Origin of the sequence: Labrenzia sp. C1B70 (genome assembly GCF_000475395.1) — a bacterium.
Classification (GTDB): domain Bacteria; phylum Pseudomonadota; class Alphaproteobacteria; order Rhizobiales; family Stappiaceae; genus Roseibium; species Roseibium algicola.
Genome location: NZ_AXCE01000006.1, coordinates 1 through 112,680, shown reverse-complemented (window position 1 = coordinate 112,680; position 112,680 = coordinate 1). Strand labels below are relative to the sequence as shown.

Below are 112,680 nucleotides of genomic sequence, written 5' to 3'. Positions count from 1 at the left end.
ACGCCACCCGCATTACACGTCAGCGTCTTTCTTCAATTGTCGTCACGGTTTCCCGAAAGAAATCGAGCTTTCCGTTGTCTTCGTGGCTGAGGATATAGGTGATGCTTTCGCATTCGCAGTTCCTGACAGGATAGAAGAACCTTTGCTCGAAACGGGTCAGGAACCATCCCTGCCCCAATGCCTGGGAGGCGAGAGCGAGAATATGTGTTCCCTTCGGAAAAACGTCCTGTGCAAGGCGCTGCAGGACACCAGCCATTTCCTCCAGCCCGGAGGCCACCTGCCAGGCAACGTCGGTTTCATCGCGGTAGTGGTCGATACGGAAGTCCAGTTGTTCCGACAGTTCGCCGAAGAGTTCCGGCGACCCTTTTTCAAACAGATCAAGCACACGATGAATGGCGATCGGTTCGGTTCGAGGCAGCGGAAAGGTTTCTGACGGAGACAGGGGTATTGCGGAATTCATTCGGGAGTTCCTTCGGTACGGCGTTGCAATTGACCGCCCGAGTTGTGCCCTCAGCTTGTTTCGCAGTATACTCCTATGGTCTCTATCGTTAATATAGGAAATTCCTATGCTTGAAGTGACCCCGCTTCGCTATTTCGTCAGCGCCTTCGAATTGGGAACGATCAGCGCGGCAGCGACGGGACACGGTATTTCCCAACCGTCCTTGTCCCAGGCCTTACAAAAACTTGAAGACGCGATTGGAACGTCGCTGTTTGTCCGTTCCCGCACCGGGTTACGCCCGACACCGGCTGGTCGCGATTTGTATCACCATGCCCAGTCTATCCTGCGGGCTGTCGGAGACGCCGAGAACCGCTTTCTGAAAGAGCCCCCGCTTCGCCTGAGCCTCTATACGGCGCCCGATATTCTGCTTCCCGCGTTTCAGGGGGCATTCCATGCCCTGCGCACCACATATCCGACACTGGAGATGCGTTTCGAGCAGGCAGCGGCGGACGCGGAACTTTCTCTGGTCGACAAGGCCTGCTCCCCCAAGAGCCACAAGTACCGGGAACTCTACAGCGAGCCTTATGTACTTGCCGTTGCAAGGTCTCATCCGCTGGCCGGGCGCAACAGGATTTCCATGAACGACCTTAAGTCCGTTTCCCTGATCTCCCGCAGGTATTGCCCGAATTATGATGCCCTGCTGGCTGAATTCGCCCTGGCGGGCCTGCCGTTGAACGTTTCAGCTGAAGCGGTCAACGATCAGCAGGTACTGGAATTGGCCGGATTAGGCTTTGGCGCTGCCATCCTTCCAGCCGGTCATTTGAAGATGAAGGATACTTTGACGGGCGTCCCGCTCGACCATGAAGGCCTGGAGCGGCGCAGCGTCGGCATCGCGGTGAAAAAGACAGCATTTGCCGATGAAATGTTCCGCACCTGGATGACGGGCTGGGCAACGTTGCCAATTCGTTTGTGACATTTACGAGAATATCAGGTCTGTAAGCGTTTTTTATTTGACAGATAAATACAAACTGCAAAACTTGCTGAAAGCCAAAGACAAATGGCAATAATACCTTCCATAGAGGCACAGTAAATGTCCGGACGCGCGCACGATGAATCAGGCCAGAAGATAGCATTCGTGCTCATGGAGCGATTTTCCATGAACGCTTTCGCCAGCGTTATCGAACCTGTTAGAATAGCAAATCGCCTTTTGGGAAGAGAGTACTACCAATGGACAACTTATTCGCTTGACGGGAATCCCGTCACGGCGAGCAACGGCTGCGAAGTCGCGGTCAAAAAATCTATTCGCGACCTGCACGATGCCGACATTACACTTTTGTGCACCGGCATCGATGTCGAGCGCCTGCCGCTGGACACGGAACTCGGTAACAAGCTGCGCCGTCTGAACGCAATGGGCCGCACCTTTGGCGCCATCTGCACCGGTGCCTATCTGCTTGCCCGGTATCATCTTCTCGACGGTCGCCGCTGCACCATCCATTGGGAAAACCTGAGATCCCTGCGGGAAGAATTTCCGGATGTCGAAGTAACGTCCGATATCTTTGCGATCGACCGCAACTGCATCACCTGTGCCGGCGGCATGGCGTCGCTCGACATGATGCTGCGCCTGATAGCGATCCAGCATGGTGCCTATCTTGCCCATGAAGTTGCCGAAGTCGCGCTCTACCAGAACATGCGTTCCGGCGAATCTGCGCAGCGCCATGACATCGAGGCCCGGACCGGTATTTCGAATGCCAAGATCCTCGACGCGATCCGGATCATGGATTTGCATATCGAAGACCCGCTGAGCTGCCAGCAACTTGCGATGACGGTCAACCTGTCGCCGCGCCAGCTGGAGCGCCTGTTCCGGCGTCATTTCAACTGCACGCCCGGCCAGTACTACTTGCGCCTGCGCCTTGAAACCGCGCGCGACCTGTTGCGCCGGACCAGCCGCCCGGTGCTGGATGTCGCTTTGGCCTGCGGCTTTGCCTCCACCTCGCATTTCACCAAATGCTACCGCGAGCGCTTCTTGTGCACACCGACGGAGGAACGTCAGTCCTACCAGTGGGCCAACACCAAGACGACATCCGGGGTCGGCACCGCCACCCCCATGCGGCTGATTGCCAAGTAAGACGCGGCCTGAAAAACCAGTCCTCGAACGCCGCGGTCTTCGCGGCGTTTTTTTGTAGCCCGCCATGGTCATCCCTGACGTAGCGTAGCGAAGATCCGTGATCGGTGAGCCGAGATCTGGCGAAACAAACCGAAGAAGACAGCGAACACAACGTTGCCTCTGTCCCGGCTCGCGCTTCGCTTGGCCGGAATGACATTGGAAAAGGCAAGTCCTTGGCTGCGCCCCCAAGCGCCACGATTTCCCGCCACGAATTCTGCCGGAAAAGCTAGAGCAGGCGCCAAAGCCCCAGTGGAATGAGGTAAAGGCCAAGGGCGAGGATGGCTGCCAGCACGAGCCGGCGGAAACCGGCCTCCGACACTTTCTTGCGCGTGCGCTGTCCAAACCAGACGCCGGACAGGGCCGGTACGACCAGCGCAGCAGAGGCCACGGCTTCCTGGCCTCCCATCAGTCCGAAACCGCCAAGTGAAATGCCGAGCGCCGTCGTCGACAGCAGGAACAAGAGACCCATTGCCTGGATAAGTTCGTCTCGCGTGAGCCCCAGCGCCTGCAGATACATGACACCGGGCACCGTGTAGGACCCCGTCAGTCCCGAAAGGACACCGTTGACCAGCCCGACGACCACTCCAACCGGGACGACCCGGTTTTCCGGAATATGCAGCACCAGCCCTGCAAGCATCGGCACCGCGTAGGAAACCATCAGTATCCCCAGAAGCAGATCGGCGGCGCCTTCCGGCAACTGGGTGAGGATGAAGGTTCCGGCGGCGAGCATCACCACGGCCGACACCAGAAAGGGCCAGAGACGGGGCAAGAGAACCCGCAGGTAACCACCGGACAGGCTTTGCCAGAGGTTGGTCAGGAATGCCGGCCAGAGGATAAGGACCATCGCCTTTTCGACACCGACAAAAACAGTCATCAGGCCAAGCCCGATTGTCGGCAATCCGAAGCCCACAAGCCCCTTGATGAACCCTGCGCTCAGAAACACCAGCACGGCAATCAGTATCAGTCCCGGACCGGCTGCGCCTAAATCCGTCACGCCTTCACCTGTTGCTGCATGGGGTCTCTTGCTTCTTCTATCCGTCGCCCGTGGGCAGAGTGTAGCCTTCGATCAGCTTGTTCAGCTCACCGGATTCACGGCGACGCTGCAGTTCCTCATCAAAGGACTCCAGCATTCTTATACACGGTGTCGCGCGGGAGAACAGGAAATGAACCGTGTTGACAGCCGCAGACCACGGCAGGACTTCGACCTTTCCTTCGACCCCGGCTTCCTGGATCATCATCTCGCCGTCCCGGCGGGCAATGACCAGATAGTCGGCCTTATCCTCTGCCAACAGGTACATGTTGGTCTTGAAGTCGTCGAAGGGTTGCCGATCGATGGACAGTTTGGCAGCCGCATAGGTCTCGAATTCTTCGCCAAACGATGCTCCGAACGGTGCAACGCCCCTCAGTCCCGCAAGGTCTTCAAGCGATGCAGGGCGGATATCCAGGCTGGTGCGGACAAAAACACCGACATCTTCGCGCATGACCGGCAGACTGACGCCGAACTTGGCGAGCCTTTCGTCAGTCAGATAGGCCCCCGCCAGGACGTCGATCTGACCATGCTCAAGCAATGTCAAAAGCCGTTTCCACGGCAGATCCGGCCCCATGACCAAAGGCAAATCCAATGCTGAAAAGATTTCAATTGCAAGGTCGGGAAACACACCGTTGAGGCCGACATCGGCTTCCTGGCGCATGGAAATCGGGTACCAGACACTGGAACCATTCAACTTGACGGAGGAACAGTCATTCGTGTCGGCACGGGCAGCAGAGGACAGCGTCAAAGCCAGGCAAGCAAGACCCGAAACCAGTATTCTCTTTCTCAAATGATTGAAAACACTCATTTTATACCGCTCAAACAAAGCCATGAATGAAGTCAGACAAATCAGTGAAACTTCTTTTGACTAATCGGTCAATCAAAAAAACACGTTTTACGTGTGCATGCGTTGTATTTGCGGTTTCATTTTGACAACGGCATCTGTCGCTCTTGCAAAAATTCACAATAAGATCCCTGCGGTCATTTTCTTTGAAACCTGGAAGATGCTAGCCTTGCCGCATGAGTGCCTCCCCCCTGCCCCGGCTGCCGAATCGTATTGCTCGGCACCTCTTCCTCGAAAGACACGGCCTTGCATCCGCCCCCAAGGGAACCGGAAAAGGCGATGATCTTGCTGCGGTCATAGACCAGATCGGCTTCGTGCAGCTCGACAGCATCAACACTGTCGCCCGCGCACACCACATGATCCTGGCTGCCCGGCGACCAGCCTACAAGGAAAAGAACCTCAAGTTTCTTGCCGAGCGTGACCGGCATCTGTTCGAGCATTGGACGCACGATGCGTCGGTCATACCGACAGAGTTTTTCCGGCATTGGCGCCTGCGCTTCAGCCGGGACAAGGAAAACCTCATCAACAGGTGGCGCAACTGGCACCAGAACGAGTTCGAACGGAAATTCGACGAGATTCTGAACAGGATCAGCGACCATGGTCCGGTTACGTCAGCATCTGTCGGAGAAGACGAGCAACGCAGCAATGGCGGCTGGTGGGAATGGCACCCCTCAAAGGCAGCACTCGAGTTTCTGTGGCGCACCGGCGAATTGTCGGTAACCGGCCGGAACGGATTTCAGAAAGTCTACGACCTGACGGAACGGGTCATTCCGGCGCAGCATCTCAATGCTGCTCATGACTTTGAAGAAACGACAGATTGGGCAGCCCGCTCCGCGCTCGACAGGCTGGGCTTTGCGACCTCCGGCGAGATTGCTGCCTTCTGGGACCTGATCACGCCACAGGAAGCCAAGGACTGGTGCACCACAGCAAAGGCTGCGGGCACGATTACCGAGATTGAAGTTGAGTGTGTCGATGGATCCTGGCGGAAGGTGTTCGCCTATCCGGAAACGCTGGATACGCTTTCCGAGCTTCCAGAACCGCCTTCGCGGGTGCGGATCCTGTCGCCGTTCGATCCTGCACTTCGCGACCGCAAAAGGGCCGAGCGCCTGTTCGGTTTCTACTACCGGATCGAGATCTTCGTTCCCGAGCCGAAGCGCCAATACGGCTACTACGTCTTCCCTGTCATGGAAGGCGACCGTTTGATCGGCCGCATCGACATGAAGGCACTCAGGAGCGAGAACAGGCTTCATGTGCGGGCCTACTGGCCGGAACAAGGCATCAGAGCCTCAAAGGGCCGAGAGGCCAAACTACAGGCGGAGCTGGAACGCACCGCCCGCTTTGCCGGCGTTTCCGACATCACCTACGAACCGGATTGGCAACGGACGGCCCTTTAGCCGTCCGCACCGTTGTTTCCAATGCTGGCCGGTCATCCGGCCAACACCATGGGTCAATCATGTGGTCAGCTCGCCACCCTTTCCAACAGGTGCTTACGGGCCAGAGCGCGTACCTCTTCGAAAGTCCAGTCCTTCACCAGTACGCCATTGCGGTAGACCGTCTGCAACTGATCGGTTCTGCCGCCAACCGCTTCGAGACGAACCGCGCTCAGCACTCCGTTTTCCAGGACCGTCGCCTGCCGACCGGCCTTGGAGGCCTTGCCGGGATCGGTCGCCGGGTTCTTGGAGACATCGCGCCAGGTGCCGTCAGCGGTTTTCATCGCATTTGCCTTCATGGCAAAGCGCATCGTGTCCCGGTTGACCTGCTGCAACAGTCCCCCGCCCATTCCGACGGCGATGTTGTCGACCGACCAATTGCGACGCACCAGTTCTTCCACCAGTTGCCTGATGGTGTCGAGCTTCATGCCGTCACCCTGAATGACGCGAACCGACGGGTGCAAAACGCGCGCACCCTTGCTGTTTTCCGAACCGCCGTAGTGCTGCCAAAGGGTTTCCATAACCTTCAACGGCATTTCGACAGGGTCGCCGGAATCCGGGCGGATGACGACCGTTGCCCCCGATTTCAGCACCTCGTCCTTCAACCGGCCGCACCACAGGTTCTCGACAGCATTGCCGAGATCGTAGCTGTCTGAAACGACCGCCACCAGAGCATTGGGACGGCCAAACTGCACCAGCATGTTCCGGTACGCGTCGACTTCCCGCTCACGGCCCCAACTTGTCATAGTCGAGTGTTCAGCTGCCGGGATCGAAAAACCCGCCACATCCGCGCCGTACCAGGTCATGGCCGCTTCCAGAGCTTCCATGGTGTCGGTGCCGGCAAAGTTGACCAGATGGGCCATGCCGCCAAGAGCGGCGCTTTCGGCAGAAGATACACCGCGCGCGCCAAAATCGTGCAGCTTGAACGGGATCTGGCTGTCCGGATCGTCGGACGTTTCCAGAAGACCGCGATACAGGATCTCCTTGCACTTGAAAGACAACGTCGCAACCGTCGACGGGTACCAGACCGACCGCAACAAGGCGGTTTCCACCCAGGTCGTCAGCCAGGGCATGCGCTCGTCGGTGTTTTCCACCTGCACCAGCGGCACACCACTCGGTGCCAGTGTTCCTTCCGGCAGCGCCTTGATCTCCAGCGGAAACAGGCCACCATGATCTGTCAGGATCTGTTCCCAACCTTCCCGGTTGAAGGGAACGCCATGGGCAGCACAGATCCGATCAGCCGCCGCAATGTCCGATGCCGTGATCGGCTTGAGAAGCACGTCCTTCAGGTAAGTTTGCAGCCCGAAGAACAGGACGCTGTCCGAAAACGGATTTGGCCTTGCTTCCAGGTAAGCAGAAATCCTGCGGGCTTCCGGAGGGTATTGCTTGAAATGCGACTGCTTGTAGCTGTCGGTCGCCAGAAGTGGATTTGTCATTGTGAACTCCTCACGTGACAGGTGCGATTGCCTGCGGGCCTCCCCCGCGGGCGCTGTTACAGGTCCGCCATCAGCTGGATGATGGACCAGTGATCTTCGAAGAACTGCTCGGACTTCAGATCGCCAAGGCGATGCCAATTGGCTGACCTGGCATCGTCACCACCCGTGACTGAAAACAGTTCGCGCCGTTCAGGCAGACGAAACAGAAACGCGTGGGTGATGATGCGGCCACGCAACGACCGGTCAGGATGGTCGAAGACCCTTGTCTTGGTTCCGTCTATGAAAGACGCCAGCATCGCCGGGGGGATTTCTCCCTTGTGGTCGCTGATGGCGGTTTCTTCCTTCAACTCGCGGATCGCGGCATCCTTTATGCTTTCACTGGGATCAAGGAAACCGCCGGGCAGAGCCAGCAACCCCTTGCCGGGAGCCTGGCCGCGCTCGACCAGAAGAATGTTTCCGGACTGGATGACGACGGCATCCACCGTCACGAACGGTCCCCTTCCCCATTGCCCGGGATAGGCATCCAGGTATTCGGCCTCTTCCAGAAGTGCACGAAAGGTCTCCGTCAGAACAAAGGCTTCCAGCCACTCCACCACGCCGGCCGACAGAACCGACCGCGATATGACCGGGATGCGCTGGAACAACTGCCTGCGCACGTCTGTCGACGAGAAGGTGCCGTATTGGCTGGCCAACTGCACATTGCCCCATTCGGGAAACAGCTTGAGATAGTAGCTCGTGCGGTCCTTGCCATAGCCTGCAAGCGCGATCTCGATATCCTGCAAGCCATGCAGAACGACACCGCCCTTGTTGTAATCGGCAAGCACGGTTTCATTAACGGCCCGCTGAACCTCAGCGCACCAGGCAGCATCCGAATAGGGATGATCCGAAACAGGCTTCAGGATCAGACGGCCGGTGGTCAGCTCGTGCTTGAACACCTTTGCGAACATTTCTTCGCGTTCGGCGCAAGTGAATGGATTTCGCGGGGTGCGCGCCTGACCGGAAGACCCGATCAGCACGATCAGCGTATCGACTTGTTCCAGCGCAGATCTGATGACGGCCTCATGGCCGGCATGCAACGGCTGAAAGCGGCCGACAAAAACACCGTAGTTAAATTTGGACATTCGAGCCTCCCTCGAATTTATGGAATGCAGCCGAACTCCTCGGTTGCATCTCATCTAATACTCATTTTGAGCATTAGCAAGAGAATAATGCTCAAAATGAGTATTATTCTCTTGCCGATCCGAAAATTACCGCGATTACGCCGGTGAGATCCCTGCTTGGCGATATGTCACCCCGGAACCAGGGACCTGTTCAACGCGGTAAAATGGGCGCATAATTTCTCTGTTTCGAATGAATGAAACTTGGGAGAATACGATGACCGTCGAACGCGCCATTCTTCTCGTGGTCGGCTTGCTGATACTTGCGTCGGTATTGCTGGCTGTCTACGTCAATCTCAACTGGCTTTGGCTCACCGGAATTCTCGGCGCCCATCTCGTCCAGGCGTCCTTTACTGGACTTTGCCCGGTGGTGATGGTCCTGAAAAAGCTGGGTTTGCCGCAGAAATCCGGCTTTGCCTGAAAGGATGCAACGCCGCCAGGAAAGAAACGCGCGCGAAAAGATCGCCTTCGATCTGATCGAGAGCGATCTTGCGTCACTTGATTGTTGATGTAGCTACTGAAGTTCCCTTCGCCATTCAGTCGGCTCAGGTCCAGCTGAGGACTACCTTGCCGGCTTCGCCTGACTTCATGGCAGCAAAACCTTTTTCGAAATCATCGACACCAAACCGGTGCGTGATGACATTGCGCACGTCCAGACCGTTCTGCAGCATGGCAATCATCTTGTACCAGGTCTCGAAAATTTCCCGGCCGTAAACGCCCTTGATCGTGATCGCCTTGAACACGATGCGTGACCAGTCGACGGGCGACTTTCCAGGCGGGATACCAAGCAGTGCAATTCGCCCGCCCATCACGAGGTTCTCGACCATCTGATCGAGCGCTACCTGACTGCCGGACATTTCCAGGCCGACGTCGAAGCCTTCCTTCATGCCGAGTTTCTTCTCGATGCCTTTCAGATCGTCTCGGGCGACATTGACCGGCACCACGTCGGCCACCTTCGTTGCAAGGTCGAGACGCGCCTGATTGATATCGGTGATAACGACATTGCGCGCCCCGACATGACGGGCAACAGCAGCGGCCATGATGCCGATCGGACCGGCTCCGGTGATCAGAACATCCTCTCCAACCAGATCGAAACTGAGTGCGGTATGAACCGCATTGCCGAGCGGGTCGAGAATGGCGCCGATCTCATCGTCGATCTCGTCCGGCAAAGGCACAACATTGAAAGCCGGCAAGCGCAGATATTCTGCAAAGGCACCCTGCTCGTTGACGCCTATGCCGCGGGTTTCCGGATCCAGATGAAACTTGCCCGCGCGAGACTGGCGTGAGTGCCGTCCGATCAGGTGCCCCTCGCCTGAGCATCGCTGGCCGATTTCTAGGTCGGTCACGTTCTTGCCGAGTTCGACAATTTCGCCGGCGAACTCGTGACCGGTGATCATCGGTACCGGCACGGTCTTCGACGCCCAGTCGTCCCAGTTCCAGATGTGAATATCCGTGCCGCAAATGCCGGTTTTGTGGATCTTGATCAGAACGTCGTCCGGACCGATTTCCGGCACCGGCGCGCGGGTCATCCAGAGGCCCTCCTTCGGTTCGGATTTGGACAGCGCCTTCATCTGGTTGCTGGTCATGACAGAACCCCCGTCGCCTTGCCGGCCTTTTCGAAGGCTTCCAGTGCGCGATCCAGATCGGACCGGGTCAAAGCCGCGTTCATCTGCGTGCGAATGCGGGCCTGACCGCGCGGCACCACAGGAAAGAAGAAACCGGAGACATAGACGCCTTCCTCAAACAGCTTTGCCGCCATTTCCTGGGCCAACTTTGCCTCGCCCAGCATCACCGGAATGATGGGATGCTCACCCGGCAGAAGCGTGAAGCCGAGCGCTTCGAGGCCTGCACGCCAATAGCCGGCATTCTCAAAAAGGTTCTTGCGCAGATCGTCACCCTCTTCTACCAGGCGGATGGCCTCAAGACCGCTCATGACCACTGCCGGTGGCAGGGAGTTGGAGAAGAGATAGGGCCTTGCCCGCTGGCGCAGCAGGTCAATAACCGGCTGAGGCCCGGCAATGTAACCACCAATGCCGCCGCCCAGCGCCTTGCCGAGCGTTCCGGTCAGGATGTCGACATCAACCCCGAAATGCGCCGGGGTGCCCTTGCCCTTCGGCCCCATGAAGCCGGTCGCATGACAATCGTCGACCATCACCACGGCATCATATTGCCTGGCGAGTTCGGTCACCCCCGGCAGGTTGGCCAGATAGCCGTCCATCGAGAAGACACCGTCGGTCGCGATCATGATATGGCGAGCTCCGGCGGCCCGGGCTTCCTTCAGCTTCGCTTCCAGATCCGCCATATCGGAATTGGCGTAGCGATAGCGCTGGGCCTTGCACAGGCGAATACCGTCTATGATCGATGCGTGATTGAGCGCGTCCGATATGATCGCGTCCTCAGGACCGAGTAAAGGCTCGAACAAGCCGCCATTTGCGTCAAAACAGGCCGCGAACAGAATGGAATCGTCCTTGCCAAGAAATTCAGCCAGGCGTTGCTCAAGTTGCCGGTGAATGTCCTGCGTTCCGCAAATGAAGCGCACGGACGCCATGCCGTAACCCTTTGGCTCAAGTGCCTTGCGCGCCGCCTCCTCGAGAGCCGGATGATCGGCCAAACCCAGGTAATTGTTTGCGCAAAGGTTGATAACCTCGCGCCCGCCAACCGTGATCAAACCGCCCTGCGGCGAGGTGATCAACCGCTCGCGTTTGTAGAGCCCTTCGGCCTCGATTTCTCTAAGCGTCTCGGAAATATGCGACAGAAAGGCATCGGACACAGGGTTTCCTCCGGCAAAATGGATATTTCCTCCACTATGCCGGATATTTGTCCGAAATAAAAGATTCGATTTCCGGTATCACGGATTCTTGCAACTACCCTTCCGCAAGATCCAGGCGATCGCATCAGCCTTTCCGGCCAGGAAATATCCGCAGATACTAACGCATTACAGTGACACCCGCCATTCGAAAACCTGCATAGAGCAAGGCAACCCCGGTGCATTTGTTGACGAGACCTACAACCCAGTTCTTCATCTCGCCACGGGTCAGGCGATCCCCCAGAAAGGCATATGCCGTGTAGGATGTCAGGTCGATCAGGAAAGTCGTCATGCCCATGATGAGGATCTGCGGAACAATGGGTGCATTGATGTCGAGAAACTGGGGCAAAATGGCTGCGAAATAGAGCAGTGCCTTCGGATTGGCGAACTCGATCACAAAGCCCTGGGCGAACAACGCCTTCAGGCTGGACTGCCGCCCGGATCGCTTGACACGAATTGCGCCTGCCGGCGTGAAGAGTGCGGTCAGACCCAACCAGACGAGATATCCTACACCAGCCCATTTGATTACCGAGAACACCAGGTTGGAAGCAATGATCAGTGAGGCAATGCCGGTTGCCGAAAGCGCAAAATAAACGGCATTGGCAGACGCAATACCAAAAACGCCACCAAGTGCCCGACGCCCACCATTCCCCGCCCCTTGCGACGCAACGGCCACGGCCGCCGCACCGGGAGAGAAAACCACGACAGCTGTCGTGACAAGAAAGATCAGATAGGTCTCGAACTGCATTGCTTTCTCCTGCGCTCGCCAGATTTGCCGAGAACTGCTGCTTCGCCTAAGCGGCCGCGACAATTTCGATTTCGATCATCCACTCGGGTGTCAGCGTTCGAACCACAATGGCGGTGGTCGGGACGCGTCGGGCGCCCAGTGCCTCCAGTCGTGCGGCCTGGTTCTTTTCGGCATGGTCCGGATCTGAAAGATAACTGGTGACGCGGACGATATTGTCGGTCGTCATGTCCGCTTCAGTCAGGATCCGGCGCAGGTTCGCCCAAACCAGATCGAGCTGCTCTTCCAGGCTCTCTGGAGCCCGGCCGATTACATCAAGCCCCATGGTGCCGCTGACGAAGAGCAACCGCCCTGCACCGGTCACTTCCAGGGCATGCACATAATCCGGTGTTGCCGGGTAAATGCCCTTGTCCGGGTTGATTGTCCGCTCCATCAAGTCGAAGATCCTTCTTCCGAAATCTGTTTCGGAAATGACTGTTCAGACGAACACGATTCACCGCAACAAGGATCTGGCCGAATGAAAACAAATAAAGAGACCATTCAGAAAAACAGCTCTCCCGGCCGCCCCGTGGACGCGTTCGACCGAAGAATATTAGGCGAGTTGGTGCGCAATGCCCGGCAGACCTATGCCGAGATCGGGACCAAGGTCGGGCTGTCCGCACCGGCGGTGCATGACCGGGTAAAGCGGATGATCGCGTCCGGCACCATCTCCTCCACCAACGCCGCCATTGATCCCATGTCTGTCGGCAAACCGTTTCTGGCTTTCGTGCATGTGGATGCCAGCGGATGGGGCAAGAGCGAGCGGATGATGAAGTTGCGGGACTTTCCGGAAGTGGAAGAACTCCATTCCGTCACGGGCGACTGTTGTGTCATCCTGAAGGTGCGGACGGCCAATGCCGACGCGATGGAACGCTTCCTTGCACAGGTCTATGCCCTGCCAGGCGTAAGGGCGACCAGAAGTTATGTGGTGCTGACGACGTATCTCGACCGGCCGGTGCAGGCGGAGGTCACGGAAACCTGGCCTGATGTGCCGCTGCCGGCTGTGTGAAGGTCAAGGAAGCGCTCGCGGCCTTCAGAACTTAATCACCATCAGGATCGCCCGAGCCGGGCCGCCAACGGCTGCAATGCAATGGGGCACGTCTGCGGCGTAGCGAGCCGTGTCCCCTTTTCCGATGACACCTTTGGCCACACCTGACGTGACTTCAAGCTGTCCGTCTTCCGCTATCAGTTGCTCCCGCGTTCCACGTTCGTGCGGTTTGCTGTCGAGCTTTCCATCTGCCGCGAATATCAGCTCATAGATTTCGAACCGGCCTGTGTCCTGAGGCGGTGACAGGATGCGGATCTTGCAGCCGTCTCCCGCCCTGTCGAGCGCCGGGGTCTGATGTTCGTGCACGATCTCGACCCGATCCTCGGCTGCCTCCTCCCCCAGAAGACCTGCAAAGTCGACATTCAGGGCCCTGGTCAGATTGAGCAGGGTCGCGACAGTCGGGTTGGACTCCCCGCGCTCGATCTGGCTGACCATGGAGCGGGAAACGCCGGAGAGCTTTTCAACGGCCTCGAGCGAGAGCCCCTGGGCGCGCCGCGCTTTCTTGAGGCGGGCCGGCAAACGGGAGAGAATGTCTGAATCTGTCATTACGGAACTAAAATCCGTTTCGCCAGATATTGCAATTTACTTTTCCCGTCATCCAACTGTCACAAATCATGTAAGCTTTCTCTCGGCCAGGACCTGAAAACAGGAATGGCCATCGTCTTCCGGGGGGAACACATGAAAGCGATACCACGTCTATATTTTGCCACGGCCGCACTCTTTGCCCTGATCGGCATGGCCTGGGGCATCCACATGTCCGCGACCACTGATCACACACTTGCGCCAGCGCATGGGCATCTCAACCTGATCGGCTTCGTGATGATGGCCGTCTTTGGTGCCTACTACGCCCTTGCACCAAAGGCTGCCGCCTCGCGCCTTGCGCTCATCCACTACGGATTGTCGGTTCTCACCGTCATCGTACTGGTGCCCGGGATCGTATTTGCGATCAACGCCGAAGGGGAAATCATGGCCAAGGCCGGCTCTGTTCTGGCGGTTCTGAACATGCTGGTTTTTCTCGCAACTGTGCTGCGCAACCGCGCCGATTGAATTGCCGTCGCTTCCGGGGCGCATCCTGTCGCTTTCGGAACATTTGCTGCACCGCCCTCTCCCATAGCGTTCCGGCACAAGTCGGGGCGGTGCAAAACCGCATCCGGAAAACAAGAAATCGGAAACGCTTCGGAGAGAGAACCCATGGCCAGCGATATTGAAATTGCCCGTGCAGCCAAGATGAAACCCATTCAGGAGATCGGCACACGGCTGAATATTCCCGAAGACTCTCTCCTGCCCTATGGGCGCACCAAGGCCAAGATTTCCGCCGACTACATTGCCAACCTCAATGGCCGCAAAAGCGGCAAGCTGATTCTGGTGACGGCGATCAACCCGACTCCGGCCGGCGAAGGCAAGACGACCACAACGGTCGGTCTTGGCGACGGCCTCAACAGGATCGGCAAGAACGCGATGATCTGCCTGCGCGAACCTTCGCTCGGCCCCTGTTTCGGCATGAAGGGCGGCGCAGCCGGCGGCGGCTATGCGCAGGTCGTCCCGATGGAAGACATCAACCTGCATTTCACCGGAGACTTCCACGCCATCACCTCGGCCCACAACCTGCTCGCCGCCCTGATCGAGAACCACATCTACTGGGGCAACGAACTGGGCATCGACATTCGCCGCGTGGTCTGGCGCCGGGTTATGGACATGAACGATCGCGCACTGCGTTCCATCGTCTGTTCGCTTGGTGGCATTGCCAACGGCTTTCCGCGTGAAGCAGGGTTCGACATCACCGTCGCCTCCGAAATCATGGCCATCCTCTGCCTGGCCACCGATCTCGAAGATCTGCAGAAGCGGCTCGGCGACATCATCGTTGCCTACCGGCGCGACCGCACGGCGATCACCGCGCGCGAACTGGAAGCAGACGGCGCCATGACCGTGCTGCTGAAAGAAGCAATGCAGCCGAACCTGGTGCAGACGCTGGAAAACAATCCCGCATTCATTCACGGTGGCCCTTTCGCCAACATCGCACACGGCTGCAACTCCGTAGTTGCTACCCAGACAGCCCTGAAGCTGGCCGACTATGTGGTGACGGAAGCTGGCTTTGGCGCAGATCTCGGTGCCGAGAAGTTCTTCGACATCAAATGCCGCAAGGCAGGCCTCAGCCCGGATGCGGTTGTCATCGTCGCAACCATCAAGGCCTTGAAGATGAATGGCGGCGTTGCCAAGGAAGACCTCGGCAACGAGAACGTCGAGGCCGTGAAAAAAGGCTGCGCCAACCTTGGCCGCCACATCGAGAACGTCAAGCAGTTCGGTGTTCCGGCAGTTGTGGCCATCAACCACTTCACAGCAGACACGGAAGCGGAAGTTCAGGCCGTGCGGGATTACTGCGCCGAATTCGGCGTTGAAGCGATCCTGGCGACCCATTGGGCCAACGGCTCCGCAGGCACCGAAGAACTTGCCACCCGTGTGGCAGCCCTTGCCGAAAGCGGCGCGGCGCAGTTCGCACCGCTCTACGACGACAGCCTGTCCCTGTTCGAGAAGATCGAAACCATCGCAAAACGGATCTACCGGGCAGACGAAGTTCTGGCAGACAAGTCTGTGCGCGACCAGCTCAAGCGTTGGGAAGCCGACGGGTTCGGTCATCTGCCGGTCTGTATGGCCAAGACCCAGTATTCCTTCACGACAGACCCGCAGCGCCGAGGCGCCCCGACCGGCCACAGCCTGCCGGTTCGTGAAGTCCGCCTGTCGGCAGGGGCTGGCTTCATCGTGGTGATCTGCGGGGAAATCATGACCATGCCCGGCCTGCCGCGCGTGCCGTCAGCTAACCACATCAAACTGGACGAAAAAGGTCAGATCGAAGGTCTGTTCTGAGCATTCGGAATTGATGCCGAATACCAGAAAAGGCGGGTCTCAGGACCTGCCTTTTTTTGTGTGGCGTGTGGCCAACGGTCTCTCAGCCTGCGGCGGAATGACATCGCTTCAAACGCTACACAAGAGGAACTGAAACGGCATGGATGCCACGGTCGAGCCATGGCATGACGAAGACAAGGAAAAGATGGAGCGGTTTGCCTGCCAACAAATTGCATAATCCATCAAAGAAAGTACCAATCCGTCACTTCCTCCGTCATTGCAGGGCTCGACCCTGCAATCCATACCGAAACATCGCCTCGAACGAAGGCCGCACTTGCGTAAGTCAAACAGCGTGGATGCGATGGTCGAGCCACGCATGAAGAAAGTTGAGATTTTGGCTAGTCAGCGCGGTGTGGGTTTCGGCCGAGCAGTACGAGCCCGATCGCAGCCAACAACAGGGAAATGCCCGAGAAGACGGTCCGTGTCTGGTTCCACACCTGCCAAGGCTCGGAATAGGACCGCCAGAGCATTGCCGCTTCATTCAGGTTTTTCGGGATCGCTGCCTCAGCAAGCTCGAGGTTCATCGGCACGTTGACCAGGAACGTCAGCATGATGCCACCCAGCGCATAGACGATTGCTCCACCTACAAAGGCGACCCCGGCTGCGCGCCGGCCAGACAACAGGCTGAAGACCCCGGAAAGAGCAAGAACGAAAGGCGTGCCGAAGAAAGCGGGCGCAAAAACGGCGTTGCGGACAGACGCGTTCATGGCCTGCATGGCTGCTATCGCAATGCGAGGATCAGTGGCATCCAGGCCCCACATGGTTGAGCAGACCCAGGCATAGAAGAAACCGAAGATGGCCCCGGCAAAAACAAGCGCCAGGAGACCGGTTCCAAGTGCAAGTCGATACATCCCAAACTCCAAAACCGTAATTAAGTGTACGGATTGTAATTTCCGTAACATCGATTACGGTTTTGAGCAAGCGACGGAGAGAACGACATGCGGGCGGAAGCCAGGGAACGACGGAAAGCATCCATAGAAGCGGCGGCGATCGAATTGCTGCTGGATCAGGGCTATGACAACCTGTCGATGCTGGCAGTCGCAAAAAAAGCAAAGGCCTCCAACGAAACGCTCTACCGTTGGTATGGAGACAAGACCGGGTTGTTCAGCGCCCTGGTGGATCGCAATGCAGAAAACATTCGCCAGTCACTTCGAGAGTGTATCGAAAACAACCCGTCTCCCACCGAAGCACTGCGGAACTTCGGCCGACGTCTCCTGGGCGTTCTTTCGAACCCGGCCGCAATCGCTCTCAACCGTGCAGCTGCCGCCGACACGACCGGCACGCTTGGAACTGCCCTCGCGCAAAGCGGTCGCGACGCGATCAGGCCGCTCGTAACCGACCTTGTCGCGAAGGTTCAGGGCGACGGACTGCTGACAGGCCTCGAGACGGAAACCGCGGCGGAAATCTATCTGTCCCTGCTGATCGGCGATCTTCAAATCCGGCTGGTGACACGCGCCGTGGCTGAATGGTCGGAAAACGACATCGACGCCCGTGCGGAAACCGCCTGGCAGGGCGTGAAGCTTCTTTCGGCAGGCAGCGCCACTGCCTTCTCGTAAGTTTAGACAGCTACAAACATTTCCCGTCACCGTACAAAATTGACATTGAACGGCCTGGCTTGATTTCCCTGTCGCGTAAACGACTAGCCGTGTCGCTTTGGAGATATCGGCGAATCCGGCTTGAGGCATAAGGTTTTGCACTAAGTTGATGGCCGTTGTGCCTGGTTGGAGCTGCCCATGTCTGACGAAGACGATATTGATCTCGCCTCCCTTTCTGACGACGAACTTGTCGAGCAGATGCATGACGACCTCTACGACGGTCTTCAGGAAGAAATCACGGATGCCGTGAACATCCTTCTGGAACGCGGCTGGGTACCTTACGACATCCTGACCAAGGCCCTTGTCGAAGGCATGCGGATCGTCGGCGTCGACTTCCGCGATGGCATCCTGTTCGTTCCCGAAGTGCTGCTTTCCGCCAACGCCATGAAAGCCGGCATGGGCATCCTGCGTCCGCTGCTGGCGGAAACCGGTGCGCCGAAGGTTGGCAAGATGGTCATTGGCACCGTGAAGGGCGACATCCACGACATCGGCAAGAACCTTGTCTCGATGATGATGGAAGGCGCCGGCTTTGAAGTGATCGACATCGGCATCAACAACCCTGTCGAAAACTACCTTGCGGCCATTGAAGAGCATCAGCCGGACATTCTCGGCATGTCAGCTCTACTGACCACCACCATGCCCTACATGAAGGTCGTGATCGACGAAATGAAGGCCAAGGGCATCCGGGACGATTATATCGTGCTCGTTGGCGGTGCACCGCTGAACGAGGAATTCGGCGAAGCCGTCGGTGCTGACGGTTATTGCCGCGACGCGGCCGTTGCTGTGGAAATGGCGAAAGATCTGATCGCTCGCCGCCACAACATGCTGGCCAACAAGGGCTGACGGCAATGTTCAAGGAGGCTGCCGAAATGTTGGTGGGCGAGCCTCTCTTTCCGGTTGAAACGGATGGGAGCGCGGACGACAAGGCCGGCCGCGTTCTTGTTATTGCCTGCGGGGCTCTGGCACGCGAAATCGTCGCCATCCGCGAAAAGAACCGCCTCGATCATCTCGACATCACCTGCCTTCCGGCGAAGCTTCACAACTCGCCGGAAAAGATCCCTGATGAAGTCCGCCGGGCCATCCTCAAGAATGCGGACACCTATTCCGACATTCTGATTGCCTACGGCGATTGCGGAACCGGTGGCCTGCTCGACAAGGTGCTGGAAGAAACCGGCGCGAGACGCATCGATGGCGCACACTGCTATGCCTTCTTCACGGGGATAGACGAATTCGACCAGATGGAAGACGACCAGCTCGGCACCTTCTACCTGACCGACTTCCTGGCCCGTCACTTCCAGACCATGGTCATCGAACCACTCGGCCTCGACTGGCACCCGCATTTGCGGGACATGTATTTCGCTCATTACACCCGTGTTCTTTACCTTGCGCAGACCGATGACCCTGCCCTTGAGGATGCGGCGCGGCGCGCGGCGGACCGGCTGGGTCTGCCGTTTGAAATGCGCCGAACCGGGTATGGATTGCTTCAGCCGTTTCTGGACAAGGGCCAGACGGACTGAGCGTCGCAAAATAGCATCCGGACAAGTCGGTTTTTCACGTGATGATGCCGCTATCAGGCGTCCTGGATCAGCCAGCTTTCGGCAAACATGTTTCTCAGGAGGAAAGTCCGAGAATGGCGCAGAAAATCATCGTTTATTGGCGGGACATCCCGGCACAGATCCTGGTGAAACAGGGGCGCAAATCCGCCCGACGGGAACTGCCGGCCATGTTCATGGAAGCCATTGATGCCTGCGCGATGCGGATCGGAGCGAAGGACAGCGACGCCTACATGGCGGAGTGGCGCCGGACAGACCCGGTCTCCGTCACGGACGACCTGGAAACGGAAGCGGACGCAGCCCTGACCGACCTGGTCTCGGCCTATCCGAAAGAGAGACTGAAAACCCTGCTCGCAAATGGAGGCTCGGAACATGACTGATCAGCGCCTGTTGGCCAATGGGCGGCTTCCCGCCTCTACCGAAATGTCTCCCAAGCAGGTGGTCGAAAAGACCGAGCTTCTGGAATTTATTCCGGCGGGCACGCAGGTCTATGTCACGGATCTGGGCAACTGCTCGGAAGACATGATCGTCGATGCCGCACGCATCCTGCGCGACAACAAGCTGACCGCCGTTCCGCATATGGCGGCCCGCAGGTACGCCAGCCGCGAGGACTTCGAGCGCCGCATCACGCGTCTGACCCAGGAAGCAGGTGCGACCGAGGTTCTGGCCATTGCCGGTGAAGCAGAAAAAGCCGGCCCCCTCACCTCATCCGTCGCTCTTCTGGAGACGGGCCTCTTCGACAAGCTCGGCATCAAGAAGATCGCCGTTGCAGGTCACCCGGAAGGCGCACCGGACATCAAGCCGGACGTCATCAAGAGCTTCCTGCAGCGCAAGCACGAACTTGCCCGCGAAAGCGATGCGGAATTCCGCATTGTCACCCAGTTCGGTTTCGATCCGCACCGCGTCAGCCTGTGGCTGGACGAGCTGCGCGAATGGGGCAACGAGTTCCCGGTCCATGTCGGCGTTGCCGGTCCGGCAAAGATGACGACCCTGCTGAAATATGCTGCTTTTGCCGGTGTTGAAAATTCCTTCAACTTCCTGAAGAAGCGCGGCGGTGCTGTCGTCTCCATGCTGTCGGGCTACGATCCTGACACGATGGTCGATCCGCTGGAGACCCGCGTCACCAGCCAGCCGAACACCCAATTGGCCCAGATTCACGCCTATCCCTTCGGCGGTATCCAGAAAACCGCCGAGTGGCTGCACAGCCGCGGGAGCTGGTCTTTTCAAACCTCGTCTTCAATCCTGACTGCCAATGAGAGCGCATAAATGACCCGCACTGTTGTCGCGTCCGCCACCAAGGAAATCGTTATCGGTTTCGATCAGCCGTTCTGCGTGATCGGCGAGCGGATCAACCCGACCGGCCGCAAGAAGCTGGCGGCGGAAATGGCCGAAGGCAACTTCGAAACCGTCAAGGCCGATGCGCTGGCCCAGGTGGCTGCAGGCGCGACCATGCTTGACGTCAACGCAGGCGTGACAGCGGTCAACCCGAACGAGACCGAACCGCCACTCCTCGTCAAAACTCTTGAGATAGTTCAAGAACTTGTCGACGTTCCCTTGTCTATCGATTCATCCGTGACCGCCGCCATCGAGGCCGGCCTCGCGGTTGCCAAGGGCCGTCCGCTGGTCAACTCCGTGACCGGTGAAGAAGAGAAGCTGGAAGCGATCCTTCCGCTGATCAAGAAATACAACGTGCCGGTGGTGGCGATCTCGAACGACGAGACCGGTATCTCCGAAGATCCGGACGTTCGTTTCGAAGTCGCCAGGAAGATCGTTCAGCATGCTGCCGACTATGGCATTCCCGCACACGACATTGTCGTGGACCCGCTGGTGATGCCGATCGGCGCCATGGGCACCGCAGGTCAGCAGGTGTTCCGGTTGCTGCGCCGTCTGCGTGAAGAGCTGAAGGTCAACACGACCTGCGGCCTTTCCAACATCTCCTTCGGCCTGCCGCATCGCCACGGCATCAATGCCGGTTTCATTCCGATGGTCATCGGTGCCGGCATGACCTCCGCGATCATGAACCCGTGCCGCCCGCAGGAAATGGAAGCCGTACGTGCGGCGAACGTGCTCAACGGCACTGACCCGAACTGCTCGGAATGGATCATGACCTACCGTGATCATCAGCCTGCCGCTGCAGGTGCGGTTGCAGCACCTGGTGAAGGTGGTGCGTCTGCTGGCGGTCGCCGCCGCGGTGGACGCGCGGCCCGTCGGTCCGCCGGCTGAGCCCAGATGTCATAACACGTTTGCGGTTCTCTCCCCTTCCGCAAACAGGGTGGCTTTTCACCAGTTTCAGGATGGAATCTCCACCCCAATCCCCTCCCTTTAATAGGGAGGGGTTTTGCGTGTCGAGGGGCACGTTTCAAATCGCGGGATCCGCGTCATTTTCACGATGGCTCCGGCTTTCGCAGGTTCAGATAAAAACTCCCTCCTCCTTGTGAGTGAAGGGTCAAGGGTGGGCTTCGTCCCCGTAGTGTTTCAAAACCGGTAGTGGCAGATCGCAGACATGACCGAGACCGTCAAACAAGCCAAAGTCGTTTTCCAACCCAGTGGGCGCCGTGGAACCTTTCCTGTCGGTACGCCCCTGCTCGACGCTGCCCGCTCGCTCGGTGTCTATGTGGAGTCGGTATGTGGCGGGCGCGGCATTTGCGGGCGCTGCCAGATTTCCATCTCGGAAGGCACTTTCGCCAAGGAAAACCTGACCAGCGCAGCTGAAAACCTGGAAGGTGCCACCGAAGCGGAAACCCGCTATGCGACCTTGCGCAACCTGCCCGCCGACCGGCGCCTTTCCTGTCAGGCAAAAATCCTGGGCGATCTGGTTATCGATGTCCCGACCGATGCCCAGACCAACCGTCAGGTTGTGCGCAAGCGCGCGGAAGCCCGCAACATCGAAGCCGACAGCCCGATCTCGCTGGTATCCGTCTCGATCGCCGAACCGGACATGGAAACGCCGCGCGGCGATATCGACCGGCTGCGAGAGGCGCTGATTGCCGAGACCGGCATTGCCGACCTCACGATCGACCCGGTTCTGCTGCCACGGGTCCAGACAATCCTGCGCAAGGGCAATTGGCAGGTAACCGCGGCAATACACGAAGACAGAGGCGTGCTGCCGACACTCGTGGCGCTCTGGCCCGGAGAAAAACCTGCGGTCTACGGCCTTGCCGTCGACATTGGCTCTACCACCATCGCAGCCCACCTTTGCAACCTACAGAACGGGCGCACAGTCTCGTCCGCAGGCACCTCCAACCCGCAGATCCGCTTTGGCGAGGATCTGATGTCGCGGGTGTCCTATGTCCAGATGAACCCGTCCAAGCTGCCGGATCTCACAAAGGCCGTGCGCGATGCCATCAACGCGCTGATCGGCAAACTGGTCGGCGATGTCGGCGCAGAGCGCACGGATGTGCTTGATGCGACCTTTGTCGGCAACCCGGTCATGCATCATCTGTTCCTCGGTATCGATCCGGTGGAACTTGGCGGCGCTCCCTTCGCGCTCGCAGCCTCCGACGCCATGGTTTTGAACGCGCGCGATCTGGATCTGGAACTGAACCCGGGTGCACGTGTCTACATGCTGCCCTGCATCGCCGGCCATGTGGGTGCCGATGCAGCTGCTGCAACGCTTGCAGAAAGCCCTTACAAGCTCGACGAGATAACGCTGCTTGTCGATGTTGGTACCAATGCGGAAATCGTGCTGGGTAACCGGAACCGGCTGTTGGCAGCGTCCTCTCCGACCGGCCCTGCGTTCGAGGGCGCCGAAATCTCGTCCGGCCAGCGCGCGGCACCAGGTGCAATCGAGCGCATCCGCATCGACAAGGAAACGCTTGAGCCTCGCTTCAAGGTGATTGGTGTCGACGAATGGTCGGATGAAGAAGGCTTTGCCGAAAAGGTCGACACTGTCGGCGTTACCGGCATTTGCGGCTCCGGCATTATCGAGGCGGTTGCCGAAATGTATCTGGCGGGCCTCATCACGGAAGACGGTGTTATCGACGGCTCGATGGCGGAACGGACATCGCGCGTCAAATCCACCGGCCGGACCTTCTCCTATCTGATTGCTGACGACGGGGTCGAAATATCGATCCTGCAGACGGACATTCGCGCGATCCAGCTCGCCAAGGGTGCGCTTTATGCCGGTGTCAAACTTCTGCAGGACAAGCTCGGCACCTATGATCTGGACCGCATTCGCCTTGCGGGGGCCTTCGGCAGCTACATCGACCCAAAGTACGCGATGATCCTAGGCCTTATACCGGATTGCCCGCTGGACGGTGTCTCCGGCGTCGGCAACGCTGCCGGGACAGGCGCTCGGATGGCTTTGCTCAACCGCGGCTACAGGCGCGAGATCGAGCAGACGGTGCGCGATATCGAAAAGATCGAGACCGCTCTGGAACCCAAGTTCCAGGAGCATTTCGTCAATGCAATGGCCTTGCCCAACAAGGTCGATCAGTTCCCCCACCTTCGAGCTGCCGTCGAATTGCCGGTACGCAAGGAGGCTGACGCGGGGTCGGATGCAGCCGGCGGCGAGCGCAGGCGGAGACGCCGCCGGGGTTGACGGTGTTGTTCCTTCGACTAGCAAGCATGAACGGGCGGCAGATTTGCTCTGCCGCTACTGATCCCAGAAATACTGCTCGCGCATACGCCGCCAGATCTTTTCTCCCACAAGGCAGTCATATGGCTCTTCGAAGGTGAATTGGGCCGGGATGACTTGTGGCTCGGGCGGCTTGACGCCGCCGATCTCGAGGATCAGCTTGCGACGAACGGCTTCGGGAAACTGTTCCCAGTCGTTCACCGGTATGACGAAGCTGGCGGGCCCGCCGATGACGCAGCGCTGATAGTAGACGTCCAGGTCCGGAATGTTGAACTGGAAGCCCATGCCACCAGTAGTCATCAGCGGCAATCCATTGATCACCAGACCGGCCTCCACGGCAGCATCGCGTGCCTGGACCACAGGTGCTCCCTGGTTGTTGGGACCATCCCCTGAAATGTCGATCACGCGGCGGTCTGCCTTGAAAGGTGCATCGGCGAGGAGAGCCGAAGCATGCCAGATTGCGCCGGAAATCGAGGTTCGGCGCTGGCCGTAGGTGCTGTCCGCCAGAACCTTGTCGGCGAACTCCTGGGCATCTTCCACGCCCTCGATCACCGACCACCCGACAATTTCGCGCGCATGGCTTTCGTTGGCCCATTCGAACATCATGAGAGCGATCCGGCCGTGAGCCCCGTACCCGATCGCCCGCACCACTTCCGGGCTGGCGATGGCGGCAGCATATCCGCGGCGCTGGATCTGGAGTTCTTCAGGCGACATGGAGCGGGAGACATCGACAGCAAGGACCAGAGCGACATCGACCTGTTCCTGCGCAAGCGCGGGACCGAGAGGTGCCAGCAGCAAGGCGACTGCACCTGCAAGTGAGCGGACTTCGGAAAGCCTCCACATGCCGAAAGGATAACCGAAACCGAAAGAACCGCCAGCGACTTGACGCATCGTCAGATAAACCATCTGTGATCGGCGGCAGCCACCAGCCGATCGGACACTTTCGCCGCCCTGCCCGCGTCGGCTATAACATCGGCAAAGCAAATCTTCAGGGAGCGTTCCATGTCTGAAACCGCCGCAAATGACGAGATCCAGAAACCGATGCTCGCAACGCTTCTTCATGAAGGCGTTTACCGGATCGTGATGCAGCGGCCGGAGCGGATGAACGCTCTTTCGAGCGAGATGATGACCGCTCTAGCCGGTGAACTTCAGAAGGCGGCCGAGGATCCTGCAGTGCGTGTTGTCCTGCTCGGTGCAGAAGGCAAGGTCTTCTGCGCTGGCCACGACCTGAAGGAACTAACCGCAGCGCGCGGTGAAGCGGATGGTGGCAGGGCCACCTACGAGCGGATCATGCGCCAGTGTTCGGATCTGATGCAGCAGATTGTGCGCCTGCCCAAGCCTGTGATCGCCGTGGTAACAGGTGTTGCGACCGCAGCCGGTTGCCAACTGGTTGCCTCCTGCGACCTTGCCATCGCTACCGACACGGCCACCTTCTGCACGCCAGGCGTCAATATCGGCCTCTTTTGCTCCACGCCAATGGTTGCGCTCTCGCGCAATGTTGCGCCTAAACAGGCCATGGAGATGCTTCTGACCGGTGAAAGCATCGACGCATCCACCGCGAAGGATTTCGGCCTGATCAACCGCATCGTCCCGCGTGACTACCTGGAGCAGGTCGTCCAGAAATACGCGGAATCGATCGCCTCCAAGTCTGCCAAGACCGTAAAGATCGGCAAGGAAGCCTTTTACCGTCAGCTGGAAATGCCGTTGTCGGAAGCCTATGATTTCGCAGCACAAACCATGGTCGAGAACATGATGGCCCGGGATGCGGAAGAAGGCATCAACGCCTTTCTGCAAAAACGCAAACCAGAATGGACGGACAGCTGATCCGCCCTGCCGTTTGGAGGCAACAAGGATAAGACATGGCTGAAGCCGGTTATTCCGGACGTCCGCTCTCCGCAAAATTGGGGCTGAAACCGGGAATGATCTGCTGGCGTCACCGGATGCCGGAAGACATTTCCGCCTTGCTGCAGACACAGGCCCCTGGCGCGGTCATTCGTGCCGCGCCGGAACCGGGTGTTGAATGCGCTCATGTGTTTGTCACCGAACGGGTTGAGCTGACTGGACTACTGGAAACCTTGCGAGTCCTGCTGGCCCCGGACGGCATGATTTGGGTTTCCTGGCCCAAGAAGGCCAGCAAGCTACCGACCGACGTCACCGAAGACACCATCCGCGAGCTTTGCCTGCCGATGGGGCTTGTGGACGTAAAGGTTTGTGCCGTTGACGGCATCTGGTCCGGTTTGAAACTGATGATCCGCAAGGAATTCAGGAAAGAACAGGCGGCAAAGCAGGCCTGAGACTCTCCTGTCAACTCACCGTATTACCACTGCGGTTCCATATCATTTCAGCGGCAGGAAGATATCGGTTTGCGCTTCATGCTCCGGAACATCCGGAAAGAAGCTGAGGCGTTGAACGAACAGCGGAAAGTCCCGCAGCTCCTCGCCACTTCGTGGCAGCCAGTCGCGATAAAGGGCGCGGATTGTTTCTTCAGCTAAGTCGAGCGGACCGGAATGCCTGATTACGGCGCAGCGTCCTGCGGGCAACGTTGCGGCTACCACGCCCTCCGCATTCTCTTTGAACTGTCCTGCTACAGCGCAGCAAATGCCGAACCGGTATTCTTCAGGCAGCGCCGTTCTGGGATCGTCAAAGAGTATATTGAACGTCGCGCTACTGGAGGGAGGGCTTGCATTTGCCTTGCGCCAGGCAATGAAGCGTCTGACGGATGCGGGCACCTCTTGCGGTGACCCGCGATGCTCAAGCAGGGCGACGGGTATTTCAGGAAAATCGATGATCCGGACGGCCGAGACATCAAGATGCTGATCCGACATGAACTGTCCTTTCAAATTCAGCAATGGGTCATAGGTTCTGTGCCAGACAGACCAGTCGGGCGTTGATCGGAAAGCCGAAGGGCTTTGCCCAAAATCTCGTTTGAACGCACGTGAGAAGCTCTCGAGATTTTCGTAGCCCGCATCGTAGGCAATCTCAGTGACCGGCAGCTCCACCCTGAAAGCGAGCTGCTGTCCTGCGCGTTTCAACTTCAGGAGCCGCCGGTATTCTGCAACTCCGAGGCCAAAGAAGGCCGAGAACTGACGCTGAAAGTGAAACTTCGAATAGGCGGCCACCCCCGCAAGCGCAGGAACGTCAAGCGGACCATCCAGCGACCGGTCGATCGTTTCCAGCACCTTTTGGAACCGCTTCTTCAACTCACTCATAAAACGCCGCCTTCCGTATGCCTGTTTAGCCTCTGCCGTTTACCGGTTTGCCGCTTATCGCGCCTGACCGCCCCTGCGCAGTTTCACAATTCTTCGAGGCGGACCGGTCTGCGGCAGAAGGCCCCTTGCAGGCAGGTGTCATTTCGCATTGGATAGCGCGACAAATCTGAGGATCTCCATTCCATGAATCACGACACTTATCCGGACGCCTACATCAAGGGTATTCTCGACGAGGTGAAAACCGTCGCCATGATCGGCGCGAGTGCCAACAATGTCCGGCCGTCCTATTTCGTGCTGAAATACCTTTTGTCCAAGGGATACGAGGTCTGGCCCATCAATCCCGGTCAGGCAGGCAAGGAGATCCTGGGACAGAAGGTCTATTCCTCGCTCGACGAATTGCCTGCGGTTCCCGACATGATCGACATCTTTCGCAATTCCGAAGCGGCAGGCGTTATCGTCGACGACGTTATTGCCAGCGGCATGTTGCCCAAAGTCATCTGGATGCAATTGACCGTGCGCCACGACGAAGCGGCAGCAAGAGCCGAAGCTGCCGGTATCAAGATGGTGATGAACCGCTGCCCCAAGATAGAGTATGGTCGACTGTCAGGTGAAATCGGATGGGCAGGTGTCAATTCGCGTACGCTTTCCTCCAAGCGCCCTGCTCTGAAAGCAGGGTTTCAGCATCGCGGGCTTTCTGGGGAAAAAGACAGCTAATTTTCCCCATTGCATCAGCTTCGCACAATGCTCGCCGGATAGCTCGTTAGTCGAGATACCGCCGTCCGGAAGCCAACCGGATGCCATCAGTAGCGTGAGGCAGCATGACCCAGGACCCGACCCTGTTTACCGCATTTGAATGGGTTCTCATGGCTATGGCAGCTCTGGTTGCCTTGCTGCTGTTCGCATTCGTGCACAAGGCCGAACACGGATCCCCCTTCGCCCACCGTGACGAGACCTGGGCGCGAGAGCAGGCACAATCCGGCGAGCGGGAACAGAAGGGCGGCTGAACCGAAATCAATGTATACACCCCCACTTCTACCCCTGCGTGTTTCTGCTATACTTCGGGACTTCAGGGATGGGGTTTTGATCTGCGTTCAGGCGAATTTGCGCCTTTAACGACAGATACATGGGGGCAATACTAATGATATTCGCGCTCGCGACTGTCGCGTTCGTCGTCTGTATCGCGGTACTGATTCATCTGCAGAAACCATCTGCAAACGGCCCGCGCGCAACCAGGCGCACAAAAGACGATGCAACCGACAAAAGCTGACAATTTTAAGTTCAATTTATAAGAGCTTTCGCTCAATTTGCTCCGAATGCCGATGAATTTCTTTCCACTTTCTCCATAAGAGATCGTTAACCTTTTGCCTCGCATCCAAGTTTTCGAACCGGGAGGAAGGCCGCTGTGTTTGCAGTCTTCGGAGATACGACATTTCTGGCATGGAGCCTGCCACTGCTGGCGGCGGCACTGCTTTTTGGTGTCTATTTCGGTGTGAAGCTGGAGAACCGGAAGGACCCTTCCGACCAATAGGCAGACATGCCCCACCCTGGCAGGAGGCAAAGGCCACCAATCCTGCCTAACGCTTTGACATACATAATTTCCTTTAGATCACAAAACCGCAAAATCGTTCTTTGACCTGCCCTGCTCCTTCGGTCAAACTGGCCGCCAATCCAACAGGGAGGTCATTTAATGAGCGAAAATATTCCAGGTTTTTCCACTCTCGCGATTCACGCTGGCGCAGCGCCGGATCCTTCGACAGGCGCGCGGGCGACACCGATTTACCAGACGACCTCGTTCGTTTTCGACGATGTCGATCACGCTGCTTCCCTGTTCGGGCTGCAGGCCTTCGGCAACATTTACACACGCATCACCAATCCGACGACGGCTGTTCTGGAGGAGCGCGTTGCGGCGCTTGAAGGCGGTACCGCCGCACTTGCGACAGCTTCCGGTCATTCGGCTCAGCTTCTGTGCTTCCATACCTTGATGCAGCCCGGCGACAACATCGTGGCCGCAAACAAGCTCTATGGCGGCTCCATCAACCAGCTGAACCACTCCTTCAAGAGCTTCGGTTGGGGCGTGAAGTGGGCCGACCCTGCGGACATGTCGTCCTTCGAAGCGGCGATTGACGACCGCACGCGCGCGATCTTCATCGAGAGCCTGGCCAATCCCGGCGGAATCGTTGTCGACATCGAGGCGATTGCGGCAATTGCAAAGGCAAAGGGTGTGCCGCTGGTGGTCGATAACACCATGGCAACGCCATACCTGTGCCGACCGATCGAACACGGTGCTGATATCGTTCTGCACTCGCTGACCAAATTCATGGGCGGTCACGGCAATTCCATGGGCGGCATCATCGTCGACGGCGGCAGCTTTGACTGGTCTGCCAGCGGCAACTATCCGCTGCTGTCCCAGCCCCGGCCGGAATACCAGGGTATCGTCCTGCACGAGACCTTCGGCAACTTCGCCTTTGCCATTGCCTGCCGTGTGCTTGGTCTGCGCGACCTTGGACCGGCCATCTCGCCCTTCAACGCTTTCATGATCCTGACCGGCATCGAAACCCTGCCGCTGCGCATGCAGCGTCATTCTGACAATGCCAAGAAAGTCGCGCTTCACCTCGCCGCCCACGACAAGGTCAAATGGGTGTCCTACGCAGCCCTGCCGGAAGACAAGCACCACGCCCTGCAACAGAAGTACATGCCAAAAGGCGCCGGCGCCGTGTTCACCTTCGGCGTTGAAGGCGGTTATGACACAGGTGTCGCCCTGGTGAGCAAGGTGGAACTGTTCTCGCACCTGGCCAACATCGGTGACACCCGCAGTCTGATCATCCATCCCGCGTCCACCACACACCGGCAGCTTTCGGATGAACAGAAGACCGCGGCCGGCGCGGGCCCGGATGTGGTGCGTATATCGGTCGGCCTGGAAGATGTCGATGACATCATCGCCGATCTCGATCAGGCCCTTTCCGGCTAAGAGGCACCAGCTGAACAAACGAAAAGCCCGCCAATCGGCGGGCTTTTTTGCCTGTACACTCGATCGGGCCCGAGGCCGTAAGCACAGCGGAAATCCTGGCTCGGAGAGCCGCAGCGTTCGGAGCGAGGTGCTTCCACGCGGCTGCCCGTTTCCCCAACAGTTGAAATTTCCGGCGCCTAGCTGCGAATGGCGAAAGGCCCTTTCAGCATGGCCACATAGTCAACCGCAGCCGCCAGGACGATAACCGCGAAGCCCTGATGCACCAGAGCGATGGACAGCGGCACGTGCCACAGCAACGTCAGAATGCCGAAGATCGCCTGCAGCAACAGGAAGCCCCCAACATGGGCGCCTGCCCGGCGCAGCTCCTTGCGGCGGCTCACGCGGAAGGTACTCCAGGCCAGCGCCACACCGGTGAACACCAGCACATAGGCCGTCATGCGATGCTGAAATTGAACCGTCATCACGTTTTCAAAGAAATTCAGCCAGATAGGCTGGATGGCAAGCATGCCGCGCGGAATGAACTGGCCATCCATGAGTGGCCATGTATTGAAGGTCAAGCCGGCGTTCAGCCCGGCGACGAGACCTCCCAGGAACATCTGAACAAAGACAAGGAAAAGAACCAGTTTGCCCAGCCCTGCGAGCCGCTCCTGCTCCTGAATTTCGGGTTCGGGCAAGGGGCTCAGCCGCCGGGCAATCCAGAAAAGATAGGCAAAAATGAAGAGTGCGAGCGTCAGGTGTGTGGCCAGCCGGTACTGACTGACATCCACCCTGTCCACCAGACCGGATGCCACCATCCACCAGCCGACAAAGCCCTGCAAACCGCCAAGTGCCAGGCCGACAAGCAATCTCGGCTTCAGCCAAGGCTCTATCCTGCCAGTTGCCCAGAACGCCACCATGGGAACAAAAAACGCAACACCAATGAAGCGCCCCAGCAGCCGGTGCGCCCATTCCCACCAGAAGATGAACTTGAACTCGTCAAGGCTCATGCCTTTGTTGATGAGCTGATATTCCGGAATCTGGCGATATTTCTCCAGCTCCTCTTCCCACTCCGCTTCGCTGAGCGGGGGAATGACGCCGTGGATGGGTTTCCACTCGGTGATTGACAGCCCGGATTCGGTCAGACGCGTCGCTCCGCCGACGACGACCATGGCCAGGATCAGCGCACAAACGAAGTAGAGCCACCATCGGATCAGGGCCCTGTTCTGTCGCAATCTCTGCAATTTGGCCGGAAGCATCTGTTCGTTCTTCATACCTTCTGCAATCGCAATCATGAGCCGCTTCCGGAAATTCTTATCGTGAGTTTGACCTTTGGCTTGCGGAGATATAGGTGCAGGAGCAAGACGGCAAGCGGTCCGGGACGTTTTGCGGCAAAAGGTCCCTCATCGCGCGGATTCACACACGGTCAACGGACACGCCCGACAATGGTTCCCTCGTTTCGCAAGTTTATCGGCATGGTGCTGCTGGTTGTTTTTGTGGTGGTCTACGCCCTCACCGCGATGGTGATCGGCGACCTGACATTGCAGCAGTCCTCGAACCTGGTCCGCTTCATCTACTTCGGTATCGCAGGTCTGGCCTGGGTCATCCCGGCAGGCGCGATTATCTGGTGGATGGAAAGAGGCGGGAAAAGCCGGACCTGACACCAAACCCGTTGGCAGCCCACCGGGCAACCCGGTAAAGCGCAAAGGGCGCCCCCGTCAGGTACTGGTCGACAACAGCCGGGTCTTGAAACCGGCCGTTCAGGGAGACGCGTGGCAGCATCATCGGGTCGCGCGCGTTGACGGATTGAAGCACACCGGGAAGCGTCGTCACAGACGAGGCGAAGCCGATCTCCCGCAAGATATCCGCATCGCGCGGTGTAACCGCGTGTGATTTTCCATACGGATAGGCAAAGTGCTTCGGCCTGCGGCCGAGTTCTTTCTCCAGCCGCTCAAGGCCCCTGGTCACGTCTTCACAGGCGGCATCTGCGTTCAACCGCGCCATGGCAAAATGATCGTGGGTGTGGGCACCGATGGTAACCAGTGGATCGCCAGCCAGTTGGCGGGTCTCGTCCCACGTCATCATCTGCGCGTCCGCCAGGGCTTCCAGGTCGACGCCGTATCTTTCAGCAAGCGCCCGGATGATCTTGCGCTGATCACCTTCGCCGACCTCCAGTGTCAGATGATCGTCGATCTTTTCGAAACACGCGTTTTTTTCTGCAAGTGTTCTGCACGGGATGCCGGCTGAATTGCCTGCCGCTGTGAAGACCACTTCATTGTTGTCTGCGATGATCTTCTCAAGGGCCAGCCACCACAGTTCGCTGGTCCGGTCGATCAGCCCGGTTGTGACGAACACGGTGAAAGGAGCTTCCAGTTCCTTCAAAATCGGATAGGCGACAGACAGATTGTCCCGGTACCCGTCATCGAAAGTCAGAACTGCATAACGGCGGTGCCCGTAACCCGACTTGAGCAGGTCGACGGCTTCATCCATCGATATGATTTCATAGCCGTTTGCCCTAATCCGCTCGACCGCAAGCTTCAGAAATTCGGGCGTGATTTCCAGGTGACGGTTCGGCTGGAAAGCATCGGAGCGGGCCGACCGGACATGGTGCATCATAAACACGGCACCACAGCCCTGGGTAAACGGTGCCAGCATACGGCCAAGCCCCGTTCCCTTAAGTACACTGAATGCGCGTGTTACCGTCTTGTGCCGCATGCCCATGTGGCCGAAATGCCCACCTTGCTAGAATGTGCCAGTTAGGCACGGTTTCTTTAACAATTATTGCTAAATCTATCGAGACTTAGCTTGATCTGCCAGCGCGACGTCCTGTCTTTCCTTCATGTTCGTTCAAAATGGTTTATCCGATTTTCAATAACCGTTTCAGCCTGTCTTTCACGCGCCCTGGTGCGAGGTGAGCACCGTGTCCTCAACAGACCTTGAATTGTCCATATTCACGAGGCTTAGCGAAGCACAGGCTGACTGGCAACAACTAAAGGATGTGCTGCACAGTAATCCATACCAGTCTCCTGGCTGGCTTTGCAGCTGGTTCGAGACAGTCGGCCAGAGCCTGAATTGCACGCCGGTGATCGTTGTCGGACGGTGTCGCGGTCAGGCGGTTTTTCTGCTGCCACTGCAACTTGAACGATCTGCTGGAATCTCTGCGCTGACGTTTCTCGGGCACCAGAATGGCAACCAGAATACGGGCCTCTGGCACGCCGATTTCTACCGAGGTGCCACGGCAGACGAGATGAAAAGCCACCTGTCTGCCGTCTGCAAACAGGTCGGTGCTGATCTCCTCAAGCTTGAAAACGTTCCGGAGACCTGGCTAGGGCGAGACCATCCGCTGGTATTCAAAGGAGCGACATCAAGCCCGAGCCCTGTTTTCGCCCGCGCTCTGCCCTCCGATTTCGGACAGTTGTTCAACGACACACACAGCAAGTCCTCACGCAAGAACCTGCTTCGCAAGGAACGACATCTTCAGGCAGCCGGTAATTACACGATTGCCAAAGCCACCTCCCCTGTCGACAGGCAACGTGGCTTTGATGCCTTTCTTGAACAACGCTCTGTCAGGGCAAGGCAAGCGGGCATTCCGAATGTTTTTTCGGCGCCCCCAGCGAAGACGTTCCTGTCCAGCGTGGTTGGACTGGATGCAACGGGCAGCGGGCAAGATCACGGCGCTCATCCCCTGGATCTCTGGTACCTGGAAACGGGAGGCCGGATCAGGGCCACCTATCTGTGCGCCCAGCATGGCAAGACGCTTTATGCCTACAGCAACAGCGTTGCTCATGACGACATGCTGCCCAACAGTCCAGGGCTGGTCCTGATCAAGGAAATCATCGAACGGGCGTGCGGTGATCCGACCATCGACACACTGGACCTCGGCCTTGGCGAGGAACGCTACAAGACCACGTGGGCGGAACCAGTGCCTTTGAAGGACAGCCTTTTGGCGATGACCTGGAAAGGGGCTCTCCGCATGCGTCTGGAAGCCGCAAGGCTGAAAGCCAAATCCTGCATCCGCAATTCATCGATCCTGTGGCCGCTGATCCGGCGTTTGCGCAAGATGAAAGCTGGTATCGCCGGCAACAGTTAGACAGTTGGCGACCAACTGTCGCCAACATCTTCCTCAGGCGGCGTGCCCGTCGCCGTTTCTGCGCGGCCCCGGTCCGGTTCCACCAGAAATCACGACTTCGACCTTCGCGCCTGTGTTATGTGCCAGAAGATTGGCCGCACTTTGCAGTTCGTGGCCGTGGTCTGGCGCCGATGCTGCAATCAATACCCTGTCCGCGAAACTCAACATACGGGCACTCGCCAGCGACCCATCGATGGCGCCAAGATCGACAACCACAGTTTCATAGGTCGACTTGATTGCCTCAAGAGCGAGCTTGAAACGTTCCGAGTTCACCATTTCGTCCGTGATCTCAACCCGCCCGGCCTCAATGATATGCGCCTTTGATCCGGCATCGCGATAGACCACCTTGGCGAAAGGCGCCGTTCCGGCGACGATGTCGGAGAACCCTTCGGCCCCCTTCAGGTTGGTCTGATCGGGAAAGACTTCCATGATGAGAGAAGACTTGCCACGTCCGGCCGCCTTCCGGATCAGGTCGAAAGCGAGTTCGTGAGACAGCGCCTCATCATCGACGCTGAGAACGACAACGCGTCCCGCCGCTTCGACATCGTCCGCGTGCGTTGTCTTGAGCTGCTCTTCCCGCTTTGCTTGCCTGCTTGTCTTGCTGGCTGAAACCACAGGAACAGGAGCGACTTCCGCGCCTGGCACCTCTGCTTCGGCTTCCTTCGAACCCCGCATGTCCCCCACCCAGTCCGGGCTGACATCGTGATCGTAGCCGGACTTCTTTTTGCGACCACGAAGCTTGCCGGACAGGATCCCGATGCGTCCCTTTGGCCGCTGTGTCTTTTCCGAGGCCTGGGGTTGGGGTTGGGGTTGTGGTTCCGGGGTCTGCTCAGGAACCGTTTCTTCGGTAGGTTCATCAATGCTAACGGCTGTTTCAGGGACGCTTGGTTCAGCGTCGCGAAGCGTGTCGGCTTTGCTCCACTCGCCGGGATCGATCCTGTAGCTGGCAACCGTCTGACCGTAGCCGCCGCCCCAGCCTGGGTTTTCAGCCCGCACGGTATTCTGAGGACCTGACTGCGGCCGCTCATCCATTCGCGGTGCGACACGCTGCCCTTCAGACGAACCATCCTGCATCCGATAGAGCGCATTGCCGTTCAGAAATTCGCGCATGAGCACGAAGGCACATCCGAGAATAAAGGTGACAAGCGCAGCAATGATGGTGCTGGCAATGATTTTGGGCGAATCCGGTTCTACCGGCACGCTGGCACGGGAGATGATCCTGGCATCGGCAGGCAGAACCTGTGCACGCAAGCGGGAATCAGCTTCCTGGAAACTCAACAGAAGCTGGTCAAGTTGCGCCGCCTTGGCATTGGCTTCGCGCTCCAGTTCCGCGAGCCGTGCTTGATCGGCGTTGGATTTTGCCGCAGCCGTCTTCAGCTCCTCAAGGCGTGCCCCAAGTGCTTTTGCGCGTTGGTCTTGCACCTTCGCATCGTTTTCCAGCCCCTGCAGGATCTTGCGTGCTTCCGATCGGATTTGCCGGTCGTAATCACCAAGCTGAGATTGAAGCGCCTTCAGTTGCGGGTGGTTGGGCAACAGTGTGATTGAGAGTTCGGCAATATTGGACTGAATTTCGACCTGACGCTCCCGCAGACGCTGAATGAGTGCGGAATTCAGCACATCGCTGGCAGTCTCGAGAGAACCGCCAGAATTCAGCAACTCGCGAATGAGGTCGGCTTTGGCCTGCGCCTCGGCCTTGGAGGACTGGGCGTCGGAGTAAGCGGTACTCGTTTCGGCAAGTTGCTGCTGATTGAGCGGGATATTGTCAGCGCCGATCAAAAGGTCGGCCCGGGCGCGAAAATCCGATACCGCCTGCCGGGCTGCCTGAACTTCCCGGCGCAATTCGACAATCTGAGGCTCCAGCGCAGCGGAGGCCTGCTCGGTCGTCTGCCGTTTTGCGCTGGATTGAACCGACAGATACTCATCAACAATCGTATTGGCGACCTTGGCCGCCAGAACCGGACTTTCGGCGGTGTAGTCCACCGCGATCACGCGGGATCCTTCCAGCCGGTAGATTTCCAGGTTCTCGTAATAATGCTTGAGGACCCGCTCTTCCTCGCTATTGCCTTCGGTCTCGTTTCCGAACCCGGCCAGAGACAGCAGGAGATTGACGAGGCTGCCATCGTCGTTGGCATCGAATTCCGGTATGGCAGCAAGGTTGAGCTTGTTCGCGACACGACGAGCCAGATCAGCGGACTTGAGCAGTTGAACCTGGCTGACAACACCTTCGCTGTCGAGCAGCGCTCGCTCTTCTTCCTGCCCTCGCGATGCACCGGGCAGATTGTCCGTGCTCTCGATGATGAGGCGCGCTTCGCCCTTGTATTTGGGCGCTACGAACTGGAGCCCCAGAAAGACGACAACGGTGACGAAGAGCGTGAGTGGAACAAGCCAGCCCAGGGATCGGCCGATCGTCCGCAACAGACCACCCAGATCCAGCGCCATATCGTCTTCGGAATGTGTCTGCCGCTCAGCATTCATCTTTTGAAACTCCAAGATACCGGCAAACTATGTCGAATTATGGTAAGCGTTCGGTTAAGCTGGTTACAGTCTCCGGGGTCGCCCTGTTAATTAATGCATGCGCAAATTTGACAGGGTGCCGGACAGGTCTTTTTTCCTCTTCACCCTCAATTAACCATAAAGCGCGATCCTGTCTCAGAATTGTAGGAGAGTCGTTGATGCGAACGAGAGCGCTTGTTGTCCTGGGCTTGTGCCTGGGCCTTGCTGCATGCAGCGGGTACAGACAGCCGCCGACAGCGTTTCACGAAACACTGACCCAGCCTTATCGTTTGGACTCAAGCGATAAGCTGCGCATTATCGTGTTCGGCCAGGATGACCTGTCCAATACTTATGTCGTTGATCAAGCAGGATATATTTCCTTCCCGCTGGTCGGCAGCGTCGCTGCGCGCGGCAAGACCCAGCAAGGCTTGGCATCCGAAATTTCGGCCAAGCTGCGTCAGGGCTATATCCGCGATCCGGACGTCTCGGTGGAGGTCGATACCTATCGTCCGATCTTCGTCATGGGTGAAGTGCAAAATGCAGGCCAATATAATTACGTTGCCGGCATGACCGTTCAAAACGCCATCGCAACAGCAGGCGGATTCAGTTCGCGGGCGCTGCAGTCAGATGTGGATATCACCCGACAGCTCAACGGTGAAATTCTAAACGGCCGTGTGCCCATTTCGGACCCGGTGCGTCCCGGTGATACAATTTACGTCCGTGAGCGTTATTTTTAGGGTCCCGTCAAGTTAACTGTGGACTCACCTCCCTTTGTTAGGGTGCAGTTTCAGTGCCCCACAGGTTCGACAAGAAACCTGGGGGTAGCAACAGGGATACTGCATCATGACAACGACCCCCATGCGGATCGTGCATTGCGTGCGCTCGCCCATTGGCGGCATTTTCCGCCATATCCGGGATCTGGCCATCTGCCAGTCGGAAGCGGGACACGATGTCGGCCTCGTATGTGACAGCAACACGGGCAGTGCTTTCGACAATCAGCTTCTTGAAGAGCTGAAGCCGAGGCTAGCTCTTGGTATTGCACGCTTTCCCATGCAACGTCAGCTGACCGTACAGGATCTGACGGCAACTGTTTCCCTTTACAAGCACATCCGGGACCTGAAACCCGACATCCTGCATGGACACGGGGCAAAAGGTGGCGCCTATGCGCGCCTGATCGGCAGCGTCCTGCGCCTGCGCGGCCAGAAAGCCGCCCGCGTCTATTGCCCTCATGGCGGCAGCCTGCACTATGATCCCAATCGCTTCGAAGGCCGGGTCTACCACACGCTGGAACGGCTTCTTGGCCGCCTGACCGACGGGCTGATCTTTGTGTCCGACTATGAAGCCGCAGCCTACGAAAGCAAGGTCGGTCACACGAAAGCCCGATCGCGCATTGTCTACAACGGGCTGACACCGGACGAATTCACCCCCGTTCCGGTGGATGAAGCAGCCGCCGATTTCCTCTATATCGGAATGTTGCGAGACTTGAAGGGACCGGACCTTTTCATTGAAGCGCTTTACAACATTCGCCTGAAGAACGGCACCGCGCCCAAGGCTCACATCGTTGGTGAAGGCCCGGACGAAGAGCGGTATCGGAACATGGTGAGGAAGCTGGGGCTCGACGGCGCAATCACGTTCCATGGTGCCCTTCCCGCTCGTGAAGCTTTCAAGCTTGCCAGGAACGTCGTTGTACCCTCACGCGCCGAAGCCATGCCCTATATCATCCTGGAGACCGTGGCAGCAGAACGTCCGCTGATCGCAACACGCGTCGGCGGCATTCCGGAAATATTTGGCCGCTATGCCAATCGGCTGGTGGAACCTGGCCATATCGACAAACTGACCACGGCCATGGAAGAAGCACTTGCAGACCCCGCCAAGATGGCTCAGCAGGCAAAAAACCTGCGCAGCTGCCTTGCAGAGACTTTCTCGGTCGACCTCATGAACGACAGAATCACCACCCTCTACCAGGAAATCCAGGGCATCGCCCCGACCGATAGCTCGACACCGGCCCAAGCTGATAGTGTTTCAGCCGTGCCGCGTGCGCAGACTGTTCTTGCCAGATCGAGCAACCGATAATGAATACCCCATTTTTAAAACCCTCTGATGCGGCCGAACCAAAGCCTGTTGCGGGCGGGACATCCGCTTTGGGGCACAGATTGGAAAAGCATTTCCGACATACCGTTCATGGCGCGACGGGCCAAAGCAACGTCGAGGTTCTGTCCGCCGCCAACACCAGCCTTTCGGCCGATGCCTTTGAAATTGCTCAAGGCTTAGGTGGCAAAGGCGTTTCCGTCACCGTTCTCACCGGTATGGTGCGTCTGACGGATGTACTTCTGATCGCTGGCACGGCCTTGTTCGCAGTCTTTACCAGTCCCGAAGCGGCTGGTTTCGGACTTGGCAACCTGTTTGTCACTGGCGCCGCCATCCTGTTTGCGCTCGCCTTTTTTCAGGCCGCAGACGTCTATCAGGTTCCGGTCATGCGCCAGGGTCTGTCGCAGATCGGACGCGTTGCCGCCGGCTGGACGCTCGTGTTCGCCATGTTCGCGCTTCTGCGCACCACAACAGGCATCGGCACGGAACTGTCAGATGCCTGGATCGGCGCCTGGTTCGCGATAAGCCTGACCGGCCTTTGCCTGTCACGCTTCATTGTCTATCGGCTGGTGCGTCACTGGATGAAATCCGGTCGCCTGGAACGGCGCGCGATTATCGTCGGCGGCGGCACGGCCGCCCAGGAGCTGATCCACGACCTGGAAGCTCAGGCGGACAACGACATCCGCATTTGCGGTATTTTCGATGACCGGAACAACGAACGTTCGCCGCCAGTGGTGGCCGGCTATCCGAAGCTCGGCAACATCAGTGCGCTGGTGGAATTCGCCCGTCTGGCACGCATCGACATGCTCATTGTCTGCATTCCCTTGCGCGCAGAGCAAAGGGTGCTGGAGCTTTTGAAAAAACTCTGGGTTCTGCCGGTCGACATCCGGCTTTCTGCCCACACCGACAAGGTTCGCTTTCGTAACCGCGGATCGAGCTTCATCGGTACTGTCCCATTTGTCGACGTGGTCGAAAAGCCGATAGCCGATTGGGACATGGTGGCCAAGCGGATCTTCGACCTTGTCTTCGCTTCGCTCGCCATCATCACGCTGCTGCCGGTCATGATCGCCGCTGCCATCGCCGTGAAGCTGGACAGCAAGGGGCCGATCCTGTTCAGGCAGAAACGCTACGGCTTCAACAACGAGATCATCGAAGTTCTGAAATTCCGGTCCATGTACACGGAAATGGCCGATCCGGACGCCAAGAAGGTGGTGACCAAGGGCGATCCCCGCGTGACCAGGGTCGGTCGCTTCATCCGCAAGACTTCGATCGATGAATTACCGCAGCTTTTCAACGTTCTCGGCGGCAGCCTATCGCTCGTCGGACCTCGCCCGCATGCTGTCAACGCCCATACCAACAACAAGACCTGGGACGACGTCGTTGACGGTTACTTCGCGCGGCACAAGGTCAAGCCGGGCGTGACCGGCTATGCGCAGATCAACGGCTGGCGCGGTGAAGTCGATACACCGGAAAAGATCCAGAAGCGCGTGGAGTGCGATGTCTACTACATCGAGAACTGGTCGATCCTGTTCGACCTGAAAATCCTTATCCAGACGCCCTTCCGGTTGCTCAATACGGAGAACGCCTATTGAGCCTTGCGACCGACCATTTTGGCGGCACGCCTCATGCACGCGCGCCTATCGGTCTTCAGGCCAGGAGCCTGGGCAACGGCGCACTGTGGCTTGCAGCCTTTCTGTCCGGGTTCGTAATCGAGGAGCCGGCACCTTACGAACTCTACATGGCACTGCTTTCGGTCGTCTGGCTTGCCTGCGGTCTGAAACTTCGCCGTGAATTCGGTCCGCTGATCATCTGCCTGATGCTTTACATTGCAGGCGGCGTTGCCTCCATTCCCATGGCCAAGGAGATGGGCGATGCCATCATGTACATCGCCGTTTCCGGCTTTCTGGCAATCACCGCAATCTTCTATGCTGCGATTATCGCGGAAGACCCCGGCAGGTTCAGGGTCATCCAGAGCGGCTATATCGCCAGCGCCGTGCTTGTGGCTGCCATAGGCGTTGCCGGTTACTTTCAGCTTTTCCCCGGCGCGTCCTATTTCACGCTCTACGATCGAGCTCGTGGCACTTTCCAGGACCCCAACGTGTTCGGTCCGTTCCTGGTGCTGCCGACGGTGCTTCTGGTCCAGAAGCTGCTCCGGCAATCGGTGCTGCGTAACCTGCACCTTTTGGTGCCGCTTGCCGTCCTGCTGCTCGGTGTCTTCCTGAGTTTTTCACGCGGTGCCTGGGGTGTGCTGTCGGCATCGGTGCTGCTGGTCTATTTCCTGGCGCTCGTCACCGAAAAGGCCGCTGCCCGCCGGGCGCGCCTGGTGTTTCTCGGCGTAATCGGCATTCTTGCCGTCTTTGCACTGATCGGTGCGGCACTTTCGGTCGATACGGTCGCCGACATGTTCGCAGAACGGGCAAAGCTCGTACAATCCTACGACGGCGCCCGCCTTGGCCGTTTCGCCCGCTACTCGCTCGGCTTTCAGCTGGTGATGGAACACCCGCTCGGGCTCGGTCCGCTGGAGTTCAACAAGTATTTCCCGGAAGACGAACACAACGTCTATCTGAAAGGCTACACGACCTACGGCTGGCTCGGCGGCTCGATCTACATTCTGATGGCGCTATGGACGTTCTGCGCACTGGTGCCGCTCCTGTTCAAAGCCCGCCCGTGGACCGCCTTCACCCAGTCCGTCTTCGCGGTGTTTACCGCGCATCTTATCCTGTCGGTGATCATCGACACCGACCACTGGCGGCACATGTATATGCTGTACGGCCTGGCCTGGGGCCTGATTGCCGCTGAAAAGCTCGGCCATGGCCGCCCTGCACGACCGGTTCCCGCCTTCCCCTACCGCAAGTAACAGATGTCTGGAAAAGCCTCCAAAGAAGCGCAACAACCTGCTTGCGCTTGGCATGCGAACAAGCTAGGTAGGGTCCGTTCGGGCAGTAGCGCAGCCTGGTAGCGCACTTCACTGGGGGTGAAGGGGTCGTCGGTTCAAATCCGGCCTGCCCGACCAACACAAACTTCCCCAAATATTTTGCAGATTTTGAACGAGTATGCGGCTGGAACTTCATCCAGCGCCGCATTGCGTTTGCCGTTCAGCATTCCAACGTTTCACCCAGAAGTATCACGGTCTGATATTTTCGCTTCCCGCAGTTGCTTGCCGTCGGATGCACGCTATGCGTAAACTTACCTAACATGACAACGTATGGCAGCTTGCGGCCACAGCACGGAACTGGCACCTGATTATGCTGTATTCCGAGTAATCATAGCTACCAGTTCGTATTCGAATATTCCGAGTATTTTTTTGATGAGAATAGCGACAAAATTTTCGAGAAAGTCGTCTGATGATTTTTACTATTGCTACAGCGTCCTCGCGCGTAATCTGTGTTCTTCGTTCAAAACCATTCCAACGACAGACATTTATTTCCTGAATTCCAACCGCGAGCGGAGCTTGCAGCGCGAAGGTGTCAATTCGTTTTCCACCCGTGATGCCGTTGTCGTCTGCCGTCGTGATCATCCGGGCGTCATCGAGCGTCTTTTGAATGAAAAGACAAAACGGCTCTATTACGTGATCGATGACAATTTATGGGCAGCCGACCACGATGTGTCACTGCCTGAAATTTACCGGCAACGTTTGCTGAGCCTTCGCAATGGACAGCACAACAAGCTGGCAACTGCAGCCGACACGATTGTTGTCCCTTCGCCTGCCTTGTTCGAGGTCTACGAGCAACAAGGATTTCAGGTCAAAATGCTCGATCCGTTTTGGTCAGAAGCACTTTCGACGGACTGGTGTTTTCATGACCTGCCGGCAGATGCACCGCTCAGGATCGGCTATCTGGGAACTGCCAGCCACGCCACCGATCGAAAATTCGTCCTCGAGGTATTTGAAAACCTGTTGGCGACAGGCGCAAATGTCGAACTGACAATCGTTGGAGATCACGATGTACCGCCGCAGCTATCAACGCACCCCAAGCTACGGGTTTTGAGGCACCTCGACTGGTATTTCTATCGCAAGCGCCTTTTCAAACACAGGTTTGACGTTCTTCTCTACCCGGTAATACCTTCGAGCTTCAACGATGCCCGATCCGCGAACAAGCTGGCAGAACATGCCGTTTGTGGAGGCGTTGGTGTGTACAGCGACAGCTGGGCCTATGCTGACTTCGTTCGTGTCAACCGCGTGGGCCTGGTCTGGAAAAACAGCGTTCGAACCTGGGTGGACAACCTGCTGTCGCTGTCGATTGAACGGAACTTTCAGGATCTCGTCGGATCGCTCACACCCGTTCATGAGCGCAATGAAATTGCCGGAAGAGAACAGAAAGCCTTCTGGTCGGCGTGTTTGGATAATTCACACCAGCGAAATTCCGCAAAAAATTCAGACCTTGCAATAGCTTAGGCGTGGACTTCCCACGTGGTTTCGTAACTAGAGCTTTATCTTAGTTTCCGATATCCGAGCTTCAATTTGCAAAATATCCAGCCGCTTTTTGAGCGGAATTGAAAACGCTCTATCGCGTACATTTTCGGGCAATTCTTCCCGCCAAAGATTGGAGGCCCCCGTTCCGAGTATCTCATCACCGGCCCAAATTTCGACATTACAGACGAAATTCCCCGGAAGCCTCCTTGCCCATCCAAGAGCCAATCCATCGAAAACACCAAAGAACTGACCTTCGTACCAAACACGAGAGTTCTGCAAATACAGCTCTGGCCCGTTCTCTATTGCAGCAAGAGTTGCAGCCTTCGTATGCTCATCAAGTTGAATGCCACAAAACTCTGCAAGTTTCTCAACAAGACGGTTTGGATTCAAAAGCGCTTTTTCATAGCTAATGACAAGTGCGGGGACTTTTATCGTCTCTACAAAGCGCACGAGATCCAACGTCCGTTCTGCTGCTCTTCTCATTTGCTCCAAGAAGTCAGCATGCATTGAGACTTCATTTCGCTTGGCAATCGATGCCGGATCTCTCAGCATCACAATCATTCGAGGATTTCTGAACCTGTTCAGGTTACGTGGAAGCAAGTCAAATGCTTCGGGCCTCTTAAATCCCCAAAGCTTGTGTCTCTTATTGTAGTCAAAAATAATCTGATCAAGACGCTTTGTGTCACCTTCCTCCAACGCTTTGGACAAGTTCAAGTCTTCGAAAACAGCATCGTCCGCCTTGTCTCCAAGAAACACGTTGAACTGTCTCAAGACAGCCCCAATCATTGAAGTGCCACTTCGAGCTACTCCGACAGTAATTAACGTCGCTGACTCGTCAGACGAAGCCACCTCCTCGTTCAGTAAAACAATACCGTCATTGATCAAATCAAGCTTCATAAACCACCCCGACACCAAGTCGAAACACACCAACTGACAGAATCAAAAATATTTATACTTAAAACAACCATCATTTTCCGAGAAGTTTTTACTATAGTACTTATCTACAATAACCTTATCACCCCACCGATCCCGCATAATATTTCCTTCTCGCTCTAGTCTTGCAGCATTTTCGCCGGAGGTATCCCTACCTCTTGAAACTGACTCGTGATGAATAAGGTTGGCGTAAGGTGTGTACACGTTGTGTAGGCCAGAGGCGGAAAGCTTCAAACAAAGATCAACATCGTTGTAAGCTACCTTAAGATCCTTTTCGTCGAGTCCGCCGACCGAAAGATACTTCTTCTTCTCAACAACAAGGCACGCTCCCGTCACCGCTGAAACGTATTGAGGCAGCTGCAATCTTGCCTGATAGCCACTATCTGCCGCCGGATAGCCGTGAAATGCGTGATTGGCTATGCCGCCAGTGCCAAGGATAATACCTGCATGCTGAACCAGGCCGTTGTCGTAAAGCAACCTGGCACCTACAGCTCCTATGTGCGGCATTACTGCGTAGCACACCATTTCACGAAGCCATTCGGATGAAATCACCTCAACATCATTGTTCAAGAGCGCAATGACATCCCCTTTTGCCTGTGAAACTGCAAGATTGTTCAATGCCGAATAGTTGAATTCTCCGGGTGCTGGTATGACGGAGACTGGATGCCGTTTTGATACCTCTTTAAGATAGTTGAGCGTTTCCGCCTCGACGCTGTCGTTGTCGACAACAAGTACGTCAAATGATGGGTAAGCTGTCTTATTGAAAATAGTCTCGAGACAACTTTTCAAAAAAGATAGCCGGTCTCGTGTCGGTATTATTAGAGTGACGTGGGGCGGAGGGGCAGGAAGTTCGCGATACAGCCTGTTACACCCATATGGTCCGCCAACAACTGCAACCTTATTCTCCGGGTAATTCGATGCCAGGTAATCACGAACGGCGCGCTGACGTGCATCGATCGCCTGTGCCAAGGCTCGATCCGAGAAGGATCCCGAACCACGAAAAGCACGCCAGTGGTACAGAATTTTCGGAATGTGCCGAATGCGTTCGGCATCCGTTTTCGCGACGACCCGAAGTGCTAGGTCATGGTCCTGACTGCCTTCAAAACCTTCCCGTAGTCCGCCAACTTGCTGAAGCAGCGATCTTCTATAAACACTGAGATGGTTCAGATAGTTTTGTGCGAGGAACAGTTCCTCATTCCAGTCTGGTTTGAAATGAGGTCCATCAAGCCTTCCATCTTCTCTTATCTTGTCTTCGTCCGAGTAGATAAGATCCACATCTGGATGCAGCAGGATTTCTTTCGCAATATAAAAGAGAGCGTGGATTGGCAGAAGATCGTCATGGTCCATAAATGCGACGAAAGGACCTTCGGCAATCTCGAGAGCGGAATTTGACGCTGCGCAGATATGCCCGTTTGTCGCCCTGAAGACCAGCTTGATACGCTGATCCTGCGCAGCGACAGTTTCCAGAATCGCACGTACATGAGGGGATGTCGAACAGTCATCCGCAATGCAGAGTTCCCATTCTTGATAAATCTGCTGCCTGACGGACGCAATCGCGGCCAGAAGCTGGTTTTCATCGGTATTGTAGACAGGCATTACAATGGAAATGAGAGGCTTATCTTTCCAGCCTTCAATTTCCTGATGAATGTTTGCAATTTCCTCATCTGAAAGCTTTGCATGCGCTTCGCACACCGCATTCGCAATACGACTATTCTGAACTTGGACTTTATTGCTGCTAAATATTGCGCGAAATCTATTCTGCGCGCGAACTTTCTTGCCTAGAACAAACCACCAGCATGCGGCACAAAAAGTAAAAGGTGAACTGAAAACCTGATTAATCCCGCGAAGGGCTGTCATAGTCTATTTTCCATTCAAAATTCGAAAAATACATCCAACACATGCATTGAATTGCCAGCAGGTAAATACTACAACTAGCTCTAGGCTCCTTGCGCCAATTTCGCCAAGTATTTCCCATATCCGCTGCTGGAATATTCTTCGCTCAGCCGTTCCAGATCATTCACAGTAATCCAACCGTTCTTGAACGCAATTTCTTCCGGAACGGCGATGCGGTGGCCCTGTCTTTTCTCGATGGCCTGCACGAAGGTCGCGGATTCGATGAGACTGTCATGTGTCCCCATGTCGAACCAGGCAAATCCCCGCCCCAGCTGTTCAACATGCAGGTCTCCACGCTCCAGATACCGGGCGTTCACATCCGTGATTTCAAGTTCACCGCGCGCACTCGGACGGATATCGGAAGCAATGGCGGCGACGTCCTTGTCATAGAAGTAAAGCCCTGTTACCGCCCAGGAAGACTGGGGCGATTTCGGCTTTTCTTCCACTGAAGCGGGCTTCCCCGACGCGTCGAACGAGATGACACCATATCGTTCCGGCTCCGCCACCTCGTATCCGAGCAGGGTCGCTCCGGACTTGCGCGCTGAAGCTCTCGCAAGAATTTCCGTCAGACCATGTCCGTAATAAAGGTTGTCTCCCAGGATCAGCGCACATTCCTGGCCAGCAAGGAACTCCTCTCCGATCAGGAACGCCTGCGCGATGCCGGCCGGTTCAGGTTGAACTGCATAGCTGATATTGATGCCCCATCGCGCGCCGTCTTCCAGAAGGCTCTGAAAAGCCATGGCATCGCGTGGTGTTGTGATGATCAGGAGATCTCTTATCCCGGCAAGCAACAGAACACTCAACGGATAGTAGATCATCGGCTTGTCGTAGACAGGCAGCAATTGCTTGGAAATACACCTTGTTACCGGGAAGAGACGCGTTCCGCTTCCGCCCGCCAGCACGATGCCTTTCATTGTCCAACTCCAATTCCAATTGCTTGCCCGCAAGATATCAGGCGTTTAGATACAGGCGGTCAAGCATGTCGGACAGTGCCACTGGCCAGTCCCTGGCGGAAAGGCCATGGACACGTGACAGTTTAGAGCAGTCAAGCGCCGAGTTCGCCGGCCGATTTGCAAGCGTTGGAAATTCCGACGCCGCAATGCCAATCAGCTCCGGCTGTTTGCATAATCGTTCCCCGGCCAGTTCGAATATCTTGGATGCAAACCCATGCCAGCTCACCTGCCCCTGTCCGGCACAATGAAATGTTCCGTATCCACCCTTCGGAAAATCGCCCTTCAGGACCTGCACGGATAGCTGCAATGCGATTTCAGCCAGGTCGGCGGCATATGTCGGGCATCCTGTCTGGTCAGTGACCACCCGAATTTCATCCTTCTCCCGTGCGAGCCTCAGCATCGTCCGAACAAAGTTCGCACCATGCACGCCGTACACCCAGGATGTGCGCAGGATCAGGTGACGTTCTGAGACTGTGCGGACGGCAGCCTCCCCGGCCTCCTTGCTTTCGCCATATACGCCTAACGGGCCGACTGTATCTTCTTCCACATAAGGCTGCCGCTTTGCCCCGTCGAACACGTAGTCCGTGGAGAAATGCATCAAGACGGCACCGCGCCGTTCGGCCACTTCCGCAAGATTGCGCGCTCCGTCGCGGTTGACCGCAAAGGCGGCCTGCCGGTCGGTCTCGGCACGGTCAACGGCAGTGTATGCAGCCGCATTGATGATCAGGTCGGGCGCCAAGTTCTGGACGACATCCGCCACGGTTCCGCGATCGGTTATGTCGAGTGTCGATCTGTCGAGAGCCACGACATCAAGAGCCAGCACCCGGGCTTGCTGAATGACTTCATAACCGAGTTGACCGTTCGCTCCCGTAAGCAGAATACGGGTCATGGAACACCGGCAGATGCACTTGAAAAACCATTTGCCCCCAGCCCCAGCCTGTCCCCTCTGTATTGACCGCTACGGATCGCCTCCCACCAGCTGCGATTGGCAAGGTACCAGTCCAACGTCTGGCGCAACCCGCTTTCGAAGGAATAACCGGGTCGCCAGTCGAGTTCGGCAGCGATCCGCGAAATGTCCATCGCATAGCGCGCATCGTGGCCAGGACGGTCTGTCACGAACGCGATCAATTCTCGGCGGGGTTTTCCTCCTGGCGCCGTTTCATCCAGCAGATCGCAGATCAGATGGACTACATCGATGTTTCGACGCTCTGCGTCACCGCCGATATTGTAAACTTGGCCCGGTGTGCCGCGCATCAAGACCAGCCACAACGCATCCGCATGATCTTCGACATGTAGCCAGTCACGGATATTTGCTCCCGCGCCATAGACCGGCAGAGGCTTTTCCTCCAGGCCGTTCAGGATCATCAACGGGATCAGTTTTTCCGGAAACTGGTAAGGCCCGTAATTGTTGGAACAATTGGTGGTGACCACCGGCAACCCATACGTATGGTGCCAAGCCCTGACCAAGTGATCCGACGCCGCCTTCGATGCGGAATAGGGAGAATTCGGCGCGTATGCGGTCGTTTCCTTGAAGGCCCCTGTTGGACCGAGACTGCCATAGACTTCATCGGTGGACACATGATGAAAGCGAAAGGCTTCCTTTCGAGACACCGGCAAGCCGGACCAATACCCCCTCACCCCCTCCAGCAAGGTGTAGGTGCCCACGATATTTGTATCGATAAAGGCAGCCGGGCCATCAATCGACCGGTCGACGTGACTTTCAGCCGCCAGATGCATGACAGCGTCGGGTGCCTCTGCCTCCAGCAGACCGGCCATTGCCTCCCCGTCCCGGATGTCTGCCTGCACGAACCGGTGGCGGCGATCTTCCATGACCGGAGCCAGGGACGCCAGGTTACCGGCATATGTCAGGGCATCCACGGTGACGACTTCTGCCAGGCCTTGCAACACCAGCTTTCGCACGACCGCCGAACCGATAAAGCCGGCGCCCCCCGTGACAAGAACTTTCATCGTTCTCTGGCCTCCAGGTGCGTGAAACAGCTGGCAGCATCGGCAAGGCGTGGGAGTTTCTGATCCTTTTGCGACAGGATGGCATCGGCTTCAGGTATTCGCCAATCAATGTCCAGATCGGGATCGTTCCACACGATGCCCCGGTCATGCTCCGGAGCATAATAATGCGAGACCTTGTAGAGAACCTCCGTGTGCGCCTCCAGGGTCACCAGCCCGTGGGCAAATCCGATCGGAACCAGGATCTGATCACCGTTTTCCGCGGAAATGACGGACGAGACGTGTTTGCCGTAAGTCGGAGACCCTTGCCGCAGATCCACAGCGATATCCAGTATCGCTCCGCGCACGACACGCACCAGCTTGTCCTGCGCGAACGGCGGCGTCTGGTAATGCAGACCGCGGACCGTTCCCTTTTCCGCAGAGTAGGCATGATTGTCCTGGACGAAATCGATGTCTATTCCGACGTCGGAAAGAAGCGCTTTGTTGTAGGTTTCGGAGAAGAAACCACGGCTGTCACCATGCCTCTTCGGCCGGAGAATCTTGACCTCGGGAATGTCCAGTTCAATTACTTCGAGCATGAATCCGTTTCGGGTCTCGCGGTCACGTTTCGTGGCAAGCCCCGCTTCAAGGCAGGTCTTGCCGCGAATCTGTATAAGATTTTCAGGTTCCTTCAAGGGCGAAGGAACCACAATCCGACCTCGTTTCCCAAAACGGCTTCGTGTCCGTTTACTGGAGTACCCTCACCTTACAACCGCCGCACGTGGCAGGTCCGAGAGGATTTCCGCGCCGTCTTTCCGCAAGATGACGATTTCCTCGAGACGCAGGCCGAATTGGCCGGGGAGATAGATGCCGGGTTCGATCGAGAACACCATGCCCTCGTCCAGCACGGTTTCGGAGGTCGCCGTCAAATATGGCGGTTCATGTATGTCTATTCCGAGGCCGTGGCCGGTCCGGTGTGTGAAAAAGTCACCATAGCCCGCATCTGCAATGACATCCCGAGCCGCCTTGTCGATTGATTTTGCCAAGACCCCAGGCTTTGCAGCGGCAAGCGCTGCTTCCACAGCCTTGTTGACGATGGCGTGGACCTTCTCAAATTCCGCCGTAGGCGTTCCGAAGAAGCCAACACGGGTCATGTCGGACGGGTATCCCTCGAGACGTCCACCGGTGTCGATCAGCACGGCATCCCCGGCTTTCAGCTGTGTTTCGCCGGTGTGATGGTGCGGAAAGGCGCCGTTTCCACCGAAACAGACCGAGGTGAATACCGGGGTCGCACCTGCCTGCTTGTAGACGTCCCGGATGGCGGCAGCGATCTCAAGTTCCGTGATGCCGGGTGTCAGGGCGTCGAAGCCAGCCATGGCGGCAGTGTCGTTCAGAACGGCACTGGCTTTAAGACGGCGGTATTCGTCCTCTTCCTTTCGAGCGCGCAGGAAGCCGACCGTGTCATCCGTAAACCGGCGCGAAGCCCCCGGGAGCGCGTCCAGCAACAGAAGCGCAAAATCGGCACGCATGGTTTCGTCGATGACGACACTTGGCGATTGAGGAAGTCCGGAGGCTTCCAGCAATGTGGCAAGCGCGGCATCCGGTCCATCGTCGTCACGCCAGGGGAAGAAAGGCAAGTGCGTCTTCTGGCGTGAGCTGTCGACATTGAGCGCCGGCATCAGAAAGCCCGCATGGCTCCTGGAAACCAGAAGCATCACCGGCCGTTCGTCACCATGAGGATCGAGACCAGCCAGATACATCATGTGACTGGACGGACCGATGGCCACAAGGTCGGTCCCGGTCGCAGACATCCGCTCGCGCAAAGCGGCAAGGCGCTGATCGGAAAGGGAAGACATTTCAGGAAACTCCGGAGGGGTTGGTCAGTCAGTGTGCTGTGTCAGCAAACAAAAAAGCCGCCCCGGAAACCGGGACGGCCTGTTTTCTGGCGTCAGTTTTTCGTTACCAGACGGTAGTAGACGAAGTCGGACGTTGCACCGTTGACGTAACCTTCGACCTTCTGGTCCATCGCGACCTGATAGGCCGCCTGGAACATGATCACGATCGGCGACTTGGCCTGAACTTCCTTTTGCAGTTCGACATACATCCCGTTGCGTTTTTCCGCATCGCTCTCGGCCAGGGCAGCCTTGGTCATGTCGTTCATCTCAGCCGGAACAGCCCAGGCATTCCGCCACGTGGTGGTTGCCTGGTAGTTGTCGTCGGAGTTGTCGCTGTTATAGGCAAAGGCCTTTGCGTTGGAGTGCGGGTCCATGAAGTCCGGGCCCCAATAGAGCAACATCGCTTCATGGCTGCGCTCGCGGTACTTGGTGATAACCTGCGAACCGGTGCCCGGGATGATGTCGAAGTTGATGCCGGCTTCGGCAAAGCTTGCCTGCAGCGACTGGGCCATGTCCGTGAACGGGGTGGAGTTGATCACGTCGAGGGTCACGGTGATCGGCGTATCGATGCCGGCATCCGCCAGGATCTGCTTCGCCTTTTCCGGATCATAGGTGTAAGGCGTCTCGTCATAGGAGCCCGGGAATCCCTTCGGCCAGAAAGCCTGATGGATTTCCATCTGGCCCTTCAGGAAGCTGTCGGTCATGCCCTTGTAGTTGACGAGGTAACGCGCCGCGTCCCACACCGCTTCAGGCTGCAGCACGTCCTTCTTCTGGTTGAAAGACAGGAAGTGCACGGCTGCCTGCGGATAGGTTTCCACCTTGATGGTGTCGCCTTCCATGCCGGCAATCTGGTCCGGCGTCAGGTTGCGGGCCATGTCGACATCACCGGACTGCAGCAGCAGTTGCTGGGTTGCGGCTTCGGCCACGTGACGGATGATCACGCCTTCAACCTTCGGTGCGCCCTTGAAGTAGTCGGCGTTGGACTTGTAACGCACCAGTTCGCCGGCGCGGTAGGTTTGCAGTTCGAACGGACCGGAACCGGCGGAATTGGCATTGAGCCACTTGTTGCCCATGTCGCCATCTTCCTCATGCTCCATCACCGTCTTTTCGTCGACGATGGAAGCCGGACGGGCGGCCAGGACGTTGAGGGCGAACGCGGGAGAGAAGTCACCTTCGTATTTGACAACGACCTTGTTGCCGTCGGCCGTGACCATGTCCTCGACATTTTCCGCTGTCCAGCCAAGCTGGGCAAGGATGAAGGCCGGGGTAAGGTTCAGCTTGATGACACGGGCAAAGGAAAACACCACGTCTTCAGCGCGAACCGGATTGCCGGAATGGAACGTTGCACCGTCGCGCAGGGTGAAGGTGATGGTCTTCGCATCAGCGTCAGCCTGCCATTCGGCAGCAAGGCCCGGTGCCAGAACTGTCGGGTCTTCGGCGTCATATTGCACAAGGCGGTCGTAGACATTGGTCACGAGTTCGCCGGAGGAAAACTCGTAAGCCTGGGCAGGATCGATCGCGACGATATCGTCGATGTTCTGCGCCACCACCAGAATGTTGTCCGGTGTCGCGGCACCGGCAGGCAGTGCCATCGGCATTGCCAGGGCGGCCGCCAGAAGCGCGGTCCTTAAAAGTTTCATTTCTTCGTCTCCGTCTGTCAGGGGGTTAGGATTTGTTCTTGTTTTTGGCGCGGCTCGGCTTCACCGCGCTCTTGTCAGGCGACACCAGCTCGATGCGGCTGGTTTTCTCGTCGCCGGCGTTGAAAATCGTGAGGGTGCCGGTCCACAGAATCTTTGCCGGAGCATCGTTCGGGTTTGACCAGGCATGCGGGGTGTTGCCCCGATAATGCAGGCTGTCGCCAGCTGTCATCACCATCGCCTCGCCGTCGAGGTACTGGGTGATGGACCCTTCCAGGATGTAGATCAGCTCCTCGCCCTCGTGGCTCACCGTTTCCGAGGCATATCCCGGCGGCACGGTGAGAATGAACGAGGAAAGCTGATTGCCTGGAAACTCGGTTGCCAGCCGCTCATAGCTTACGGCGGAACCGGATATGGAGAAATTGGGCCGTGTGGCGGCACGGGTCAGTGCATCCTGGGCCCGTGGCTGGGCAACGAAATAATCCAGCCCGACGCCGAGTGCCCGGGCGATTCCCGCCAGAGATCCGAGTGTCGGTGTCGCGTGATCGCGCTCAACCTGACTGAGATACCCGACCGAGAGGTTCGAAGCGTCGCTCAGCTGTTGCAGGGTGAACCCCAGCTGCCGGCGCCGCGCACGGATCAGCGCGCCAACCTTTGTATCGACATCGGAAGCGGCACGTGCTGTCGAACTGCTCAAAGATTTTTACTCCCATCAAAATTTTTTTGATGTAACCAGATTTTTTTGTATGCTCCAAGAACTTTTTTAGACACCTTTGAAAAAAGCGCCTTACGAGCGCTTTCTGAAAGCTGTTTAAAAACAACAACCTGAAGACTCTAATTCAGAAAATGAGTCATATGAGTGTGGAGAACGGACTTGAAGAATCCGGTTGAACAGGGAACGGCGACAGGCCGCTACCGGCATGTCTTTTGAGCCTTCCGAGAGCGTAACCGACGCAAGAGAGGGCCTGTTGACGAGCCAACTGCTGGGCAGCGCGGCGGCGCTGTTGCGCTTCTGTCTTGTAACGGCCGGAACGTTCCTTGGCCTGCTTGCAATCACGTTTTTCATCGGCCGCGTGGTGCCGATCGATCCGGTTCTGGCAGTAGTCGGCGACAGGGCCTCGAACGAAGTCTATGAAGCTGCCCGTCAGGCGATGGGGCTGGACAGGCCACTGGTCATCCAGTTTTTCTCCTACGTGGGCGACGTTTTCACCGGCAATCTCGGCATGTCGATTTCCACCGGTCGGCCGGTCGCTGAAGACCTGGGGCGGTTCTTCCCCGCCACCCTGGAAATGGCCACGATCGGCATCCTGATCGGCGTGCTGCTCGGCGTACCTATGGGCGTATTGGCCGCCACCCGCCAGGGAACCTGGATCGATCAATTGATCCGCGTCCTCGGCCTTCTCGGCTATTCCGTCCCCGCGTTCTGGCTTGGGCTGGTTGGCCTTGCGGTCTTCTACGCCGGCCTCGGCTGGGTTGCCGGTCCGGGCCGTATCGACATCTTCTACGACGGCATTGTTGATCACGTAACCGGGCTTTACCTGATCGACAGTGTTGTCGCAGGCGAATGGGACATCTTCTGGAACGCGCTCGATCACCTCATGCTGCCGGCATCGATCCTCGGTTTCTTCAGCCTTGCCTACATCGCCCGCATGACCCGATCGTTCATGCTGGACCAGCTTGGGCACGAGTATGTGACGACCGCGCGGGTGAAAGGTGTGCCCGAGCGCCGTGTCATCTGGCGCCACGCGTTCTACCCGATCCGCATCCAGCTGATCACCGTGATCGGCCTGTCCTATGCCGCTCTTCTGGAAGGCTCCGTGATGATCGAGACCGTGTTCTCCTGGCCCGGTATCGGCAACTACCTGACCAGTGCCCTTCTCAATGCCGACATGAACGCCGTGCTGGGCGCGACGCTCGTCATCGGTGCCGTGTTCATCCTCATCAACAAGATTTCCGATGTGCTCTACCGCATTCTCGATCCGAGGGCCCGCAAATGATCGACTGGCTTCTCGACGATAGCCCCGCCTCGCGCCTGCAGGCCAATCTTGGCCGCGCCTGGCGTGTCTTTGCAGCACTCCTGCGCAATCCGCTTGCCGTGGTGGGCGGCTTCATCATCCTGGTCCTGATCGTGATGGCGATCTTCGCTCCGCTGATCGCCCCTTACTCTCCCATCGGCCAGGATCTCGCAAACCGCCTGATGCCGCCGTCCGCGGCCCACTGGATGGGCACCGATGAGCTTGGCCGGGACATCTACTCCCGCGTTGTCTACGGTGCGCGCATCACGCTGATGATCGTTACCATGGTGGCCGTCATCGCCGCTCCAATCGGCCTCATCGTCGGTGCGGTCTCCGGATATTTCGGCGGCTGGACCGATCGGGTGCTGATGGGCGTGACGGATATCTTCCTGTCCATGCCGAAGCTGATCCTCGCGCTTGCCTTTGTGGCAGCCCTCGGACCCGGCATCGAGAATGCCATCATCGCCATTGCGATCACCGCCTGGCCTGCCTATGCGCGTATCGCCCGTGCGGAAACGATTACCTTCCGCGATGCAGAGTTCATCGCGGCGGTGCGCCTGCAAGGTGCGTCTTCCGCCCGCGTTATCCTCCGTCACGTTCTGCCGCTTTGCGCTTCTTCCACGATCATTCGCGTGACGCTGGATATGGCCGGCATCATCCTGACGGCCGCCGGTCTCGGCTTTCTCGGTCTCGGCGCTCAGCCGCCTCTGCCGGAATGGGGGGCGATGATCTCGCGCGGACGGAATTTCATTCTCGACCAGTGGTGGGTCGCCACCATGCCGGGCTTTGCCATTATCCTGGTGAGCCTCGGTTTCTGTTTCCTCGGTGACGGCCTGCGCGACGTGCTCGATCCCAAGCAGGGAGACAAGCAATGAGCGCCCCGCTTCTCGAGGTTGACGGCCTCACCGTCACCTTCCCGACGGCCCGTGGCCCGGTGGATGTCGTCAAGGGCATTTCGTTCACGCTTGGACGGGAACGGCTTGGAATTGTTGGCGAATCCGGTTCCGGCAAATCCATGACCGGCCGGTCGATCCTGCGCCTGATCCGGAAACCCGGAAAGGTCACCGCCCGGCGCATGACCTTCGACGGCATAGACCTCCTCAGCCGAAGCGAACGCCAGATGCGCGATCTGCGCGGCGCCCGCATTTCCATGGTCATGCAGGACCCCAAATTCTCGCTCAACCCGGTGATGACCGTAGGCGAGCAGATTGCCGAAGCCCTCGTCACCCACAAGAAGCTGCCACGCCGGGAGCTGAAGGAACGGGTGCTTGCCATGCTGGAAGCTGTGCGCATCAATGATCCAGCACGGGTTGCGGGTCTTTATCCGCACGAGGTTTCCGGCGGCATGGGCCAGCGTATCATGATCGCCATGATGCTGATCCCGGAACCTGATCTCCTGATCGCAGACGAACCAACCTCCGCGCTTGATGTTTCCGTGCAGGCACAGGTCCTGGACATTATCGACGATCTGGTCACCGGCAAGGGCATGGGTCTGATCCTGATCAGTCATGACCTCAACCTGGTGTCCCGCTACTGCGACCGCATCCTGGTGATGAATAGCGGCGAGATCGTCGAACAGTGCAAGGCGAGCGATCTGCACAACGCGCAGCATCCCTACACCCGTGGCCTGATTGCCGCGATGCCGCGCATGAATGAAGACCGTGATGAGCTGCCCGTTCTCGACCGCAGTACCTGGACCACGGGAGCCGGAACATGACCGACGCCGCCATCCATCTTGAAAACCTCACCATCAGCTATGGCGACACGGCTGTGGTTCACGACGTCACCTTCGATGTTGCTGAAGGGGAAAGTTTTGCGCTGGTCGGGGAATCCGGCTCAGGCAAATCGACAATCCTGAAGGCAATCTCCGGACTGGCCCCGGACTGGACCGGCACCATTGCCGTTGAAGGAAAACCTCGCGGACATTCACCGGACAGGACCTTTGCCGAAACCTGCCAAATGGTGTTTCAGGACCCTTACGGCTCGCTTCATCCACGCAAGACCATCGATACCTGCCTTGCAGAGCCGCTCGCCATTCATGGTATTGGCGGTCGGGACGGCCGTGTGAAAGACATGCTTGCCGCCGTCGGTCTGGACCAGCGATTCCGCTTCCGCTTTCCGCATCAGCTTTCCGGTGGTCAGCGCCAGCGAGTGGCGATCGCCCGCGCGCTGATGCTGGAACCGCGCGTTCTACTGCTGGACGAGCCGACATCCGCACTGGACGTATCGGTACAGGCGGAAATCCTGAACCTTCTGAAAAAGCTGCGGCGGGAACAGGGGCTGACCTATCTTATGGTCACGCATAACCTTCCGGTTGTCTCGTTCCTGTGCGACCGCCTGGCTGTCATGCGCTATGGCCGCGTGGTAGAAATTGCCGGTGTCGACGCTCTCAAGTCGGGTCAGCTCTCAGATCCTTATTCCCGCGAACTCTATGCCGCCAGCGGCGGCATCTTGCACCCTGCCTAACGTCAACTAGAATTGCTCGAGATTTCGACACATGACCGATTTCACCGGCCCTTTGGCCACGTTTGACCATGCCCTTTCCACCGCGATCACACCGGACGCGCCTTTTGATGCCCTTCTGAAGCTGACCCGGGAAACCATTGGCGTGAAGCTGTTCACGTTCATGACAGCCGACATGAAAACCGAGCTGGCGCAGCGCTCCTACACTTCGCATCCGGAAGACTACCCGGTCTCCGGAACCAAACCGATCACTTATGACCGCTGGTTTGAAACCGTACACAAGGACCGGAAGAGCTTTGTCGCAAACACGCTTGCCGATATTGCGACCGTCTTTCCCGATTACGAGCTGATAGGCCGGCTTGGCTGCGGCTCCGTCATCAACCTGCCCGTTGTTCTCGGCGATACGCTGGTTGGTACCGTCAACATGCTTCACGAAGAACATCACTATACGCCGGAACGCGTCGCTCAGGCACAGGCCTGGCTCTCGGTTCCGGCCAAGGCTGCCTATCTGGCAAGCCAGTCGCTGTCGACCGCCTCCTAGGACGGAATAGTACACGCAGTCTCTCGTAACCCCGCCGCTCTGGCGGGGTTTGTTTTTGCATGACTTGTCAGTCCTCTCTGACGGTATCGACAGAAGGAGCTACATCGATCGTTTCCGTGGCGAGATCCAGAAGCCAGGCAATGCGTGTCTGGTATCTGACGACCACCTTGTAATCCTCTCCCAGAACTTCACGGGCGGCCTCTCTGAACGGATGTTCCTTCATGGCGACCGGCAGAAAATCGTCGAGTGAGCCGATCTTGTACTGCGCGTCCGATGGCAGATCGAGAAGTACCCAGATTTCCGCAATCCTGGTGCGGGCGTGAACGTCGACCCTTATGATCTCGACAGGCGTGTCGCCCGCCCACTCCTTGGTGCGCTGTGCCAGAATGGCTTCTGTCCCGGTTTCGATGTAGCGCAGGTAGGTTGCCGCCAGAAGCTGGACCAGAACGACCGACAGGAAGGCAAGCGTGACCGTCATGCCGAGCGTGAACTTGACGCCCCGATGTGCTTTGCGGAAGAGCCGCTCCCGTGGGCCCAGGATGATGTAGACCAGGCTTGCGGAGAAGATGATCGCCCCGAAATTGGTGGCAAAGAGCAATGTGGCCTCATAGGCCGCCTCCTGTTCTCCGAAGTACAACAGGATCCCTGCTGCCGCGAGCGGCGGAACCAGGGACACGCCTATGGCCGCACCAGGCAAAAGGCTGATTTCCGATTTCCTGATCTGCACATAGGCACCGGCAATGCCCGCGGCGAGCGCAACGACCATGTCTTCCGCCCCGGGATTGCTCCGGCTGAGGACTTCATCCGGTAGTAGCAGCGTTGAAGGCGCATCCGCTATCCAGACAATCAACCACGAGATCACGATGCTGCAGCCGGCGGCGACCCAGACAGTCAGCATCAGGACGAGCGCTCTTCCAACCCATCCCATGACGATCGATGAGGCGATGCCAAGGATGGGGGTCATAAGAGGGGCCACCAGCATGGCCGCGATCACGACAGCACCGGAATTTCGCAACAGGCCCATCGTCGCGATGATCACGGCAAGCGACAGCAGCAAAGCGAACTTGCGCCAATAGGCCGCCTTGTTGGCGCCCTCGAACCTCAGAATTTCCTTGGTGGTGGAGAACTGACTGATGGACATGAAACAGCTGCTCCAGACATTATATCGTCCGAGTATGCTTCACGTCGCGGCGTTCGTCATCTTAATTGCAACGACTTGGTTCACAATCTTCGATAGGCACGAGACCAAATTCCGGAGAAACATGTCTTCCGCCAGAAATGGCGCAATCCAGTCAACAGCTTACCGTCAGGCTGCAGCCTTTTTCGCGCGCTCGATCTTGCCGATGAACTCGGAAAGCCAGGCGATTTCCTTCAGGTAGACTTCCATGGAGAGCGAGGCAAGTTCCATGAGGAGGGCTTGCGGATTGGGGTTGTCCAAGCCCGTCTCCCGCAAGAAGGTCTGGTACTCGTCACTGAAAGCCTTTGGCACACGCATTTCGGCCTCACGCACTCACGGTTCTGCTGGTCTGTGCAAGCAGGCCTTCCAGCCCGCGTTTAGGAATTGTTAAGATTTCAGAACCTCTGCCGATATCGTCAGAAATGTCATTTCCTCACAATCCCCAAGAGCTGAAGGCCTGGCTTGGGATAACTCACCCAAACACGTCAAAAATGGCCCATAGCTCCCGCTTTTCGCTTGCACTTGGCCAGCCAAATCTTCGACCCTGCCAAGAATCACAATTCTACCCCATCCAACCCGACCTCAAGAGCCCTTCATGAGCCCGTCCACAGACCTTTCCTTCGCGCCTTTGTCCGATGCCTTTGCACAAGACCCCTACCCGTTCTACGCCGCACTGCGTGACCGCAAGGGTCTGACTTACTTCGAGGATTTCGATATCTGGCTGGCAGCGACGTTCGATGACGTTTCGGAAATCGTACAGAACGGCAAGATGGTGCGCTCCATGGACCACATCGCGAGCGCGGAAGAAATCGCGGACATGAAACGTGCCCAGAACTGGCACGACATGCCGCATCATTCCCGGTTCGTGCAGTTCTCTCTGCTGGACAGCGACGGGGACATTCATGACCGGCTGCGCAAGCAGGTGTTCAGACTGTTCACGCCGGTGATGGTCGGCAAGTTGCGCGATGACATACAGGCCTATGTCGACCGCCTTTTCGACAGTCTGTCAGACCGCACCGAAATCGACTTTATCGAAGATCTGGCCGCCCATGTTCCAGGTCACATCATCGGCCGCGTTCTGGGCGTTCCCGATGAGGACTGCCCGCAACTGCGCATCTGGTCGGAAAACATTGTTCAGTATTTCGACATCGACCGGACGAATGAGCGCAAGGAACTGGCCGAACGCAACACGACAGAATTCTATCACTATCTGCAAACGCTTAAAGCAAAGCGCGAACGCGCACCGCAGGACGACCTTCTGTCGCTCATGATCGAAGCTGAACGGGCCGGCCAGATGAACGAGGACGAATTCATCTCGACCGCCATGCTGATCCTGATGGCCGGTCACGGTTCAACCATCGACGTTCTCGGCAGTGGCATGCATGCGCTGCTGAAGTTTCCGAATGAGCTGCAGCGTCTGCGCGAAGATCCGTCACTGATGAAAACGGCCGTGCAGGAAATGTTCCGCTATGAATCTCCCTTGCCGTTCTTCCACCGCTATTCAACCGAGGACATGACGGTTTGCGGCGACGCGTATCCGCGTGGGACGAAGTTCGGCGTCCTCTATGGAGCAGCCAACCGCGACCCGGCCCAATTTCCCGACGCTGACCGCTTCGATGTTGGCAGAACGCCGAATTGGCACATTGCCTTTGGCCGGGGCGCACATTTCTGCCTCGGCAACCATCTTGCACGTCTGGACATGGACATCATCTTTTCAACACTGCTGAAAAGGTTCAGCACGATTGAGCTGGTTGACAACAACGTCACCTACAAGCGTGGCCTGTCCGTGAGAGGCCCGGAAGCACTCAGACTTGCCTGGCAACCCGCCTAGTTGCAGCTATTGCACTTGCTCCCGGCATGCGTGCCGCTAATTATTGCCCTTCTTGCCACGAAAGCCATTGGATACCTCATGCACCTCAAACAAGTTGTTCTTTGCCTGACCGGGCTGTGTGCCGTCTTGCCTGCACAAGCAGGCACTGTCGAGCTTGGGCCCCGCCCCGCCTACCTTGTGTCCCAGATGACTGACGGCCCGCTGAAGGACACCTTGGAAGCCTGCATCGGCAAGCCGGCAAAACGCACCCTGTTTTCCATCAGCCATCGTGGGGCCCCATTGCAGTTTCCAGAACACACGGAGGAAGGTTACCGGGCTGCGGCACTCATGGGAGCGGGTATCCTGGAATGCGACGTCACCTTTACCAAGGACAAGGAACTGGTGTGCCGGCATTCCCAGAACGATTTGCACACGACCACGAACATTCTGACGACCGATCTCGCCGACAAATGCACCACGGGCTTCACTCCGGCCTCGGGTGAGACGCCGGCCGCGGCCGAATGCCGGACGAGTGATCTGACCCTGGCTGAGTTCTCGTCCTTGCAGGGCAAGATGGACAGTGCAGACAAAACGGCAACAACGCCTGAAGCTTACCAGAATGGAACCGCGCCCTGGCGCACGGATCTTTACGCGGGCACGGGAACGCTGCTGACACACGACGCCTCGATCCGCCTTTTCAAGGACCTCGGCGTGAAATTCACTCCGGAGTTGAAGGCCCCTGAAGTCGAGATGCCTTTTGATGGCTTTACTCAGGCCGACTACGCCCAGAAACTGATTGACGAATACAAAGCGGCAGGCATTCCGGCAGAAGACGTCTACCCGCAATCCTTCAACCTTGATGACGTTCTCTACTGGATCGAAAACGAACCGGACTTCGGCAAGCAGGCAGTCTTCCTTGAAAGCCGCCGCGATGTCGATCCCATGGATCCGGAAACATTCTCCCCTTCCATGACCGAATTGAAGGACATGGGCGTCAACTACCTCGCACCGCCGCTGTTTGTCCTTCTTGCGCAGGAAGACGGCAAGATCGTTCCCTCGGCTTATGCGATTGCAGCAAAGGAAGCCGGTATCGAGCTGATTGCCTGGACGCTTGAAAGGTCGGGACCGCTGGCGTCCGGCGGCGGCTGGTATTATCAGACCGTCAACGATGCCATCGACGGCGACGGCAAGCTTTATGAGGTTGTGGATGTTCTGGCGCGCCAGGTTGGCGTCAAGGGCATCTTTTCGGACTGGCCGGCAACCACGAGCTTTTATGCGTCCTGCCTCGGACTGGAGTGACGTGCAGGAACCGGTTTTGGCAACCAAAGTGAGAGGCGATAAGGCCTTTTTCACCAAAGTTGCCTAACCTCCCGCATCATTCCGCAAATCAGGTGTGGTCTTACCGTTGAAAACGCATCCGCTTCCAAGCGTCGATTCCCAGATCCTCTACAAGCGCTATCAGCCGCTTGACGGAGACGCGATCATGGCTGTCATTGTAGCTGTCGCGGAAAAGGTGGGCGTTCCGCGCAGCGCCTGCCAGCTGTTGAACACGTCAGACGACGTCAACAAGCGTTTTCTGTGCGGCAAGTTCCATGTTCTTGTCACACAGACAGGCCTCTTCGAACACACGCCGCTGATAGATGCTGCGCTTGAAACGATCTATGCCCGGACCGCTTTTCCGGAAGCGGCCGACCTTTTGAACGAGATTGCGGCCTGCACGCAGATTTCGGTCAGAAAAAGCCTCATCCCCACGGATTCGCTGCCAGAGAACCTGAAGACACTTTCCGGAGTGGAAAGTCTGGCTTTCTGCGAGGCTGAGGAAACCTTGCAAGCCATGGAGATCGCAAGGTTGATCACGGCGATCATCGTGGAAAGATCCCGGCCGGACGCCGTCTTTTGGGCTCCAAGCAGCTTCCTGCTGAAGCCGGATGCCTTCTCGGCGCTGGCTCGCGCCTCAAACCACGACGACCTGTACCTCTTGCCCAATCCTTACGGACAACAGGATCCCGAAACCGGCGAGCAATTGATCGGCATGATGGGGATCGGCTCCCAGTGGCTAACCGGGTACAGGGTGGAGGTTCTGCCTTGCAGGTTGCCGCCAGAGTACCTTGCCGAGATCCTCGTCGCGTTTTCAAAGTTCACGAACAAGAGTAGTCACCTGATCGATGATGGAGACGTTTTTGGCCGTGAGGAAAACGAAAAGATCCAGGTGATCTACCATGAGGAAGACGATGACGGGTTGGGTACGATTGAACTCAAGGTCGTCCACAATCCCAAATTCGGTATACTCCGTGAAGATGTGCCGACAAAATACGTTCGCTACGATGAAGACCTGAATAAAACCGGGAGCTATATGGACGGGAACGAGGACGCAGAACTGGATCCGCACGACCCAGTGGACGCAGCCATCCTGGAACGTCTAAAGGAGCTGAAAGAAGAGCCTTCCTCTCAAGAGCTTCCAGACGATCGGAGCGAGGAGGCATTCGAACAGGAGATGTCGGCACTGGACCGGCCAGACCAGCCAGCTATACCAGCTTACCCTGAAACTGCTACACCCGTTTCACCGTCAACCGCATCGCAAGTTCATCAGACGATCGCCACCGCAGCCCGACGGCTGGATGACACCCGCATTGCCGGAAAGACTTCCCCGTCATCAAAAAGGATGTCGGTTGCCGAATTGCGAGACTTCGTCAAGCAGGCTCAGGTTTCGAACGAAACTTCGGAAAAGGCCGGCAAAAAACCTGGCTTCCTGGCGAAACTTTTCAAACGCAAGGCAGACCAGTAAGGCGAGGTATGAAGGTCAGCGCGCCTGATCCAGCGTTCGCTTGCATTCCAGCAACTCAAAGAGGGTTGCCTGCAGGCGGCGGATATCCTCCTTCGTCACGGACGAATGGGACCCTGTGCCCTGAGCCGGTTTCTCACCGCGCAGGCGACCAAGAATACTGAAATGCCCATGACCCTGGGCTGGTGCCGGTTCCGGTGCATTGTCCGCCAGAACGCCGCTTGGCAACGGGCCGTTATGGATTTCATGCTGGCCATTTTGGGAAATCATCGCAGGGGCAGGCGCAGGCTCCGCCTGTGCAGGTTCTGCAGTGGCAACGGCCTGCAGGGCCGACATGTCTTCATGCCGGATCTGCATGACGAAGCGTGGCCCCTGCTCTTTCAGGATCCGCTGTACACCCTTGATCGTGTAGCCTTCACCGTAGAGCAGATGACGGATGCCCTTCAGAAGCTCGACATCGTCCGGCCGGTAGTACCGGCGACCTCCCCCACGCTTCAGCGGCTTGATCTGCGAGAAGCGTGTTTCCCAGAACCGCAGCACGTGCTGCGGCAGGTCAAGATCTTCTGCGACTTCGCTGATAGTACGAAAGGCGTCGGGGCTTTTTTCCTGCGAGCTCATCCGGTCTTATAATTTTCTGGCTATTTGCTGGCCTGTCCTGTCAGCGCATCATTGATCCGCTGTTTCAATACGTTAGACGGTTTGAACACCATCACCCGGCGCGGTGAAATAGGTACTTCCTCGCCGGTCTTCGGATTGCGGCCGATGCGCTCCCCCTTGGAGCGGACCACGAAAGACCCGAAGCTTGATAATTTTACTGATTCTCCGGTCACAAGACAGTCGGAAATTTCAGAAAGTACGCGTTCGACCAATTCAGAAGACTCGGTCCGGGACAGACCAACTTTCTGATAAACGGCCTCACACAGATCAGCGCGGGTAATAGTCCGATTGCCCATAACCCCTCCTCAACGACGCCATCATCTGGCTGATTTTGCACAAGAACTCCGATGCAAGGCCATACGGTACGGCCTTGCGGCGAGCCGGTCAACCGGAACTCTTGGTGGAAATCAGATTTGTCGTAGGAAGTTAGACAGGACTTACCAGCGCAGCAGAACGGAGCCCCAGGTGAATCCGCCCCCCATTGCTTCCAGCATCACGAGATCGTTCTTTTTGACACGTCCGTCCCTGACGGCCGTATCCAGCGCAAGCGGAATGGACGCGGCAGAGGTGTTGCCGTGATGCTGGACCGTGGTCACGACCTTCTCGGGAGCGATACCGAGTTTCTTGGCGCTGGCATCGATAATGCGCTTGTTGGCCTGATGCGGAATGAACCAGTCGAGATCTTCCGATGTGGTGCCCGTTGCCTTGTAGGCATCTTCAATCACGTCGGTGATCATGCCGACCGCATGCTTGTAAACTTCACGGCCTTCCATCCGGAGATGCCCAACGGTACCGGTCGAGGACGGTCCACCGTCGACGAAGAGCTTTTCCTTGTGTCGGCCGTCGGAGCGAAGGTGCGATGTGAGAACACCCCGGTCGGCGGTCGTGCCTTCGCCTTCCGAAGCTTCCACCACGACAGCGCCAGCGCCGTCGCCGAAGAGAACGCAGGTCGTCCGGTCGGTCCAGTCCAGAATGCGTGAGAACGTCTCTGCACCGATAACCAGGCAGCGCTTCGCCAAGCCTGCCCGAATATAGGCATCGGCCGTCGTCAGGGCATATACAAAGCCCGAGCAAACGGCGTGCACATCGAATGCGGCACCGTGATAGATGCCCAGGTTGGCCTGGACGGTGACAGCCGTTGCCGGAAAGGTGTTGTCTGGTGTGGCGGTCGCCAGAATGATGGTGTCGATCTCCTGAGCATCCCGGCCGGCGCTTTCCAGCGCGCGCTTGGCAGCTTCCAGAGCAAGGTCCGAGGTCATCTGGCCTTCGGCTGCAACATGGCGCTGCTGGATGCCGGTGCGCTGTACGATCCATTCATCAGACGTGTCGACCATCTTGGAGAGATCGTCGTTGGTCAGGATTTTTTCCGGCAGGAAACTTCCGCAGCCGGTTACGGTCGAACGGATTACGCTCACAAATCACCTTCCGATGTCGGCGCGGCTTCTGCGAAGCGGCCACGATGATAATGCACAAGATCCTGGGCGATCTTGTGTGTCAGTTCGTTTTTGACCATGTCGTAGGCAAGGTCGATCGCCGAGGCATAGCCTTCAGCATCCGTCCCGCCGTGACTTTTGATCACAATGCCATTCAGTCCCAGGAACACGCCGCCGTTGACCTTGCGCGGATCCATTTTCTCGCGCAGAAGATCAAAGGCGCCTTTGGCGAAGAGATAGCCGATTTTGGACATAAAGGTCCGATTCATGGCCGAACGCAAGTAACTGCCGATCTGCTTGGCCGTGCCTTCCGCGGTTTTGAGCGCGATGTTACCGGCAAAGCCTTCGGTCACGACGACATCGACAGTGCCTTTTCCAAGGTCGTCACCCTCGACGAAACCGGCGTAATGCAGCGAGCGCAGCGGCGTTTCGCGCAGAAGCCGGCCGGCGGTGCGAACCTCTTCCAGTCCCTTGACCTCTTCCACGCCGATGTTCAGCAGGCCGACGCTCGGCTTCTGGACACCGAACAGGGCCCGCGCCATGGCGCCACCGAGAATGGCGAAATCGATAAGCTGCTGAGCGTCGGCGCCAATCGTTGCACCGACATCAAGCACCACGGACTCGCCGCGCATGGTCGGCCAGATGGCCGCGATCGCCGGACGTTCGATATTGGCCATTGTCCGCAGGCAGAACTTGGACATGGCCATGAGCGCGCCCGTGTTGCCGGCAGAGACCGCAACGGATGCATCGCCTGTCTTTACCGCCTCGATGGACCGCCACATGGACGAGCGCCAGCGGCCCTGACGCAGTGCCTGACTGGGCTTGGTGTCCATCGCAATGGAGACATCGCAATGATGGAACGTCGAAGCATCGCGAACCCTTGGATACTTTTCCAGGAGCGGCAGCACGACCTTTTCATTGCCGAACAGCAGGAAACGGATGTCAGGATGGCGGACAAGCGCAATTTCCGCCCCGGGAATGACGACGTCAGCCCCATGATCGCCGCCCATGGCATCCAGAGAAATCGGAATAGTTTTCGCCATCTAGAAGGTCTTTTGACGTTTCGCTACCAAGAACAGCACCCAGTGGTGCTTCCAGACAAAGTCCTGCAGGTCCGGCAAGGGCCTAGAACGGGCGCGAACATAACGGTTTTGGCAAGACTGACAACCGTTTTCCTGATCGCGGAGAGTTCTGACGTTGAAAACCTGCATGAAGACCCAGTCCAAATCGTTCCGGCACCTGTGAATACAATGGATATCAGTTATCCGGCTGTTCCTTGAGTGCCTTCAAGGCGGCGAAGGGGGACGGTTTGGCCTCGGGCTCTTCATCGACGCTGTCGTCGTCGCCATCTCCACCCTCGAACTCCACTCCCGGCTTGCGGGGGAACGGGTCGAGCGTAAGTGCAAGTTCCTCGCAGATCACGGCACCAAGGTCGAGAACACCGTCCAGAATGACATCGGGCGGGTCGAGCGTTTCCAGGTCGATTTCAATCTCGCCGTCCTCATTGAGATCGCTGACCTTGCGCGGCCGGCTGGACTGGGGCTCGAAGGTGCGATCGACATCGATCTTCAGCTGGCTTTCGAAAGGTTCCAGCGACACCACACATGTCTGTTCCAGCGTTGCCGTCAGCGGGCCGACGACACGCAGTCCCGCCTTGCGATACGGTTTCAGAAGAAAATTCGCCTTCAGGTCACGAATACCATCGAGCTCATAGGTCTTTGCTATGGCCTTGAGCGCGGCTTCGTCCGGACTGACAGTGACGCGTTCGTCCTTGTCGACAACGCGGGCGGCGTTGACCTTGTACGAATAGGGGAAAGTTTCTTTTGTCATTTTTGTTTTTACCTTGGCACCTTTGTCGCGGCCTCTTGCACCGCCGGCTAGGCTCTCAGACCGGCAATGCCTTGAATTTTTCAGGGTCGGACCAGACGATGCTCCCGTTCATCAGTGCTTCCACCGTCTGCCCCTCGAGGCTTTCGGCAGCTTCCAGCATATAGTACGCCAAACGCTTCTGTGCGACCGGCTCAGGAGCATCCGGATAGATGTTGCGGCCGAGCGCCTCTGCCAGCTCCTCAACGTTTTTTGATTCAATCGCCGGAATATAGGCATCGGCACGACCATAAAAGGCTTCGCCCATGACTTTCACCTTCTTGGGCACGCGCGTGTCGCTGACACCCATTTCACGCAGCGATGCATCCATGTCCAGAAAGAACAGGTCAAAGACGTTCTGCGTAAACTCCGAGACCGACTTCCCCTCCCCGCGCATCCGGCGGAAATACAGCACTGCATGGGCCACGATCATGTCAAAACGGCCGTCGACACTATCGGGCACGTGAAAGTCGGTGTAAAAGACTGGCTGCCGTGCTTGAGCCACGATTTCACAATAGACCTTGTGCTCGGCATCGCGGGTCCGACGGCGGAACAGGCCAAACAGCATGGCATCTCCTTTTAAGTCAGGTGTTGCCTTGTGCCCTATCCCACGATAGTGACTTTGCCAAGCAACGAAATTCAAGAGCAGCCAGACCGGTCTGGCGAAACGGGAATTCTTAGATGAACTTCAAGGCAAGCGCCCTGATCCTTCCGCTTCTGGTCACCTTACCGCTCGGCGGCTGTTTTACCTCCACCTATACGCACGGGCACGTGATCACCAGCGACATGCTGAACCAGGTTCAGGTCGGCTCCAGCCGCGAACAGGTTGAGCTGGTCCTGGGAACCCCGTCGACAACGTCCAGCCTCAACGGCGATGCCTACTATTACATTTCGCAGAAAACCGCCACGACCGCCTTCATGGCTCCGGATATCGTCGAGCAGCGCGTCGTTGCGGTTTACTTCGACAAGGACGGCTACGTCCAGGACCTCGGCAACTACTCGCTTGAAGACGGCAAGATCGTCGACATCGTCACCCGCAAGACCCGTACGGGCGGTGCCGACTATGGCTTCCTGACGCAGATCCTGCGCGGTGCGACCAACCCGAGCCTTGGTCTCTGAGGCAAAAGTCTCAACCCTATGCAAAAAGCCCCGGCCATCGGCCGGGGCTTTCTTTTTCCGGGGCGTCAGTGCGCCAGGATCGCCAACAGCAGCAAGGCCACGATGTTGGTGATCTTGATCATCGGGTTCACGGCCGGACCGGCGGTATCCTTGTAGGGATCCCCAACCGTATCGCCTGTCACCGAGGCCTTGTGCGCCTCGCTGCCTTTCTGGTGGGTCACACCGTCCTTGTCGGTGAAGCCGTCCTCGAAGGACTTCTTGGCGTTATCCCAGGCACCGCCACCGGCGGTCATGGAAATGGCCACGAAGAGCCCTGTCACGATCACGCCCAGCAGCATCGCACCAAGCGCCGCGAAGGCGTCGGCCGGCGTTGCCACGGCCTTGACCAGGAAGAACACCACGATGGGCGACAGCACCGGCAGCAGCGAGGGGATGATCATCTCCCGGATCGCCGCCTTTGTGAGCATGTCCACCGCACGGCCGTAATCCGGCCGTTCCGTGCCCTGCATGATGCCCGGCTTTTCCTTGAACTGGCGGCGGACTTCCTCCACCACCGCACCCGCAGCCCTGCCGACGGCGGTCATTGAAATGCCGCCGAAGAGATAGGGCAACAGACCGCCGAACAGAAGGCCTGCAACCACATAGGGATTGGACAATGTGAACAGGGTGCCGACGTCGATGCCGTAGAAGATCGACCCTTCCGCAGCATTGCTGGAGAAGAACTTCAGGTCTTCCGTATAGGCGGCAAAGAGCACCAGCGCACCTAGCCCAGCAGACCCGATGGCATAGCCCTTGGTGACCGCCTTGGTGGTGTTCCCCACCGCATCGAGGGCGTCCGTCGTGGTACGCACTTCCGCCGGAAGATCCGCCATTTCGGCAATCCCCCCGGCGTTATCGGTCACCGGACCAAAGGCGTCGAGCGCTACCACCATACCTGCGAGCGCCAGCATGGTCGTTACGGCAATCGCAATCCCGAAGAGGCCCGCGAAGGCGTAGGTGACCAGAATGCCCGCGATGATGATCAGCGCCGGCAGGGCCGTTGCTTCCAGTGACACGGCCAGACCCTGGATCACATTGGTGCCATGACCGGTCACGGACGCCTGGGCGATGGATCGCACCGGACGATACTCCGTGCCGGTGTAATATTCGGTCACCCAGATGATCAGCCCGGTCACCACGAGACCTACGAGACCACAGACGAACAGATCGAACCCGGTAAAGGTCGTGCCGCCCGATGTCGTGAACTCGGTGCCGGCACCGATCCAGCCGAAGATGATGATCGCGAGGGCTACCGCGGACAGGACTGCCGTGGCAATGAAGCCCTTGTAGAGCGCCCCCATGATCGAGTTGTTGCTGCCGAGCTTGACGAAGAACGTGCCGATGATGGACGTCACCACGCAGCTAGCTCCGATCAGCAACGGCAGGTGCATCAGGTCGATGGCCTGGCTGCTCGTAAAGAAGATCGAGGCCAGAACCATCGTGGCGACGACCGTCACCGCGTAGGTTTCGAACAAATCGGCCGCCATGCCCGCACAGTCGCCGACATTGTCGCCGACGTTGTCGGCGATTGTCGCCGGGTTGCGTGGATCATCCTCCGGAATTCCGGCTTCAACCTTGCCGACCAGATCACCGCCGACGTCAGCCCCCTTGGTGAAGATACCGCCGCCGAGACGGGCGAAGATCGATATGAGGGAGGCACCGAAGCCGAGCGCGACCAGTGCGTCGATCACCGTACGGTCCGTCGGGTCGTACCCCATCATTCCGGTGAGGATGGCGAAATACACTGCCACGCCAAGCAACGCGAGCCCGGCAACCAAAAGGCCGGTGACGGCACCGGCCTTGAACGCGATTTCCAGCCCTGCCCCGAGGCTTTGGCTGGCCGCCTGGGCGGTGCGCACATTGGCCCGGACGGAAACCATCATGCCGATGTAACCGGCAGCTCCCGAGAGGACGGCGCCGATGGCAAATCCGATTGCCGCGGTGCCGGAAAGCAATAGCCAGGCGAGCACGAAAACAACGGCCCCCACAATGGCAATAGTCGTATATTGACGATTGAGATAAGCGCTAGCCCCTTCCTGGATCGCCTCGGCGATCTCCTGCATGCGCGCGTTCCCTGCATCCGCTGCCATAACGGACTGGATGGCCCACGCCCCATAGGCAATGGACAAGAGGCCACAAATGATGACGACAAGCTCGATCATACTTCCTCCCAAAGCTGCGGCGGACTGATTTTCTTGTCGTTTTTTGCCGCCTGACGGCCCTTCACATCAATTCCTCGACGTGAGGGAGGGTAACGATAGCAGCAAAGCGGCGCGCCTCGTCAAGCTCTCACATTGTTTAATTCAAAACTTCCGTTACGGTATTGTTTGATGCAGCGCAGTAATTATGCTGCGCTGACGAAATGGAATTTCGAAGGTACTTTAAGCGGTTGTATCCGCTCTTCTTTCCGCAACTGCAAGCCAGATAAGCAAGCCGATGCAGAGCACCACAAACGGAAACACCAGAAGGGTGACCGTGTTCCAGCCGTAGACATTCAGCAACGCACCGGACGAGAACGATGCGGCAGCAACAAAGCCGAACACCAGGAAATCGTTGACCGCCTGCACCAGGTTCCGCTCTTCGGGCCGGTAGGTATCCGTCAGCATGGCAGTGGCTCCGATGAAGCCGAAGTTCCAGCCAAGGCCGAGCAGGATCAGTGCGATCCAGAAGTTGGCAAGGTCGACCCCCATCAACGCGACCACCGAACATCCGGCCAGCAGCAGCAGGCCAATCGAGACGATCCGCTCCTTGCCGAAGCGTCCGATGAGATTACCCGTGAAGAAACTCGGACCGAACATGGCAAGCACATGCCACTGAATGCCAAGCGTGGCGTCATTCTGCGACAGGCCGCAGCCGATCATGGCCAGCGGCGTGGCCGTCATCACCATGCTCATGAGCGCATAGGAACAGATACCGCAGGCTGCCGCGACGATGAAACGGCGTTGCGACATGATCTGGCGCAGTGGACGTCCACCCGCCTGGGTATGGCTGTGCCGCTGCGGCTTTGGAATTCGGAGAAAAGCCACGAGGAAAAAGGCAATCAGGGACAAGCCAGCCTGCGCCAGATAGGTTCCGGCGAACAGGATTGGCGAGAACAGGTCCTTGGTGGCGATAACCGTTTGCGGACCAACCACCCCTGCCAGAACACCACCGGCAAGCACCCATGAGATGGCCTTCGGCTTGAAGGCGTCACTTGCCGTGTCCGCTGCCGCAAAGCGGTATTGCTGCACGAATGCGCCTGCAAAACCGCTGATGCAGCACCCCAGGGCAAACATCAAAAACTCGTCCTGGAAAACCGCGAATGCCGCCAGCAGCCCGGCGATGGCGCCAAGCAAAGCTGCCCCCATGAAACCGGTCCTACGGCCGTAGCGGCGCATGATCATGCCGGCGGGAATGGTCCCGAAAGCTGTTCCCAGGACCATCGCCGACACGGGCAAGGTTGCCAGAGACTTGTCCGTATCCAGCATCGAATACCCGACCAGCGGCGCCGTTGCGATCACGATCGACGCCGAAGCCCCACCAATTGCCTGAGCCAGAGCCAATAGCAGCGCGTTTCGTTTTGCCAGACTGTCGTCGACAAAGCTATCGGGGGTCGTCACGGTCATTTGGATACTTTCAGGAAGGCAGAAGTTTGCATGGCACATAACACGCCAACAGCCGACCGCGAAAGACCAGAAGTTTCATTTGCAACTGGAGACCAGCCGAGAGCTGTAACGTGCGGCACGTCGCGGCCAAGCGGCACGAAAGCGCAACACCATCGGAGGCAGGCATTCGGGCGATGGATCCGGCCTGGTAAAATTCCGGCACCTGTCCTTTGCAATAGCTAAAAGTGACTGAAGCCCGCAAAGCGACCGTAGTCGACAGGTTGCCCGGCTTCCTCAAGCCGAATTCGGCCCTCACCTGCCCGGGCATGACCGATTTGCGTGACGGGACAGCCGGCCAGGTGAGCAACCCGGCAGAAGGTGCCAGAAACGTCTTCCGGCACCGCCATCAGGATTTCGTAATCGTCGCCACCGTTCAGGCAACGAGCAAAGTCCTCTGGTGACTTGATCTTGAGATGGGCGAGCGCCTGTGAAAGCGGCACCTGATCCAGGTCAATCGTGAGGTCCAACGCCGAAGCGCTGGCCATATGCGCGCAGTCGGCAAACAGGCCATCTGACACGTCCATGGCAGCCGAAGCATAATCGGTCACTGCCCCGGCAAGCCTCGTGCGCGGCCTCGGCAGCAGGTAACGGTCGAGAATATGGGCTTCTTCGCTCTCTGTCAGATCATGATCGCGGCAGAAGTCGGGATTGAGGCGCGCCTGAAGACCGGCAGCGGCGTCGCCAATGGTTCCGGTAACAAACAGAAGATCGCCCGGCCGTGCCCCGGACCGCCGAACTGCGCTGCCGGTTTCAACCTCGCCTATTGCCGTGATCGACACCTGCAGACCATTGCCGGAACGGACCGTGTCACCGCCCAGAAGATGGAAATCATAGGCCGCCTGGTCAGCCGCCAGGCCGTTGCAGAACCGCTCAAGCCAGTCGACCGTCCAGTCGGACGGCAACGACAGGCCCATCAGATAGCCGCGCGGACGTGCGCCCTTCGCCGCAAGGTCCGAGAGGTTGACCCTCAGTGCCTTGGCGGCGATCGCTTCCGGTGCATCTTCAGCAAAGAAATGAATATCGGCCGCCAGCACGTCCTTGGTCAGAACGAGGTCATGGCCTTCCCGTGGTGTCAGCACCGCGGCATCGTCGGTCAGACCGAGGCTGCCCGGGTCTTTTGCCAAAGGGGCAAAGAAACGCCGGATCAGCTCGAATTCGCCTGGCCGGTCAGCGCCCATGATCAGGAGGCGCCGTCCGTTTTCTTTTCCTCGAGTTCGCCGCTGCGCAGTTCATGCGCAAGACGGTCGAGCACGCCGTTGACAAGGCCGGGCTCATCATCATCGAAGAAGGCCTTGGTGACGTCGATATACTCGGAAATGATCACCTTGGCCGGAACATCCTTGCGGCGCAGCAGCTCATAGGAGCCGGAGCGGAGGATAGCCCGCAGCAGGCTGTCGATACGCTTCAGGGGCCAGTCTTCGGCCAACGCGGTGTGAATGTAGGGATCCAGAAACTTCTGGTCCTCCACAACGCCGGCAAGGATCTGCTTGAACCATTGTTCGTCGGCTTCGCGGTACTGCGCACCGTCGATTTCCTTGCCGAGGCGAAAGGCAGTGAATTCGCTGACGACACTGGTCAGCGGCGCACCGCCGACGTCCATTTGATAAAGGGCCTGAACAGCAGCAAGGCGAGCCACGCCGCGTTTGTTTGCAGGGCGCACAGTTTTTCCAGCCGGTTTTTCCGGGTCGGCCTTTCCGGTCATTCTTCTTATACTCCAAGCCGCTCGCGCAGGGCGATCATGTCGAGGGCAGCACGGGCAGCCGCGCCGCCTTTGTCCTTGTCGTCCACCTTCGCGCGGGCCCATGCCTGCTCACCGTTTTCAACGGTCAGGATACCATTTCCGACAGCCAGATCCGCATCGACGATCAAATCCATGATCACCCGGTTCGATTCATTGGCAACAATATCGTAATGGGTGGTCTCGCCGCGAATGACGACACCCAGCAGAACGAAGCCGTCGTAAAGCTCGCCGTCGTTTTCCATTGCCGTCAGAGCCATGGACAGGGCAGCCGGAATTTCCAGGACGCCCGGTACAGCGATCCGGTCATAGCTTGCGCCGGCAGCCTCAATGGTCTTGATCGCGCCTTCTGCGAGAGCATCGGCCAGATCTTCGTAGAAACGGGCTTCGATGATCAGAAGTTTCGGTGCAGCGCTCATGGGTTTTCGTTCCTATGTAAGGCCGCGACAGGAACCACGTCTGCCCCGGTTTGTCCAGTCTCATTCGTAAAGGACCACGATATCCCGGTGACGAGTTCGTCCCGTGGTTAAGGCGGTAAATGATATTAGCTCTTTTCGAAGGTGTTGGGACCGTCCCCTACCCGGTCTTGGAGAATTCCGCAAGACGGGCGGCGTAGCGGGCCATCATATCCACTTCCAGGTTGATCTGGTCACCGACCTGCCGATCGGACCAGGTCGTGACTTCGAGCGTATGCGGGATCAGGAAGACGGAGAAGAGCAAGCCGTCGACCTCGTTCACCGTGAGGGACGTACCGTCGAGCGCAACCGAACCCTTCTTGGCGATGAAAGGGGCAGCTTCTTCTGGTGCTTCGAACTGGAAATAGACCGAATCCGGATGGTCTTCACGCTTTGTCACCGTTGCAAGTCCATCGACATGGCCAAGCACCAGGTGCCCGCCCAGCTCCGCACCCATCGTCAGCGAGCGTTCCAGATTGAGTTTCTGCCCCACTTTCCAGGATGCGACGTTGGTCAGAGCCAGGGTTTCGGCGGCCGATTCCACTTCGAACCAGTTGCCATTGGATCCGTTGTCCTTGGCTGTCACCGTGTGGCAGACGCCAGAACAGGAAATCGAAGCCCCGATGTCGAAGCCATTCGTATCGTAGGCGGTGCGGATCCGCGTCCGCATTCCGGCAGGGATCTTGTCGATAGCGAGGATCTCGCCGAGGTCGGTCACAATTCCGGTGAACATGTCAGGCTCCGAGCCGTCTGAGATAAACAAAACTGTCCGGACCGAAACGGCCCGCATCGACCCGCTCGAATTTGGGGTCTTTGAGAACATCTGCAAGGTCAAGACCGTGCAGAGCAGGTATGCCGCCTTCGCCGATTACGATATCCCCGGTAACGACACAAAGATCATCCACCAGGTCCGCCGCCAGGAATGACGACGCCAGACGGGAACCACCTTCAACCATCACCCGCGTTATGCCGCGTGTTGCCAGCGCACTCAGGATGACAGAGGGCTTGATGCCGGTTTCTTCAGCGGGCACCCGGATGACATTGACACCAGCAGCCGCCAGGTCCGCCAGCTTGTCAGCATCCGCCGCATTGCCACACACAAGCCAGACAGGCACGTCGACGCAGGTTTGCACCAGTTTGGAAGTCAATGGCAGCCGGGCACACCGGTCGATTATGACCCGCACAGGAGAGCGATCCGCAAGGCCCGGAAGTCTGCAGGTCAGTTGCGGGTCATCGGCAAGCGCCGTGCCTGAACCGACCAGGATGGCGTCGCATTCGGCGCGAAACCCATGGACCTTGCGCATCGACAGGGCACCGGAGATCTTGACCTGACCTTCGCCTGCCCGGCCGATAAATCCATCCCTGGAAACAGCTAGCTTCAGGAACACCACCGGACGCTGTTTCAGTTGCCTGTAAGTGAACCCCCGGTAAAGCGCATGCATGGCCTTTTCGCGCACACCCACTTCCACCTCGATGCCCGCATCGCGCAGCATGGCGACACCACGGCCAGCGACACGCGGGTTCGGGTCCAGCATGCCGACGACCACGCGTTTCACGCCCGCCTCGATCAGAGCCTTGGCGCAAGGCGGGGTTCGGCCGTAGTGGGAACATGGCTCCAGGGTGACGTAACAGGTCGCCCCTTTTGCCCTGTCCCCCGCCTGGTTCAAGGCATTGACTTCCGCATGCGCCATGCCGGGACGGGACGTGACGCCTCTGCCCACGAGAACAGCGGCCCCTGCGTCGAAACGGACGATGAGCGCAGCCACGGAAGGATTGGGCCACACACGGCCGAGACCACGACGGGCAAGGCGTTCGGCGGCCGCCATGAAACGGGCATCAAGATTGGAAAGCTCGGACATCAAGAACCGGATACTGCAGGTCAGGAGTTTTTGAGCGGCTGTCCGTCCGGATCGCTCAGCTCATCCAGAAGGGCTTCGAAATCCTTCGCCTCACGGAAGTTCTTGTAAACGGAGGCAAAGCGGACATAGGCAACGTCATCGATGCCCTTCAGGCCTTCCATGACGTGGTTGCCGATGGTTTCCGCGGTGATTTCGGTTTCGCCTGAACTTTCAAGCTGGCGAACGATGCCGGAGACCATGCGTTCGATCTTGTCAGGATCCACGGGACGCTTGCGCACCGCGATCTGCACGGACCGCATCAGTTTTTCCCTGTCGAAGGGAACGCGGCGCCCGGAGCGTTTGAGCACCAGGAGTTCGCGCAGCTGCACGCGCTCGAAGGTGGTGAACCGGCCGCCGCAGGTATTGCAGATCCTGCGGCGGCGGATGGCTGTATTGTCCTCGGTCGGGCGGGAATCCTTGACCTGGGTTTCCTCACCCCCGCAAAACGGACATCTCATGTCTTAAAGCTCCTGAGCGAGCCCGCGATTAGCCCCCGTAGATCGGGAACCGGGCCGTCAGTGCTTCTACCTTGGCTTTGACCGCCGCTTCAACTGCCGCGTTGCCCTCTTCACTGTTTGCGGCCTTCAAACCGTCCAACACTTCCGTGATCAGCAGACCGACTTCGCGGAATTCCGCAACACCGAAGCCGCGTGTGGTCGCTGCCGGGGTGCCGAGACGAACGCCAGACGTGACAAACGGCTTTTCCGGGTCGAACGGGATACCGTTCTTGTTGCAGGTGATGTTGGCGCGGCCGAGAGATTTTTCAGCCACCTTGCCGGTGGCGTTCTTCGGACGCAGATCCACCAGCATCAGGTGGTTGTCGGTGCCACCGGAAACGATATCCAGACCCTGTTCCTTCAGGACTTCAGCCAGAACCTTGGCATTTTCCTGAACGGCGCGGGCATAAGCCTTGAATTCCGGCTGCAGTGCTTCCTTGAAGGCAACGGCCTTGGCAGCAATCACGTGCATCAGCGGGCCACCCTGAAGACCCGGGAAGACGGCCGAATTGATCTTCTTGGCGATCGCTTCGTCGTTGCTCAGGATCATGCCGCCGCGCGGACCGCGCAGGGACTTGTGGGTGGTGGTGGTCACGACGTGGGCGTGCGGAACCGGCGACGGGTGGACACCACCTGCAACCAGACCGGCGATATGCGCCATGTCGACCATGAGATAGGCACCAATGCTGTCGGCGATTTCGCGGAACCGCTTCCAGTCCCAGATACGGGAATAGGCGGTGCCGCCGGCCAGGATCAGCTTGGGCTTGTGTTCGTTGGCAAGGCGCTCGACCTCATCCATGTCGAGAAGATGGTCGTCCTCACGCACGCCATAGGAGACGACGTTGAACCACTTGCCGGACATGTTGACCGGGGAACCGTGGGTCAGGTGACCACCGGAGTTGAGATCCAGGCCCATGAAGGTGTCGCCAGGCTGCAGAAGAGCCAGGAACACCGCCTGGTTCATCTGGCTGCCGGAGTTCGGCTGAACGTTGGCAAACTGGCAGCCGAACAGTTCCTTCGCGCGCTCGATTGCCAGCGTTTCGGCAATGTCGGCGAATTCACAGCCGCCATAGTAGCGCTTGCCCGGATAACCTTCGGCATATTTGTTGGTAAAGATCGAGCCCTGTGCTTCCAGCACTGCGCGGGAAACGATGTTTTCCGAAGCAATCAGCTCGATTTCATGCTGCTGACGGCCGAGTTCCTTGCCGATCGTGTCGAAGATATCCGGATCGGCTTCAGCAAGGCTGCGGGTGAAGAAACCGGACTGCAGGGACTGATCGGAGCTTTCCATCAAAGACATAGCGCCATCCTTGTGTTCTTTTGATAGATCAGGAGCATCGGCGGCCAATGTCCGGAAGGACGCTTTCGACCGTCATGCCTGTGTGAGGCGAGGAATTAACACACCCCCCGACCAGAACCAAGGGGCATACCGACGCGTCCAGTTTGGAAAACGACACAGCTGCCAAATCTTGAACGAAACAAGTTTTCGCAACCTTGGGCCAAATCTAAACTGACAACCCAACAAGTTACGCTTGCAACAGACCCGACCTTCGGCGCCGATCATTTGACCGGCACCAAAACAATACCCGGGCACAATTCAAATCTGCTCTCGCAAACCGATCTGGTGCGCCGTTCTTCTCAAAACGATTTAAATCGCTTGTTGTTTTATCGAAACCTGTTGCGGAAGCAGAGACTTAAGACAAACCATCAATAAAGGGTCGGGTCAGGTCTGTTCTGCGCAGTCAAGCCTTCCTGTTCAAGGCGGCGGCGAAGTTTTCGAACGGCAATCCGCTTCAGATCTTCCTGAGCTGCTGAAGCCGGCCCGAAGACCGACACTTCAAAACCGGTCGCCGCGTCAATGGCAGTGACCTTGACCTGCTGACCGATCGGCCGAAACTCAAGATAAATTTCACCAGGCCGCTCTTCGCGACTCATTGCCGTTCTCCCGATCCAGCACCCCGTTGTCGAACAAGCATGCGAATGGAGCTAGAATCCATGAAACGCCGGCCTGATCAAGGCCGACGTTTCTGGACAGGAAACAATTGTTTGACGCTTGGCGACACCTACAGGCGTGCTTGCTCACCCGTTCCGTAGAGATCGTCGCGGTCGTAGATATCATCGCGGAAATGCACCACACCGTCGGCGTTTGCCCAGGCGGTGATGTAGGTGAGATAAAGCGGAATCTGCGATTTCAGTTTCACGTCTTCACGATCACCGGTGCGGATGACACCATCGACACGTCCCCGATCCCAGTCAGGAGTTGTCGACTGCAACAGCCAGGTCACCAGCTCTCGCACATTCTGAACGCGCACGCAGCCCGAAGAATGGAACCGGTTGGCTTCGCCAAACAGGGTCTTGGACGGCGTATCGTGCAGATAGACCTGGTGTTTGTTGTGGAAGTTGATGCGCACCGACCCGAGCGAGTTTTCCGAGCCCGGATCCTGGGTGAAGCGATACTGGGTCGCCTCATCCGTGTTCCAGTCGATCTGTTGCCAGTTCAGCTCGTTGTTGCTCCAGTCGAAGATGCGGATATTGTTCTTCGCAAGATACTGCGGATCCTCTTTCATCTTGGGGATCAGGTCCTTGCGGATGATAGACTTCGGCACCGTCCAGTACGGATTGAAGTTCAACTCGTAGATCTTGCTGTTGAGGATCGGCGTCTGGCGGTCGATCTTGCCCACAACGGCCGTGTGGCGCGAACGGACCATGCCGTTTTCAACCGCCTCGATCTCTGCTGCCGGAATGTTGACCATCACGTAGCGGTCGCCCAGGAAACCGGACATGGACCGCATACGGATCATGTTGGTTTCAAGTTGGCGCAGACGTACGTCGGCCGAAATGTTCAGCGCAGTCACGGTGCCGTCGCCCATCACACCGTCCGGAATAAGACCGTGACGAAGTTGAAAACGGCGCAGACCTGCATCCACGTAAGAATCGAAGGTGTCGGAGAGGCCGGCCTGCTGTTCAAGATCGCCGGAAACGATCAAGCGGCGGCGAAGTTCCACGACGCGCGGATCCTTGGCACCAATGCGAAGCGCCTTGCCGCCAGCAGACACCGTTCCCCAGCCACCGGCCTGGACAATGCGCTGATAACGATCGATCGCTGCCGCGATATAGTCGGCCGTCTGCGGCGACAACGTCGGAGCAGAGGATTTCACTTCCGTGATGTGATCCGTTGCGATGTCAAAGTTATCCGCCCATTCAACCTGCTGGTTCTGTGCGAATGTCATCGGGGCCGTCTGTGCCTGCGCACCAGTTGCGATCATGACTGGAGTTACCACGCCCAGCATCATCATGCTCTTGAGCGTTTTTCCAGCAGTCCACTTCCAGTGACGCTTTATCCCGAACGGTCCGGATAAAAGGTTCATCGCCGACCCCATGTTGCAGCGCCATTCGGCGCAAATGTTCTTCAAATACGCGGGGTTCAGACCAACAAAACAGGCCACCCCGGCGGTTCCTGCTCCCAGTCCTAACGGAAGGGAGTTAACAAATCGCTTGATTTTTTAACCATCTCGGATTCAGGAGCACTGCACAAAGCCATTCCAATGTGACCACAAGATGTCAACTTTGCCGCAGCAGTTAAAACTGCCTGCACCATAGCTTTGTTTCTCCGCCGTTCGAGAATTCTGGCTGTGCAAATTTGCGTGAGGTCGGCAACTTGAGGCTGAAAAACAGAAAGCACCGCCCAATGGGCGGTGCCTTGTCATCTGAATGTTCCGCGAATGTCTTACAGGCGGTAAAGGATCTGGTCGGTCCAGAACCGCTCCAGACGGCGCAGGGACTTGTTCAGTGCCACAAAGTCCTGCGGACCGATTTCGCCGACCTGTTCCACGGACAGCATGTGACGCTCGTAAAGATCGTTCACGATCTTGGCCACTTCCCGTCCCTTTTCCGTCAGGCTGACACGGACAGACCGGCGGTCCATACGCGAACGCTGATGGTGGATGTAACCGGTCTCGACCAGCTTCTTCAGGTTGTAGGAGACATTCGACCCCAGGTAGTAACCGCGTGTCCGCAGTTCACCGGCGGTCAGTTCGCTGTCGCCGATGTTGAACAGCAGCAGTGCCTGCACGCTGTTTACGTCGGACCGGCCCATGCGGTCGAATTCGTCCTTGATGACGTCGAGCAGACGCCGATGCAGTCGCTCAACGAGCGTAAGAGCCTCTAGGTAAAGCGGCTTGATCTCAAGCTCTTCCCCTTCACTCTGTGCAACAGCGTCGACTGCCCTACTTGCGGTGATCATGTGATTGCGCCTCTTTTAGTACCTGTCGTTGGACGGATATTTTTCCCGCCTTGTTTCGCAATCTAACCGAGCGATTCTAAAATCCGCTTAAGAGACACGCTGAATCATCCGTTAACTTCCAAGGGGCGTTTTAGACTTCCCTTTAACAAGTTGTTTACGATGTTCCGCGGAGGAACTTCACAATCCCTGAGAAATCCTGGGCTTCGCCACCTGTATTACAGAACAGTGAGTAGAGCGCTGCCGCTTCCGCGCCCAACGGCGTTGCCGCGCCAGCCGAATTTGCTGCTTCCTGAGCAAGTTTCAGATCCTTGAGCATCATCGCGGCTGCAAACCCAGGTTGATAATCCCGGTTCGCAGGAGACGACGGCAGCGGACCCGGCACCGGGCAGTAGGATGTCAGGGACCAGCACTGACCGGACGCCGTCGAGGAGATGTCAAACAACTTCTGCTTGTCCAGACCCAGCTTCTCGGCGAGCACAAATGCCTCCGATACGGCAATCATGGAAATGCCGAGGATCATGTTATTGCAGATCTTTGCCGCCTGACCGGTTCCGGCGTCGCCTGCATGCACGATGGTCTTGCCCATGATGTCGAGATAGGTTTTCGCCGCTTCGAATGCCTCGGCAGATCCACCGACCATGAAGGTCAGCGTTCCACCCGCGGCGCCTGCAACACCACCGGAGACCGGTGCGTCGACCATTTTCATGCCTCTTGCCTCTGCCGCAGCGCTGACCGCACGAGCGCTGTCGACGTCGATAGTCGAGGAATCGATCATGAGAGTGCCGGGCTTGGCGTTGTCGAGAATACCGCCCTCGCCTTCATAGATCTGGCGGACATGCTTTCCGGCGGGCAGCATGGTGACGATCACGTCGGCAGCAGCAGCCAGGTCAGCGACACTAGCTGCCTTTTCACCACCCTCCGCTTCGTGTGCTGCCATGGCCGCATCGGACAGATCAAAGCCGTGTACCTTGTGCCCTGCCTTGACGAGATTGATCGCCATCGGTCCGCCCATGTTGCCAAGACCGATAAATCCAATAGTGCTCATGATGGTTTCCTCCCAAAGAGATTTCATGTTGATTTTGAATCTGTTGGCTGGCCGTCTTGAACTGCCGTTCCAGGCACTTCAAAAACTGATTCAACCGCCGTCAGCCGGCATTGGCCTTGTTTTCCCTGTCCATAAGGAAGGCCAGTCCGGCATAGATTGCGATTGTCAGCAGGTAGAAGGCGATTTCATATGGCCGCCGGCCGTAGAGATCGGAAAAGGCTGTGTGCATGACGATCTGGCAGAAGCAGCGGAATATCCACATCACCGTGCCCCAGGACACGGTCAGCCAGAGGCCGGTCGCGGCCACCAGATCCAGGACGGCAAAAAAGACGATGGCTCCCTGCAGCGCCACGGGCATGTCCCAGAACCACAATCCACGCCATTCGACGATGCCGATAATGCGGGCCCAGTAGATGACGCCGCCGCCGATGAGAATGATCGCAATGCCGCGCAGATACCAGATCAGCAGCGTGCTCCAGGGTGGGCGGGAATCGATCAGGTCCTGAAAGCTGGTAATCATGTGCTGTCCGGGTCAGGTTGAGCTCAGCTGAGCGGCAGATCTCCGTCAGCAGGTTCCTCGAAATACGACGCCAGCTCGGCGCTGTCCACTTGGCCAAACTGGGCAGGCGACCATTTTGGCGCCTGGTCCTTGTCGACCAGCACAGCACGAATGCCTTCGTAGAACTCCGTCCCCTGCAGAATGCGCGAGACGATGCGATATTCAAGCTTCATGCATTCATTGAAGGAAAGCTTGCGGCCTCGCTTCATTTGCTCGAATGCAATCAGAACGCTTGTCGGTGATTTTTGCCGGATGGCGGCAGCGGCCTTCCCGGCAAATTCACTCTGTGAAGCATCCAGACGCGACAGAATGTCTTCCACCGATGCAGCCGAAAAGATCTCGTCGATAACGTCGAGACTTTCGCAGACGGGCCCCTTCTCCGGCGTCATCAGATACGGCGCAAGCACTGCGCCGATATCGTCTGCTGTTTCAAGGTCCTGTTCCAGGTCAGCAAGGCTTTCTTCCGAAACGGCGTGGGTCAGAACGCCGGTACCTAGAGCATCGCCCTGTTTCAGCCTGCCGGAGCTAAGTGCACAGTAGACGCCGCTGTTCCTGGGCATGCGCGGCAGGAAGAATGTCCCGCCGACATCCGGAAAGAAGCCAATTCCGGTCTCGGGCATCGCAAACAACGTCTTTTCCGTGCCGATGCGATAGCTGCCATGAACCGACACCCCGACACCGCCGCCCATGACAATCCCGTTGACGAGAGCGATGTATGGCTTCGGATAGGCCTTGATCTGTGCGTTGAGCATGTACTCGTCGCGGAAGAAGGCGCTCAGGCCGTCGGTCTGCCCGTTCATTCGGGCATCATAGATGCTGCGAATGTCGCCACCTGCGCAGAACGCCTTGTCGCCAGCACCCGTAACGACGATGTGTGCGATTTCCGGATCTTCCGCCCAGCGCGACAATTGCTCGGCCATTGCCAGGACCATTGCGTGGTTGATCGCGTTCAGTGCCTTCGGCCGGTTCAAGATGACAAACCCGGCCTTGCCGCGCTTCTGGAAAAGAATCTCGTCGCTCACTGGCGCCTCGCAAAAAGAAGAGTCGTTTCAACGGAATGGGACGGAAAACTCGATCAGTCCTTCAGCAGCTGCCGCGCAATGATCAGCCGCATGATCTCGTTGGTGCCTTCCAGGATCTGATGCACCCGCACATCGCGGAAATAACGCTCGATTGGATAGTCGCGCAGATAGCCGTAACCGCCATGAAGCTGCAGTGCTTCGTTGACCACCTTGAAGCCGGTGTCGGTAGCAAGCCGCTTGGCCATGGCCGCAAGCTTGGTGGCGTCATGCGATTTCGCATCCACCGCCGAAGCGGCCTTGTGCAAGAGCAGCCGGGCTGCTTCCAATTCGGTTGCCATATCCGCCAGGCGGAACTGAAGTGCCTGGAAGTCGGCAATCGGTCGACCAAACTGCTTGCGTTCCTGCACATAGGCCAGGGCGTGATCGAGACAGGCCTGTGCAGCCCCCATCGAGCAGGCGCCGATGTTGAGCCGACCGCCATCGAGCGCCGCCATCGCGATCTTGAAGCCCTGCCCTTCCGATCCGATCAGATTCGACTTCGGCACCCGGCAATCCTGAAAATTGACCTGGGCCGTCGGCTGGCTCTTCCAGCCGAGCTTCACCTCGTTGGCACCGAAGCTGAGACCGGGCGTCCCTTTTTCGACCAGGATACAGGAAACGCCGGAAGGTCCCTCACCACCTGTGCGGACCATTACCGCATACAGATCGCTTACGCCGCCGCCGGAGATGAATGCCTTGGAGCCGTTGAGGACATAATGGTCACCATCATCCTTGGCGCTGGTACGCAGGCTCGCTGCATCCGAACCCGAGCCCGGTTCGGTGAGACAGTAGCTGGTGAGCAGGTCCATGGTGCAGAGCCTGGGCAGATACTTCTGACGCAGGTCCTCCGAGCCATAGGAATCGATGATCCAGGCTACCATGTTGTGAATGGATATATAGGCCGCCGTCGACGTACAGCCCTTGGACAGTTCCTCGAAGATCAGCGTTGCATCCAGCCGGGTGAGCGCGGAACCACCGACATCTTCCTTCACGTAGATGCCACCGAACCCAAGCTCGGCTGCCTTGCGCAGGGTGGGAATCGGGAAGTGGCTTTCCTCGTCCCATTCCTTGGCAAATGGCGCCAGTTCATCCCGCGAGAAACTTGCCGCCATGTCCTGAAAGGCGCGCTGATCTTCGTTCAGTGAAAAGTCCACGGGTTATCCTCCCTCAAGCGGTGGCGGCGCACTTCCTCCTCCGGAAAGGTCTACGCCCTGTCTTCGCGGCAGCACTAAAGCACATTTGACGCGAACGTCAAACAATCTCTTTTTCTTTATTAAATTCAGTTATTTTACAGAATGTTGGATTGCGTCAATCTGCGTGATAGATTGGCGGCTCACTTCGATCAGAATACGCTTTCCAACATCTCCTAGCGAATAGTCAGGGCCGATGCCGTCAAAATCTCCCCTCCCGCCGATAACCTCAGACCACATGGACACACTGCTGGCCGGCACGCGCATGCGCCGCAACCGCCAGAGCGACTGGTCGCGCCGCCTGGTGCGCGAAAACAATCTCACGGTCGATGACCTGATCTGGCCGATTTTCCTGGTGGACGGCGAGAATATCCGTCAGTCCGTTCCGTCCATGCCGGATGTTGTTCGCCTGTCCGTGGATGAAGCCGTCCGTGACGCCGAGAAGGCGGCGAAGTTGAACATTCCGGCACTGGCACTGTTTCCCTACACCGATCCCGGTCTTCGCGATGAAACAGGTTCCGAGGCTCTCAATCCTGAAAACCTGACCTGTCGCGCCTTGCGCGCCATCAAGGCGGAAGGCCTTAACCTGGGCCTGATGACGGACGTCGCCCTTGATCCCTACACCAGCCACGGTCATGACGGATTGATGGAAGGCGAGACGATCCTGAACGACGAGACCGTGGATCAGCTCTGCCGGCAGGCCCTGGTGCAGGCGGAAGCCGGATCAGACGTGATCGCCCCGTCCGACATGATGGACGGACGTATCGGCGCCATTCGACAGGCACTCGATTCTCAAGGTCATCGCGGAACCCAGATCATGGCCTATTCGGCGAAATACGCCTCCGCCTTCTATGGACCGTTCCGGGACGCTGTCGGCTCGTCGGGGACCCTGGTTGGCGACAAGCGCACTTACCAGATGGATCCGGCCAATACGGACGAAGCCCTGCGGGAAGCCGAACTGGACATTGCTGAAGGCGCCGACATGGTGATGGTCAAGCCAGGCATGCCCTACCTCGACATTGTCCGGCGGATAAAGGACGAGTTCCAGGTGCCGACCTACGCGTATCAGGTGTCAGGCGAATACGCTATGATCAAGGCCGCGGCCGGAAATGGCTGGCTGGACGGTGACAAGGCGATGCTGGAAAGTCTGCTCGCCTTCAAGCGCGCCGGCGCCGACGGCATCCTGACCTATTTCGCACCGAAGGTGGCCGAAATGCTGGCAGCCGGGAAATGACCTCCACCGGGGCCACCACCGCTGACAACGTCACATTCGACAAGGTTCAGGAAGCGGCTGCACTTTTGAAGGGCGCCGTAATCGAGACCCCGTGCCTGCCCGCTCCGCGGCTTTCGCAGCTCACAGGGGCGGATGTCTTTGTAAAATACGAAAACATGCAGGTCACCGGCGCCTTCAAGGAACGTGGTGCGCTGGTGAAGCTCTCCAGCCTGACGGCGGATGAAAAGAAGCGCGGCGTGATTGCGGTTTCGGCCGGCAACCATGCCCAGGGCGTTGCCTATCATGCCGGACGGCTTGGCATACCGGCAACCATCGTCATGCCGGTTCTGACGCCATTCGTGAAGATCTCCGCGACCCGCAACCACGGTGCAGAGGTGGTCCTGGCGGGAAACACGCTGGCCGAGGCGAAGGAAGAAGCCGACAGGCTGGCCGAACAGAACAATCTTGTCTGGGTTCACCCATATGACGATGCCCATGTCATTCACGGCCAGGGCACGATCGGCATCGAGATGCTGGCGCAGCAGCCGGATCTCGATGTCCTGGTCGTGCCGATCGGCGGCGGCGGCCTTATCGCCGGCATCGCCACGGCGGCAAAGGCTCTCAAGCCTTCCGTCGAAGTGATTGGCGTTGAAACGACGCTTTACCCCGGCATGTGGGGCGCCTTCTATGGCAAGGACGTGCGCTGCGAAGGCGCGACCATCGCAGAAGGTATCGCTGTGCGCGACATCGGCGTCCTGACGACCGAAGTCGTCAAAAAGGTCGTCGATGACATCCTGCTTGTTTCGGAAAGCAGCATCGAGCGGGCGATCAACGCCTATCTGACCTTGCAACGGACCATTGCGGAAGGCGCAGGCGCCGCCGGTCTCGCGGCCTTGCTGACCGAACCCGAGCGATTTGCCGGCAAGAGGGTTGGCCTGGTTCTTTGCGGCGGCAATATCGATCCGAGACTGCTCTCCAAGATCGTGGTCCGCGAACTTGCACGCGATGGCAAACTGGTCTCGATCCGGATCGACACGCCTGACCGCCCCGGCGTTCTGGGTGAAATCGCAACCGTTATCGGTGACATGCAGGGCAACGTGGTCGACGTTGAACACCATCGCCTGTTCCTCAACGTTCCCGCGAAAGGGGCAACGCTGGACGTCACCTTCGAGGCCTTTGACCGCCCGCATGGCGAGCGTATCGTCGCCGCTCTGCGCGAACGCGCCTTCGTGGTGCGTTACCTGGAAATCGGCGAGCGGATGGACTGAAGGACTGCCACCCCAGTCCTTCATTACACGGCTATTGATGCGGACACTCCACACACCGACCTCATCCTGAGGAGGACAGGAGGACCGTCTCGAAGGATGGGCTCCTTGCTCCGGAGTATGCCGCCCATCCTTCGAGACAGCGCTCCGCGCTTCCTCAGGATGAGGGGTTGGCGTGGATTACCCGCGGAACGGTTCGGCTTCACCCGGCAAATGATTTGCGAAACCCGCTCCAAATCACCACATGTTGATCATCGAACCCAAGGGAGCCGAACCATGTCAGCTGAAACCACCTCCGATTATGCCCGTCAGGACGTTTTCGATCCTGTGAGCAATCCGGAGCTGTTTTCCGGCGTGCGCAGCCGGCGCATCTTTGCGTTCTTCATCGATCTGATCGTGATCACGCTTTTCACCTTTGGTGCCGGCATCGTGGTGTTCTTCCTGGGTGTCTTTACGCTGGGTCTCGGCTTCCTGCTTTACGGCATCCTGCCGACGGCGGTTGCGCTGCTCTATGTCGCCTTCACCCTTGGTGGCCCGCAGGCGTCAACCTTGGGCATGCGTGCGATGGGACTGGAAATGCGCCTCTGGTATGGCGCAAAGCCCTACCCGCTTCTGGCTGCCGTCCATGTCATCCTGTTCTGGTTTTCGGTCTCTTTGCTGACGCCGCTTGTTTTGCTGGTGTCACTGTTTTCCGACCGTAAACGCCTGCTGCACGACCTCGTACTGGGAACGGTTGTGATCAACTCAGCCTCTCATCAAGGCTATGTGCGAGGCCAGGTGTAAGGTCAGTTCAAGAGAGCCAGCGACAGGTTCAATATTCCGGCAAAGCAGGTCCAGAGCGCATAGGGAATGAAAAGCTGCGCGGACAAACGATCGGTTTGCCAGCTTCCACCGATAAAGTTCAGGATCAGGTAGAGCATCACCGCGATCACGACAAAAGCCGTCCACATGAAGTGGAGCGTGAAGAAGAGTGGCGACCAGATCCAGTTGAGAACCATCTGCCCGTACCAGATTTTCATCACGCGGCTATCGGGTGCCCGAAGGAATGCCCGCCAGCCGGCAATCGCTATCAGAATGTAAAGAATGGCCCAGGCAGGCGCGAACACCCAGTTGGGTGGATTGAACGGCGGCTTCTGCAAGGCCTCGTACCAGGCACCAGGGGTGTTCAATACGCCGATCGTGATGCCGACACCCAAAACAACTGCCAGAAACAAGACGAGCGAGGGCAGGTCTTTCGGGAACGAAGGCGAAATTGGGTTCTCTGATTTCATGACTTCTTCAACGCGGATCGCCAGTCCGGGTTCCCATTAATCGGATCAAATCGCGGTAACGGCACATGAACTTTGACAGTGTCATTGCCTCAAAGGAATATATCAACGGCAATATTATCTTAAGGCTCTTCCATTGCCGGGACCGCCTGCTTTAAAGTGCAGGTTCGTGAAATTGGCCAAGGTGGCTTTGGGCAGGTGAATGGACTCAGTTGATATTGCAATGGCGCTGACCTTCGTGGTGATCGCGTCCACTGTCGTCCTGTACGCCGTCGAGCGGTACGCGATTGAAACAATAGCTCTCGGGTCCGTTTCCGCCTTCATTGTCATCTTTTCGGTATTTCCGGTCGAGAGACCGGACGGTTCGCTTATCACCACCGGCGACTTCCTGTCCGGCTTCTCAAACCCGGCGCTGATAACAGTCATCTGCCTCCTGATCATCGGTCAGGGACTGTTCCAGACCGACGCGCTCGAAGCACCGGCAAAGGCGATCGTCAAGATGACGCGCGGACGGTCGCTGCGGGCTGCGATCCCTGTTCTCCTGACTGTCGCGGCGCTCAGCGCATTCTTGAACAACACCCCTGTTGTGGTGATGTTTCTGCCGATCCTGACTGCTGTTGCCGCCACGGTCGGCCAGTCGCCGGCCCGTGTTCTGATGCCCCTGTCTTTCCTCGCGATCCTTGGCGGCATGACAACGTTGATCGGCTCGTCGACCAACCTGCTGGTAGCAAATTTCGCGGCGCAAAGTTCCGATCTCAAACTGACCTTTTTCAGCTTCACCCCAATCGGACTGATCATCGCCGGTGTTGGCTCGATCTATGTGCTGTTCATCATGCCGAAGCTGCTTCCGGTGCGCAAAACCATGGCGGAAGAGTTCCAGAGTTCCTCCGGCAAGCAGTTCATCGCCCAGATAGAAATCACCTATGGTCATCCGCTGGTGGGCGTGGAATCTGTATCCGGCATGTTCCCGCAATTGAAGGACATGACGGTGAGACTGGTTCAGCGAGGCCAGAAGCCAATCCTGCCCCCGTTTGAAAACGTGGTGCTCTCTCCCGGCGATACGGTGATCGTGGCGGCGACGCGTGCAGCCCTTGCCAATGCTCTGGCTCGCCGGCAGCCACTGATGGAAGCAGATTCAGATACCAGCAACTCCGGCCGCGAGGCTCAGGCACCTGCCGGCACGATCAGCCTGGCGGAAGTGGTGGTGGCCCCCGCGTCCCGGCTGATGGGACGCACCTTGCCCCAGTCGGGCTTTTACACCGACACCGGCTGTTTGGTGATGGGCATCCAGCGCCGCAGCCGCATGCCGCGCATGGCGATGAACGACATTCGCCTGGAAGCGGGTGACGTGCTTCTGGTGGCCGGCAGCGAAGAGGCGATCGCGCGCCTGCGCGGTAATCGCGACGTACTGCTGCTGGACTGGTCGATGGCCGAAGTGCCGCGCAAACGCTACGCGCCACGGGCACTTGTCATCTTCGCTCTTGTTGTCGCGCTGGCTGCCAGCGGCCTTGTTCCCATTGTCACCACCGCCGTGGCCGGGACCTTCGCCATGATTGTGTCGGGATGTCTCAACATCCGCCAGGCCATGCGCGCCATCGACAGCCGCATCTTCATGCTGGTGGGCGCCTCGCTTGCGGCTGCCGTTGCACTGGAGGGAACCGGCGGTGCGAATGCGATTGCCACCGGACTGGTTCATTTACTCGCCGGGGCATCACCGACCGTGATGCTGTCGGCCCTGTTCTTCATCGTGATGATCCTGACGAACTTCCTGTCGAACAACGCGGCTGCTGTCCTGTTCACACCGATTGCGATCAATCTGGCAAATCAGATCGGTGCGAGCCCCGAAGCCTTCGTCGTCTGCCTGATTATTGCGGCCAACTCGTCGTTTGCGACGCCGATCGGCTATCAGACCAACCTGATCGTGATGGGTCCGGGTCACTACAAGTTCAACGACTTTGTGCGGGCTGGCACACCGCTTGCGCTCATTTTATGGTTGACCTTCTCTCTGGTCGCGCCATGGTATTACGGACTATAGGACCGGGAATAGAGAACAAATCTAAAGGTTTCGCGGGACAAAACGGTGACACGGCACCCCACAGATCATCCGCAGTTCTACCTTACGGCGCCAGCGCCCTGCCCATATCTTGAGGGAAAACAAGAGCGCAAGGTCTTTACCCATCTTGTCGGCCATGGCGCTCCCGCCCTCAACGAGGTGCTGACGCAGGGCGGTTTCCGGCGCAGTCAGAATATCGCCTACCGCCCGGCCTGCGAACGGTGCCAGGCCTGCATCTCGGTTCGCGTCCGCGTCGACGATTTCAAGTGGAGCAAGTCGTTCAAGCGGGTCTGGAAATCCGGATCGGACATCGTCGGTGCCCGTCTGCCGCCCAGCCCGTCTGCCGAACAATACGATCTCTTCCGCGATTATCTTCAAGCCCGACACGAGAACGGCGGCATGACGGAAATGAGCGTCCTCGACTACGCAATGATGGTCGAAGACACACATGTCGAAACGATTGTCCTGGAGTATCGCCAACGCGGTCCGAACAGCTTCATCACCGGAGCCGGCGAAGGCCCGTTGTTGGGCGTTGCCCTTTCCGACCAACTCTCGGACGGGCTGTCGATGGTCTATTCCTTCTACGACCCCGACTACACCAAGACCCCGCTCGGCACCTACATGATCCTGGATCACATAGAGCGAGCCCGGAAAATGAACCTGCCCTACGTTTATCTTGGCTATTGGGTCAACGGCTCCCAGAAGATGGCCTACAAGGCCCGCTTCAAACCGCAGGAACATCTTGGCCCCAACGGCTGGCTCGTTGTCGACGCTGAGGCCTATCAAACGGAACCGCACTCAGAGGAATGACCGTGTGGAAGGCGGCGCACGCCTGCCCTCTCCTCTAAATTGCGGCAGCTCCCACCCCAACACCTCATCCTGAGGAAGCGCGTCAACGCTGTCTCGAAGGATGGGCGACACACTCTTGAGCAAGTGGCCCATCCTTCGAGACGGACCTGACGGTCCCCTCAGGATGAGGTTGGAAGGGGGTGCTGCGCTCGGGAAACGGCTGATAATTTTATCGACATCACCGAACTGCGACGAGAGCATTAAACCGTCGTGTTCCTAAGGAATAAACGAGCGGATCTGCCTGAAGACCGAGTGGAACATTTCCTCGGTGAGGCGGCCTGTGTTGGTGTTGTAGCGAGAGCAGTGATAACTGTCGAAAAGCGTCAGCCCCGTTCCGGGAAGCTCGTGCCGTGCGCCGTGGGCAAAGGCGAAAGATGCCCGACGCTGATCCAGGGCCGACAGAAATGTCTCATGCGCGATCCGGCCGAGAGCAAGCACAGCCTTGATCGACGGATTGGCATCCAGCGTCGACAAAAGATACGGGCGGCAGGTCTTGATTTCCGCGCCGGTTGGCTTGTTCTGCGGCGGCAGGCAGCGCACCGCGTTGGTGATCATCGCATCCTTCAACTGCAGACCGTCGTCCGGCCGGGCCTTATAGGTCCCTTCGGCAAAACCGAATTCGATCATGGTCTGGTAGAGGAGATCTCCCGCATAGTCCCCTGTAAAGGGGCGGCCCGTGCAGTTCGCCCCTTTCATGCCCGGAGCCAGGCCGATGATCAGAAGACGCGGCGCGTCGGCTCCGAATGACGGAACCGGCGCGTTGTGCCAGTCGGGATAGGCAGCTTTCAGCTCTTCACGCAGGGCAACAAGGCGGGGACAGGCCGGACAATCTGATGGGGGATCGACTGGCCCATGGTCTGCGATATAGTCGGACATTGCCCGATCAAGCCTCAGTAGTCGTCGTCCTCGTCGTCTTCATCGACTTGCGCGGGGGTCTGCGGTCGGGCAGGACGTTCGGACGGATCGCGGCCGATCTTGTTGGCAAGGCTGGCCAGATCGATGAAGTGGTCGGCCTGGCGACGCAGGTCGTCAGCGATCATCGGCGGCTGGGTCTTCAAGGTCGAAACCACGCTCACCTTGCGGCCCTTGCGCTGCAGCGCCTCAACCAGAGAGCGGAAATCGCCGTCGCCTGAGAACAGCACCACGTGATCAACGGACTCGACCAGTTCCATGGCATCGACGGCAAGTTCAATGTCCATGTTGCCTTTCACCTTGCGGCGGCCGGCACTGTCGACAAATTCCTTCACCGGTTTGGTGATGACCTTGTAGCCGTTATAGTCAAGCCAATCGATCAGCGGACGGATGGAGGAATACTCCTGATCTTCGATCAGTGCGGTGTAATAGTACGCCCGCAGGAGATACGCCTGTCCCTGGAACTCTTTCAGCAAACGTTTGTAGTCGATGTCAAAACCAATTGCCTTGGCCGTTGAGTACAAGTTCGCTCCATCAATGAACAAAGCAACTTTTTCTCGAGCGTCAAACATCTTATTTGAAACCTTTCCGAGTCATACACGTCGCTCTTGCAATTTGGCGTAGAAGGAACTGGCTTCCCGCGACCAATTCCACGCACACTCTATAAGGCGACGTATATTTTGCTGTAAGTTTACCGCGTATTCCGTGGCGTCACACAGCTTATCGTTTTGTTTTGTCAACGGCCTTCTGATTCTGAAAAGGGCCGTTACTAGTGGCCTACACCATAATATTGGAGTGCCGCAATGCAAAAGCGAGTAGCGTGCGCCAAATCAGGCAAAAAAACCGCGGATTCTTTGCCTATGCGTTCCGGTATCTGACCTCCTCCTCTCAAATTTGACAAGGGGTTGCTTTTTGGAAACGTGAACACTATACGCTGTTTCTTCAAGTTCCTTAAGCCTATGGAGACGTCGAATGGCGCGCGTGACCGTCGAGGACTGCATCGACAAGGTCGAAAACCGGTTTGAGCTGGTGCTGCTTGCTGCGCATCGCGCTCGCATGATCTCGAGCGGCTCGCCGCTGACCATTGACCGTGACAACGACAAGAACCCCGTTGTTGCGCTGCGCGAGATTGCCGAGCAGACCGTCAGCCCGGAAGACATGAAAGAGGACCTGATCCACTCGCTGCAGAAATATGTGGAAGTGGATGAGCCCGAGGCCGAAGCCGTGCCGATGGTTCCGTCCTCGAACCAGCATCAGATGACGCAGGTCAACAACGTTGACGACAGTGCGGTTGAATTCGACCGCATGTCGGAAGAAGACCTTCTGCGCGGCCTCGAAGGCCTCGTTCCGCCGGAGCGGACCGACGACGTCTGATTTGAGTTCACAAGTTCGTCTGAAGCGCGACGGGGTTTCCTCGGCGCTTCGGGCGATTTTTGTCTGTCCCGCTGATGTCTCAGCCGTTTGCCAGGGTCGGTTGCGGCCATGATGCGTCAATACGAACTCGTTGAACGAGTTACGCGCTACAATCCGGACGCCGACGAAGCCTTGCTCAACAAGGCTTACGTCTATGCCATGCAAAAGCATGGTACCCAGACGCGTGCGTCTGGCGACCCCTATTTCTCCCATCCGCTTGAAGTTGCCGCGATCCTCACCGACCTGCGCCTGGACGACGCCACCATTGCCGTTGCCTTGCTGCATGACACGATCGAGGACACCGACGCGACCCGGGCCGAGATCGACTCCCTGTTCGGCGAGGAAATCGGCAAGCTGGTCGAAGGCCTGACAAAGATCAAGCGCCTGGACCTGGTTTCCCAGAAGGCCAAGCAGGCAGAAAACTTCCGCAAGCTTCTGCTTGCGATTGCCGATGACGTCCGCGTACTTCTGGTCAAGCTGGCTGACCGTCTGCACAACATGCGCACGCTCCACCACATGCCGGAGCACAAGCGTGGGCGGATCGCGGAAGAAACGATGGAAATCTATGCGCCGCTCGCCGGACGCATGGGTATGCACGACATGCGCGAAGAGCTGGAAGACATTGCCTTCCATACGCTCAACCCCGAAGCTTATGAAACCATCACCGACCGTCTGGTCGATCTGCGCGAACGCAACCGCGATCTGATCCTGGACATCGAGACAACGCTGACCGAACGCCTTAGCGAACGGGGGATGGCCGCCCTCGTGAAAGGCCGAGAAAAACGCCCCTACTCCATCTTTCGCAAGATGCAGCGAAAGGCTATCGGCTTCGAGCAGCTGTCCGACATCTACGGGTTCCGCGTCACTGTCGGCACCGTGGAAGCCTGCTACCGCGTGCTGGGTGTCATTCACACGACCTGGCCGACCGTTCCCGGCCGGTTCAAGGACTATATCTCCACGCCCAAGCAGAACGACTACAAGTCGATCCACACCACGATTGTCGGACCGTCCCGCCAGCGTGTGGAACTGCAGATCCGGACCATTTCCATGGATCGGGTGGCCGAATACGGTATCGCCGCACATGCGCTTTACAAGGACGGGGAATTCGGCGGACGCAATATCGCCCGGCATACGGAAGACTGCCGCGCCTTCGAATGGCTGCGCCGCACGACCGAACTGCTGGCTCAGGGCGACACGCCGGAAGAATTCCTGGAAAACACCAAGCTGGAACTTTTCCATGACCAGGTTTTCTGCTTCAGCCCAAAGGGCCGTCTGATCGCCCTGCCCCGAGGCGCGACGCCGATCGATTTCGCCTATGCGGTTCATACCGGTATCGGCAACACATGTGTCGGCTGCAAGATCAACGGCAAGATCATGCCGCTGGTGACCGAGCTGCATAACGGCGACGAGGTCGAAATCATCCGTTCGCCCGCGCAGACCCCGCCACCGGCCTGGGAAGCGATTGCCGTTACCGGCAAGGCCCGCGCGGCAATCCGCCGCGCCACCAGGGAATCCGTGCGCAAGCAATATGGAGCCCTTGGCGAACATATTCTGAAGCGTGCATTCGCCAGAGCCGAAAAAGCCTATTCGGAAGACCTGCTGGAAGCGATCCTCGATCTCCTGCACCAGGCCAGCGTCGCCGACTTGCTGGCTGCCGTCGGACGCGGGGATCTTTCCGCCCAACTGGTTCTGAAATCGGCTCACCCGGACTATCAGGACGAGCGCGTTGCCATTTCCGGCCCGCCACTGGAAGAAGGCTGGTTCGGCCTGAAACAGGGCCATGGCCTGAAGTTCCGCATTCCGCCCGGCGAACTGGATGCAGACAAGGCAGCCGCCGGCGAGAGTGGAGAGCCTGAAGAAGGCCCGGCCCTTCCCATTCGCGGTCTGTCCGGTGACATCCCGGTTACTTTTGCTCCCGATGGCGGTGCTGTTCCCGGCGACCGTATCGTCGGCATCTTGACCCCGTCCGAAGGACTGACCATCTATCCAATACAATCGCCGTCCCTGAAGGAATTCGACGACCAGACGGAGCGCTGGGTCGACGTTCGCTGGGACATCGACGTCAACAATCCGGAACGGTTCCCAGCACGTCTGGACATTTCGGCTGCAAACGAACCTGGTTCCCTGGCAACCATCGCGCAGGTGATCGGCGAAAACAGCGGCAACATCGACAACGTCAAGATGATGCAGCGAGCCTCGGACTTCCATCAGATGATCATCGATCTTGAAGTCTGGGACCTGAAACACCTGAACAGGATCATAAATCAGCTGCGAACCAAGCCTAATGTTTCCAGCGTCAGCCGTGTGAACGGCTAGATTACAAACGGTAGCAGGCACATAAGGACAAGGCGGCTTGCCGGTGAGTGACACAGCCGCTTGACCATGGAAGGCCCGCCGCCGCCAAAGAATTTGAGGGGATCTGATAATGACACGCGATGAAGTTCTGGCCGTATTCCGCGAGGCCGGCGCCTTTCTGGAAGGTCACTTCATTCTGACCTCCGGACTGCGCAGCCCGGTATTTCTGCAGAAGGCCCGCGTGTTCATGTATCCGGACAAGACGGAAAAGCTCTGCAAGGCACTCGCCGACAAGATCCGCGCCTCCGGCCTGGGCCAGATCGACTACATCGTATCGCCGGCGCTCGGTGGTCTTATTCCGGGCTACGAAACCGCCCGCCATCTTGGCGTTCCCGCCATGTGGGTGGAGCGTGAGGACGGGGAGTTTCGACTGCGCCGCTTCGAAATGCCGCAAGGCGCCCGTGTCATTGTTGTAGAGGATATTGTCACGACCGGCCTATCGAGTCGGGAAACGGTAACCTCGTTGAAAGCTCTTGGTGCTGAAGTCCTCGGTGTTGCCTGCCTGATCGACCGCTCCGGCGGCGAGGCTGACGCCTCGGTTCCGGTGATTGCTCTGGCAGAATACAAGGTTCCGGCCTATGAACCTGACAACCTGCCGCCGGAACTTGCCGCCTTGCCAGCTGTCAAACCTGGCAGCCGCGGACTGAGCTGAACGATAAAAGACGGGAACGAACCTTAGACCATGCTGTTTCGCCGGAGAAATAGGCCAACACGGATTGAGCGACTGCGCGTTGCCGTCTGGCCCCGGAACAGCTGGGCGCGGTCGACCCGCTATTTCGGCAAGCGCGTCTTGCGCCTCACGGCGACACCCCACGCGATTGCCCTTGGCTTTGCCGCGGGCGCCTTCGCCTCATGCACACCTCTTGTCGGCTTCCATTTCCTGACCGCTTTCGCACTTGCCTACCTGGTGCGCGGCAACATGATAGCAGCAGCGCTTGGAACGTCCGTCGGCAATCCACTGACGTTCCCGTTCATTTGGGCCTTCACCTTCAAAATCGGACAGTGGATCATCCACGGGCGCGCTCCAAAGGCGGACCCGCATCAGGTTCACCAGCAGTTTCAGCAAGGTCTTTTCGAAAAATCTCTCGACGCGCTCTGGCCAATGCTCAAACCGATGTTCATCGGTGCGGTTCCTCTTGGATTGATCGTTGGAACGGTCTCCTATGTGGTCGTTTACAAGAGCGTCGAGGTCTACCAGCGCCGCCGCAGAAACAAGCTGGCCGACAAGGGCGCCGGCAAACATGGCCGTTTGTTCCCTGCCCCGGGCAACACTGTCGAAGAAGACGGCAGCGCTTGATTTTCGTGGACGACCTGTCCAACTAAGACCGGGACCAAGAACCCATCCCGCCGCAACCTGGAAAGCAAGGCCATGATCCTCGGAATTGGCAGCGATCTGATCGATATCCGCCGGATCGAGAAAACTCTCGAAAGATTCGGCGAGCGCTTTACCAACCGGGTCTTCACCGAAATCGAGCGGACAAAATCTGACAAACGCGCCGAGCGCGCCGCATCCTATGCAAAACGGTTTGCGGCCAAGGAAGCCTGCTCGAAGGCACTTGGCAGCGGCATTCGCATGGGGGTCGCCTGGCGGGAAATGGGCGTCGTCAACCTTCCTTCCGGCAAACCCACCATTGCCCTGACCGGTGGCGCTGCCGAACGATTGCAGGCAATGGCGCCTGCCGGTTTCAGGACCACCATTGATCTGACCATTACGGATGATTATCCGCTAGCACAGGCGTTTGTCGTCATTTCGGCGTGGCCGACCGACTGGCCCGAACCGCCAAGGGCGGATTCCCCCTGAAAGCCCAGCCTCAAGGGCCTTCCTCTCATTGCGTTGGCAGGCGCTAGCGGATAAGAGTCCGGCTGTACGCGGCGATGCAGACCAGAACGCCGGACAAATTTGATCAAGGGACAAAATGAGCGTGACGGAAAACAAGAAGGATAAGGACAGCGGCCTCGCCGAAACCATCAAGGTTGTTGTCCAGGCGCTGTTGCTTGCCCTGATCGTGCGAACATTCCTGTTCCAGCCGTTTAACATTCCATCCGGCTCGATGAAGGATACCTTGCTGATCGGCGACTATCTGTTCGTCTCCAAATTCAGCTATGGATATTCCCGCTATTCCTTCCCTTTCGGCCTGGGCCCGTTCAGCGGCCGCATCTGGTCTTCCGAACCGGAACGCGGTGACGTCGCTGTTTTCAAGCTGCCGACCGACACGTCCGTTGACTACATCAAGCGCGTGATCGGACTGCCTGGCGATACCATTCAGGTGATCGACGGCGTGGTGCATATCAATGGCGAACCGGTCAAACGCGAAAAGATCGATGATTTTATAGAACAGTCTCCATCCGGCATCGTACGCCGGGTTCCGCGCTATCGGGAAACCCTGCCGAACGGCGTTTCTTATGAAACCCTGGACCTGACGACACGCGGAGAGGTGGACAACACCCGCGAGTACAAGGTGCCCGAAGGCCATTACTTCATGATGGGCGACAACCGCGATAACTCCGTCGACAGCCGTTATCTGAACAGGGTCGGCTACGTTCCGTTCGAAAACTTCATGGGCCGTGCCGAAATCCTGTTCTTCTCCGTCAAGGACGGAACTCCTGCCTGGCATATCTGGTCCTGGCCGTGGAGCGTTCGCTGGGAACGGATTGGCCGGACACTCTAACCGGGGCTTTGGCGGAACGCCGCCGAAGCAGGCTGCATGAAAAGACAACTGCATCAACCAGGTCCGATTTCGGCCCTGAAAACGGCACTGCAATACGAGTTTCAGGACCTGGAACTCCTGCGGGTCGCGCTGACCCATGCCAGTGCCCTTGCACCGTCTGAAACAGTGTCGGGCAGTTATCAGCGTCTGGAGTTCCTTGGCGACCGGGTTCTCGGCCTCGTGATAGCTTCCATGCTGCACAAGCATTTTCCCAAGGCTGACGAAGGTGAGTTGGCGCGGCGCTTCAACCACATGGTCAAGCGCGAGACCTGCGCGGAAATCGCCCAGGAACTTGGTGTCGGCGATGCGATGCGCATCGGGCTTGCAGAAGCACAGACCGGGGGCCGGAAGAAAACCGCCCTGCTCGCCGATATTTGCGAGTCTGTCATTGCCGCGATTTACCTGGACGGCGGGTTTGAGGCAGCCGAAAGCTTCATTACGCGCCTTTGGGAGCCGCGTATGCTATCCTGGTCGGGTCCACTGCGCGACGCCAAGACAACGCTGCAGGAATGGGCACAATCGAAGAGCCTGCCGACACCGCGATATGATGTAACAGGCCGGGACGGACCGGACCACGCACCGAATTTCACCGTTTCGGTGACCGTTCAGGGGCTGCCGCCAGGCGAAGGCAAGGGTGGTTCCAAACGGATTGCGGAACAGAATGCGGCAGAGGCCGTATTGCGCCGGGAAGGCGTCTGGAAGGAATAAGACAGCTTGAACGAAAACACGACCAACGATGGTCCGATGGACGAAGATGACGACAACGGCTTTCAGGCCCCCACCGGCCGTTTCGACATGCCGCTGCCCGAGCCGCTGCCGGAGATGCCTGCTGATACCAAGGCGGGTTTCATTGCCCTGATAGGCGCGCCCAACGCCGGCAAATCGACGCTGATCAATCAACTTGTCGGTACCAAGGTCTCCATCGTTACCCACAAGGTGCAGACAACACGCACGATTGTGCGCGGCGTGGCCATGCACGGCGCGGCACAGCTGGTGTTCATCGACACGCCGGGCATCTTCAAACCCAAGCGCCGGCTCGATCGCGCCATGGTCGACACCGCCTGGGGCGGTGCGCGCGATGCCGATCTGATCGCGCTTCTGGTCGATGCCCGCAAAGGCCTGACCGAGGAAGTGGAAAACATCCTCAAGCGCCTGTCCAGCCAGCAGGCACCAAAGGTTCTGATCCTCAACAAGACCGATGTCGCCAAGCGTGAAAAACTTCTGCAGCTGGCGCAGAAAATCAACGAATTCGTGCCCTTTGAAGAAACCTTCATGGTATCGGCTCTGACCGGCGACGGCACCGAAACCATCCTGGACTATTTCGCGTCCAAGGTTCCGGACGGCCCCTGGCTCTTTCCGGAGGACCAGCCGTCGGACCTGCCCCTGCGTATTCTTGCGGCCGAAATCACCCGCGAAAAGCTGTTCGAGCGCCTGCATGAGGAACTGCCCTATATCTCCACCGTGGAGACGGAACAGTGGCAGGCCCGCAAGGACGGGTCGGCCCGGATCGAACAGACCATCTACGTGGAGCGGGACAGCCAGAAGTCCATCGTGCTCGGCAAACGCGGACAGACGATCAAGGCGATTTCACAGGCAGCGCGCGAAGAACTCTCGGAAATCATCGAAGCTCCCGTCCACCTGTTCCTGTTCGTGAAGGTTCGGGAGAACTGGGCCGACGATCCGGAGCGTTACCGGGAAATGGGACTGGAATTTCCGAAATAATTTGCGCGGATCGCCGAATCCGCCAAACTCCCGGCCTGACATGAAACGGGAAACGGCCCTTGGAATGGAGCGGACGCGGCGTGGTGCTGACCACCCGCAAACACGGCGAAAACGATGTCATTCTGGAGGCCATGACGCTGGATCATGGCCGCCACCTCGGTCTTGTCCGTGGTGGCCGCTCGCGGCGGCACCGGCCTGTTCTGCAGCCCGGCAACGAGCTCGCCCTCACCTGGAAGGCGCGCCTTTCCGACCATCTCGGTCAATTTCACATAGAGCCGGAAACCCTGCGGGCGGGTGACCTCATGACCAGCAGCCTCGGTCTGGCCGCGCTCCAGCATCTGGCCTTTCTGCTCCGTCTCCTGCCCGAACGCCACGCCTACCCGAGACTGTTCAATGCGCTAACGGTGGTTCTGGATCATCTGGAGGCTTCGGACGCGGCCGCCGCGCTTCTGGTCCGTTTCGAGCTTGAGGTATTGCGCGACCTCGGCATCGGTCTCGATCTTTCGTCCTGCGCCGCCACAGGCAGCAACGAAGACCTGGCTTACGTGTCGCCGAAATCCGCCCGTGCGGTCTGCCGGGAAGCCGGCACGCCCTATCATGACCGCCTGCTGCCCCTGCCCGGCTTTCTTCTTGAGGGGCAACGGCAGGCCGGCAGTGAGCTGACCTGGGCCGATGTCACCCAGGGGTTCGACCTGACAAGCTTTTTTCTGAACAGGTACCTGCAGGAACATGGCACCAGGGACGGAGGCACGCGCGCCCAGGTGCTGACCGCCCTTGAAAAGCGTTACCGAACCGAATTTCCCTGGAATTTCTGACCGTTCAAGGTCACATGCTAGTTTGACTCCGGCTGCTGCCGCTGCCACAGCGAACTACCCTCGCCTTTCGGAAGAAGGATCATCTCAACGACACCGGTAACTTCGTTCAGCGGTGCATATCCGATGTAATCCGTGTAACGGCTGTCGACCGAATTGTGCCGATTGTCGCCCATTACAAACAGATGACCGTCGGGCACGACATATTCTCTTGTCGTGTCCATTTCTCCTTGCGGATCGAGATCCAGAACTTCGTAACTTCTGCCGTTCGGCAAAGTTTCCCTGAATCGCGGAGCAGATATCTCTGAGCCGTCTCGACCCTCGTAGCGATAGTCTGCAAGGGCCTGACGTGGAACAGGCACATCATTGATCAGCACCACGCCGTCCTGAAGCCGTATGCGCTCGCCAGGCAAGCCGATGACCCTTTTCATATAATCGTTCGCTCTTTTGGCGGCGATAGTGAAAACGATTACGTCTCCGCGGACTGGCTCATAGTGCTCGCCCATTGAGGGGAAGATTTTTGTCGCAAGAACAACTTCATCGACCTCCAGGGTCGGACGCATGTTGCTTGAAAGATTGGAATAGGTTTTCAGGCGCAGCAGGTAAAAATCGTTCCAGGACACCGCGACCGCGACCGCGACCAGAACCAGCGCTACCAAACCGACCAAGAGCCAGCGAAAAGATTTGCGTTTGGAAGCCATGCCCCCCAGCAAAGGAACCACACGATTGGCAGTGCGGCTGAATAAACCTTTCAACGGTCTAAGGGACGGTGCTGATTCCTACAATCCTTTCCTGCAACCAAAGGTATTTAGACGACGCGCCTTCGTCCTGCCTGGGCAGCCTCCAAAGCAACCGGAGGGTCGTCTGATTGCATAGTGCCGCTGGAAAGGGTCATGCCCTTGGCAAACAGGCGTCCAATATCCGCTTCGGAAAGCGGCCTGGAAAACAGGTAGCCCTGCACTTCGCTTGTGCCGAGACTTTTTAGAACGGACAGTTCCTCTTCCGTTTCAACGCCTTCGACAACGCAGGCAATGCCCATGTCGCGGCTGAGGGCCAACAGCGACTTGACGATGCCATATCCGGCTGTATCCGGCCGAATTCCGTGGACGAAACTTCGATCGACCTTGATGCAGTCGAGGGGCAGCTTGTGAACATGGGAAAGGCTCGAATAACCGGTGCCGAAATCGTCGAGTGACAGACGGATCCCGGTTTCCTTCAAGGCCAGGATCGCCCGGCTCGCTTCCTTGAAATCCCACATCACGGAAGTTTCCGTCACTTCGCAATTCAGTCGCCCTGGCTCAAATCCGAAGCTCTCCAACAGGTCGAGTATCTCCTGCACGAAACCACGGGACGACAGGTTGCTTGCCGACAGGTTGAAAGACAGCTTCAGATCGGCTGGCCAGTGACGAGCGGCTTCAAGCGCCTTGCGCAACAAGACCAGCGTCAGCCTGTTGATCACTCCGCAATGTTCGGCAATGGGGATGAACTCACCTGGCGGCACATTGCCCAGCAACGGACTGTTCCAACGGGCAAGACATTCCACACCCGTAATCCGATTGTGTGCCACATCCACAATCGGTTGAAAGGCAACCGACAATTCGGCTTCAATATCCGCCGACTGCAGCGCCTGGGTAACTCTGGCGTGGGACAGCATCTGTTCGCTGTGGCGCGGTCCGAACACGGCAACCGGCTCGTTCCGATTAAGCTTTGCTTCCTGGAGAACGTAGACGGCGTGTTCCAGCAGGTCCGTCGGTGACAGAACGCTTTCATCCAGATGAGCTATACCGGCGGCATAGTTCAGCTTCATGCTGGCTTCCGGCAGTTGGCAACTCTCCGCAAACAGTTCGTCAAAGAAACTGCTGACGTCCGAAAAGGCAGCTTCGTCCCCAACGGCTAATAGAGCGAACTCGTCACCGGCAATCCGGGCCACGAACATTTGCGGTGCAAGTTTGGATTTCAGCCGCCGCACGACCTCAAGAAGGATCTGATCTCCGGTGTTGAGCCCATAGATGTTGTTGATGGCCCTGAGGCCTCCCAGATCGAATACACACAACGACAGCGGTTCCCCCGACAGGCGAGCCGACCTGAAGCTTTGGTCCAGTTCCAGAAGAAAGCAACGCCGGTTCGGCAGACCGGTCATGTGATCGTGGTTCGCGATGTAGTAGTTCAGATCACTCAGTTTCTGGGTTTCATCCTGCTTGTGTTCCAGTTCCTCGGAATGACGTTTCAGATCCCTACCCGTGCGGATCAGTTTGATGAAGCCGCGATAGTGGTTGTTCAGGATGAAGAAGGCCCCCATGGAAGCCGCTATTCCATAGAGCGCGAAATAGGTGAAGACATGCTCGCCTGCGATGGCAAAGTATATAAAATACAAGGTGTTGGCGCAGAAGGCGTTGATGAGGGCAACCGCGCGAAAATGGATCAGGCAGAAAAGCAGCACCAGATTGGCGACGGCAATCGTGAAGACCACCTGAACCTGCAGGTATGGCCCGCCATAGGGAAAAAGCGACAGAACCCAGATCGAGAAAATCGCAGGCGAAACCACCGCCAGGACCTTGGCCTGCTTCTGCCAGGCAAGAATTTCAGCGTGGCTCGGCGTTTCTTTCTGGCGCCTGCGAACCGTCACGATCCGCTGCACGGCGAAGGCGGTCACGAGTAGCGGCACCACAAGCGTCAGAGCGATCGGAGCAACCGACCAGTGCGTCACCGACAAACCCCAACCGCCAGCCAGGCTCATCATGTAGAGGAACGGTGTCTGGCGCTGGATGAACTGATATTGCGCAAGGGCAACGTCCGGGTCGCCACTATCACCAGCAACCCACGTTTTGAAAGCCGTCAAGGCCGACGTCAACCAGTTTGAACCCATTCAGGCATGTTCCAAAGTTTAACCCGGCATCGGTAAAATCCGCAGCCTTTCTTGGATTAATACCGCTCTCTCCTTGACATGACATTAAGGAAGCTTCGCAGTTTTCGATATTTTACTTCGAGTTTTTCTTTGAATGGACTTCTTGCTCGCACGCCTTCCGTACTCTCCTGCCCTCGCCTGTAGCGGATAGAAATTCACCCACAGACGTGTGAAATCCGTTGAAAATCCGCTGTTCCCGGCCATTCGAGGCAGTTAGCGAATTGCACCTCGTGCCTGAAACAGCTAGCAAGCAAGTATGGGAAAAGAGACGACACCGCCGCCAAGCGGCATTGAGAGCATCAATCTCAAGAATGCGCTGGAAGAGCGCTATCTGGCCTATGCACTGTCGACCATCATGCACCGGGCCTTGCCGGATGTGCGCGACGGTTTGAAACCCGTGCACAGGCGCCTGCTTTACGCAATGCGCCTTTTGAAACTGGACCCTGGGTCCGGCTTCAAGAAATGTGCCCGTGTTGTTGGTGACGTGATCGGTAAATACCACCCGCACGGCGACCAGGCAGTTTACGATGCCCTCGTTCGTCTCGCCCAGGACTTCGCGCAGCGCTATCCGCTGATCGACGGACAGGGCAACTTCGGCAACGTTGACGGCGATAACGCGGCTGCCATGCGTTACACCGAAGCGCGCATGACCGACACGGCCAAACGACTGCTGGACGGCCTGGACGAGAATGCCGTCGATTTTCGCGAGACCTATGACGGTGAGGACAAGGAGCCGATCGTTCTGCCGGGCGGTTTCCCGAACCTTCTCGGCAACGGTTCGTCGGGCATTGCCGTTGGCATGGCGACCTCCATTCCGCCGCACAATGCGTTCGAGCTCTGTGAAGCCTGCCAACACCTGATCAAGAACCCGAATGCGGAAACCGGCGAGCTGCTGGAGTACATCAAGGGCCCGGATTTCCCGACCGGCGGCCTTCTGGTGTCGGACCAGGGGTCCATTCGCGAGGCCTATGAAACCGGACGCGGCAGTTTCCGCGTTCGTGCCCGCTGGGAAGTGGAAGATCTCGGCCGCGGGCAATGGGCGATCGTCGTCACCGAGATCCCCTATCAGGTGCAGAAGTCGCGCCTGATCGAAAAGATCGCCGAACTGCTGACGGCGCGCAAGCTGCCGCTTCTGGACGATATCCGCGATGAATCTGCCGAAGACATCCGCATCGTCCTGGTGCCGCGTTCGCGCAATGTCGACGCAAATATCCTCATGGAATCCCTGTTCAAGCTGACGGACCTGGAAAACCGGTTCTCCTTGAACATGAATGTCCTTTCCATGGGCAAGGTGCCGATGGTCATGGGCCTGAAACAGGTCCTGCGCGAATGGCTCGATCACCGCAAGGAAGTGCTGATCCGCCGTTCCGAGTACCGTCTCGGCCAGATCAACCATCGTCTGGAAGTTCTGGAAGGCTATCTCGTCGCCTATCTGAACCTGGACGAGGTCATTCGCATCATCCGCGAAGAGGACGAACCCAAAGCCGAACTGATGCAGACTTTCGAGCTGTCGGACGTTCAGGCGGAAGCCATCCTCAACATGCGCCTGCGCTCCTTGCGCAAGCTTGAAGAAATGGAAATCCGCAAGGAACACGACAAGCTGTCGGCCGAGAAGGACGACCTGACCAAACTGCTCGGTTCCGATGCGCGTCAGTGGACCAAGATCTCCAAGGAAATTGCGGAAATCTCCAAGGTCTATGGCCCTGAAACCGAAATTGGCAAGCGCCGGACCGACAAGTCCGAAGCTCCGGAGACGGACCTGATCGACATCCAGCAGGCGATGATCGAAAAGGAACCGATCACTGTCATCATTTCCGAAAAGGGCTGGATCCGGGCGATGAAAGGTCACCAGACGGACCTTTCCGGTGTTGCGTTCAAGCAAGGCGACAAACTGAAACTGTCGCTGCATGCGGAGACGACGGACAAGATCCTGCTGTTCTCCACCGGAGGCAAGTTCTTCACGCTTGGTGCCGACCGCCTGCCTGGCGGACGCGGCCATGGCGAGCCGATACGTCTGATGGTGGAAATGGACGAAGCACAGGACGTGGTGAACGCCTTCGTTCACAAACCTGGCCGAAACCTGCTCCTGGCAACCACCGAAGCGCGTGGTTTTGTCGTCAGCGAGGACGACGTCGTTGCCAATACGCGCAAGGGCAAGCAGGTTCTCAACCTCAGCGCTCCGGCGGAAGCCTCGATCTGTGTCGAGGCATCGGGTGACCAGGTGGCCATCATCGGTGAAAACCGGAAACTGCTGGTATTCCCGATGGCACAGATCCCGCAAATGGGTCGCGGCCGCGGCGTGCGCCTGCAGCGCTACCGGGACGGCAACATCTCGGACATTCGGGTCTTCAAGGGCGAAGACGGCCTGACCTGGACCGATAGTTCCGGCCGCAGTTTTACCCGGACAGTGGAAGAGCTTGCGGACTGGCGCGGCGAACGCGGTCAGGCCGGTCGCCTGCCGCCCACGGGCTTCCCCCGGTCGAACAAGTTCGGGCCCAGCAAGCTTTAAGGCAAAACCCCCGGTCGTTTTCCGATCGGGCTAAGCCATGCTGGCGGCGCAAAGCTGCCGCCAGTGACCGGGTGTCATCCCGAATGTTCGCTTGAAGTGACGTGTCAGATGACTTTGATCCGCAAAGCCGCTGGCAAAGGCCGCGTCGGCAAGTGACGCTCCCTGATGCAGCTCGGTCTTGGCCTTCTCAAGACGCCGCATGACGAGATATCGGTGCGGGCTCGTTCCAAAGACCTTTCGAAACTGCCGCGACAGGGAAAACCTGTCCATCTGCGCCAGGTCCTCCAGTTCCTCCATGGCTATACGGTCTGCACAGCCCTCCCTCAGGTACTCGGCGCAGGCCTTGAGGGACGGCCAGTTCAATGAGGAGACACCTGCCATGCGGTCATCGGCATGACGAGCCAGGCAAGCTGCCAGATCCGCAATCAGGCAGTCGCGCCGGAAAGGACCCATTTCGTGATCGATATCGGTCAGGGCGTCCGCCAGATCTTTCCTGAAGCCTGCGTCGGAGATGACGGGTGAGCCGATAAACGGCAGGCGCGCGTTGCCCGAGGCAGCCAGGGTTTCACAAATCAGCTCCGGTGGAATGTAGATCATGCGGTAGCGGAGCCCGCGTTCAGTCCCTGCACCACCATCATGCAGCTCGTCCGGATGAATGACGATCACCTGCCCCGGCAGCGAAGCACGTTTCTCACCGCGATAACTGAAGGTCTGTACGCCGCTCATGGTCAATCCGATGGCGTAGGTGTCGTGCCGGTGAGGTGTAAAGCCGTTGCCGTGAAACCGGGCGTCAATGCGCTCGATCCCTTCTTCCGGTGGCGCTACATGGATCCTGTCCGCTTCCACTTCGCACAAACGTTCAAGACCACTCGGCTTCGGCTCCGCTAGGTCCTTGCTTTCGCCTTCAAGATGAAATCCCCGCGTGGAGTTGAAAGTCATGTTCGAAACCAAGTTCGTCGTTGTTGTCCGAGAAGATCTCGCTGTCTGGCAGAAGCTGAATGTGACTGCTTTCCTGTCAACCGGCGTTGCCGCTGCAAAGCCCGGCATAATCGGCGAACCCTATAGCGATGCGGCGACCAATGTCTATCACCCGATGAGTGTCCAGCCGATCATCGTCCTGAGTGCCGACGCGGAAACACTCGGCAAGATCCACAAGCGGACGCTGGACCGTTCAGTTCCGGCAAGTCTTTACATCGAGGAAATGTTCTCCACGGGCCATGACAGTGCGAACCGGGAGGTCTTTTCGCGCTTTGGCCCGGATGATGCGAAAGTGGTCGGCATTGCCTTTCATGCGGACAAGAAGGTCGCAGACAAAATTTCCAAGGGCGCGAAGATGCATGCCTGAACACCTTCAGACTTTGCAGGCCTCGAAAATTACCCCCTCCCGCCTTCTTCAAAAGTCGGATCAATCTTCACTCGACTGCGCATGTCTTTTCCGGGCACTGTGGGGCAAAGAAAACCCGGGAGGACTTATGATAGGGGCGTTCACGTTCAATACCAGTCAGCGCATCGTCTTCGAAAATGGAGCAGCTGCGAACCTGGCAAGCCACGCAGCTTCCTTTCTGGGGCCGCGCCCCTTTCTGGTAACGGATCCCGGCATTGTTTCCCTCGGCCTGCAGGCGTCCTGCGAGGCATCCCTGGTCGGAGCGGGACATGACATCGCCCGGTTCAGTGACGTCGTCGCCGATCCGCCGCGGTCCCTGGTCGATGCCGCCGTGGACGCGGCCCGTTCGCACGGCGCAACGTCGATTATCGGGTACGGTGGAGGTTCCTCCCTGGATGTCGCAAAGCTTGTTGCGCTGCTGCTGGGCAGCAACGAGGATCTGGACGAAGCCTGGGGCATCGGAAACGCCAAGGGGCCGCGACTGCCGCTGATCCTCGTTCCGACTACAGCAGGAACCGGCTCCGAGGTCACTCCGATCTCGATCATTACGGTCGGGGACGAGGAAAAGCGCGGCGTCGTTTCTCCCTTCCTTCTTCCCGATCTTGCGATCCTCGACCCGCTGCTCACACTTGGCCTGCCAGGCCCTGTCACTGCGGCAACGGGGATAGATGCCATGGTCCACGCGATCGAGGGATACGCCTCGAAATCCGTGAACAACAACCCCGTCTCCCGAACGCTTGCCGTTGAAGCCTTGAAGCTGCTTGGCGCCAACATTGAAAAGGCCGTGTTCACACCGGACGACAAGGACGCACGTGGTGCGATGTTGCTCGGCTCCATGCTTGCCGGCATGGCCTTTGCCAATTCACCGGTGGCCGCGGTTCATGCGCTTGCCTATCCCATCGGCGGCACGTTTCACGTCCCTCACGGGCTATCCAACGCGCTGGTTCTGCCACATGTCCTGAAGTTCAATAACGCTGTTGCTTCAGAAACTTATGCCGAGATTGCGCCAATTGTTTTCCCTGCACTTGCCGAGGTAAACGATGCCAGGACGCGCTCTGACCTGTTTGCAGACAACCTGGCAGACCTGGCTGCAAAACTGGGCCTTCAAACACGCCTGCGCGATGTCGGCATCAGCGAGACTGATCTGCCCAAAATGGCGAGCGACGCCATGAAGCAAACCCGCCTGCTGGTCAACAACCCGCGGGAGCTTGGCGAAACGGACGCGCTTGAAATCTACAGGGCGGCGTTATGAACATCACAGCTCATCCACAAGCGGCCAGACCGGAACCTTTAAACAGGTCCGAATTCAAAGCTTTTCAACATATCCCCACAAGGTGGATGGATGTGGACATCTACGGGCACGTCAACAACGTTCAGTATTTGAGCTTTTTCGATACGGCTGTTAACAGCTGGTACGTTGATAAGAAACTGCTCGACCCGCTAAAGAGCCCCGAGATCTTTCTGGTGGTGGAAACCGGCTGCCATTACTTCGCCGAACTAACCTTTCCCGCCATCATATCCGCAGGACTGAAGGTTGAAAAACTTGGCTCAACTTCTGTAATTTTCAGGGTTGGATTGTTTGCCGGCGAAAGCGAGACGACAGCAGCTCACGGCCGCTTTGTCCATGTCCACGTGGCCCGTGAAACACGCAGGCCCTGCCCTATTCCCGACTGGAAACGGGAAATCCTGGAAGGTTTGACGGCTTAGATCCCGGACAAGTCCGGCGAGCCGGTTACACTGCGAATGCTCACAGGCAATCCACGGGAAAAGTCCGGGATAGGCGTTTCCACTACCCACAGGCACTGCACAGCTCTTCCACACGTTATGCGCAAGCTTTCAACAGGTTGCGCACAGTCATGGAATTGTCACGCAGCGCCGCTGTGGATAGCGAAAATCAGCTGAAGTTCTTCATCAAGCGGGACTTTTCGCGCTGCCAATCGCGTTTCTTCTCAGTCTCGCGCTTGTCATGCAGCTTTTTACCCCGGGCAAGGGCCAATTCCAGCTTTGCCCGGCCCTGCTCATTGAAATAGAGCTTGAGCGGGACAATCGTCTTGCCGTCCTTCTGGACGGCACCAGCCAACTTGCCGATCTCGCGCTTGTGCAGCAGAAGTTTGCGCGGACGGCGCGGTTCGTGATTGAACCGATTGGCCTGCAGGTATTCCGGAATATAGACGTTGTAGATCCAGATCTCGCCCTTATGTTCGGCGGCGTAGGATTCTGCGATATTCGCCTTGCCGTTGCGCAGCGATTTGACCTCGGTGCCTTTCAGCTCGATGCCTGCTTCCAGGGTGTCTTCGATTTCGAAATTGAACCGGGCTTTCCGGTTGTCGGAAATGATTGTCCGCCCCGGATCGCCCCCTTTTCTCGGAGCCATTTTTTTCCTTCCGGCGCCAGCGCCTTGAAGTTCGGTTCGTCTCGAAAAGGCAAACAATCGAGACGAACGTCAGTTCCCGGCAGCCAGTGCCATTCCTTTTCCGGTCAGTTGATCAGCCCTGCGTGTGCCATTGCAGCTCGGATCTCGGCTTGTGCTGCTTCCGTCACCGGTAGAAGAGGCAGCCGCAGCTCTTCGTCCACCTTGCCAAGCAGGGAAAGCGCATATTTTGCACCGCCCGGGCTCGGTTCCAGGAACATGGCCCGGTGTAGCGGCGCAAGGCGGTCCTGATATTCCAGCGCCTTCTTGTAGTCACCGGCAAGCGTGGCAGCCTGGAACTCGGCACACAGGCGCGGTGCCACGTTTGCGGTTACCGAAATGCACCCGACACCACCATGAGCATTGAAAGCAAGTGCGGAGATATCTTCACCGGACAGCTGGACGAAATCCGGTCCACACAGATGGCGCTGACGGCTGGCCTTTGCCATGTCAGCCGTTGCATCCTTGACGCCCTTGATGTTCTCGCAGGTTTCAAACAGCTCTGCCATCGTTTCCGGCAGCATGTCGACAATCGACCGGCCAGGAATGTTGTAGATGAAGATCGGGATGCCAACGGCATCGTTGACGGCCTTGAAATGGGCCTTCATGCCAGCCTGGTTCGGCTTGTTGTAGTAAGGCGTCACGACCAGCAGGGCATTGGCGCCGGCCTTTTCGGCGTGTTGCGCGAAGTCGATTGCTTCGATCGTATTGTTGGAACCTGCGCCCGCCATGACAGGAACGCGGCCCGCGGCCGCTTCTACACACAGTTCGACAACGCGCTTGTGTTCATCATGGGTCAGCGTCGGGCTTTCGCCGGTCGTGCCCACGGGCACGAGACCGGAGGAACCTTCAGCGATCTGCCAGTCCACGAACTCCTGAAACCGTTTCTCATCGAGCGCTCCGTCCTTAAACGGGGTAATCAGCGCTGGAATTGAACCTTTAAACATCTCGGTTTCCTCTTGGATGACTGTCGTGGTTCCGACGGGCGGAAGGGCATCTGTTTCAGATGGAGGCGCAACATACTCATCTGCCGAACAAGGAGCAATGGTTCCAATGCTATAGAACTGCTGCTTTTCGACTTTTCTTGCCTTAACTGCGCTCTTCCAGCGACACCTGGCCTCATCTTTTCAATGCCTGATACGAAGTCTTCCTATTGGCACCCGCCCGCAATCCACTCTATCTTTGAAAAAAACAACTTTTGGATGGAAACGTTACGGGAGACACCCATGACTTCTGCGCCGCAAGAAGCGCTTGTCAGCTCCAGCACCGCCCCGATGCCCCCAGTAGTAGACTTTACCTGGAAAAGCCCGGATGGCCTTACCTTGTCAGGCTGCGAGTGGCCGTCTGCCAAACCGGCATCAGACGAGGCAGCGTCGCCAATTCCCGTTCTCTGCCTGCCGGGGCTTTCCAGAAATACGCGAGATTTCAATGAGATCGCGCGTTTCCTTCAAACTTGCGGCCACAGGGTCATCGCCCTCGACTACAGGGGACGAGGCAAGAGCGACTGGGATCCCGATTGGCGCAATTACGCCTTGACCGTTGAAGACAAGGACATCGATGCTGCCATTGCAGAACTTGGACTGGACCGTTTTGCCGTTCTTGGAACTTCACGGGGTGGCTTGCATGCCCTGGCAATGGGCTTGCGTTATCCCGCATCCCGAATGGCGGCCGTGATCTTCAATGACATTGGTCCGCATATCGAGATGCGCGCGATCCACCGGATCGCCGCAACACTCGGCCACCACATGAAATGCGCCTCCCATGAAGACGTCGCAGCCAACCTGGAACACACGCTCGGATATCAATTCCCTGCCTTCGGGAAGGCTGACTGGCTCAAGCTGGCCGGCCAGCTTGCGAGCGAGCAGGACGGACATGTGATGATGGACTACGACCCCGCCCTCGCCCATCAATTGGCAAGTCTCGATGATGCCACGCCCACACCCGACCTCTGGCCTCTTTACGAAAAGCTGACCGACAGACCGGTCCTGGTGCTTCGCGGCGAACATTCGGATCTGCTGAGCCCGGAAACATGTCGGCGCATGACGGACAACCACCCGAATGCCACAGCAAAAACCATTCCCGGCCAAGGGCATGCCCCTGTTCTGTGGGATGGCGAGACGCACAAGACGATTTCGGATTTTCTGAAAAGCGTTTGAATCTGGCGGCCACCTGGCCTTGTTCCGCTTAGCATTTCTGAGCTTCTGAGCTTCTGAGCTTCTGAGCTTCTGAGCTTCTGAGCTACCGCGACACTCTGTGCGTCGCATTTTACAGTACTTTTTATCCGACAAGACAAAAGAAAACCCGGCGTTTCCGCCGGGTTTTCCATCAAACCTCGAGTGAGGGTTGATTAGAAGGTACGCTGCATACGAACACCGAAG

Annotated in this window: 112 protein-coding genes and 1 tRNA gene; 56 read left to right on the top strand and 57 right to left on the bottom strand. The window is 57.9% G+C overall.

The features are described 5' to 3' along the window. Nucleotides 1-19: 19 nt before the first annotated feature. Nucleotides 20-460, bottom strand: a complete 441-nt coding sequence (locus tag Q666_RS42290; protein WP_023003884.1) for a hypothetical protein — start codon at nt 458-460, stop codon at nt 20-22. Nucleotides 461-566: 106 nt separating this feature from the next. On the opposite strand from Q666_RS42290, the gene Q666_RS42285 reads away from it, so the two are divergent. After that, a complete protein-coding gene (locus tag Q666_RS42285; protein ID WP_023003883.1) occupies nt 567-1,412 on the top strand; it encodes a LysR family transcriptional regulator in 846 nt (281 codons plus the stop codon). A gap of 183 nt (nt 1,413-1,595) precedes the next feature. After that, on the top strand, nt 1,596-2,564 hold the full coding sequence (locus Q666_RS42280; protein ID WP_208993359.1) for a GlxA family transcriptional regulator: 969 nt from the start codon (nt 1,596-1,598) through the stop codon (nt 2,562-2,564). Nucleotides 2,565-2,829: 265 nt separating this feature from the next. On the opposite strand, the gene Q666_RS42275 is transcribed toward Q666_RS42280, so the two are convergent. Beyond that, complete coding sequence (locus Q666_RS42275) at nt 2,830-3,597, bottom strand: sulfite exporter TauE/SafE family protein (RefSeq protein WP_023003881.1); 768 nt, start codon at nt 3,595-3,597, stop codon at nt 2,830-2,832. A gap of 37 nt (nt 3,598-3,634) precedes the next feature. Continuing rightward, nucleotides 3,635-4,441, bottom strand: a complete 807-nt coding sequence (locus tag Q666_RS42270) for a transporter substrate-binding domain-containing protein (protein ID WP_023003880.1) — start codon at nt 4,439-4,441, stop codon at nt 3,635-3,637. Between the two features lie 212 nt (nt 4,442-4,653). On the opposite strand from Q666_RS42270, the gene Q666_RS42265 reads away from it, so the two are divergent. Next, complete coding sequence (locus tag Q666_RS42265; protein WP_023003879.1) at nt 4,654-5,871, top strand: crosslink repair DNA glycosylase YcaQ family protein; 1,218 nt, start codon at nt 4,654-4,656, stop codon at nt 5,869-5,871. A 65-nt stretch (nt 5,872-5,936) separates the two neighbouring features. Here the strand turns inward: Q666_RS42265 and Q666_RS42260 are convergent, their stop codons facing one another. After that, a complete protein-coding gene (locus tag Q666_RS42260; RefSeq protein WP_023003878.1) occupies nt 5,937-7,343 on the bottom strand; it encodes a nicotinate phosphoribosyltransferase in 1,407 nt (468 codons plus the stop codon). Between the two features lie 56 nt (nt 7,344-7,399). After that, nucleotides 7,400-8,464: an NUDIX domain-containing protein gene (locus Q666_RS42255; protein ID WP_023003877.1), complete on the bottom strand. Its 1,065-nt coding sequence runs from the start codon at nt 8,462-8,464 to the stop codon at nt 7,400-7,402. A 253-nt stretch (nt 8,465-8,717) separates the two neighbouring features. Here Q666_RS42255 and Q666_RS42250 point away from each other — a divergent pair, with 253 nt between their 5' ends. Beyond that, a complete protein-coding gene (locus Q666_RS42250) occupies nt 8,718-8,921 on the top strand; it encodes a YgaP-like transmembrane domain (RefSeq protein WP_031270681.1) in 204 nt (67 codons plus the stop codon). A gap of 124 nt (nt 8,922-9,045) precedes the next feature. Here Q666_RS42250 and tdh read toward each other — a convergent pair whose 3' ends face one another. The 4 genes from tdh to Q666_RS42230 form a co-directional block, all read right to left on the bottom strand. After that, complete coding sequence (gene tdh / locus Q666_RS42245; RefSeq protein WP_208994021.1) at nt 9,046-10,071, bottom strand: L-threonine 3-dehydrogenase; 1,026 nt, start codon at nt 10,069-10,071, stop codon at nt 9,046-9,048. An 11-nt stretch (nt 10,072-10,082) separates the two neighbouring features. Then, on the bottom strand, nt 10,083-11,270 hold the full coding sequence (locus Q666_RS42240) for a glycine C-acetyltransferase (protein ID WP_023003874.1): 1,188 nt from the start codon (nt 11,268-11,270) through the stop codon (nt 10,083-10,085). A gap of 157 nt (nt 11,271-11,427) precedes the next feature. Next, nucleotides 11,428-12,054 carry a LysE family translocator gene (locus Q666_RS42235; protein ID WP_023003873.1) on the bottom strand — a complete coding sequence of 209 codons (627 nt, stop codon included), beginning with the start codon at nt 12,052-12,054 and terminating at the stop codon, nt 11,428-11,430. Between the two features lie 46 nt (nt 12,055-12,100). Continuing rightward, a complete protein-coding gene (locus Q666_RS42230) occupies nt 12,101-12,484 on the bottom strand; it encodes a RidA family protein (RefSeq protein ID WP_023003872.1) in 384 nt (127 codons plus the stop codon). Between the two features lie 84 nt (nt 12,485-12,568). Here Q666_RS42230 and Q666_RS42225 point away from each other — a divergent pair, with 84 nt between their 5' ends. Next, complete coding sequence (locus Q666_RS42225; protein ID WP_031270679.1) at nt 12,569-13,099, top strand: Lrp/AsnC family transcriptional regulator; 531 nt, start codon at nt 12,569-12,571, stop codon at nt 13,097-13,099. 24 nt (nt 13,100-13,123) lie between these two features. Here Q666_RS42225 and Q666_RS42220 read toward each other — a convergent pair whose 3' ends face one another. Continuing rightward, entirely contained in the window at nt 13,124-13,684 is a 561-nt protein-coding gene (locus Q666_RS42220; protein WP_023003870.1) for an XRE family transcriptional regulator, read from the bottom strand. 132 nt (nt 13,685-13,816) lie between these two features. Here Q666_RS42220 and Q666_RS42215 point away from each other — a divergent pair, with 132 nt between their 5' ends. Further along, the gene (locus Q666_RS42215; RefSeq protein ID WP_031270676.1) at nt 13,817-14,185 is read left to right on the top strand and encodes a hypothetical protein; all 369 of its coding nucleotides are present in this window, start codon (nt 13,817-13,819) and stop codon (nt 14,183-14,185) included. Between the two features lie 144 nt (nt 14,186-14,329). Next, a complete protein-coding gene (locus Q666_RS42210) occupies nt 14,330-16,000 on the top strand; it encodes a formate--tetrahydrofolate ligase (RefSeq protein WP_023003868.1) in 1,671 nt (556 codons plus the stop codon). 377 nt (nt 16,001-16,377) lie between these two features. On the opposite strand, the gene Q666_RS42205 is transcribed toward Q666_RS42210, so the two are convergent. Next, on the bottom strand, nt 16,378-16,890 hold the full coding sequence (locus Q666_RS42205) for an anthrone oxygenase family protein (RefSeq protein ID WP_023003867.1): 513 nt from the start codon (nt 16,888-16,890) through the stop codon (nt 16,378-16,380). A gap of 87 nt (nt 16,891-16,977) precedes the next feature. Between Q666_RS42205 and Q666_RS42200 the strand changes: the two genes are divergently transcribed. From Q666_RS42200 to Q666_RS42170, 7 genes are all read left to right on the top strand, one after another. Next, nucleotides 16,978-17,595 (top strand): TetR/AcrR family transcriptional regulator, encoded by a 618-nt coding sequence (locus tag Q666_RS42200; RefSeq protein WP_023003866.1) that lies wholly within the window; start codon nt 16,978-16,980, stop codon nt 17,593-17,595. 177 nt (nt 17,596-17,772) lie between these two features. Continuing rightward, on the top strand, nt 17,773-18,477 hold the full coding sequence (locus tag Q666_RS42195) for a B12-binding domain-containing protein (protein ID WP_031270674.1): 705 nt from the start codon (nt 17,773-17,775) through the stop codon (nt 18,475-18,477). Nucleotides 18,478-18,503: 26 nt separating this feature from the next. Continuing rightward, nucleotides 18,504-19,151 (top strand): DUF1638 domain-containing protein, encoded by a 648-nt coding sequence (locus Q666_RS42190; RefSeq protein WP_031270672.1) that lies wholly within the window; start codon nt 18,504-18,506, stop codon nt 19,149-19,151. A 113-nt stretch (nt 19,152-19,264) separates the two neighbouring features. After that, a complete protein-coding gene (locus Q666_RS42185; RefSeq protein WP_031270670.1) occupies nt 19,265-19,567 on the top strand; it encodes a virulence factor in 303 nt (100 codons plus the stop codon). Beyond that, nucleotides 19,560-20,453, top strand: a complete 894-nt coding sequence (locus Q666_RS42180) for a methylenetetrahydrofolate reductase (protein WP_023003862.1) — start codon at nt 19,560-19,562, stop codon at nt 20,451-20,453. The genes Q666_RS42185 and Q666_RS42180 overlap by 8 nt, the downstream gene beginning before the upstream one ends. Continuing rightward, nucleotides 20,454-21,410, top strand: a complete 957-nt coding sequence (locus tag Q666_RS42175; RefSeq protein ID WP_023003861.1) for a methyltetrahydrofolate cobalamin methyltransferase — start codon at nt 20,454-20,456, stop codon at nt 21,408-21,410. A 280-nt stretch (nt 21,411-21,690) separates the two neighbouring features. After that, nucleotides 21,691-23,727 (top strand): ASKHA domain-containing protein, encoded by a 2,037-nt coding sequence (locus tag Q666_RS42170; protein ID WP_023003860.1) that lies wholly within the window; start codon nt 21,691-21,693, stop codon nt 23,725-23,727. A gap of 54 nt (nt 23,728-23,781) precedes the next feature. Here the strand turns inward: Q666_RS42170 and Q666_RS42165 are convergent, their stop codons facing one another. Then, nucleotides 23,782-24,654: a DUF1194 domain-containing protein gene (locus tag Q666_RS42165; RefSeq protein ID WP_228148047.1), complete on the bottom strand. Its 873-nt coding sequence runs from the start codon at nt 24,652-24,654 to the stop codon at nt 23,782-23,784. 111 nt (nt 24,655-24,765) lie between these two features. On the opposite strand from Q666_RS42165, the gene Q666_RS42160 reads away from it, so the two are divergent. Beyond that, a complete protein-coding gene (locus tag Q666_RS42160) occupies nt 24,766-25,587 on the top strand; it encodes an enoyl-CoA hydratase (RefSeq protein ID WP_023003857.1) in 822 nt (273 codons plus the stop codon). A gap of 35 nt (nt 25,588-25,622) precedes the next feature. Further along, nucleotides 25,623-26,057, top strand: a complete 435-nt coding sequence (locus Q666_RS42155; protein WP_023003856.1) for a DUF3052 family protein — start codon at nt 25,623-25,625, stop codon at nt 26,055-26,057. Nucleotides 26,058-26,099: 42 nt separating this feature from the next. Here Q666_RS42155 and Q666_RS42150 read toward each other — a convergent pair whose 3' ends face one another. Beyond that, the gene (locus Q666_RS42150) at nt 26,100-26,972 is read right to left on the bottom strand and encodes an AraC family transcriptional regulator (protein WP_023003855.1); all 873 of its coding nucleotides are present in this window, start codon (nt 26,970-26,972) and stop codon (nt 26,100-26,102) included. Nucleotides 26,973-27,155: 183 nt separating this feature from the next. Between Q666_RS42150 and Q666_RS42145 the strand changes: the two genes are divergently transcribed. The 4 genes from Q666_RS42145 to Q666_RS42135 all read left to right on the top strand — a co-directional run bounded on the left by Q666_RS42145 (nt 27,156) and on the right by Q666_RS42135 (nt 29,940). Next, a complete protein-coding gene (locus Q666_RS42145) occupies nt 27,156-27,686 on the top strand; it encodes a CoA-binding protein (protein WP_023003854.1) in 531 nt (176 codons plus the stop codon). Nucleotides 27,687-27,790: 104 nt separating this feature from the next. Then, on the top strand, nt 27,791-27,976 hold the full coding sequence (locus Q666_RS42140; RefSeq protein ID WP_023003853.1) for a hypothetical protein: 186 nt from the start codon (nt 27,791-27,793) through the stop codon (nt 27,974-27,976). Between the two features lie 398 nt (nt 27,977-28,374). Next, entirely contained in the window at nt 28,375-28,500 is a 126-nt protein-coding gene (locus tag Q666_RS66685) for a hypothetical protein (RefSeq protein WP_023003851.1), read from the top strand. Between the two features lie 159 nt (nt 28,501-28,659). Next, a complete protein-coding gene (locus tag Q666_RS42135) occupies nt 28,660-29,940 on the top strand; it encodes an O-acetylhomoserine aminocarboxypropyltransferase (RefSeq protein WP_023003850.1) in 1,281 nt (426 codons plus the stop codon). A gap of 176 nt (nt 29,941-30,116) precedes the next feature. Here the strand turns inward: Q666_RS42135 and Q666_RS42130 are convergent, their stop codons facing one another. Continuing rightward, nucleotides 30,117-31,211, bottom strand: a complete 1,095-nt coding sequence (locus Q666_RS42130; protein WP_023003849.1) for a COX15/CtaA family protein — start codon at nt 31,209-31,211, stop codon at nt 30,117-30,119. A 150-nt stretch (nt 31,212-31,361) separates the two neighbouring features. Between Q666_RS42130 and Q666_RS42125 the strand changes: the two genes are divergently transcribed. Further along, complete coding sequence (locus Q666_RS42125) at nt 31,362-31,577, top strand: DUF2842 domain-containing protein (protein WP_023003848.1); 216 nt, start codon at nt 31,362-31,364, stop codon at nt 31,575-31,577. Here Q666_RS42125 and Q666_RS42120 read toward each other — a convergent pair. Then, nucleotides 31,537-32,631: a polysaccharide deacetylase family protein gene (locus tag Q666_RS42120; RefSeq protein WP_208994013.1), complete on the bottom strand. Its 1,095-nt coding sequence runs from the start codon at nt 32,629-32,631 to the stop codon at nt 31,537-31,539. The genes Q666_RS42125 and Q666_RS42120 overlap by 41 nt on opposite strands. Nucleotides 32,632-32,836: 205 nt before the next feature. On the opposite strand from Q666_RS42120, the gene Q666_RS42115 reads away from it, so the two are divergent. Further along, entirely contained in the window at nt 32,837-34,006 is a 1,170-nt protein-coding gene (locus Q666_RS42115) for a GNAT family N-acetyltransferase (protein ID WP_152533303.1), read from the top strand. A 33-nt stretch (nt 34,007-34,039) separates the two neighbouring features. Here the strand turns inward: Q666_RS42115 and Q666_RS42110 are convergent, their stop codons facing one another. Continuing rightward, entirely contained in the window at nt 34,040-36,520 is a 2,481-nt protein-coding gene (locus tag Q666_RS42110) for an exopolysaccharide transport family protein (protein WP_023003845.1), read from the bottom strand. A gap of 197 nt (nt 36,521-36,717) precedes the next feature. Between Q666_RS42110 and Q666_RS42105 the strand changes: the two genes are divergently transcribed. From Q666_RS42105 to Q666_RS42080, 6 genes are all read left to right on the top strand, one after another. Further along, entirely contained in the window at nt 36,718-37,275 is a 558-nt protein-coding gene (locus tag Q666_RS42105) for a polysaccharide biosynthesis/export family protein (RefSeq protein WP_023003844.1), read from the top strand. 106 nt (nt 37,276-37,381) lie between these two features. Next, nucleotides 37,382-38,611: a glycosyltransferase family 4 protein gene (locus Q666_RS42100; protein WP_031270666.1), complete on the top strand. Its 1,230-nt coding sequence runs from the start codon at nt 37,382-37,384 to the stop codon at nt 38,609-38,611. After that, the gene (locus Q666_RS42095; RefSeq protein WP_031270664.1) at nt 38,611-40,218 is read left to right on the top strand and encodes an undecaprenyl-phosphate glucose phosphotransferase; all 1,608 of its coding nucleotides are present in this window, start codon (nt 38,611-38,613) and stop codon (nt 40,216-40,218) included. The genes Q666_RS42100 and Q666_RS42095 overlap by 1 nt, the downstream gene beginning before the upstream one ends. Continuing rightward, nucleotides 40,215-41,483: an O-antigen ligase family protein gene (locus tag Q666_RS42090; RefSeq protein WP_023003841.1), complete on the top strand. Its 1,269-nt coding sequence runs from the start codon at nt 40,215-40,217 to the stop codon at nt 41,481-41,483. Before Q666_RS42095 ends, Q666_RS42090 begins: the two co-directional genes overlap by 4 nt. 79 nt (nt 41,484-41,562) lie before the next feature. Beyond that, nucleotides 41,563-41,639, top strand: a tRNA-Pro gene (locus Q666_RS42085). Between the two features lie 294 nt (nt 41,640-41,933). Further along, entirely contained in the window at nt 41,934-43,019 is a 1,086-nt protein-coding gene (locus Q666_RS42080) for a hypothetical protein (protein ID WP_152533302.1), read from the top strand. A gap of 27 nt (nt 43,020-43,046) precedes the next feature. On the opposite strand, the gene Q666_RS42075 is transcribed toward Q666_RS42080, so the two are convergent. The 9 genes from Q666_RS42075 to Q666_RS42035 form a co-directional block, all read right to left on the bottom strand. After that, entirely contained in the window at nt 43,047-43,934 is an 888-nt protein-coding gene (locus tag Q666_RS42075) for a sulfotransferase domain-containing protein (RefSeq protein WP_152533301.1), read from the bottom strand. 42 nt (nt 43,935-43,976) lie between these two features. Continuing rightward, nucleotides 43,977-45,827: a glycosyltransferase gene (locus Q666_RS42070; protein ID WP_023003838.1), complete on the bottom strand. Its 1,851-nt coding sequence runs from the start codon at nt 45,825-45,827 to the stop codon at nt 43,977-43,979. A gap of 80 nt (nt 45,828-45,907) precedes the next feature. Beyond that, nucleotides 45,908-46,777 (bottom strand): glucose-1-phosphate thymidylyltransferase RfbA, encoded by an 870-nt coding sequence (rfbA, locus tag Q666_RS42065; RefSeq protein ID WP_023003837.1) that lies wholly within the window; start codon nt 46,775-46,777, stop codon nt 45,908-45,910. A gap of 37 nt (nt 46,778-46,814) precedes the next feature. Further along, entirely contained in the window at nt 46,815-47,705 is an 891-nt protein-coding gene (gene rfbD, locus Q666_RS42060) for a dTDP-4-dehydrorhamnose reductase (protein ID WP_023003836.1), read from the bottom strand. Further along, nucleotides 47,702-48,784, bottom strand: coding sequence for a dTDP-glucose 4,6-dehydratase (gene rfbB, locus Q666_RS42055; protein WP_023003835.1), 1,083 nt, complete (start codon nt 48,782-48,784; stop codon nt 47,702-47,704). The genes rfbD and rfbB overlap by 4 nt, the downstream gene beginning before the upstream one ends. Continuing rightward, nucleotides 48,781-49,359 carry a dTDP-4-dehydrorhamnose 3,5-epimerase gene (gene rfbC / locus Q666_RS42050; protein ID WP_031270658.1) on the bottom strand — a complete coding sequence of 193 codons (579 nt, stop codon included), beginning with the start codon at nt 49,357-49,359 and terminating at the stop codon, nt 48,781-48,783. Before rfbC ends, rfbB begins: the two co-directional genes overlap by 4 nt. A gap of 162 nt (nt 49,360-49,521) precedes the next feature. Continuing rightward, nucleotides 49,522-50,616, bottom strand: a complete 1,095-nt coding sequence (locus Q666_RS42045) for a M24 family metallopeptidase (protein WP_023003833.1) — start codon at nt 50,614-50,616, stop codon at nt 49,522-49,524. 92 nt (nt 50,617-50,708) lie between these two features. Next, the gene (locus tag Q666_RS42040; protein WP_023003832.1) at nt 50,709-52,295 is read right to left on the bottom strand and encodes an ABC transporter substrate-binding protein; all 1,587 of its coding nucleotides are present in this window, start codon (nt 52,293-52,295) and stop codon (nt 50,709-50,711) included. 25 nt (nt 52,296-52,320) lie between these two features. Next, nucleotides 52,321-52,989: a cupin domain-containing protein gene (locus Q666_RS42035; protein ID WP_023003831.1), complete on the bottom strand. Its 669-nt coding sequence runs from the start codon at nt 52,987-52,989 to the stop codon at nt 52,321-52,323. A gap of 223 nt (nt 52,990-53,212) precedes the next feature. Here Q666_RS42035 and Q666_RS42030 point away from each other — a divergent pair, with 223 nt between their 5' ends. The 5 genes from Q666_RS42030 to Q666_RS42010 are packed head-to-tail and all read left to right on the top strand — an operon-like array spanning nt 53,213 to nt 57,311. Further along, on the top strand, nt 53,213-54,289 hold the full coding sequence (locus Q666_RS42030; protein ID WP_023003830.1) for an ABC transporter permease: 1,077 nt from the start codon (nt 53,213-53,215) through the stop codon (nt 54,287-54,289). Beyond that, complete coding sequence (locus Q666_RS42025) at nt 54,286-55,182, top strand: ABC transporter permease (RefSeq protein WP_023003829.1); 897 nt, start codon at nt 54,286-54,288, stop codon at nt 55,180-55,182. Before Q666_RS42030 ends, Q666_RS42025 begins: the two co-directional genes overlap by 4 nt. Further along, the gene (locus tag Q666_RS42020; protein ID WP_023003828.1) at nt 55,179-56,024 is read left to right on the top strand and encodes an ABC transporter ATP-binding protein; all 846 of its coding nucleotides are present in this window, start codon (nt 55,179-55,181) and stop codon (nt 56,022-56,024) included. The genes Q666_RS42025 and Q666_RS42020 overlap by 4 nt, the downstream gene beginning before the upstream one ends. Then, complete coding sequence (locus tag Q666_RS42015) at nt 56,021-56,773, top strand: ABC transporter ATP-binding protein (protein ID WP_023003827.1); 753 nt, start codon at nt 56,021-56,023, stop codon at nt 56,771-56,773. The genes Q666_RS42020 and Q666_RS42015 overlap by 4 nt, the downstream gene beginning before the upstream one ends. A 31-nt stretch (nt 56,774-56,804) precedes the next feature. Beyond that, nucleotides 56,805-57,311, top strand: coding sequence for a GAF domain-containing protein (locus tag Q666_RS42010; RefSeq protein WP_023003826.1), 507 nt, complete (start codon nt 56,805-56,807; stop codon nt 57,309-57,311). Nucleotides 57,312-57,378: 67 nt separating this feature from the next. Here Q666_RS42010 and Q666_RS64745 read toward each other — a convergent pair whose 3' ends face one another. Continuing rightward, nucleotides 57,379-58,452, bottom strand: coding sequence for a DUF389 domain-containing protein (locus Q666_RS64745; RefSeq protein WP_023003825.1), 1,074 nt, complete (start codon nt 58,450-58,452; stop codon nt 57,379-57,381). Between the two features lie 165 nt (nt 58,453-58,617). Further along, nucleotides 58,618-58,806 carry a hypothetical protein gene (locus Q666_RS42005; RefSeq protein ID WP_031270652.1) on the bottom strand — a complete coding sequence of 63 codons (189 nt, stop codon included), beginning with the start codon at nt 58,804-58,806 and terminating at the stop codon, nt 58,618-58,620. Nucleotides 58,807-59,083: 277 nt separating this feature from the next. Between Q666_RS42005 and Q666_RS42000 the strand changes: the two genes are divergently transcribed. The 3 genes from Q666_RS42000 (at nt 59,084) to Q666_RS41990 (ending at nt 63,083) form a co-directional block, all read left to right on the top strand. After that, nucleotides 59,084-60,319, top strand: coding sequence for a cytochrome P450 (locus Q666_RS42000; RefSeq protein WP_023003823.1), 1,236 nt, complete (start codon nt 59,084-59,086; stop codon nt 60,317-60,319). A gap of 78 nt (nt 60,320-60,397) precedes the next feature. Beyond that, on the top strand, nt 60,398-61,597 hold the full coding sequence (locus Q666_RS41995) for a glycerophosphodiester phosphodiesterase family protein (RefSeq protein ID WP_023003822.1): 1,200 nt from the start codon (nt 60,398-60,400) through the stop codon (nt 61,595-61,597). 106 nt (nt 61,598-61,703) lie between these two features. Continuing rightward, the gene (locus Q666_RS41990; protein ID WP_023003821.1) at nt 61,704-63,083 is read left to right on the top strand and encodes a hypothetical protein; all 1,380 of its coding nucleotides are present in this window, start codon (nt 61,704-61,706) and stop codon (nt 63,081-63,083) included. Nucleotides 63,084-63,098: 15 nt separating this feature from the next. On the opposite strand, the gene Q666_RS41985 is transcribed toward Q666_RS41990, so the two are convergent. The 6 genes from Q666_RS41985 to Q666_RS41960 all read right to left on the bottom strand — a co-directional run bounded on the left by Q666_RS41985 (nt 63,099) and on the right by Q666_RS41960 (nt 67,679). Further along, nucleotides 63,099-63,698 carry a MerR family transcriptional regulator gene (locus Q666_RS41985; protein WP_023003820.1) on the bottom strand — a complete coding sequence of 200 codons (600 nt, stop codon included), beginning with the start codon at nt 63,696-63,698 and terminating at the stop codon, nt 63,099-63,101. 20 nt (nt 63,699-63,718) lie between these two features. Continuing rightward, the gene (locus tag Q666_RS41980; RefSeq protein WP_023003819.1) at nt 63,719-64,033 is read right to left on the bottom strand and encodes an integration host factor subunit alpha; all 315 of its coding nucleotides are present in this window, start codon (nt 64,031-64,033) and stop codon (nt 63,719-63,721) included. A gap of 141 nt (nt 64,034-64,174) precedes the next feature. Next, nucleotides 64,175-65,152 carry a beta-ketoacyl-ACP synthase III gene (locus tag Q666_RS41975; protein ID WP_023003818.1) on the bottom strand — a complete coding sequence of 326 codons (978 nt, stop codon included), beginning with the start codon at nt 65,150-65,152 and terminating at the stop codon, nt 64,175-64,177. Next, nucleotides 65,149-66,213 (bottom strand): phosphate acyltransferase PlsX, encoded by a 1,065-nt coding sequence (gene plsX, locus Q666_RS41970; protein WP_023003817.1) that lies wholly within the window; start codon nt 66,211-66,213, stop codon nt 65,149-65,151. The genes Q666_RS41975 and plsX overlap by 4 nt, the downstream gene beginning before the upstream one ends. Before the next feature lie 214 nt (nt 66,214-66,427). Continuing rightward, nucleotides 66,428-67,000 carry a DUF177 domain-containing protein gene (locus tag Q666_RS41965; RefSeq protein ID WP_023003815.1) on the bottom strand — a complete coding sequence of 191 codons (573 nt, stop codon included), beginning with the start codon at nt 66,998-67,000 and terminating at the stop codon, nt 66,428-66,430. 55 nt (nt 67,001-67,055) lie between these two features. After that, nucleotides 67,056-67,679, bottom strand: a complete 624-nt coding sequence (locus Q666_RS41960) for a ubiquinol-cytochrome C chaperone family protein (protein ID WP_208984134.1) — start codon at nt 67,677-67,679, stop codon at nt 67,056-67,058. Between the two features lie 38 nt (nt 67,680-67,717). Between Q666_RS41960 and bamE the strand changes: the two genes are divergently transcribed. After that, nucleotides 67,718-68,155 carry an outer membrane protein assembly factor BamE gene (gene bamE / locus Q666_RS41955; protein ID WP_006931570.1) on the top strand — a complete coding sequence of 146 codons (438 nt, stop codon included), beginning with the start codon at nt 67,718-67,720 and terminating at the stop codon, nt 68,153-68,155. 65 nt (nt 68,156-68,220) lie between these two features. On the opposite strand, the gene Q666_RS41950 is transcribed toward bamE, so the two are convergent. The 16 genes from Q666_RS41950 to Q666_RS41875 form a co-directional block, all read right to left on the bottom strand. Next, complete coding sequence (locus Q666_RS41950) at nt 68,221-70,356, bottom strand: sodium-translocating pyrophosphatase (RefSeq protein WP_023003813.1); 2,136 nt, start codon at nt 70,354-70,356, stop codon at nt 68,221-68,223. A 219-nt stretch (nt 70,357-70,575) separates the two neighbouring features. Continuing rightward, complete coding sequence (locus Q666_RS41945) at nt 70,576-71,799, bottom strand: MFS transporter (RefSeq protein WP_031270647.1); 1,224 nt, start codon at nt 71,797-71,799, stop codon at nt 70,576-70,578. Between the two features lie 218 nt (nt 71,800-72,017). Continuing rightward, complete coding sequence (gene thiL, locus Q666_RS41940) at nt 72,018-73,016, bottom strand: thiamine-phosphate kinase (RefSeq protein WP_023003811.1); 999 nt, start codon at nt 73,014-73,016, stop codon at nt 72,018-72,020. Nucleotides 73,017-73,018: 2 nt separating this feature from the next. Beyond that, a complete protein-coding gene (nusB, locus tag Q666_RS41935) occupies nt 73,019-73,540 on the bottom strand; it encodes a transcription antitermination factor NusB (protein WP_023003810.1) in 522 nt (173 codons plus the stop codon). Nucleotides 73,541-73,545: 5 nt separating this feature from the next. Beyond that, nucleotides 73,546-73,995, bottom strand: coding sequence for a 6,7-dimethyl-8-ribityllumazine synthase (gene ribH / locus Q666_RS41930; RefSeq protein ID WP_023003809.1), 450 nt, complete (start codon nt 73,993-73,995; stop codon nt 73,546-73,548). A gap of 157 nt (nt 73,996-74,152) precedes the next feature. Next, complete coding sequence (locus tag Q666_RS41925) at nt 74,153-74,764, bottom strand: riboflavin synthase (RefSeq protein ID WP_023003808.1); 612 nt, start codon at nt 74,762-74,764, stop codon at nt 74,153-74,155. 1 nt (nt 74,765) lies between these two features. Beyond that, nucleotides 74,766-75,890, bottom strand: coding sequence for a bifunctional diaminohydroxyphosphoribosylaminopyrimidine deaminase/5-amino-6-(5-phosphoribosylamino)uracil reductase RibD (gene ribD / locus Q666_RS41920; RefSeq protein ID WP_023003807.1), 1,125 nt, complete (start codon nt 75,888-75,890; stop codon nt 74,766-74,768). A gap of 20 nt (nt 75,891-75,910) precedes the next feature. After that, nucleotides 75,911-76,387, bottom strand: coding sequence for a transcriptional regulator NrdR (nrdR, locus tag Q666_RS41915; protein WP_023003806.1), 477 nt, complete (start codon nt 76,385-76,387; stop codon nt 75,911-75,913). A gap of 28 nt (nt 76,388-76,415) precedes the next feature. Then, nucleotides 76,416-77,726 (bottom strand): serine hydroxymethyltransferase, encoded by a 1,311-nt coding sequence (glyA, locus tag Q666_RS41910; protein WP_031270645.1) that lies wholly within the window; start codon nt 77,724-77,726, stop codon nt 76,416-76,418. Nucleotides 77,727-78,133: 407 nt separating this feature from the next. Then, nucleotides 78,134-78,361, bottom strand: coding sequence for a hypothetical protein (locus tag Q666_RS41905; protein WP_023003804.1), 228 nt, complete (start codon nt 78,359-78,361; stop codon nt 78,134-78,136). Between the two features lie 128 nt (nt 78,362-78,489). Next, nucleotides 78,490-79,794 (bottom strand): L,D-transpeptidase family protein, encoded by a 1,305-nt coding sequence (locus Q666_RS41900; RefSeq protein WP_023003803.1) that lies wholly within the window; start codon nt 79,792-79,794, stop codon nt 78,490-78,492. Nucleotides 79,795-80,153: 359 nt separating this feature from the next. After that, a complete protein-coding gene (locus Q666_RS41895; RefSeq protein WP_023003802.1) occupies nt 80,154-80,669 on the bottom strand; it encodes a winged helix DNA-binding protein in 516 nt (171 codons plus the stop codon). Nucleotides 80,670-80,823: 154 nt separating this feature from the next. Next, nucleotides 80,824-81,741 carry a 3-hydroxyisobutyrate dehydrogenase gene (gene mmsB, locus Q666_RS41890; RefSeq protein ID WP_023003801.1) on the bottom strand — a complete coding sequence of 306 codons (918 nt, stop codon included), beginning with the start codon at nt 81,739-81,741 and terminating at the stop codon, nt 80,824-80,826. Nucleotides 81,742-81,814: 73 nt separating this feature from the next. Next, the gene (locus Q666_RS41885; protein ID WP_023003800.1) at nt 81,815-82,234 is read right to left on the bottom strand and encodes a DUF6163 family protein; all 420 of its coding nucleotides are present in this window, start codon (nt 82,232-82,234) and stop codon (nt 81,815-81,817) included. A gap of 23 nt (nt 82,235-82,257) precedes the next feature. Continuing rightward, nucleotides 82,258-83,295: an enoyl-CoA hydratase/isomerase family protein gene (locus tag Q666_RS41880; protein WP_023003799.1), complete on the bottom strand. Its 1,038-nt coding sequence runs from the start codon at nt 83,293-83,295 to the stop codon at nt 82,258-82,260. 53 nt (nt 83,296-83,348) lie between these two features. Continuing rightward, complete coding sequence (locus Q666_RS41875; protein WP_023003798.1) at nt 83,349-84,488, bottom strand: isobutyryl-CoA dehydrogenase; 1,140 nt, start codon at nt 84,486-84,488, stop codon at nt 83,349-83,351. A 274-nt stretch (nt 84,489-84,762) separates the two neighbouring features. Between Q666_RS41875 and hemB the strand changes: the two genes are divergently transcribed. From hemB to Q666_RS41860, 3 genes are all read left to right on the top strand, one after another. Then, nucleotides 84,763-85,758: a porphobilinogen synthase gene (gene hemB / locus Q666_RS41870; RefSeq protein WP_023003797.1), complete on the top strand. Its 996-nt coding sequence runs from the start codon at nt 84,763-84,765 to the stop codon at nt 85,756-85,758. Next, nucleotides 85,755-87,005, top strand: coding sequence for a threonine ammonia-lyase (locus tag Q666_RS41865; RefSeq protein WP_023003796.1), 1,251 nt, complete (start codon nt 85,755-85,757; stop codon nt 87,003-87,005). The genes hemB and Q666_RS41865 overlap by 4 nt, the downstream gene beginning before the upstream one ends. A 273-nt stretch (nt 87,006-87,278) precedes the next feature. Beyond that, nucleotides 87,279-87,785 carry an RDD family protein gene (locus Q666_RS41860; RefSeq protein ID WP_023003795.1) on the top strand — a complete coding sequence of 169 codons (507 nt, stop codon included), beginning with the start codon at nt 87,279-87,281 and terminating at the stop codon, nt 87,783-87,785. Nucleotides 87,786-87,787: 2 nt separating this feature from the next. Here the strand turns inward: Q666_RS41860 and Q666_RS41855 are convergent, their stop codons facing one another. Next, on the bottom strand, nt 87,788-88,273 hold the full coding sequence (locus tag Q666_RS41855) for a TspO/MBR family protein (protein ID WP_081713208.1): 486 nt from the start codon (nt 88,271-88,273) through the stop codon (nt 87,788-87,790). Between the two features lie 199 nt (nt 88,274-88,472). Between Q666_RS41855 and Q666_RS41850 the strand changes: the two genes are divergently transcribed. Both Q666_RS41850 and Q666_RS41845 read left to right on the top strand, forming a co-directional pair. Then, nucleotides 88,473-90,305, top strand: coding sequence for an SLC13 family permease (locus tag Q666_RS41850; protein WP_023003793.1), 1,833 nt, complete (start codon nt 88,473-88,475; stop codon nt 90,303-90,305). 45 nt (nt 90,306-90,350) lie between these two features. Beyond that, nucleotides 90,351-91,133: an arginyltransferase gene (locus Q666_RS41845; RefSeq protein ID WP_023014479.1), complete on the top strand. Its 783-nt coding sequence runs from the start codon at nt 90,351-90,353 to the stop codon at nt 91,131-91,133. A gap of 255 nt (nt 91,134-91,388) precedes the next feature. Here the strand turns inward: Q666_RS41845 and Q666_RS41840 are convergent, their stop codons facing one another. Both Q666_RS41840 and Q666_RS41835 read right to left on the bottom strand, forming a co-directional pair. After that, nucleotides 91,389-92,048: a uracil-DNA glycosylase gene (locus tag Q666_RS41840; protein WP_023003791.1), complete on the bottom strand. Its 660-nt coding sequence runs from the start codon at nt 92,046-92,048 to the stop codon at nt 91,389-91,391. Between the two features lie 14 nt (nt 92,049-92,062). After that, a complete protein-coding gene (locus tag Q666_RS41835) occupies nt 92,063-92,656 on the bottom strand; it encodes an NYN domain-containing protein (RefSeq protein ID WP_023003790.1) in 594 nt (197 codons plus the stop codon). Between the two features lie 400 nt (nt 92,657-93,056). Here Q666_RS41835 and rpoZ point away from each other — a divergent pair, with 400 nt between their 5' ends. The 9 genes from rpoZ to recO all read left to right on the top strand — a co-directional run bounded on the left by rpoZ (nt 93,057) and on the right by recO (nt 101,097). Continuing rightward, the gene (gene rpoZ, locus Q666_RS41830) at nt 93,057-93,458 is read left to right on the top strand and encodes a DNA-directed RNA polymerase subunit omega (RefSeq protein WP_023003789.1); all 402 of its coding nucleotides are present in this window, start codon (nt 93,057-93,059) and stop codon (nt 93,456-93,458) included. A gap of 108 nt (nt 93,459-93,566) precedes the next feature. Further along, nucleotides 93,567-95,813 (top strand): bifunctional (p)ppGpp synthetase/guanosine-3',5'-bis(diphosphate) 3'-pyrophosphohydrolase, encoded by a 2,247-nt coding sequence (locus tag Q666_RS41825; RefSeq protein WP_023003788.1) that lies wholly within the window; start codon nt 93,567-93,569, stop codon nt 95,811-95,813. A 109-nt stretch (nt 95,814-95,922) separates the two neighbouring features. Beyond that, on the top strand, nt 95,923-96,504 hold the full coding sequence (gene pyrE, locus Q666_RS41820; RefSeq protein WP_023003787.1) for an orotate phosphoribosyltransferase: 582 nt from the start codon (nt 95,923-95,925) through the stop codon (nt 96,502-96,504). Nucleotides 96,505-96,534: 30 nt separating this feature from the next. Continuing rightward, entirely contained in the window at nt 96,535-97,149 is a 615-nt protein-coding gene (locus Q666_RS41815) for a DUF2062 domain-containing protein (protein ID WP_031270631.1), read from the top strand. A 72-nt stretch (nt 97,150-97,221) separates the two neighbouring features. Next, nucleotides 97,222-97,653: a holo-ACP synthase gene (gene acpS, locus Q666_RS41810; RefSeq protein WP_023003785.1), complete on the top strand. Its 432-nt coding sequence runs from the start codon at nt 97,222-97,224 to the stop codon at nt 97,651-97,653. Between the two features lie 115 nt (nt 97,654-97,768). Then, nucleotides 97,769-98,521, top strand: a complete 753-nt coding sequence (lepB, locus tag Q666_RS41805) for a signal peptidase I (protein WP_023003784.1) — start codon at nt 97,769-97,771, stop codon at nt 98,519-98,521. Nucleotides 98,522-98,557: 36 nt separating this feature from the next. Then, entirely contained in the window at nt 98,558-99,268 is a 711-nt protein-coding gene (gene rnc, locus Q666_RS41800; RefSeq protein ID WP_023003783.1) for a ribonuclease III, read from the top strand. An 87-nt stretch (nt 99,269-99,355) separates the two neighbouring features. Further along, nucleotides 99,356-100,282, top strand: a complete 927-nt coding sequence (era, locus tag Q666_RS41795; protein WP_200863813.1) for a GTPase Era — start codon at nt 99,356-99,358, stop codon at nt 100,280-100,282. 59 nt (nt 100,283-100,341) lie between these two features. Next, nucleotides 100,342-101,097, top strand: a complete 756-nt coding sequence (gene recO, locus Q666_RS41790) for a DNA repair protein RecO (protein WP_031270629.1) — start codon at nt 100,342-100,344, stop codon at nt 101,095-101,097. 17 nt (nt 101,098-101,114) lie between these two features. Here recO and lepB (Q666_RS64740) read toward each other — a convergent pair whose 3' ends face one another. Together lepB (Q666_RS64740) and Q666_RS41785 are read right to left on the bottom strand one after the other, a co-directional pair. Continuing rightward, on the bottom strand, nt 101,115-101,795 hold the full coding sequence (gene lepB / locus Q666_RS64740; protein WP_023003780.1) for a signal peptidase I: 681 nt from the start codon (nt 101,793-101,795) through the stop codon (nt 101,115-101,117). A 107-nt stretch (nt 101,796-101,902) separates the two neighbouring features. Beyond that, complete coding sequence (locus Q666_RS41785) at nt 101,903-103,933, bottom strand: EAL domain-containing protein (protein WP_161633289.1); 2,031 nt, start codon at nt 103,931-103,933, stop codon at nt 101,903-101,905. A 322-nt stretch (nt 103,934-104,255) separates the two neighbouring features. Between Q666_RS41785 and parC the strand changes: the two genes are divergently transcribed. Beyond that, complete coding sequence (gene parC, locus Q666_RS41780) at nt 104,256-106,508, top strand: DNA topoisomerase IV subunit A (protein ID WP_023003778.1); 2,253 nt, start codon at nt 104,256-104,258, stop codon at nt 106,506-106,508. 30 nt (nt 106,509-106,538) lie between these two features. Here parC and Q666_RS41775 read toward each other — a convergent pair whose 3' ends face one another. Beyond that, the gene (locus Q666_RS41775; RefSeq protein ID WP_023003777.1) at nt 106,539-107,447 is read right to left on the bottom strand and encodes an AraC family transcriptional regulator; all 909 of its coding nucleotides are present in this window, start codon (nt 107,445-107,447) and stop codon (nt 106,539-106,541) included. Here Q666_RS41775 and Q666_RS41770 point away from each other — a divergent pair. The 3 genes from Q666_RS41770 to Q666_RS41760 all read left to right on the top strand — a co-directional run bounded on the left by Q666_RS41770 (nt 107,446) and on the right by Q666_RS41760 (nt 109,599). Then, on the top strand, nt 107,446-107,853 hold the full coding sequence (locus Q666_RS41770; protein WP_023003776.1) for a DUF2000 family protein: 408 nt from the start codon (nt 107,446-107,448) through the stop codon (nt 107,851-107,853). The two genes, Q666_RS41775 and Q666_RS41770, sit on opposite strands and share 2 nt — an antisense overlap. A gap of 127 nt (nt 107,854-107,980) precedes the next feature. After that, nucleotides 107,981-109,144 (top strand): iron-containing alcohol dehydrogenase, encoded by a 1,164-nt coding sequence (locus Q666_RS41765; protein ID WP_031270624.1) that lies wholly within the window; start codon nt 107,981-107,983, stop codon nt 109,142-109,144. Further along, a complete protein-coding gene (locus tag Q666_RS41760; RefSeq protein ID WP_051990088.1) occupies nt 109,141-109,599 on the top strand; it encodes a thioesterase family protein in 459 nt (152 codons plus the stop codon). The genes Q666_RS41765 and Q666_RS41760 overlap by 4 nt, the downstream gene beginning before the upstream one ends. Nucleotides 109,600-109,786: 187 nt before the next feature. Here Q666_RS41760 and smpB read toward each other — a convergent pair whose 3' ends face one another. Together smpB and dapA are read right to left on the bottom strand one after the other, a co-directional pair. Then, complete coding sequence (smpB, locus tag Q666_RS41755; RefSeq protein WP_023003773.1) at nt 109,787-110,266, bottom strand: SsrA-binding protein SmpB; 480 nt, start codon at nt 110,264-110,266, stop codon at nt 109,787-109,789. A gap of 104 nt (nt 110,267-110,370) precedes the next feature. Further along, complete coding sequence (gene dapA / locus Q666_RS41750) at nt 110,371-111,249, bottom strand: 4-hydroxy-tetrahydrodipicolinate synthase (protein WP_023003772.1); 879 nt, start codon at nt 111,247-111,249, stop codon at nt 110,371-110,373. 279 nt (nt 111,250-111,528) lie between these two features. Between dapA and Q666_RS0132960 the strand changes: the two genes are divergently transcribed. Next, the gene (locus Q666_RS0132960; RefSeq protein ID WP_031270620.1) at nt 111,529-112,458 is read left to right on the top strand and encodes an alpha/beta hydrolase; all 930 of its coding nucleotides are present in this window, start codon (nt 111,529-111,531) and stop codon (nt 112,456-112,458) included. The last annotated feature ends 222 nt before the right edge of the window (nt 112,459-112,680 follow it).

What these genes read in the sequence shown, in the direction of transcription:
- Q666_RS41885 (WP_023003800.1), bottom strand. Translation starts at nt 82,234, where the DNA reads ATGATTACCAGCTTTCAGGACCTGATCGATTCCCGCCCACCCTGGAGC.
- smpB (WP_023003773.1), bottom strand. Translation starts at nt 110,266, where the DNA reads ATGGCTCCGAGAAAAGGGGGCGATCCGGGGCGGACAATCATTTCCGAC.
- Q666_RS41835 (WP_023003790.1), bottom strand. Translation starts at nt 92,656, where the DNA reads ATGTTTGACGCTCGAGAAAAAGTTGCTTTGTTCATTGATGGAGCGAAC.
- Q666_RS41945 (WP_031270647.1), bottom strand. Translation starts at nt 71,799, where the DNA reads ATGACCGTGACGACCCCCGATAGCTTTGTCGACGACAGTCTGGCAAAA.
- Q666_RS42215 (WP_031270676.1), top strand. Translation starts at nt 13,817, where the DNA reads ATGAAAGCGATACCACGTCTATATTTTGCCACGGCCGCACTCTTTGCC.
- Q666_RS42025 (WP_023003829.1), top strand. Translation starts at nt 54,286, where the DNA reads ATGATCGACTGGCTTCTCGACGATAGCCCCGCCTCGCGCCTGCAGGCC.
- Q666_RS42095 (WP_031270664.1), top strand. Translation starts at nt 38,611, where the DNA reads ATGAATACCCCATTTTTAAAACCCTCTGATGCGGCCGAACCAAAGCCT.
- bamE (WP_006931570.1), top strand. Translation starts at nt 67,718, where the DNA reads ATGAACTTCAAGGCAAGCGCCCTGATCCTTCCGCTTCTGGTCACCTTA.
- plsX (WP_023003817.1), bottom strand. Translation starts at nt 66,213, where the DNA reads ATGGCGAAAACTATTCCGATTTCTCTGGATGCCATGGGCGGCGATCAT.
- Q666_RS41815 (WP_031270631.1), top strand. Translation starts at nt 96,535, where the DNA reads ATGCTGTTTCGCCGGAGAAATAGGCCAACACGGATTGAGCGACTGCGC.
- Q666_RS42220 (WP_023003870.1), bottom strand. Translation starts at nt 13,684, where the DNA reads ATGACAGATTCAGACATTCTCTCCCGTTTGCCGGCCCGCCTCAAGAAA.
- thiL (WP_023003811.1), bottom strand. Translation starts at nt 73,016, where the DNA reads ATGGGCGCTGACCGGCCAGGCGAATTCGAGCTGATCCGGCGTTTCTTT.
- Q666_RS41850 (WP_023003793.1), top strand. Translation starts at nt 88,473, where the DNA reads ATGGACTCAGTTGATATTGCAATGGCGCTGACCTTCGTGGTGATCGCG.
- Q666_RS42070 (WP_023003838.1), bottom strand. Translation starts at nt 45,827, where the DNA reads ATGACAGCCCTTCGCGGGATTAATCAGGTTTTCAGTTCACCTTTTACT.
- Q666_RS42005 (WP_031270652.1), bottom strand. Translation starts at nt 58,806, where the DNA reads ATGCGTGTGCCAAAGGCTTTCAGTGACGAGTACCAGACCTTCTTGCGG.
- Q666_RS41840 (WP_023003791.1), bottom strand. Translation starts at nt 92,048, where the DNA reads ATGTCCGACTATATCGCAGACCATGGGCCAGTCGATCCCCCATCAGAT.
- hemB (WP_023003797.1), top strand. Translation starts at nt 84,763, where the DNA reads ATGGACACACTGCTGGCCGGCACGCGCATGCGCCGCAACCGCCAGAGC.
- Q666_RS42260 (WP_023003878.1), bottom strand. Translation starts at nt 7,343, where the DNA reads ATGACAAATCCACTTCTGGCGACCGACAGCTACAAGCAGTCGCATTTC.
- Q666_RS42255 (WP_023003877.1), bottom strand. Translation starts at nt 8,464, where the DNA reads ATGTCCAAATTTAACTACGGTGTTTTTGTCGGCCGCTTTCAGCCGTTG.
- Q666_RS42000 (WP_023003823.1), top strand. Translation starts at nt 59,084, where the DNA reads ATGAGCCCGTCCACAGACCTTTCCTTCGCGCCTTTGTCCGATGCCTTT.
- Q666_RS41770 (WP_023003776.1), top strand. Translation starts at nt 107,446, where the DNA reads ATGTTCGAAACCAAGTTCGTCGTTGTTGTCCGAGAAGATCTCGCTGTC.
- Q666_RS41950 (WP_023003813.1), bottom strand. Translation starts at nt 70,356, where the DNA reads ATGATCGAGCTTGTCGTCATCATTTGTGGCCTCTTGTCCATTGCCTAT.
- Q666_RS0132960 (WP_031270620.1), top strand. Translation starts at nt 111,529, where the DNA reads ATGACTTCTGCGCCGCAAGAAGCGCTTGTCAGCTCCAGCACCGCCCCG.
- Q666_RS42135 (WP_023003850.1), top strand. Translation starts at nt 28,660, where the DNA reads ATGAGCGAAAATATTCCAGGTTTTTCCACTCTCGCGATTCACGCTGGC.
- Q666_RS42205 (WP_023003867.1), bottom strand. Translation starts at nt 16,890, where the DNA reads ATGTATCGACTTGCACTTGGAACCGGTCTCCTGGCGCTTGTTTTTGCC.
- Q666_RS42270 (WP_023003880.1), bottom strand. Translation starts at nt 4,441, where the DNA reads ATGAGTGTTTTCAATCATTTGAGAAAGAGAATACTGGTTTCGGGTCTT.
- Q666_RS42185 (WP_031270670.1), top strand. Translation starts at nt 19,265, where the DNA reads ATGGCGCAGAAAATCATCGTTTATTGGCGGGACATCCCGGCACAGATC.
- Q666_RS41760 (WP_051990088.1), top strand. Translation starts at nt 109,141, where the DNA reads ATGAACATCACAGCTCATCCACAAGCGGCCAGACCGGAACCTTTAAAC.
- Q666_RS42210 (WP_023003868.1), top strand. Translation starts at nt 14,330, where the DNA reads ATGGCCAGCGATATTGAAATTGCCCGTGCAGCCAAGATGAAACCCATT.
- Q666_RS42250 (WP_031270681.1), top strand. Translation starts at nt 8,718, where the DNA reads ATGACCGTCGAACGCGCCATTCTTCTCGTGGTCGGCTTGCTGATACTT.
- pyrE (WP_023003787.1), top strand. Translation starts at nt 95,923, where the DNA reads ATGACACGCGATGAAGTTCTGGCCGTATTCCGCGAGGCCGGCGCCTTT.
- Q666_RS42030 (WP_023003830.1), top strand. Translation starts at nt 53,213, where the DNA reads ATGTCTTTTGAGCCTTCCGAGAGCGTAACCGACGCAAGAGAGGGCCTG.
- ribD (WP_023003807.1), bottom strand. Translation starts at nt 75,890, where the DNA reads ATGTCCGAGCTTTCCAATCTTGATGCCCGTTTCATGGCGGCCGCCGAA.
- glyA (WP_031270645.1), bottom strand. Translation starts at nt 77,726, where the DNA reads ATGTCTTTGATGGAAAGCTCCGATCAGTCCCTGCAGTCCGGTTTCTTC.
- Q666_RS42280 (WP_208993359.1), top strand. Translation starts at nt 1,596, where the DNA reads ATGAACGCTTTCGCCAGCGTTATCGAACCTGTTAGAATAGCAAATCGC.
- Q666_RS41965 (WP_023003815.1), bottom strand. Translation starts at nt 67,000, where the DNA reads ATGACAAAAGAAACTTTCCCCTATTCGTACAAGGTCAACGCCGCCCGC.
- Q666_RS41980 (WP_023003819.1), bottom strand. Translation starts at nt 64,033, where the DNA reads ATGGGCAATCGGACTATTACCCGCGCTGATCTGTGTGAGGCCGTTTAT.
- Q666_RS41860 (WP_023003795.1), top strand. Translation starts at nt 87,279, where the DNA reads ATGTCAGCTGAAACCACCTCCGATTATGCCCGTCAGGACGTTTTCGAT.
- Q666_RS42170 (WP_023003860.1), top strand. Translation starts at nt 21,691, where the DNA reads ATGACCGAGACCGTCAAACAAGCCAAAGTCGTTTTCCAACCCAGTGGG.
- nusB (WP_023003810.1), bottom strand. Translation starts at nt 73,540, where the DNA reads ATGACCGGAAAGGCCGACCCGGAAAAACCGGCTGGAAAAACTGTGCGC.
- rfbD (WP_023003836.1), bottom strand. Translation starts at nt 47,705, where the DNA reads ATGACCCGTATTCTGCTTACGGGAGCGAACGGTCAACTCGGTTATGAA.
- Q666_RS42180 (WP_023003862.1), top strand. Translation starts at nt 19,560, where the DNA reads ATGACTGATCAGCGCCTGTTGGCCAATGGGCGGCTTCCCGCCTCTACC.
- Q666_RS41865 (WP_023003796.1), top strand. Translation starts at nt 85,755, where the DNA reads ATGACCTCCACCGGGGCCACCACCGCTGACAACGTCACATTCGACAAG.
- Q666_RS42150 (WP_023003855.1), bottom strand. Translation starts at nt 26,972, where the DNA reads ATGAGTGAGTTGAAGAAGCGGTTCCAAAAGGTGCTGGAAACGATCGAC.
- Q666_RS42195 (WP_031270674.1), top strand. Translation starts at nt 17,773, where the DNA reads ATGTCTGACGAAGACGATATTGATCTCGCCTCCCTTTCTGACGACGAA.
- Q666_RS42120 (WP_208994013.1), bottom strand. Translation starts at nt 32,631, where the DNA reads ATGCGGCACAAGACGGTAACACGCGCATTCAGTGTACTTAAGGGAACG.
- Q666_RS41775 (WP_023003777.1), bottom strand. Translation starts at nt 107,447, where the DNA reads ATGACTTTCAACTCCACGCGGGGATTTCATCTTGAAGGCGAAAGCAAG.
- Q666_RS42130 (WP_023003849.1), bottom strand. Translation starts at nt 31,211, where the DNA reads ATGATTGCGATTGCAGAAGGTATGAAGAACGAACAGATGCTTCCGGCC.
- Q666_RS42020 (WP_023003828.1), top strand. Translation starts at nt 55,179, where the DNA reads ATGAGCGCCCCGCTTCTCGAGGTTGACGGCCTCACCGTCACCTTCCCG.
- Q666_RS41825 (WP_023003788.1), top strand. Translation starts at nt 93,567, where the DNA reads ATGATGCGTCAATACGAACTCGTTGAACGAGTTACGCGCTACAATCCG.
- ribH (WP_023003809.1), bottom strand. Translation starts at nt 73,995, where the DNA reads ATGAGCGCTGCACCGAAACTTCTGATCATCGAAGCCCGTTTCTACGAA.
- rfbB (WP_023003835.1), bottom strand. Translation starts at nt 48,784, where the DNA reads ATGAAAGTTCTTGTCACGGGGGGCGCCGGCTTTATCGGTTCGGCGGTC.
- Q666_RS42285 (WP_023003883.1), top strand. Translation starts at nt 567, where the DNA reads ATGCTTGAAGTGACCCCGCTTCGCTATTTCGTCAGCGCCTTCGAATTG.
- Q666_RS42265 (WP_023003879.1), top strand. Translation starts at nt 4,654, where the DNA reads ATGAGTGCCTCCCCCCTGCCCCGGCTGCCGAATCGTATTGCTCGGCAC.
- rfbC (WP_031270658.1), bottom strand. Translation starts at nt 49,359, where the DNA reads ATGCTCGAAGTAATTGAACTGGACATTCCCGAGGTCAAGATTCTCCGG.
- Q666_RS41765 (WP_031270624.1), top strand. Translation starts at nt 107,981, where the DNA reads ATGATAGGGGCGTTCACGTTCAATACCAGTCAGCGCATCGTCTTCGAA.
- Q666_RS42045 (WP_023003833.1), bottom strand. Translation starts at nt 50,616, where the DNA reads ATGTCTTCCCTTTCCGATCAGCGCCTTGCCGCTTTGCGCGAGCGGATG.
- mmsB (WP_023003801.1), bottom strand. Translation starts at nt 81,741, where the DNA reads ATGAAATCTCTTTGGGAGGAAACCATCATGAGCACTATTGGATTTATC.
- Q666_RS42105 (WP_023003844.1), top strand. Translation starts at nt 36,718, where the DNA reads ATGCGAACGAGAGCGCTTGTTGTCCTGGGCTTGTGCCTGGGCCTTGCT.
- Q666_RS42075 (WP_152533301.1), bottom strand. Translation starts at nt 43,934, where the DNA reads ATGAAGCTTGATTTGATCAATGACGGTATTGTTTTACTGAACGAGGAG.
- Q666_RS42225 (WP_031270679.1), top strand. Translation starts at nt 12,569, where the DNA reads ATGAAAACAAATAAAGAGACCATTCAGAAAAACAGCTCTCCCGGCCGC.
- Q666_RS42175 (WP_023003861.1), top strand. Translation starts at nt 20,454, where the DNA reads ATGACCCGCACTGTTGTCGCGTCCGCCACCAAGGAAATCGTTATCGGT.
- Q666_RS41925 (WP_023003808.1), bottom strand. Translation starts at nt 74,764, where the DNA reads ATGTTCACCGGAATTGTGACCGACCTCGGCGAGATCCTCGCTATCGAC.
- Q666_RS41900 (WP_023003803.1), bottom strand. Translation starts at nt 79,794, where the DNA reads ATGAACCTTTTATCCGGACCGTTCGGGATAAAGCGTCACTGGAAGTGG.
- Q666_RS64745 (WP_023003825.1), bottom strand. Translation starts at nt 58,452, where the DNA reads ATGTCCATCAGTCAGTTCTCCACCACCAAGGAAATTCTGAGGTTCGAG.
- Q666_RS42040 (WP_023003832.1), bottom strand. Translation starts at nt 52,295, where the DNA reads ATGAAACTTTTAAGGACCGCGCTTCTGGCGGCCGCCCTGGCAATGCCG.
- Q666_RS42010 (WP_023003826.1), top strand. Translation starts at nt 56,805, where the DNA reads ATGACCGATTTCACCGGCCCTTTGGCCACGTTTGACCATGCCCTTTCC.
- Q666_RS42165 (WP_228148047.1), bottom strand. Translation starts at nt 24,654, where the DNA reads ATGCGTCAAGTCGCTGGCGGTTCTTTCGGTTTCGGTTATCCTTTCGGC.
- Q666_RS42145 (WP_023003854.1), top strand. Translation starts at nt 27,156, where the DNA reads ATGAATCACGACACTTATCCGGACGCCTACATCAAGGGTATTCTCGAC.
- era (WP_200863813.1), top strand. Translation starts at nt 99,356, where the DNA reads ATGCCGCTGCCCGAGCCGCTGCCGGAGATGCCTGCTGATACCAAGGCG.
- lepB (WP_023003784.1), top strand. Translation starts at nt 97,769, where the DNA reads ATGAGCGTGACGGAAAACAAGAAGGATAAGGACAGCGGCCTCGCCGAA.
- Q666_RS42110 (WP_023003845.1), bottom strand. Translation starts at nt 36,520, where the DNA reads ATGAATGCTGAGCGGCAGACACATTCCGAAGACGATATGGCGCTGGAT.
- tdh (WP_208994021.1), bottom strand. Translation starts at nt 10,071, where the DNA reads ATGAAGGCGCTGTCCAAATCCGAACCGAAGGAGGGCCTCTGGATGACC.
- parC (WP_023003778.1), top strand. Translation starts at nt 104,256, where the DNA reads ATGGGAAAAGAGACGACACCGCCGCCAAGCGGCATTGAGAGCATCAAT.
- Q666_RS42200 (WP_023003866.1), top strand. Translation starts at nt 16,978, where the DNA reads ATGCGGGCGGAAGCCAGGGAACGACGGAAAGCATCCATAGAAGCGGCG.
- nrdR (WP_023003806.1), bottom strand. Translation starts at nt 76,387, where the DNA reads ATGAGATGTCCGTTTTGCGGGGGTGAGGAAACCCAGGTCAAGGATTCC.
- Q666_RS41855 (WP_081713208.1), bottom strand. Translation starts at nt 88,273, where the DNA reads ATGAAATCAGAGAACCCAATTTCGCCTTCGTTCCCGAAAGACCTGCCC.
- Q666_RS42155 (WP_023003856.1), top strand. Translation starts at nt 25,623, where the DNA reads ATGGCTGAAGCCGGTTATTCCGGACGTCCGCTCTCCGCAAAATTGGGG.
- Q666_RS42290 (WP_023003884.1), bottom strand. Translation starts at nt 460, where the DNA reads ATGAATTCCGCAATACCCCTGTCTCCGTCAGAAACCTTTCCGCTGCCT.
- Q666_RS42160 (WP_023003857.1), top strand. Translation starts at nt 24,766, where the DNA reads ATGTCTGAAACCGCCGCAAATGACGAGATCCAGAAACCGATGCTCGCA.
- acpS (WP_023003785.1), top strand. Translation starts at nt 97,222, where the DNA reads ATGATCCTCGGAATTGGCAGCGATCTGATCGATATCCGCCGGATCGAG.
- Q666_RS41995 (WP_023003822.1), top strand. Translation starts at nt 60,398, where the DNA reads ATGCACCTCAAACAAGTTGTTCTTTGCCTGACCGGGCTGTGTGCCGTC.
- Q666_RS42140 (WP_023003853.1), top strand. Translation starts at nt 27,791, where the DNA reads ATGACCCAGGACCCGACCCTGTTTACCGCATTTGAATGGGTTCTCATG.
- Q666_RS41905 (WP_023003804.1), bottom strand. Translation starts at nt 78,361, where the DNA reads ATGAGTCGCGAAGAGCGGCCTGGTGAAATTTATCTTGAGTTTCGGCCG.
- rfbA (WP_023003837.1), bottom strand. Translation starts at nt 46,777, where the DNA reads ATGAAAGGCATCGTGCTGGCGGGCGGAAGCGGAACGCGTCTCTTCCCG.
- Q666_RS42230 (WP_023003872.1), bottom strand. Translation starts at nt 12,484, where the DNA reads ATGGAGCGGACAATCAACCCGGACAAGGGCATTTACCCGGCAACACCG.
- Q666_RS42190 (WP_031270672.1), top strand. Translation starts at nt 18,504, where the DNA reads ATGTTGGTGGGCGAGCCTCTCTTTCCGGTTGAAACGGATGGGAGCGCG.
- Q666_RS41985 (WP_023003820.1), bottom strand. Translation starts at nt 63,698, where the DNA reads ATGAGCTCGCAGGAAAAAAGCCCCGACGCCTTTCGTACTATCAGCGAA.
- Q666_RS42125 (WP_023003848.1), top strand. Translation starts at nt 31,362, where the DNA reads ATGGTTCCCTCGTTTCGCAAGTTTATCGGCATGGTGCTGCTGGTTGTT.
- rpoZ (WP_023003789.1), top strand. Translation starts at nt 93,057, where the DNA reads ATGGCGCGCGTGACCGTCGAGGACTGCATCGACAAGGTCGAAAACCGG.
- Q666_RS42100 (WP_031270666.1), top strand. Translation starts at nt 37,382, where the DNA reads ATGACAACGACCCCCATGCGGATCGTGCATTGCGTGCGCTCGCCCATT.
- Q666_RS42080 (WP_152533302.1), top strand. Translation starts at nt 41,934, where the DNA reads ATGAGAATAGCGACAAAATTTTCGAGAAAGTCGTCTGATGATTTTTAC.
- Q666_RS42015 (WP_023003827.1), top strand. Translation starts at nt 56,021, where the DNA reads ATGACCGACGCCGCCATCCATCTTGAAAACCTCACCATCAGCTATGGC.
- Q666_RS41895 (WP_023003802.1), bottom strand. Translation starts at nt 80,669, where the DNA reads ATGATCACCGCAAGTAGGGCAGTCGACGCTGTTGCACAGAGTGAAGGG.
- Q666_RS42235 (WP_023003873.1), bottom strand. Translation starts at nt 12,054, where the DNA reads ATGCAGTTCGAGACCTATCTGATCTTTCTTGTCACGACAGCTGTCGTG.
- rnc (WP_023003783.1), top strand. Translation starts at nt 98,558, where the DNA reads ATGAAAAGACAACTGCATCAACCAGGTCCGATTTCGGCCCTGAAAACG.
- lepB (WP_023003780.1), bottom strand. Translation starts at nt 101,795, where the DNA reads ATGGCTTCCAAACGCAAATCTTTTCGCTGGCTCTTGGTCGGTTTGGTA.
- dapA (WP_023003772.1), bottom strand. Translation starts at nt 111,249, where the DNA reads ATGTTTAAAGGTTCAATTCCAGCGCTGATTACCCCGTTTAAGGACGGA.